The sequence below is a fragment of the Fodinibius sp. GM21 genome, from assembly GCF_058386955.1.
Window position 1 is genome coordinate 1 of the sequence record NZ_JBYEIQ010000003.1, and the last position, 115,343, is coordinate 115,343.

Consider the following 115,343-nt stretch of genomic DNA (forward strand, 5'->3'; position numbering starts at 1 on the left):
GTCTTCCCGTGGTCTACGTGACCTATCGTTCCTATGTTTACATGTGGCTTGTTTCGCTGAAATGTCTCTTTTGCCATGAGTAAATAAGTTTACAGTTAAATGTTCAGAATCACATCAATAATTGTTTCTGCACTTGCAGAGCCGTTAGTCGGAATTGAACCGACGACCCCTTCCTTACCATGGAAGTGCTCTACCCCTGAGCTATAACGGCTTGTGCTTGTTCCCGCGTGGGGCTGAGCGGGCGACCGGAGTCGAACCGGCAACATTCACCTTGGAAGGGTGACACTCTACCAATTGAGTTACGCCCGCTTAGTGTGGGGGGAGTAGGATTCGAACCTACGAAGGCTCACGCCAACAGATTTACAGTCTGCCCCAGTTGGCCACTTTGGTATCCCCCCAGCGAAATCAATATGTCAAATTTAATTTCAGCCAAGTTTGCAAAGCACTCGACAAACCAAGTGAGCCAGCGACCGGATTCGAACCGATGACCGGCTGTTTACAAGACAGCTGCTCTACCCCTGAGCTACGCTGGCTTATCGAGTCTTTTCTTTATCTTTAGGCTGACATTCCAATGCAACAATCAGACCTTGGCCGAAAGACTCCAAAACTAAGTACAGTTTTCATTTTTGTCAACACAAAATTACGAATTAAATCTTTTTTCTCTCGTGCTTATAGAAAACTATCAATTCGGCCTCCGTTTGTTGTAATAATAGACTAACACTCTAATTCCTATAAAGATGGCAATACCTGCTAAAATTATTCTTCCATAAAGCGATAGGTATTTTCCAATAAGTTGCCAATTCTCGTGCACGATCCACCCAAAACCAAGCAAAATACCATTCCATAAAATTGAGCTTAATGTAGAATAAAAAATCGTGCTGCTAATTCGGGTGTGGCTCAACCCTGCTGTTAATGAAATGACGGATCGCGTGCCGGCCAAAAATCGATTTGCTAACACAACGCCCATTCCCCATCGTTGCATCCATGACCGAACCTTATTGATGTATTTCAGTGGTATAAATCGAAGTAGCCAGAACTGCTTCTTTTTTTGTTGAATCAATGTGCCCCATCGGCTGCCAATCCAATACATACTCATAAATCCAATGACTGAAGCTATTGTCGTAAGCAGCAAAACAGGGATTAACTCAATAACTGACTCTGCAGCTAAGTATCCGCCAAAAGCAACCAATACATCACCGGGGATGGGGGGTACAATATTCTCAACATAAGCCACCAAAAAGAAAACCAGGTAAATGCTTGACGGCGGAAGCGTATTAATAAATTGTACGGTTTCCTGTACAAACTGCTCAGCCATTATTAATTCTCCACTAATAAAACTACTGCTCTTGCCGAAATACCTTCGGCACGGCCCTCGAACCCTATCCCCTCGGATGTTGTGGCCTTTACAGATACCTTATCAATATCTACTCTCAAATCTCCAGCAATTACTTGACGCATCTCATTAATATAAGGTGCCAGCTTTGGCTTTTCAGCTACAATTGTAGCATCAACATTTCCAACGGAAAATTCTTTTTGCTCTGTCAGCACCAATGCATCTCGCAGCAGCACTCTACTATCAACATCTTCATAATCTTCAGAGGTATCCGGATAATGCTTTCCCAAATCACCCAATGCACAGGCGCCGAGTAAAGCATCGGTAACGGCATGCAGCAAGACATCTGCGTCGGAATGGCCGGACAAACTTTTTTCAAAGGGAATCTCCACCCCTCCCAAAATAAGTGGACCACCGTCTTCAAACCGGTGTACGTCGTACCCATATCCGATACGCATATTAATTATCTTTTTTGATTAATAATTCTGCCACTTCTAAATCCAACGGATAGGTAATCTTGAAGTTGGATCGATCTCCCTCTACCATTTTAACTGTTTCCTCCAGTCTTTCTACCAAAGAGGCATCGTCTGTTCCAACAAAATCATCTTTGAGTGCCTGCCTATATGCCCTGACGAGCAAATCCCTTTGAAAGACCTGTGGCGTCTGAGTCTGCCACAAGTATTTTCGCGAGGGTGTTTCTTTTATCTCCTGCTGGTCATCAATCCGCTTGATGGTATCCTTCGCTGGTACCCCTAAAACTGCCCCACCGTATTGTTGTGCTGCACTGCAACAATGCTGAACATGATGAAGCTTCACAAAGGGACGAACGGCGTCGTGAACTATGACAAGGTCAGCAACGGACACTTTCTGCAAAGCATTATATATAGACTCCTGCCGTGTCCTTCCACCTACCAGGCAGCTGCCTTTAATTTCTGGTGGAAGCACGTCTTCAAGAATGTTTTCAGTTTCTTCTAAAAAAGATTCCGAGGTGGCTACTAAAACCTGTTGCAACCCTTCGAGTGATAGAAAACGACGGATTGTCTGTTCCAAAATAGTACAACTTCCAAGTTGTAAGAAGGGTTTGGGCGTATGTTTCTGCATACGACTTCCCGACCCTGCAGCCGGAATAATAAGTGCTTTCTTAGTCACAGCTTAGAGTATCAGCATTGAATCACCAAAAGCAAAGAAGCGATAATCATTTTCCTGCGCTTCCTCGTAAGCTTCCATCAGAAATTCATACCCGGCAAAAGCAGCTCCCAACATTAACATTGTTGATTCTGGGCGGTGGAAGTTGGTAATCACGCCTTCGGTTATTTTAAAATCGTACGGCGGAAAGATAAATTTATCTGTCCATCCCGTACCGGGCTTTGAAATTCCGCTAGCAGTAATACTTGTTTCAATTGTTCGCACCGAGGTTGTTCCACAAGCTACTACTTTACGGTCATCGTCGGCCAGCGCTTCATTAATCTTAGATGATGTTTCCTCGGAAATATAATAGTTTTCGGAATCAGTCCGATGCTTCGTCAGATCTTCCACTTCGCAGGGACGAAATGTTCCCCACCCGATATGCATGGTAATAGGCAGCAGCTCAACACCTTTATCCTCTAATTTCTCAACCAGCTCATCAGTAAAATGCATAGCTGCGAAAGGTGCTGCTACTGAACCGCGTTCTTTTGCAAAAATAGTTTGATACTGCTCCTTATCTTCTTCGCGGGCCTCCCGCTCAATATACGGAGGCAACGGCATCTCACCGATATTATCCAAAATATGATACAGCTCTTCATTTGATCCCTCAAAAAGAAAACGGATTGTTCGACCGCGGGATGTCGTATTGTCAATGACCTCAGCCATCAGATTGGGACCGAAGTACAATTTATTTCCAATACGGATTTTCCGAGCAGGCTCAACCAGTACATCCCAGAGCATATTTTCCGGTACCAGCTCGCGAAGCAAAAACACCTCAATGTCCGCATCCGTTTTTTCTTTCTTTCCTTTTAGACGCGCGGGAAAAACTTTGGTGTTATTATATATTAGAACGTCTCCCTCATCCATGTATTTATGAATATCTGCAAATGTTTCATGCTTGATGGATTGATCTTCTCGATTAAGAACCATCAGCTTAGCAGCATCTCGCGGCTGTACAGGTTCGTCGGGGACATTAAAATCTTCTGTCTCAAATTTAAAATCGGTAAGTTTCATTATCGAACTATGGGCTTTTATTTGTTTTGCTTAACCGGTATTTTAGTCAGATTCAAAGCGTTCCAAATATACTCTATTTTATTCCGTAGGACAAACGGCAATATTTAGCGTGGAGATCTGCCAGAGCGGTCTCGAAAACCGTTAAACCTTTTAGGTCCCGGGTAGGGCGAATCCTTCCACCTCCGCATTGGTCTTCTAGTTGTGACAATCAATTGTGCTTTAAGTAATACTTACTTTTAAACCAACCTGAAGGCTACAAAAATAGGGATAGATTTTACGTGAGCTCTTTATCTTAGATAAAGACTTTATTATACTTTCTTTGAGTACTAATCGTTATATTATTTCCTAAGAGATTAAAAATCCTGGTATTTGTCTTATGATGAAAAAAACAGCGTTTATTTCAACGATAAGTGTACTCGTTCTCTTATTGATTGGGCTTAGTTCAGTATCTCATGCACAGCTGAGATCAGAAGTAAAAAACAGTTCTGAACTGATGGGGCCAATCGTTAAACAAAATGATCCCAGTCAGGGTGCAAATCTTGGTAACCTGTTTAACATGCAGATGGATCATTCCTATTCGATGATGTTTTCGAGCTTTGGCGGACAGTTCCAAAATATGAATGCTTATACCAATACCATGCATTTCTTCTTTTCGGAGGATTTAACCGGACGGGTAGACCTTTCGCTGCTACATTCACCCTTTGGCAATAGCATGATGTCGCCAAACTCCAGCAATGGCATGGATACCCAGTTTTTAATCCGTAACGCTGAACTTAATTACCAAATTAGTGATCGCAGTAATATTCGCATCCAATTTCAGCAAGTTCCCGGCTATGGATATGGAATGAACCCATGGTCTTCGGGCATGCGTCATAATCCTTTCGTATCCCCATTCCATGATCGTAACTTTTGAGTTTCGGAAATAATAATTAATGACATCAAAGAATAGCGAAACGAATTCTTTTGCTTTAAACGCAACCATTGGCTTCCTAAGCCTTTTGCTGGCCATTCTTATTTTCGGATTATTTACTCGGATTATTTACCCTCGTATTGAAAATCAACGAGCAACTAACGATGCAGAATTAATCGGGAACATTATTCAGCTGGAAGTCTTGAACGGTTGCGGTGTACCCGGCCTCGCTAATGATTTCACATCCGCATTACGTAAAAACGGTTTTGATGTAGTCGAAACCGGAAACTTTAAAAATTTTGATATGCAAAATACGGTAGTTATTGCCCGCACCTTCAATACTAAAAATGCCAAGCGTGTGGCCGATGCACTTGGCATCGCAGAAGAACATGTTTTTATAGAAGCATCAGAAGACTTTTATCTGGATGCCACCGTGGTAATCGGATCTGATTACAAATCACTCAATTTATAATACATACTATATGACAGATACATCCCCCCAAACTAATCAACAGTTTAGCAGTTCCAATGATCAGAAAACGGTTGATTCTGACAAACTTATTGAGGTCATTGGCGAAGCTCTTCTTGATCGCAAGGCTGAAGATATTACGGTACTTGACGTACATGAATTGACAACACTGGCAGATAAATTTGTTATTTGTCATGCTAATACGGACGTGCAAATTAAAGCAATTGCCGATAACGTCAATAAAGAAACCAAGGAGCAGTTAAATGAAAAAGCCTGGAAAGAAGAAGGTCGTGAAACTCGCAGATGGGTCATTCTTGATTACGTAAATGTTGTCGTACATATCTTTAAAAAGGAGCTGCGAGAATATTATGCACTCGAACGAATGTGGAATGATGCACCCGTCCGAAAAATAGAAGATAATCAATAGCGTGAGATTACTTCTTTATACTTTTACAATTTTTGCTTTGACCATTAGCTGTGCTTCATCATCACAAAAAGGGGGTACTGTGGATTCCTATGAAAATTTAGTGAACATTCAGGAACCCGAAGATGAACCATATCAACAATCAAAAGTATATATCGATTCCGTAAAAAAAATAACGGACCACAATAAGCCTTTACTCGTGATCAGCGGTACGTTTCCAGACGGCTGCACAAAGCTTCAAAAAGTTACTCATCGCACTACCTCAGACTCGTTGTATTTAGATATTAAAGCATGGCGCAACCCCAACATGATGTGCGCGCAAGTACTAACTCCATTCTCTTATATCTACGACGGGATCACCGAAAAAGAATTGAGCACTCACGCAAAAGTAATCGTTAACGGCAGCTCGTATCAATTGTAAGATTTATGTCCAAACGCGTCCTCATTACAGAGCCCATTATTCCCTCCGTAATTGATAAGCTCAAAAAACGGTATCAGGTAGATGTAGGGGAGCGGGGTACCTATAACGACGAGCAGACGCTGATAAACGATATTCCCGCCTATGATGCATTGTTGCCGATGCTCTCTAATCCAATATCAGAAAAAGTTATTGCTGCGGGTGCTAATCTTAAGATTATTGCCAATCACGCAGTCGGCTATAACAATATCGATCTTGAAGCAGCCCAAAAACATGATATAGCGGTAGCCAACACGCCGGACGTACTTACCGATTCCTGTGCAGAATTTACAATCGGACTTATGCTCGCCGTATCGCGCCGCCTGTTTGAGGCTCAACAATATCTTTTGGACGGAAAATACAATAACTGGGAACCACTCGGTTTTCTGGGGAAGGAACTAAATGGGAGCACGCTTGGCATCATCGGCATGGGACGCATCGGTACGGGGGTGGCTCGCAGGGCTAAAGCTCTGGGAATGAAAATTATATACCACAATAGAAGTAAAGTGGATCCTGATCTGGAGCAAGAACTTGAGGCCCAGTATTGTTCCACTGTCCAAGAGCTTGCTTCCCAATCAGATATTATAACCCTTCACTGTCCTCTAACTGATGAGACGCATCATCTCATAAATGAAGAGATTTTTTCCGTCATGTCTGATGATGCCATCTTAATTAACACCTCGCGCGGACCGGTGGTTGATGAAGAATCCCTTGCCAAGGCCTTACATAACCGATCTATCGGTGGTGCCGCTCTTGATGTCTTTGAAAATGAACCGGCATTGCATCCCAAGCTTAGAACAGCTCCCAACTGTATTCGTACGCCCCATATAGCCAGTGCCAGCTTCCAAACGCGCGAAGCCATCGGCATGCTTGCTGCCGATGCCATCATCGGAATATTAGACGGTCAGCCAGTCTCCGAAATTCCTAACTTGATTCAGCCTTAATTTCGGTTCATATTTCGGATCAAGGAACCGATTACTGTGGCTATGATTAACTTCCCTTCAAAAAAACAACTATATCACTGGCTGGGCTGGTCACTACTGGCTTTATTTGTGACTCTTTTACTCCTAGAAGGATGGCGTTATAAGGTAAAACCATCGGTAACCACCAATAAAGAAGTCATCGAAAGTAGCCTTAACAGAGCCGCCGATTACTTTCTGGAGAAGCAGAAACAACTGTTGTCCGACTCAGAAAATCTTGCAAATACCCTTCAAGCACCGCTGCTGCAAAACAGATCCGACCAATACCTTTACAATACCTTAAATCAGATTCCCGGTCTTTGGAGTGCCGCACTATATCACAATAACGAACCCATCATCTGGCGGGGATTTGCGCTACAAAATACCACGCAAGTTCAAGATCGCGATCCTTCTGCTCCTGATCTAATGCTAAAAAGACATAATAACGTCATTTACTGGGAATGCCATATCCCGTTTAGTATACAGGACAGTTCGGGTACAATTAACTACGATCTATTGACCACCTACCGTATCCGACAAAATAATCCTCTCTCCATTGGAGGTGATAGCGAATTTAGCCTGTTCAACTCCGATGATTTTTCAACTTCGTATCCTATTGATTTCAGTATTTTTAGTGACCCGCCCGGGCAAACCGTTCAAAGTCAAACCTTGACAAACTTGCAGGGCGATTCTGTGGGCGTAGTTTACGCTACTGCTGATGAATTTGAGGAAACCCGGGCAGAGTGGGAAGAAAATAATACCCTGTGGCGATCAATTCTTGCTGCTTTTAGTTTTGTTCTTATTATAGGCATTCTCTTTATAGCTGCCGAAAACCTTTCGTTGTGGAAAGCTCTCCTGGTGCAATTATTTTTTGTTATTGCTGGGTGGGCATTAATATCGCATTTCAGTTTACTATCCTACTGGATACTCTCGATCTCGTCATCTAATAGTACGGAATGGATTAAGCTGGTCACCAACTTAAGTACTTCATTTACAAATGCTGGCTTTGCCCTCATTGCCTCTGTGGTAATCACACGAAAGCTGCAGGAATATAAGCATGAACTAAAAGCAGACTGGTATTTAAGTGTCATAAGCTTAGCCGGTATTTTTGGCGTTGTTAATGCGCTGGCTATCCTCAGCTTCTTTAAGATGCTTTTCCAAGCAACCAATGATGCAGGCGTCGCCCTTCTCGACTTACGTATTTTTCCCGAACCCGGCACAATTATTTTATACCTGGTTATTGGAATGGCAACCTTAGCTGCCGGCAATATACTGGTCGTTTTAAATCGTATGTTATTTCGATTTTCCCGGGAGCACCTCAAGCTTACCTCATCCGTTTTATCCACCAGCTTTATCCTAAGCCTATTTATTGCCCAACTGTTTATTCCGGAAAGGCTCATTTTCAATTGGATGTTCTACAGCAGCATAATGGGATTTATCATTGTGCTTTCTATTGCTGTGGCCTATGAGAAAAAACTGTCCCAGCTTACCCGCAAATCCCGCATGAGAAAAGCCATCATTGGATCTTTTCTAATCGCCATTATCTGTTTACCTGCATTATATCAAGCAGCACTTAACGATACTGATAACAAGCTATGGCAGCGTGCATCAAGCTACGCCCAGGAAGAAGATCATTTTGCAGAACGCCTTACCCGTAATTTGCTCATCAGGCTTGAAGAAAGTTTTAGGGGAATTAATACGGAAGATCTGCGAGAGAATAGATCCAACTTGCAAACCCGATTTTCCCAAATAATACAAGAGTATATCTCTCCCCGGGGCAATACCTATTCGTTAAATCTTCAACTTGTCAACTCTTCCGGAGAACCGATCAGTGATTACGCTACTGACCTAAACTCTCCCAGTTGGGTAAAAAGGTATAACATATCGACATTGCAGATTGTGACCGAAATTGAACAGATTACGAAGTCAACCATCCGACCCGTCGTTCAACGACCGCAGCTCGTTAATCAGCAAAAATATCGAACCTTTTACCGGGGATGGATTCCTGTTTTTGGAATTTCGGATCAAGAACCCATTGCCTGGATTCTTTGCTCGGTGTATCAGGAACGTCCGGAGTACAATAAGCCTATCCGAACGGTTATGTCCAGGCTTAGCTTTGAAGATTTAAACACCCCCTATCTCTTGCAAAAGTTCCAAAACGGAAAACTCGTAAATTCTGTACAGCAGGGCTTTACCAACTATTTTCCCAAGTATCGCACCTTAGATCAAAATCAACGTAATGCCTTAGAAAATGATACTCTCATCTATGTAACCAACGAGACAGATACATTTTCATACCGGACGTTGTTTTGGAATGAATCCCAAAATAACGTTATCAAGGCAAGTACTACCCTGCCCGGTTACAGGATTATCCTTTTCTCATTTTTCCGTTTCAGTTTTTTCCTGCTGCTGTTAAGTGGTGTTGCTCTGTTAATACGACAAACACTTCCAAAGTTCACCTTCCGATTTCTGGGATCCAATGTGCGATTTCAGGATCGTCTAATCGATAGCTTTCTGCTTGCTACCCTTATCTTTCTGGGATTCCTTATTGCCTCATCCCATTATGCGATAAAGCAGCAAAATCGAGATATCGTTCGGCAAGAGCTGGTCGATAAGCTCGAACGGCTATCCAATACTATTGAATCGAACCAGATTATTCGCCAAAAAAATCAGCTTGGTTCTTCTTTCTCGCTGGACTCTCTTACCACCCCTCTTGATGTAGATGCCAGTTTTTACACCAGACGAACCGTTTCGGAAACCACGACCCCACAAATTTACCAGCAGCACCTGCTACCTGCTGCCTTGCCCTATGATATTTTTCACCAGTTAAACAACCGGGATCGTCAGGATGCTTATTCCAATGTGCAACTGGCCGGGCAAAACCTGCTCATCGGTTATCGGTCCATCCTTAATGACCAAAATATGCCGATAGCTACCATTGCCATTCCCACATTTTTGGAATCTCCAAAGTATGACCAACAGCTGATTGAAACCATTAGCTATCTCATTCTCGTGTACCTTGTTGTATTTGGATTATTTATCCTGGGATCGACATTTATTTCGAAGCAGTTAACTCGTCCCCTAGTCCATATTCAACGCGGACTTAACAAAATATCGGGCGGCAACCTAGATACTACTATTCCCGTTACCAGCGATGATGAAATCGGGAATTTGGCAGAAGCCTACAATAATATGGTATCAAGACTTAAAAAACTGCAAAAAGAGCTAGCTGCTGCCGAACGCGAAGCTGCCTGGAAAGAGATGGCTCAACAAGTTGCCCATGAGATCAAGAATCCGCTCACGCCAATGAAATTAAACGTTCAGCATTTGGAGCGGCAACTAAAAAGCGATCATCAAAATCCAAAGGAATTAAAGGAAAAGGTACAACAAATTACGGCCAACCTGATTGAACAAATTCAATCACTTAACAATATCGCTTCTGACTTTTCAAAGTTTTCCCAACCACTCACCGAAGATTTTAAAGAAGTTAACCTTAAAACTATTTTAGCGTCAGTTGCCAAGCTCTACGAACACGACGAAAAAGTTACCATCAAAAAGAAAGTCCCTAAACAGCCGGTAAAAATTCAAGGCATTGCCGATGAGCTTAAGCGTGTTATCATCAACCTGGTGAAAAATGCCTACGAAGCAATGCCCGATGAAGGCGGAAAAATTGTGCTTGAACTGTACTGTCATCAACAACATGTATTCATTGAGGTAGAAGATAATGGCAGCGGTATCGCTGAAGAAGATCGTCCCAATATTTTTGTGCCCAATTTTTCGACCAAATCCAGCGGTACCGGACTGGGATTGGCGATCAGTAAAAAGATCATTGAAGCCCACAACGGCAGCATCAGCTTTGCATCGGTAGAGGGCGAAGGCACTACCTTTGTGATTAAGTTGCCTCAAAAGTAACACCTTAGCTTACTTTTCCCTCACTTTTTTTGTACCATAAGCGATTCGCTGAAATCGAAATTTCTCTTTCCTCAAGCGATATATTCTTCAATGCTTGCATATTTAAAATCCGAAAAATATAATTTGCGGAAAGAGGCCGGCATTACGCTTAAAATCGGCCTTCCTGTTATCATCGCACAGCTTTTGCAAATGTCAATGAACTTTGTAGATACGGTGATGGCGGGCAATCTTTCGGCTCAAGATCTTGCAGCGGTAGCAGTAGGCGGAGCTGTCTTTATGCCCTTTATGATGCTCGCGGCCGGCACGCTTATGGCCCTCACTCCTATCGTAGCCCAACACATTGGCGGACGTAATTTTGATGAAATTGGCGTAAATGTCCGGCAGGGATTATGGCTTTGCCTGATGCTAGCTATTCCCATCTTTTTTCTGATTCGTAACCTCGAGTTTGTCATGCACTTTCTGGATGTAACGCCCGAGATTATTCCACTCGCACAGGGGTACCTCGATGCCATCTCCTGGGGCGTTTTTGGGGTCTGTGGATATATGGCACTCCGCTTTTTCAATGAGGGGATGGCAGCCACCCGACCGGCCATGTATTTCGCCCTTATCGGCGTCTTTGTCAACATTGGAGCTAATTATGTATTAATGTATGGTAAGCTGGGGTTCCCAGAACTGGGAGCCGTTGGCTGCGGTTACGCCTCATCTATTGTTGGCTATGTGATGTTCTTGGGGATGCTCTTTTTCACGATGAACCATAAACCCTACGACCGATTTCAAATATTTTCCACCTGGCGACTGCCGGAATGGAAATACCTGAAAGAACTACTACAGGTTGGTATCCCCATCGGTCTAAGTTCAACTATGGAAGTGACTATGTTTGCGCTCGTTAGTTTATTAATGGGTTCACTCAGTGCTGTAGCCGTTGCCGGTCACCAGGTAGCTATTAACTTTTCAGCGATGACTTTTATGGTTCCTTTTGGTCTCTCAACGGCTATCACCACCCGCGTTGGAAATGCCATCGGCAAGGGATCAATGAGTGAAGCTCGTCGCCGGGGTTATCTTGGCATCACCATGGCTACCTTCTTTATGAGTATTACCGCTGTAATCATGTACCTTTTTCCCGAGCTTATTACCAGCATGTACACGCAAGATACAGAAGTACAGCAAGTAGCGGTAAGCCTGCTGTACATGGCTGCCATTTTCCAAATTTCCGATGGACTGCAAGTTAGTGGATATGGCGCTCTTCGGGGACTCAAAGACACCACTGTTCCTATGGTCGTTAATTTTATTGCTTACTGGATGGTCGGTCTTCCACTGGGATATTATCTGGGCATTATTCGCAATGTAGGGCCGCAGGGGTTATGGATGGGACTTATTGCCGGACTAACAATTGCCGCCATTCTACACAATATTCGATTTTACCTGCTCACAAAAAATAAGTCATAATTAGGAATTCGGAATTTTTACCACAAAATTAGAGTATTATAGAGTACATACTCTAAACCTTTTAACATGGCGGTAGATGACAACGTACATCCAAAATATCTCTACGGTAGTTCCTGAACGGTCGTATGATCAAAACTTTTTGCGCGACCGAATGAAAGAATATATCAGCGACAAAGAAATTACACAGCGCATTATTCATCGCATTTATTCCAAATCAGGAATTAACAAGCGTCACACTGTTATTCCCGATTTTAATGCCAATGGTGATCCCCGATTTTTCTTTCAGGAGGATGGCACCCTGAGCGTACCTTCCACCGGAGATCGGAATGAACTTTATACCCGTAAAGCAAAAGAGCTTTTTGTGGAAACGGCTCGGCAAACTATTGCTGACAATCCATCCGTGGGTCGCGATGATATTACCCATGTCATTACCGTTTCATGCACCGGATTTTTTGCTCCTGAACCCGGATTTGAAATCATCCAACAATTGGGACTACCAACGTCCACTCAACGCTTTCATCTTGGCTTTATGGGATGTTTTGCCGCCTTTCCCGCTATGAAAATGGCTAAATCTTTTTGTGAGTCCCAGCCAAATGCAAACGTACTCATCGTTTGTCTTGAACTTTGCACTCTCCACCTTCAACCCTCCGAAGTTGCCGATAATTTGATTTCAGCATCTGTCTTTGCTGACGGCGCGGCCGGAACCATTATTAATAGCAAAAAACCTCAAGCTAACAACAGCTTCGAACTGACCCAGTTTGCTACTTCCATCGCTCAAGATAGTGAAAAAGATATGGCATGGACCATCGGCGATACCGGTTTTGATATGGTGTTATCTACTTATGTACCCGATATCATCAAATCCAACCTGGCGCAATCAATAGAACCCTTGCTTGAAGATTATCAACTTACAGCCGGTGATATTAGCCACTGGGCACTCCATCCCGGCGGGCGTGCAATCCTGGATAAAGTACAGCAAAGTTTCGGGCTTAGTGAGAAACAAATCTCCCCGTCTCGAAATGTTTTAGCTAATTACGGAAATATGAGCAGTGCTACCATCTTATTTGTACTGAAAGATTTACTAAGTCGTCCGGCTTCAAAAAAGCAGGAGTCGGTTCTGGCAATGGCATTTGGCCCGGGATTAACTATTGAGAGCGGACTTCTTGAAAAGATTCAAGCAAATTGATGCCCCTGTTTTTATCTAAGCGAGATATCGAAAGCCAGGAACGCATGGATAGTCCTGTTTGTGATCTGGTAGAGCTCCAAAATACCTATCGTCAATTTGGACGAGTTAATGGCTGGATTTCGCAATGGGGCTATATCTACAAATCTGAAATGCGTCCTCACCTACAGCAAAACTCCCAAAATTCACTTCTGGATATCGGATTTGGAGGCGGCGATATACCAATTGCATTGGCTCGGTGGGCTGCAGAAGATGGATTTAATCTCTCCATCACGGCCATAGATCCTGATCCACGAGCCATCAATTTTGTGTCCCAGCTTAATTATCCTCCAAACATAGCGTTTTTGCAGTGCGACATTTCCCAATTGAATCCCTCAGAAGAAAAGTTTGATTTCGTAATTTCAAATCACCTTATCCATCATCTCGAAAAAAAAGAGCTGCTTGGCATTTTAAAACAAGCTCGTGCACTAAGCACGACTTCTGTTATTTTTAACGATATTCATCGCAGCGACTGGGCTTATCTTCTATTCAATATATTCTCTCGTCCTATTTTTCGCAGTTCTTTCATTACTGAAGATGGTCTCACTTCCATCAAGCGAAGCTACACTAAAAGAGAATTACAGAAAATTGTCCCTCAGGATTGGTCTGCAAAAAAACTGTTCCCTTTTCGACTGTTATTGACCTACAATCATGAATAACATATCACAGACATATCAGGTTGTGATCGTAGGCGGTGGACCCGTGGGACTTTATTTGGGCTTGTGCCTCGAGCAAGCAGATATTTCGTACATCATTCTTGAAAAAAGATCAGCACCGCGTCCCGGCTCTCGATCGCTGGGAATTCATCCTGTTTCGCTGGAGTTATTTGAACAGCTGAAAATTGCCGGCAATTTTATTCGGGATGGTATTAAAATTCAGCGAGGACACGCTTTTGTAAATACTGAAAAACTGGGGGAACTTTCTTTTCAACATTGTCCAAAACCGTTCAACTTTATTTTATCTCTACCACAACAACGAACCGAGGCGTTGCTCGAACAAGCCTTGAAGCAACGAAATCCTGAGGCATTGCTCCGCAACGCAGAGGTTCATACCATAATTGAACATAACCAATACGTGGAGGTTAATTTTGAGCGCAACGGGGAGATGCATACTGTCGAGGCAAAATATGCGGTAGGCTGTGATGGGAAAAATAGCTTGGTTCGCAGGCGGACGGGAATTTCTTTTAAAGGATTCCGGTATCCCGATACCTATATCATGGGCGATTTTGCCGATAACACCCAATTTGGCTCTGATGCAGCCATTTTTCTATGTGATGAAGGACTAATTGAGTCTTTTCCATTACCTAATAATCACCGCCGATGGGTCGTTAAAACAACTGATTATATTGATGACGTTTCAAAAGAACAGCTGACCTCGAGCGTTTTTAATAGAATTGGTCATTCACTGAGCGGAATCCAACATACCATGCTCAGCAGCTTTGGCGTACAAAGACTCATTGCTGATTGTATGGTGAAAAATCGGATTATTTTAGTCGGAGATGCCGCGCATGTCGTAAGTCCCATAGGCGGACAGGGAATGAACCTGGGCTGGCTCGATGCCCGAGACCTGGCAAATACATTACCCCAGGTATTAGCCAAAAACCTCCAGAAAGATGCAATACTGAATCAGTACCGAAAAAGAAGGGAGCATGCCGCTAAAAATGCTATTCGAAGAGCAGAGATCAATATGAAATTGGGTAGAAAAATCAGGAGACCGTATGTTCGAAAAAAATTAGTCTCCCTGATGTTAAAACCTCCAATCGCTCAATGTATGGCGAATATTTTTTCAATGCGTGGGATTGAACGGTGGCCTTTTTAAACTATTCTTATTTTTCGAAACGAATCAAAAAGGTAGTTCCATTTCCTTGTTGTATATCGATATCTGCTTCAAGTCTGCGGATGAGGACATCAATTAACCATCCGCCAACAGAGCCCGATTCTGTAATGGAAAAATCCTCTCCTATGCCGGCTCCATTATCAGAAACCTTGAATTCAATCATTCCATTATCTAATTCATTGAGCTCGATAACAATCTTGGGATCATCGATATCCTCATCAAAAGCATGTTTATAGCAATTAACCAGCAATTCATTGAGAAGTAATCCACAGCTCATGGCCCGGTCTGTATCCAGAGAAACATCATCAGCTTTAACAATTATTCTCACATCTTGGGAGGAATGGGAAAGCGTTTCAGAAATTTTCTTTGACAGGCGTTCAACATATAACTTTAGCTTAATCTCACTCCCGGGCTTATTGTTATACAGAAAATCATGCACTTCTGTCATCGACTTGATGCGTGTCATCGTTTTCTGCAACGCTTCTTTGGCCACCTTATCTTCAATATCAGGCAACTCCAGCTCAATTAGAGCTGTTATTGTGGACAAGTTATTTTTTAACCGATGATGCACCTCCGTCAAAAGCAAATCCCGCTCTTCGAGTTTATTTTGAACTTCCTGCAGCTCTCTGGTTCGTTCAATAGCCAATGCCACATGATCTGCCAGTGCCTCAAACACAGGGATATCCCGATCACTAAAATTACCTTCGCGCTTGTTTATAGCCTGTAATACTCCGATCACTTTTTTATTGCTGTCTCGAAGAGGTACACATATTATATTTTCGCTCGTGAATTCTTCAGATATGTCACCGGCAAATAGATCGCTTTTGGTTACATCATTTGAATAGAATGGTTTTCCATTTCTAACAACCCAACCACTAATACCCTTATCCTTTTTAATTCTTTTACCTTTAACCTCTCTTCTTACCGGACCCGTAGGCATACTCACAATCAACTCACCGGTATCTTCATCCAATAACATTAAGGAGCCAGCTTCTGTATTCATAACGTTTTGCACAACTTCCACACTCTCTCGCAAAACAGTTCGAAGCTTAACAGCCCTATTAACGCTACTGATATTTTTCAGTAGAATTTGAAGACTACTGCTCGTTTTTTCGTCATATGCTATTTTTCCAGCTATTTTGTCTCTTTTAAGTGATGACATTTTAATCCTCGAAAACCCGATTGACTTTTTTTAGCTCTCTTACCTTATCTATTTAATACTTTTTGAGCTTTTTTAAAAACATATACAACAATTACACTCCTGCAACAATAAAAAAGCCCGGATTCTAAACGAATCCGGGCTTCTATATTTTGTATCTGGATTTAACGATACTAATTCTTCTGGGCTTGTTCAGCTCGATAATACTCTCGCAACACGTAATGCAGAATTCCACCATTGCGATAGTAATCTACTTCAACAGGAGTATCAATGCGGCAGATCGTTTCAAAAGAAATCGTCTCACCGTTTTCTTTTTTGGCGTCAACTTTCACCATCTGTTGTGCTTCAAGCTCATCATCCAAATGGATATCGAACTCTTCGGAACCATCAAGCCCAAGTGTATCAGCTGATTCTCCATCTTTAAATTGCAACGGAAGAACACCCATTCCAACAAGGTTAGAACGGTGAATCCGTTCGTAAGAGGTAGCAATTACCGCTTCAACACCCAACAGAATCGTACCTTTTGCAGCCCAGTCTCGGGATGAACCCGTACCGTACTGGTCTCCAGCCAATGCAACCAACGGCGTATCGTTTTCTTTATACCGCATAGCCGCATCGTAGATGGTCGTAATCTCATCTTCGGGAAAGTATTTGGTATAACCACCCTCTTTGCCCGGTGCCAACTGATTTTTAAATCGCACATTGGCAAACGTTCCGCGCGTCATCACACGATCGTTACCACGGCGCGATCCATAGGAGTTGAAATCTTTCGGATCCACACCATGCTCAATAAGATACTTTCCAGCAGGACTGTCTTTTGGAATATTACCGGCCGGCGAAATATGATCGGTAGTAATAGAGTCACCAACTTTTACCAAGGCCCGTGCTCCGTTAATTGAGGTAATGGGATCGGGATCTTCACCCATATCCATGAAGAACGGGGGTTCTTGGATATAAGTAGATTCATCCTTCCACTCATAAAGTTCTCCTCCACCAACGGGAATTTCATCCCATTCTTCGGATTTGAAGATGTCTCCGTATTGCTTTTCAAAAAGCTCAGGGCGAATAGCGTTATCGAGGTGCTCGGCAATTTCTTCGGATGTTGGCCAGATATCTTTGAGATATACATCGTTGCCATCCTTGTCTTTGCCAAGTGGTTCGTTCTCCAAATCAATATCTACCGTACCGGCCAATGCATAAGCTACGACCAGCGGCGGCGAAGCCAGGTAATTAGCTTTCACATAGGGATGGATACGTCCTTCAAAATTTCGGTTACCTGAAAGCACTCCTGCTACAATTAGGTCACCTTCTTTAACTGCATTTTCAACGGCCTGTGGCAACGGTCCTGAATTACCGATACAGGTTGTACATCCATAGCCCACCAAGTTAAAGCCAAGGCGATCCATATAATCCGTAAGTCCGGCTTCTTCAAGATAATCCGTAACTACACGAGATCCCGGCGCCAAGGAAGTTTTAACATAGGGAGGAACTTCCAAGCCTTTTTCAAAGGCTTTCTTCGCAACAATTCCAGCGCCCAACATCACACTTGGATTCGAGGTGTTGGTACAGGAGGTGATAGCAGCAATGACAACATCACCATGCTTCATCTCAATCTCCTGACCATTTTTAAACGTGCCTTTGTTTGCCAGCTTTTCCTGCGCCAGGTTAAACCCCATAGTAGGATCATCACTGGTCAGGCTGCTCTCAAACGTTTTTTTCATATTGGGCAACGCAATGCGGTCGTGCGGTAGCTTGGGACCGGCCAACGATGTTTCAACATCCCCAAGATCAAGTTCAAGGGTATCCGTAAATTCAGGATCAGGGGTATTATCCGTTCGGTATAGTCCCTGCTCCTTCATGTAGCGCTCAACCATTTCTACATGCTCAGGATCACGTCCGGTACGACGCATATATCGCATCGCCTCATCATCCATCGGGAAGAAGCCCATCGTAGCTCCATATTCCGGAGACATATTTGCAATTGTAGCACGATCGGGCAGACTCATATTAGTAAGCCCATCACCGTAAAATTCTACAAATTTTCCAACCACACCGTGCTTGCGCAGCATCTGCGTTACAGTCAGCGTCAAGTCGGTTGCCGTAATCCCTTCACGAAGCTTACCGGTCAGCTTCATTCCCACAACTTCGGGCACAAGCATATAAATAGGTTGTCCCAACATGGCTGCCTCAGCTTCAATACCGCCAACGCCCCAGCCCAAAATACCAAGGCCGTTAATCATTGTCGTATGCGAATCGGTACCTACCAGCGTATCCGGATACACAACCCTTGTTCCGTCATCTTCTTCTCGACTGAATGCTCCCTTTGCAAGGTATTCAAGATTTACCTGGTGGACGATACCACGTCCCGGAGGAACAACCCTAAAGTTGTCAAACGACTTTTGTCCCCATTTCAGGAATTCATATCGCTCCCGATTTCGTTCAAACTCTTTTTCTACGTTATGCATAAACGCATATTCCTGACCAAACTCATCAACCTGTACCGAGTGGTCAATAACCAGATCTACCGGTACCTGAGGATTGATGGACGTAGGATTACCTCCCATGCGCTCCATGGCAGAACGCAGCGCCGCCAAATCAACAATAGCCGGAACGCCCGTAAAATCCTGCAGTACAACCCGCGAAGGCTTAAAGGGGATTTCACCCTCGGGATTTTTTGCCTTGTAATTTGCCAGCACTTCCACGTCATCATCTGTAACAACATAACCATCGTGCTCTCTAAGAACCGACTCCAGTAAAACACGAATTGTAAAGGGGAGCTCACTTATATTACCGTATCCAAGCTCTTCCAGTTTTTTCAAACTATACAGGTGCGCTTGGCCAGCTCCTGTATCGAATGGGATTTTAGTCTGCGAAAATGTATTCTCTTTACTCATGGGATCTTGATTGTCCTTTTTCAACTTTACTTGACCTAATTTTAGGAAGTCTTTCTATAGCTGAAAGGTACAATTAATTTTTAAGAATATCTTATCTTAAACCCCAGAATTTTCTGTCGTAATACATTAGTTTCTATACCGATATGCCCCTTATTTTAAGTCCCAAATGATGCTTAGAAAATATTCATAACTTCACCGTTGCAAATGGATATAAATAAGCCTATTTTTCGAGACTTCACATAAAAGCAATTATAAACAAGTTTTAACCGTGGATACTAACAGTTACAAGACCTACTCCCCTAAACCGAGTGATATCGAAAAAAATTGGGTTCTTGTTGATGCCGAAGATCAGGCGCTCGGAAGAGTTGCTTCCAAAGTAGCAAGTCTACTTAGAGGGAAGCATAAGCCTAACTTCGCTCCTCACATGGATACCGGTGACAATGTTGTAGTAATTAATGCCAGCAAAGTTAGTCTGAGTGGCAAGAAGTTACAACAGAAAGAATATTTCCGTTATTCCGGATACCCCGGCAGTGAGCGTTTTACTTCGGCAGAAGAAATGCTGGACCACAATCCTGAATTGGTTATTGAAAAAGCTGTGAAAGGAATGTTGCCAAAGAATAAGTTAGGCGACAAGCTTATGACCAATATTCGGATTTATGCCGGTCCGGTTCATGAACAAGAAGCACAACAACCAGAAAAAATCGAGCTTTAATCACGAATGGAACAGAAAAACTTCATCGGAAGAAGAAAGACTTCTACTGCGCGACTCTATATTCAACCAGGTTCAGGTGAGTTTGTTGTAAACAAACGACCTCTGGATGAATATTTTTGCACTCAAGCACATCGTAACATTGCCAAGCTTCCGCTTGACGTTACCGAATCTGACGGACAGTTTGATATTTTAGTGAACGTAAGCGGCGGTGGTATTACCGGTCAATCCGGGGCCATCCAACATGCTTTGGCTCGCGCTCTTGATGATCACAACGAAGAGTGGCACGATGTATTGAAAGCACATGATCTGCTAACACGTGATGATCGTATGGTAGAACGTAAGAAGTACGGTCAACCTGGTGCTCGTAAGAAGTTCCAGTTCTCCAAGCGTTAATAGATCGCGCTTATACGTTTTCTTTTTCCAGACACATAAAATTCAATCACACATATGCAGCTACTCAGTGCGCCGAGTGTCCCGACATCAGTTGGGATTAGCGCCGGGGATGATCTGCATAGAGGACTAACTCAAAAATAAATTTAACCTATGCCTACTACACCTGACTTAGAAGAACTATTGAAATCCGGTGCCCACTTTGGTCACCTTACCCGCCGATGGAATCCCAAAATGAAGGAATTTATCTTCATGGAACGCAACGGGATTCACATTATCGACCTCAAAAAGACACAGAAATTTTTCCAGGAAGCACTGGATGAAGTTACCAAGCTTGCCCGTGCCGGAAAATCCATCCTTTTTGTAGGGACTAAGAAGCAAGCTCAAGATATTGTAAGAACAGAGGCTATTCGATGCGGAATGCCTTATGTTACTCACCGTTGGTTAGGAGGAATGATGACCAACTTCAGTACCGTTAAAAAAAGCATCTCTCGCATGGAAGAAATCGACCGTATGAGTAAAGACGGTACGTTTGAGGAGCTCACCAAGAAAGAAGCTTTAATGCTTGAGCGTGAATATGAAAAGCTTGAGGATACCTTGGGCGGTATTGCCAACATGGGACATCTTCCTGGTGCAATCTTTGTGGTTGATACAACCAAAGAGGATATTGCCGTAAACGAAGCGGTTAAACTTAATATCCCCCTTATTGCAATGGTTGATACCAACAGTGATCCCGATACTCCGGATTATATTATTCCTTGCAATGATGATTCTGCTCGCAGTATACAGCTTGTCACTTCTAAAATTGCCGATGCCATAATTGAAGGCAACGCCGAGCGTGAAGCCCAAAGTGAAGAGCAAATTATGGATCAAGCTACGGAAGAGGCACGCAAAGCTGAAGAGCAGCAGGTAAAAGAAAAAACCAAGGCTACGGGTAAGCGCCGTAAACGTCGCAAGAAAAAAGATACCGGTGACGACTCTTCAAACGAAGAAGAGTAAAACGGCCATACTATCCTTTTAAACTTAGAACAACAATTTAAATAGCGTAACTCGAACAATGAGTATTTCTGCAAAAGACGTAAAAGAACTACGCGAACAGACCGGGGCCGGTATGATGGATTGCAAGAAGGCCCTCCAAGAAGCTGACGGCGATTTTGAAAAAGCAACTGAAATCCTTCGCAAAAAGGGACAACAACTTTCTGAAAAGCGCTCTGATCGTGAAGCTAATCAAGGCTTGATTGTGACGCGAGTAAGCGATGACGGAAGCAAAGCCGCAGCACTCGAGATTAACTGCGAAACGGACTTTGTTGCTCGTAATGATGATTTCCAAAATCGTACGCAACAGTTTTTAGACATTGTATTCGAAAACCAAATTGATTCGGTTAGTGAACTTCTTGAAACCGAACATGATGGACTTACGATTGCCGACCACGTAAAAGATATGGTTGGTAAAATCGGTGAAAAGATTAAAATCAATCGTGTACTTTATACTGAAACGGATGGATTCTTCATCTCATATATCCACCCCGGTAACCAACTCGGTGTATTAGTTGAGTTTGAAGGGGATGTTGAAGATCCTGAAATCGGTAAAGATGTGGCCATGCAGATTGCAGCCATGAATCCGCTTGCGGTAACGCGAGAAGGCGTTGACAGCTCAATTGTTGAGAAAGAACTCGAAATCGCCAAAGATCAGCTTCTTGAAGAAGGGAAATCGGAAGAGATTGCTGAAAAAGCATCGCAAGGTAAATTGCGGCGCTTTTACGAAGAACGTGTTCTTCTGGAACAAAAGTTTGTGAAGGACAACAGTCTCTCTGTCGAGGAGTATCTCAAAAATAATGATACTCCGCTGGTTAAGTCGTTTCATCGACTCCAGCTCGGCGATGACTCGTAATCATTTTGATTCGCAAAAAAGGCTACCAATTCGGTAGCCTTTTTTTTATGCTTAAGAGATTATAAGATTGATCAGATCGAATTAAAAAGACAGTCAATTCAATAATTAACTAGGGTAAAAAGTGAACAGCAAATATCATCGGATTTTATTAAAAGTAAGCGGAGAAGCACTTTTAGGTAAACAGGGCCACGGCATTGACGGAGATATTCTTACTCAGTACTCTGAGGAGATAAAGTCAATTCATGACGAAGGATTTGAGGTTTCTGTCGTTGTTGGAGGAGGAAATATCTTTAGAGGGGTCAAAGGCGCTACGGAAGGTATGGATCGCGTTCAGGGAGATTATATGGGCATGCTTGCCACGATGATTAACAGTATGGCCCTCCAGGATTCTTTGGAACAAATGGGAGTACAAACGCGCCTGATGTCGGCTATTCGAATGGAGGAAATCGCTGAGCCCTATATTCGTCGTCGTGCCACCCGACACCTTGAAAAAGGACGGGTTGTGATTTTTGGCGCCGGCACCGGTAATCCCTACTTCACAACCGATACCGCTGCCTCACTTCGCGCAATTGAAATTGAAGCCGATGTTATCCTCAAAGGGACCCGCGTTGACGGTATTTTTGATTCCGATCCGGAAATTAATCCCGATGCAGAAAAGTTTCCAACCATTACCGGCGAAGAAGTTCTCAGTCGCCAGCTGGATATCATGGATTTAACAGCCTTCACCCTTTGTCGAGAAAACAAAACACCCATTATTGTTTTTGATATGAACAAAGTTGGAAACCTGAAAAAAGTCTTGCAGGAAGATGCCTCAGTGGGATCAAAGGTGGTTTGGGAAGATTCGTAGATTTCTTAAATTCATTTTGATCAAATAATAGCATCATCAAAAAGAATTAAATAACACGCGAATATTATGATACCACCAGAGTTAGAGCCTATTATCAAATCTGCCGACAAAAAAATGGATCAGGCTGTTGCACACTATAAAAAGGAATTGTCTCATATTCGCGCCGGCAAGGCTCAGCCTTCGATACTTGATGGCGTAAAGGTTGATTATTATGGGTCACAAACTCCTTTAAATCAATTGGCTAACGTCAGTGCTCCCGAAGCCCGTCTCCTTACCGTAGAACCATTTGATAAATCTGCGATGGAAGACATTGAAAAGGCTATTATGTCTGCCGGACTGGGATTAAATCCTAATAACGATGGAAATATCATTCGTATCCCCTTGCCAATACTTTCGGAAGAACGCCGTAAAGAACTTGTCAAGCGTGTAAATGAACTGGCAGAAGAAGCACGTATTTCTATCCGAAACACTCGTCGTGATGCAAACGATGAGGTTAAAAAGAAGGTACAGGAAGAATCACTTCCTGAAGATTCTCGATACGAGGCCGAAGACGAAATTCAGAAATTAACCGATCAGCACACTGAAAAAGTGGAAGATCTTTCTGAGAAGAAGGAAAAAGAGATAATGACCGTGTAATTGGTTAATGGTTTATTAGTTATTGGTTTTTGCTACTTACCAATAACAAATAACCTTATAACAAATCTAATAGATGTATATATCCGAACTTGAACTTCAGGGATTCAAGAGTTTTGCCTATAAAACCAATGTCTCTTTTGACAAAGGCATAACAGCAATTGTAGGACCCAACGGCTGCGGCAAATCCAATATTGTTGATGCCATGCGATGGGTCCTTGGCGAACAGCGCCCTACCCTGCTCCGCTCTTCAAGCATGTCGAACGTTATCTTTAACGGGACAGCCAAGAAAAATGCATTGGGCATGGCGGAGGTCTATCTTACGTTTGTCAACAACAAGGGGCTGCTTCCTACCGAATATAACGAGGTTACCATTGGGCGACGCCTGTATCGATCGGGAGAAAGTGAGTACCTGATCAACGGAACTACCTGCCGGCTTAAGGATATTACCGATTTATTTATGGATACCGGGATGAGTTCCGATGCCTACTCGGTCATTGAGCTGAAGATGGTCGAAGAAATTCTTAATGATAAAAACAACGATCGGCGTCGACTTTTCGAGGAAGCCGCAGGGGTCACCCGATATAAGGAAAAACGTAAGAAAACATTTCGCAAGCTTGACGAAACCCAAGCTGATCTGCAACGCGTTGAAGATATCTTGGTTGAGGTTCGCAAAAAAACCAATTCTCTCGAAAAGCAGGCCGAAAAAGCTCAAAAGGCAAAGAAATATAAAGAAGAGTTAGAACATCTCGACAAGGCATTAAACAAGCATGAATACCGTAAGATAAAAGAAGAACTTGAGCCGCTTGAGGAACGTATTGACAATGCAGACAAAGAAAAGAAAGAGATTGTTGCCAAAGCCGAAAAACTGGAAGAAGAAGCCGAGGATGCTCGAAAAGCGTTAAATGAAAAAGAACGTCAACAATCTGAAGCACAACGACGAGTAAGCCAACTCAATTCTAAAATTAGGGATACCGAAACATCTCTCGAGATTACGCAGGAGAAGATCTCAAACGAAGAAAACGTAATTGAACAATACACCAGTGATATTGAGCAGAGCGAAAAGGATCTGGAGGATCTCCGGGAAGCCTTTGAAAGCAGTAAAAAGAAACTGGAAACATTCGATGACGATCTCGAAAAGGCCGAAAAAAATCTTGCAGAATCCAAAGAGCGCTACTCCGAAATTCAACAACAATATAATAAAGAGCAAGAAAAACTAGACCAACTCGAAAAAGACTTTTCGCAGGCAAACCAAGATCTTAACGACCTGCAGACCAAGCGTATCAAAATTGAATCGCGTCTTGAAAACACCGAAGGTGATTTGGTTCGCATCCGTGAAGAAATTGAAGATCTCGAAGATGAGATCATGAATTTTCGAGGCGAGAAAAAGCTGGCTGAAGAAAAGCTGCAGAAGGCAAAATCAGAGCGAGACACACAACAGGAAATATTGCAGTCTGCCAAGGAACAGCGCGAACAGCTTAGCGAAAAACGAAATACTCTCAAGGATCAGATTCGCAGACACCAAAGTAAACTCGACTCCGTTCAGTCTGAGATCGAACTCCTGCAGGATATTGCAAACTCCAATGAAGCTTTTCCGAGTAGCGTACAGTTTCTGTTAGAAAATCATACCGACCAGTTTTCCCAGATAGACGTCGTATCGAATGTACTTTCGACGGATGAAAAACACGCAGTAGCTCTTGAAGCGGTCTTGTCGGATGCACTTAATTATGTGGTAGTTGATACCCTTGCTGATGCCCGTAAAGCCGCCGCAATACTTAAAGAAAATGACAAAGGCCGGGCAACATTTATACCTCTGAACCAACTTTCCGACTCGTATCATACGACTTCCGGCTCTCTTGCCAATGAGGTTGATACGAAATCGAAGTTCAGTGCTTTGAAGGAGCTGCTTCTTGGCAATGTTCGTGTTTTCGACACTGTTGATGAAGCTTATTCTTCGCTTCAAAACAACAGTCACACAGGGGTAACATTTGACGGCGAAGTAATCACTAATACACAATTTTTAAAGAGCGGAAGCAAAAGCAAAAATGCCGGCATCCGTGTTGGTTTAAAAGATAAAATTGCCAAGCTGGAAGATAAGGCCGGTTCTATCAGCAGTAAGATTCAATCATCAGAAGATCAGCTCGAGGAAGTTCAACAGCGATATGAGGCTATTGATCTGAATGAGATTGAGCAGGAACTTAAAGAGAAAGAGAAGCACGTCCGTAAAATTGAAAATAACATCAATAGCTTTGAGCACAAAATTGAGATCTATCAGAAAAATATCGGTGAGCTCGAAAATCGACGCAAGTCGTTAATTGATAACGAAGATTCCTCGCAACAACAGCTCGATGAACTGCAACCCAAACAAAAGGCGTTGCAACAAAAACTCAAGAATCTGCACGAACAGCAGGAGGAGAAAAAGAAAACACTACAAAAACTTGATGAAGAACGCTCGATAGCTCAAAGTCGATACAACGATGCACAGCTGAAGCATCAGGATCTGAAAAACAAAGTTGAGAATCACGAGCGAGACATTAAACGAGCACAAGAAGGGATTAAAAACCTAAAGAAACGGCTCAAAATTCGCTCGGAGAAGACCGAAGAATCCAAAGAACGCATCGATAAGTACCAGTCGACCATTGAGCAGCTTAAAGACGAGCTCAACACGCTTAAAGAGAAAAAACAGGAGGCAGACAAACAGCTTGAACAAGCCGAGGAAGCTTCTGGCAAGCAACGTGGACGCATCAATGAAATTGAGAAAGATCTAAAGGAAGTTCGACGACGCAAGGAAGTGAATATGGAGCTCGTCCACCACCTTGCAATGTCGAAGGAAAAGTACGAAATGCAGATCGAAAATCTCTCTGATCATATCTGGGAAACCTACGGCGTACTGATGGATCAGATCGACAAAAGACTGCCCGAAGATACCGAGCCCGACGAAGCCAAAGAACGTATTGCCTGGCTGCGACAGAAGCTCAATAAAATCGGTGAAGTCAATCCGTTAGCCATCGAAGAGTACGAAGAGGAAAAAGAACGGCTCGATTTTTATGAAGAGCAGGTCGGCGACTTACACCAGGCTGCTGAGGAGCTTCAGGAAACAATCAACGAGATTAACAAAACGGCCATTGAGCGGTTTAATAAAACGTTTGAAAAAATCCGGGTTAATTTTCAAAAGGTATTCCATACGCTGTTTAATGAGGATGATTACTGCGATCTTGTAATTGACGAGGAGGCAGAAGATCCTCTTGATGCCAGCATAGAAATCAAGGCCAATCCCAAGGGCAAACGCCCCTCTACCATCAACCAGCTTTCGGGGGGAGAAAAAACGCTTACGGCCATTGCCCTTCTTTTTGCAATATATCTTGTTAAACCCTCTCCGTTCTGTGTTCTTGATGAGGTTGACGCCCCATTGGATGATGCCAACATCGAGCGTTTTGCAGACATGATTCGCAATTTCAGCGAAGAAACCCAGTTTATCATCATCACCCATAATAAAAAGACCATGAGCAAAGCAGAGATGATGTACGGCGTAACCATGCCGGAAACAGGCATCAGTCGTCTCGTAGGTGTTAAGCTGGATGAAGTTGCTGAAGTTTAAAATATTTCACTCACCGATATAGACAGTCCACTACTCCCTTCATTACTCCTTCCTTACTGTGATCGAAAACAGTAATTTTACTGTTATTCTTTGTGATGTTTCGCACTCAGCTCCGTATATTTAGAGGCTAAATTAAATCCAGCAAGTAGATATGGCTCGCAAGAAATTCAACATCCCCGATATTTATCAATCTCCCATCATCAGTAAGGTTAAAGACGCCAATAAAGTGGTGGATCCCACCAAGAAAGACCTTGAGCCCAGCGTGCTCGATTTTGGACCGGTTCGATTTTTCGTACCGCGCCATTTTGGGTTTTGTTATGGCGTAGAAAATGCGATTGATATTGCCTATGATACCGTGAAGAACTATCCGGAAAAGGATATCTACCTGCTTAGCGAGATGATTCATAACCCGACGGTGAATGAAGATCTGCAGGCTCGGGGCGTTAAATTCCTATTTGAAACCGACGGCACGGAGATCATTCCCATTGAATCGCTGGATGAAGATGACATTGTAATCGTACCTGCTTTTGGAACAACGATTGAAATCCAGCAAAAACTAAAAAAGCAGGGCATTGATCCCTATGAGTATAATACCACATGTCCTTTTGTAGAGAAGGTTTGGCGCAGGGGCAAACAACTTGGCAAAAAGGGATATTCCCTGGTTATCCACGGCAAGCACCGCCACGAAGAAACAAGGGCCACCTTTTCGCACAGTGCAGATCACTCGGAGTGTGTCGTTGTTTTAAATCCCGAAGAAGCACAAATTTTAGCGGACATCATGACGGGTGATCGTCTGCAGTCAGATTTTGAAGAGTATTTTGGCCATAAAAGTACAGATGGTTTTGATCCTCAGAAAGATCTGGAACACTTCGGCGTAATCAACCAGACAACCATGCTGGCTACCGAAACGGAGGAAGTGATGGAAATCCTTAAAGAAGCAGCTATCGAAAAATATGGTAAGGCCGATATTCTTGATCACTTTGCCGATACCTCGGATACACTTTGCTACGCCACAAACGAAAATCAATCGGCGACGCTTGCCCTGGCCGAAACCGATTCCGACCTCTCCATTGTGGTTGGCGGCTATAATTCGTCGAATACCATGCACTTGGTTGAAATTTTAGAGCATTCCTTTCCTACCTATCACGTTCGGGATGCTGAGGAAATCGAATCTCCGGAAAAAATCCAGCACTTTAACCAGTGGGATAAAGAGATTAAACAAACAGAAAACTGGCTCTCCTCCAAAGATCAACCCATAGATATTGCCATCACTTCGGGGGCTTCATGTCCCGATGTGCTGGTAGACGAGGTTATGCTTAAAATCCTCGATTATTTTGAAGATACCCGATCGGTAGAGGAAGTGATCAAGCCATTTGAAGAACAGCTGGAAGAAGTAGCTTAAACAGGCTATTAATTATCCAGTACAATAAAGTACGCTACGCGCCGTGGTTGAAAAGATCGCAACTTGATGTGGTAGCGCTCATTTTTTTCTTCGATTTGAGGAGTCACGAAACCGGTTGAATCTTCTAAAATCTGCTGGTAACTCACATAGGCATCAAAGGGATTTTCATCCTGCACATCTGTGTATTCTTCGATAGGTACATCGTATTTTATTTTAATAGCAAGCGGGCTGTAGCTCACCATACGTCCCGGAGGCAGGTTACGCGTAGTTATATTAGCCTGCATCTCTCCTTCGGTATATTCAACCACATCAGCCTCAAAAATGACCTCATTCTGCGATAAATTGATAAGCTCGCTCGGCTGCTTCAAAGGTACTACTTGAGAAATATCCTTCGTGACATTATTAATCCGAACCGAATCGGTAGGCCACGCTTCAATGCCTTCAATAAGTGAGGCGGCGCCGTCAATAGTAACACTATCGGGATTTATTATCGGCGAATCTAAAAACCCATGCTGCTCACTGAAATTGACGTTTATTGCAGAACGAACTGGTACTTTTTTCGAAACCCGATCTTCCAACTGCACCGTTAAAGTCTGTGGCTGTACCCGCTGAATGTTAATATTCAGCATCGCATTCATCTGTTGCTGCACCTGGTCAAATAAATTTACTTTCGTATCACTCACGTCAATATTTATGGCAGGAGGATTGTTATATAAATTTATTAGCTTCCATCCCTCCCCCGTCACACTTACCGTTGCAGTGCTTGGGAGATCGCGGACCAGCGCTTTTTCGGCAGGCACACCTCCAAGCTGAATTGGCAACTCAATATTTAAGGTATAGTCTCGACTTAAATTCACCATCAGCCATAAGGCCAGTGCCAAAATTAGGGCAACGACAAAAACAATAATTCGTTCACGACCAAAGTCGGCAATCTCATCCTCACTCGACTTTTGCAGAAGCGACTGCCAAGCCGACAGTAGCTTCTCTTTATATTCCTCAATTTTTGGTGTATCCATAAATAATTATCAGGTCAACCGATCATATTCGAACAAATATCATGGGTCAAATATACATTATGAGCGCACAACAATCTCTTTGATTATATTCTCATCCACCTGATCATTCAGCTTTTTAGCAATGCTGTAGCGCTTCATGTGAATTTCTTGCCGCCATGCCGGATTTTTTACGTGAACCACTAAGTTTCCGTGTTCAAAATGCAGATTTTCTGTCTGTTCAGCAATACGTTCGCCTACCGTCTGTTCCCACAGCGATAAAATCATTCCCCGCTTTAAACGTTTGCGATGGGGATATGTGTCTAAGAAATCCTTTAACGCTTCTTTAAGGGATTTCGGTGAATTTGATTTATATCGACCCATAATTGCCAAAATTGATTACGGTTTTACAACAGAAACCTGTCCCTGCTCCACCTTATATTTTCTATTCCGTTCACCGTCAAAGGTTATATATTCATCAAAAGGAATCGGATTGGCCGCCGTAACGAAGGTCTGGCCGGCATGTTCAATAAGTGCATTTAACAGTACATCGGTGCGCTGCGCATCCAGATCTCCAAACACGTCATCCAGCAGGAATATAGGCAGATCATCCAACTCGTCCGAAAAATACAAAAGCTGGGCCAGTTTCAAAGCAAGTGCAAACAGGCGGTGCTGCCCCTGGGAGCCAAACTTACGCAACTCAAAGTCATCCAAGTAGAAAACAATCTCATCGCGGTGCGGACCGATAAGCGTCAGCTCCCTTTCGAGTTCATGATCCTGCTCTTTTTCGAGCTCCGCCTCATAACGCTTTCTCACCGTTTCCTCATCCTCGGAAGGCTCACAAAACGTCTGATATTCCAGGTGGGGCTCGTGTCGCATGCCGGATATCACCTCGTACTCCTTCGCCAAATAATTCCGAAATTTATTCAACACTTCGGTACGCTTTGCCACAATGCGCGAGCCGTATTCCATCAGCTGTACATTCCACGGCTCGAGGTAAGCGATCAACACCTCACGGCTCCCCCGGAACTCCTGCAGTAACTTATTACGCTGCTTACGGGCTTTTCGAAAAGCTAGCAAATCTTGCAGATAGGCCGGAGAAATCTGGCTAATAAATGAATCGATAAATGACCGGCGCTGCTTGGGTCCCTCGCTGGTTAACTTTTTATCGGATGGTGAAAGCACTACTACAGGTACCATCCCAATCAGGTCAGACAACCGGTCAAGGGGACTTTCATTGACAAAAATCTTCTTTCCTTCTCCGCGCGAATAGGAACATCCCACATCAAAACTCGCACGTATATTGCCCTCGAAATGTCCCTTAATCATGAAAAAAGTGGAATCCTGATTCACCACATACACATCACTGCTGGATACAAAACTCCGGCTCATGCACAAATAGTGGATAGCATCGATAAGATTAGTCTTACCTGCGCCATTTTGACCAATAATGACATTCATGTGCGGTGCCCACTCGACCATGGTTTCCTCATGGTTTCGAAAATTCTGCAGTTTTAAATTCGTAATTTTCATCGGCACCTGCTCTCAACTAAAAAAATAGCGCGGGCTAATGCCCGCGCTATCTCATATTTATTTCGTGCTTTCTGACTCCTTAAAATCCAAAAGCATCGCTTCCCATAAAGATCGCATTTTCGCCCAGTTGCTCTTCGATTCGTAGCAGCTGATTATATTTAGCGATTCGATCCGTACGACTCATAGAACCGGTCTTGATTTGTCCGGCATTGGTTGCCACCGCCAGATCAGCTATAGTTGTATCTTCCGTTTCCCCGGAGCGATGGGAGATTACAGCCGTGTAATCATTCTTATGTGCCATCTCTATAGCATCCAGTGTCTCCGTAAGCGTGCCAATTTGATTTACCTTGATAAGGATAGAATTAGCCACTCCCTGCTTTATTCCACGCGCAAGTCGCTCGGTGTTGGTTACAAAAAGGTCATCACCTACCAGCTGAACATTATCGCCAATAGCATCCGTTAGCTTCTTCCAGCCGTCCCAGTCATTTTCATCAAGGGCGTCTTCGATAGAAACAATGGGATATTTTTCAACCCAGTTGCTCCAGAATTCAACCATGTCTTCACTGCTTCGTTCACTGCCATCGCTCCATCGAAATTCATAAACACCTTTGTCAGCATTGTAGAATTCCGCAGTAGCAGGATCTAGTGCAATAACCACTTCATCATCGGGAATATAACCGGCCTTTTCAATCGCATTCAAAATTACTTCCACCGCCTCTTCATTAGAATCCAAATCCGGGGCAAAACCTCCCTCATCACCAACAGCTGTATTATAATTTTTGTTCTTTAGCACTTTTTTTAGATGATGGAAAATTTCAGAACCCATACGGACTGCTTCCGAAAAAGACTTTGCGCCGCTGGGCATGATCATAAATTCCTGTAGGTCCACATTGTTATCGGCATGCGAACCACCATTAATAATATTCATCATTGGCAGGGGAAGCACTTTTGCATTCACTCCTCCGATATAGCGCCATAATGGTAAGTTAAGGGCATTTGAGGCCGCATCCGCAGCAGCAAGGGAAACACCTAAAATAGCATTGGCTCCTAAATTTCCTTTATTTTCGGTACCATCAATTTCGAGAAGGGTATTATCAATTTCTACCTGATTAAATACCTCGTATCCCCGCAGTTCATTGGCAATGATCGTATTTACATTTTCGACCGCCTTGCTGACCCCTTTTCCCAGATAAAGATCCGATTCCGTATCGCGAAGCTCAACGGCTTCATGCTCTCCGGTGGATGCTCCCGATGGAACGGCGGCACGGCCTACTATATCATTTGTTAAAACGACATCTACTTCAACCGTGGGATTCCCTCTTGAGTCAATAATTTGTCGGCCAATAATTTCTTCAATAAAACTCATGATAATATCTTATTTATTGTCGTGGAAATTGAAGATAAAGGTACAAGGTTTTTATCTACTGATAAAGAGAAAAGAAGTACAAAATGCAGAACTCAGATTACAAAAAAGAAGTGTATAAACTTTATTTAGGAAGCTAATGATTAAGCTTATACTCGGGCCGGCAATGTACACCCTTGCGCAGCCACCTTACCACATGCCGCCAAAAGTAAATTTAATCTGTGGCGAGCCAAAGTATTTTTGGGCATCAAAAAATTCAACTCTTGATTCAAAAATTGGTTCTCCATCAGCATTGTATTCCGTAGGTTTGTACGGTTCCATAATTTGCAGCCCGTCACTGAAATAGTAGAAGAAATATCCAAACTCGATGGTAGTACGCGACTTAAATTTGCTACCCAAATCCACTCCTATCTTTATTGCACCGCTGTACCCCCATTTGGTTTCTCCTTCGCTCCATCCCGAAAAAAAATCATTGACACGCTCAACGGGATATAGAAAACCGTTTGGACCTACCTGAAAATCACGAAATCCATTGGGTTCTCCATATTGAGGAACAGTTGTATCACTAACATAGGGATACGTAAATGCCAAAGCCGGACCTCCGGCAGCACTTACAAAAAAGCGCATATTATCCTCAATATGACGAGCAAAAAGGCGCTGCTTGACCCCCAACAAAAACGGGAATCCAAATGCTCGTTTATATTTATTAGGCACAATTTGCTGTCCCGTTAAAAAACTCTGGAAGTTTTGTTCACTCGCGTCTCTGATACCTGTAATTCCGGTACGAAATGTAATTTCTGTATATGGAGCTACCGCACGACCATACGTTCCCCCAATTCCAAACCCAAAATTGTTGAGAACCAGATCAAATCCAAGGGCATTGTGATATCCCTCAGACAACGGAGTTTTAGGATCTGACTTCCCGATAACTTCCGGCTCCTTTATCTGGGCAATAGCGGTATCAGCTATAACACTTATTAACAGTGTCAGAACAAATAAAGAGAGAACTTTTCTTATCATCGATTTCTTCATATGTGGCTGCCGCTATATTAGCTTTTTACTAAATTATAATCGTATTATGGTAACAATCGTTCAGACATAAAATTATGCTGAGATTCAGGTGATATAAATAAATATATACGAACCTACAAACAAATTTGACTCTGAGTATATAAAAACTTTTATTCAGGCTCTTTACAACCTATCAAATCTACCAATAGAAGTTAACACATTATGGCTACTGTAAGCAAGTATCTTGTTTTTGGGCCGGCAGATACACTGCGTAGAATGCCCGAACAGCTCTTTAACGATATAGAGCCTAAGTATTTGTATAAATATCAATCATCCGATACGGGTGATCAAGTTCACGTTGCTGTTTATGAAGAATATGAGAAGCAAATAAACGCAAGTGTCACTCTTACCTGCATCATTGAATTTACCGGTAAACAAAATCGGTTTGAACTTAAAAAAACTGGTGGGCGCATGGGATTTCGCGGAAGCTCGCTGGATGAAGAAAAACGCACTATTGATGATGAGGTCATCGACTTTATTTTAGATTTCAGCAAGCGTTTTGGTCTTACTGTTCAACAAGAGAAAGAACAACAAGTCGAAGAAGACGAGTCCTAACTACTACATTACTGTATTATGAGCAGAAAGGTCGAGGAATGGACTGTCCTTTCCATGTTGGAATGGGGTACTGATTTTTTCGAAAAGAAAAACATTCCCGACCCCAGGCACAGTATTGAATGGTTATTGGCGGAAACGCTTAACATCAAGCGGCTGGATCTATATCTCAAATTTGATCGGCCACTTTCCCCAAAAGAGCTCGATGAATTACGACCGATGGTCAAGCGCAGAGCTAAACATGAGCCATTACAATATATTATCGGGTATACCAACTTTATGAATGCCCGCATTTCGGTCAATGAACAAGTTCTGATTCCTCGCCTTGAAACCGAACAGCTCGTTGAGATTATCCTGGATGATCAACAGTCAGAAGAAGAGCTCTCTGTGCTCGATATTGGTACCGGATCAGGCTGCATTCCTGTTACTTTAAAAATGGAGCGACCCCATTGGGACATTTTGGGAATTGATATTTCAGAAGGAGCCTTAAATATAGCCCGGGATAATGCCGAACAAAATGATGCTGAGGTTTCGTTTTCCAAGGGTGATATTTTGAATCCCACAAGTATTTCGGTTCAAGAACCCCTAGATCTTATTGTTTCGAACCCTCCCTATGTTAAGCCGGAAGAAAAAGACATCCTGGAATCACAGGTTAAAGATTACGAACCGGCCGAAGCATTATTCTTTGATGATCTCGAAAAAATGTATAACAGCATCATTGAATTTGCCTCCCAGAAGCTGACAAAAAACGGCTCTTTATATTTGGAATTGCACGAAAATTACAGTCAACAAATATTGGACCTTTTCAATGACCAGAAATGGTCAGCGCGTATCGAAAATGACTACGATAAAAAACCTCGTTTTATAATTGCTCAGCACCGTTAATTAGCTTTCTCCCTCCTTTTTAGCCAGTAAATATCGGTTAAATATTTTGGACTATTTACTCCATAATTTAGTTGTGGAAAACTTGTGGAAAACTTTTTTATAATAGGATTATCTATATTGTTTTTAGGTAAAATCATTGTTAGCGCAATATTATGTACTGTCAAGTGAAATTTGATAGAAATGTGCATAAAATTCTAATTCCTTGGCATTCATGCAATTACAATGTTTAGAGCGATGTGGATAACTTTTCCAAACACAGGTAATATTTTTTTGACATCTGTCTTTGAAATTATCATCTTCGTTTCACATAAAATTGGGACAGCACAAAAATGTGTGGATAACTGTAGGGTATCTTGCGCAATAATTTTAATTTTAGAAGAGGTTAAGGGACGTTGAGTAATATTTCTTCCGAGGCTGCGTGGGAGCAGTGCTTAGAAATTATCAAGGACAATATCAGCTACCAGAAATTCAAGTCATGGTTCGAACCTATCGAGCCGGTAAAGCTGGAACAAAACACGCTTACCATCCAAGTTCCCAGTCAATTCTGGTACGAATGGCTGGAGGAGCATTATTATGGGATGTTACGATCTACCCTGGCAAAAGTATTGGGGGAAGATGGTAAACTTGAATACTCGGTAGTACTTGAAAAATCTGATGACAATACTGACAATCGGTCGGTACGTCTTCCGCAACGCCCGATGCCGCCAGAAAATAATCAAGGACAAGAAATTAAGGGATATTCTGAATATAGTCCCGGAAAAATTGAGAATCCTTTCGTTATTCCGGGCATCCAAAAAACTAAGATCGACTCCAATCTGAACTCCAGCTATGTTTTTGATCGCTATATAGAAGGAGATTGTAACCGACTGGCGCGGTCGGCAGCAATGGCCATTGCTGAAAATCCTGGAAGCAGCTCGTTCAATCCATTCTTTATTTATGGGGGAACCGGACTTGGAAAAACGCACCTTATCCAAAGTATTGGCAATAAGGTAAAACAAGAACACGGTGATGAGCTTGCGGTCCTCTATATTTCCTCCGAAAGCTTTACCAACGAATTCGTACAGGCTATACGAAATAATCGAGCCAGCGAATTCACGATGTTTTATCGACAAATTGATGTACTGATCGTTGATGACATCCAGTTTTTCAGCGGCAAGGAAAAAACCCAGGAGGAGTTTTTCCATATTTTCAATGCGCTTCATCAGGATGGCAAACAAATTATTCTGAGCAGTGACCGCGCTCCTCGTGAAATTCCAGACATTGAAGAACGTCTCATTTCGCGCTTCAGCTGGGGACTCAGCGCCGACTTGCAGATTCCCGAATACGAAACCCGATATGCCATCCTTGAGCGCAAGGCCTCGGATAACGGCATCGAACTATCGCATCAAGTGCTTGAATTTATTGCTCATAATTTCAAGTCAAATGTTCGCGACTTGGAAGGTGCTATTATCAAATTACTGGCTTTTGCATCGCTACAGCATGTGGATGAAATTGAACCACAAATGGCTAAGCGTGTGCTCAAGGATATGATTCAGGAATCACAAACAACGATTTCTATAGAGCAGATTCAGGATTATGTTTGTGATTATTTTGGTATTGATACCAATAAAGTGCGCGAAAAAACACGAAAGCAGGAGATCGTTGAGGCGCGTCAAATAGCGATGTATTTGTCAAAGCAGTTTACCGACTCAAGCTTAAAAACCATTGGACTACATTTTGGCGGTCGCGATCACTCAACGGTGATTCATGCCATATCTACTGTTGAAGAACGCATGCAAACAACCGCCAAACACAAACGGGTTGTGGAAGAGTTGCACCAGAAAATTGAAGTATCCACACTGTAATTTATGGAAACCCTGACGCTTAAAAGTCTCTCCTTTAAAGGGTATCATGGGTATTACCAAGAAGAGCGTGAGCAGGGTAATGATTTTGAAGTTGATATCATTTTTTCGGCCGACCTGCGTAATGCAGGAGAAACAGATCAGCTTGAAGATACGATTGATTACCAAGAGGTACTCACCATCATTACAAAAGTAATGCATGGCCCCTCCGTTAAACTCATTGAAACACTGGCAAAAAGAATTGGCGATCAACTTTTTGATACATTTTCAAATGTCGCATCGCTGGAAGTATCTGTGCGCAAGCTTGCCCCACCCCTCGACGTAGAAACCGCATATTCTGAGATCACGATGCAATGGCAACGGTAGTTATAGCGCTGGGATCAAACGTAGGAGATCGGCATCAACACCTGATGGATGCCGCTGGGTTTTTGAAAGAACAATCAGAGCTTCCCCTGCACAAATCCTCAATTTATATCACCGCCCCGGTTGGTCCCTCAACCCGAGACTTTTACAATGCTGTAGTTGTAATTGAGAGTGACGAAAACCCTAAGCCGTTGATCAAAAAGTTTAAAGAGTTTGAGCATCAGCACGGCCGCAGTGCCAATCAGCCAAAATGGAGCGCACGTACCATAGATCTCGATATTATTTCGTACGGCGACTTGGTGATTCAAACGGATAATCTTATCATCCCCCATCCGGAATATCAGAAACGGCTTTTTGTGTTGGCGCCCCTGGCAGAAGTTATGCCTGACTGGAGCGACCCCCAAACCGGAACGTCCATAACACAACTAATATCTGAGGCACCCGAGCTGAGACTTGAAAAAACAGACCTACGTTGGTAACTATGGAAAACGAGTTCGATTTTATTGCCATTGAAGGCGTAATTGGAGTGGGTAAAACATCCCTGGCAAAACTACTGACCGAACGTCACAATGCGCGTCTTGTCCTTGAGCAGTTTGAGGAGAATCCCTTTTTACCAAAGTTTTACAAGGATCGAGAGCGCTATGCTTTTCCCACTCAGATGTCATTTTTAGCCAGCCGTTTCCAACAGCAGCAAGAAATGCTCAACAAGGATCTGTTTCAACAGATGACGATTTCTGATTATATCTTTGAAAAGGATCGTATTTTTGCGCGACTCAACCTCGAGGATGACGAATTGGCGTTATATGACACCATTTTTAAAATTATGGCCGGCATTTCTGCCCAGCCCGATCTCGTTATTTATCTGCAATCCAACGTAGATCGGCTGATGCAAAATATACAGGAACGCGACCGGGACTACGAGCGCGATATTTCCCGTTCTTATCTGCAGGAACTTAGTGATGCCTACAATCATTTCTTCCATCACTACAATAAATCCCCCCTGATGATCATTAATACATCAGAGATTGATTTCGTTAGTAACGAAAAACACTTAGATTATATAGAAGAGCAAATTTTTAATCAGCCTATTCGCGGTAACACGCATATTCATATCACCAATTAGCAGAAATGATTTTTCGCACCCTATTATTCTTTTTAGTGATGTATCTTCTTATCAAGATCATCAGTCGATTTTTTCTTCCTTCCGATGCAAAAAAGAAAGGCAAAAAAGGATCGAGCTTTTTTTATCAGATGTATCAACAGCAAAACCAGCAGAATCGCAATTCGCAATCTTCAAATACCTCCAAAAAAAACTTCGACCAGATTGAAGAGGCCGACTTTGAAGATATTACCGACGAGGAAAAAACAACCTCAAAATCATCTGATTAACGCATCAACATTCCTTATCTTTCGAGGCATTACTGAATTTACCGTTAACCACGAAAGAAGTTATTTCTCATGAATTACGAAGATCAGCTTGAAGAAGGACTATCATTACTGCACGAAGGCGACTTTGATCATGCGCTGGATATTGCTCATCAGCTACAGAAAAAAGAACCTGAATACTCCGATGGATTTCATTTAGAAGGACTGGTATTCCAAAAGCTCAATCAGTGGGAGAAAAGCATCGAAGCCCTCGAAAAAGCCATTGAACTGGAAAAAGAAAACAGCGGTTATTATAACTTGCGTGGCTTTGCCAACATGCAGCTTGAAAATCTGGACCAAGCTATCGAAGATTTCGATAAGGCCATTGACCTTGATGATTCGCCTGCCGCCCATCGCAATAAGGTGCTGTACATGATTATGAATGGTGATGCCAGTAAAGCAAATGAATATCTGCTTAATCGTATCAAGCAGGATCCCAAAGACGTTGAAAACTGGATCCTGATGGGCGACCTCCTACAGCGAGCCGGACAGGATGAAAAAGCGCAAGGTTTTTATCAGCAGGCCAGTAAAATGGATCCGGATAATGAGTATGTGAAGGAACAGCTCGGAGAAATGTAAAATCGATTTTTACACAAATTTTTTGTTTCAGATTATCGGGATTAACTCCTATATTTGAGGCCTTGAAATTTTGACCTTTGCCCTGGTGGCGGAATTGGTAGACGCGCTGGCTTGAGGGGTCAGTTCCCATTTAGGGAGTGCTGGTTCGACTCCAGTCCAGGGCACCACAACCCTTGTAAGTTACTTACTTGCAAGGGTTTTTGTTTTTCATAATCCCAACATACTTATAGTAACCAGAAAGCTTAATTTTATAAATATTTGTTTCTGTGTTACATACTATCTATATATAAATAAACTTATCAACTAATTACGTTGGATACATCTATTATGGAACGCACATATTCTTTTACGGAAACAGTTATTTGCGGCCTTATTGCTACGTTTATGATGTCGATGCTTTCATTTCTATCAAGTGGCATTGGTCTTCCTGTTATTGATGTGGGATATATGCTGAAAGTGATTTTCAATCATATTCATGAACAAGATCCGTATAGCATACTTTGGGGAAATACTGCTTATTACATTGGCGGAATACTATTAGCCTTAATCTGGGTAGCTTTCTTAGACAATAAACTTCCCGGCAACTGGCTGGTGCAGGGCATTATTTATGGTATTGTAATTTCAATTGTGGCTGCAGTTATTGTTTCACCCGCAATTTCTATGGCCGGAGGAGAGTCATTTGGCATATTTTATATGGATACCTGGTTCCCTGTACTCAATATACTTGCCGGTTTGATCATGCATCTAGGATATGGAATTACCTTGTTGCTTTGCCTGGAGTATTCTGATCATTTTAGATCAGAATAAATCTAAGCGGGAATCTTTTTAGAGGAGATTTCTTAGATGACCACTATACTAGCATGTTTTCTTGGCAAATTGAAAATAATATTCACCTTAAACTATTAGAAGCTCGTCACACTGAGGAGCTCTATCAGTTGACGGATCAAAATCGGGAATACCTTGCGCAATGGCTTCCGTGGATAGATTCGGTGCAAAAGATTGAAGATACGGCTCAATTCATTGAACAATCACAACAACAATGGGTCGAAAATCAAAGCTTTCAGGCTGCCATTATTGTTGATAGAAATATTGCAGGAACTATCGGTCACCACAAAATTGACTGGCAAAACCAAAAGACCTCGTTGGGATATTGGCTGGGCAAATCTTATCAGGGTCATGGTATTATGACCAAATGCTGTGGCGCTGTAGTTCATCACGCCTTTGATGAACTTAATCTGCATCGCGTTGAAATACACTGCGCAGCTGACAATATAAAAAGCAGAGGAGTTCCAGAGCGATTGGGGTTTACCAAAGAAACTATCCAAAAAGAAGCCATTCAATTGAATGACCAGTTTAGAGACCGCGTGGTTTATCGTGCACTTTCATCAGAATGGAACAGGAACAACTAAAGAAATCAGCAATTCCTGACACACTCGGGCTTTCTACTTTGTCTATTAATGTTCCCGGTAAGTAAAAACGTAGCATTCTGGATACCGTAAAGACAGTACCCGATTTAGTACAAAAAGACGAACCTCGGCTCGAGCCTATTGACCATCTGGAAAATATAAAAATCAAGCTGGCCTACTGGTCATCAAAAAGAAGCTGGGCAAAGTTATTACGCCAATGAAGGTCGTTCAAGCTCACATGCCTGAAACACTTTCTCTATCCAACAAACTAATGAGTGTAGAGAATAACCTTTCGCTTCCTGATGCACTGATATTTTATATCAAAAACTATGTAGCCAGACTCAATGGTTGTTTATTTTATATCGATATTGCCAAAGCCCGGACCGAAAAGGATGTTGATATCAATAAATATGAGTACCTGTTGAACTATGAGTCTGCCGATATTTTCGTTGATGCTGAAAAGGAAGCGCTCCAATATGTGGAGCAGGCAACAATCGAAAAACTGGTTAAAAATGCGGTGTTTGAAGACCTAGAAACCCCATTTTAGCGTGAGGCAAGTTGTAGAAATAACCTGGCTCAATGCCACAGAAAATTATTATCATCTATTAAAACCGCACGACCAAAAAAACATAGAAACCTTATTTAGGATTGGTCAGTAGCCTGAAGCAACTGATCAATATGATAACTCATTACACCTACATAATCTTCTCCCAGGGCGTAACCTTGCTTTCGCACTTTTATCGCTTCTTCCCTGGTATCGATCACCACTGTATAGGGTACCCCGCTAACACCCATTTTATCCGTAAAGCGGGAGTCGTTGTCATATAACACATCGATATCCATATTTTTTTCTGAGACAAAATTTTTCACGTCATCAAATGAATCTCCCTGGCTCGTATTCACCGCTTTAACAGTTACTTCGGGATTGTCATTATATCTTTCGTCCAATCGCTCCAGTTCTGGCATCATCTGTATACATTTCCCACACCAGGTAGCCCAGAAGTCAACGACAACAATATTACTTTCGAACTCTGATACGGTAATTGTATCACGAGTAATAGAGGTCAATTCAGCCTCAGGAAGTCGCTCCTCTACCCGTTCTGAAGTGTCCAATACATGTATATTTGGAATAACCGTTGTCATGAGTAATATACAGCCTGCTACAAAAACACCGCCTGCCCGCAGGGAATTTGGGCTAAACAAATTATCAGTATGATAGGCGATATAGTTACCCAATATTGCAGATAACAATCCGGCAGGAGGAAAAACAAATCCCGCAATGGATCCCGTGTTATAAGTTAACATTCCCAAAACAACCATTGAAGGGGCTGAAACCAATATTGGATAAATCAGCAATCCATATTTGTCGGACGTTTTAAATGCCATCCCAAACAGAAAAGACAGCACTACTACGGCTGCAAACCCCGCCGTTGCACTCATCATCAATAACAGATAACCCGTAATAAATAATGTGATGACACCACTTAAAATAGCTAATAGATATTTTAAAAATGTTCGCATGGCAAAGTAATTTCTGTTACAATAATAATGAATATATCAAGTAGTAAATACGAACATCCGATTTTAGTGTTAGATTGATGGATAAGAGCTACACCAGCAAACCTCCTATTTTTGCATTACAGCCAACGATCTTCCTATGAGAAAAACAGATTTCAGCAAAACGTACGAAGTAATTTGGGCCGATATGGATCCCAATCGACACATGCGACATTCGGTATACAACGACTATGCCGCCCAAACACGAATCGCTATGTTTCAGGATTTTGGGCTGCCCATCAAAGAGATTGCCATGATGAATCTTGGTCCAATTTTATTTAGGGAAGAAACAAAATTCTTTAAGGAAATCGGGCTATCAGAACAGATTATGGTAAACTGTAAGCTAACGAGGATGCGGATCGATGGTTCTCGATGGACTTTTCTCCATGAGATATTTAAACAGAACGGTGACAAGGCAGCCCAAATTACCGTTGATGGAGCTTGGCTGGATCTGGAAAAACGAAAGTTGGAAATCCCGCCCAAAAAACTATTGGATGTGGTTAAGCAATTTCCCCGGACCGAATCATTCGAATGGCAAAACCAATAAATTTATGTCAACAATCAGTTGGGAGCAATTTGAGCAGGTCGACCTTAGAGTTGGAACGATCATCAAAGCTGAAGCTTTTCCAGAAGCTAATAAACCTGCTTATAAACTGTGGATAGATTTTGGGAAACCTATAGGCATTAAGAAGAGCAGCGCTCAAATTACTGATCTGTATTCAACAACCGAACTCATCGATAAACAGGTTATTGGCGTCGTAAATTTACCGCCTAAACAAATTGGACCATTTATATCCGAATGTCTGATAACCGGCTTTCACAGAGATGATGGAAGCGTAGTGCTGGCAGTACCCGACAAAAATATTCCAAATGGCAGCAAACTTAGCTGAGGCATAAACTTCGTAATACATAATACTGTTATATAGTCTACATTGAGTAGGCAGATTATCCATTATTTATTAAACGAGCCCTTATGCGGATATTTATCACACTTTTAGCTTTTCTTACAGTGATGGGGGTGATGCAGACATCCAGTGCCCAAGCTGTTTTTATTTGGGATGATATATCAGACAAAGAATTCACGCTGTGGGCTCAAAACAACCTACCCTGCCCCGTTTATCTAAAGGCCGAACCTGATTCTATTGATACAAAGTTTGAACGTTTTGTACCCAAGGGAGGTAAAGATAAGCTCATTCAACTACCTGTCGATTCATTAAATTCTCCCACTGAATTCAAGGGACAGGTTCGATATCATCTCACCCTTGGAAATCCCAATGCCATTCACGATTCCAGTTATAAGTATCTATTACCCTATCCCACAGGGAAATCACATTTGCTGATCCAGGGAAACAACTCGGCTTTTACACATAATTTACCAAATTCAAAATATGCCTTTGATTTTGATATGCCCGAAAACAGCTTAATTAGTGCTGCACGAGGCGGCACCGTTGGATTTGTAAGCGTAAACAATAAAGAGGGCGGCGACAATGAAGATTATCTACAGCTGGCCAACAAAATTATGATATGTCATGATGATGGCACCGTAGGCGTTTATGCCCATTTGCAGCATAAAGGAGCGCTCGTTGATATAGGACAACAAATTTATGCTGGAGAAGTTATCGGGTTTAGCGGAAATACCGGATTTTCTACCACTCCACACTTGCATTTTGTAGTTCTGGCGGGATCAAAATCGGTACCTATAAAATTCAGAGAACTTCCCGATACCTTGGAAAGCGGATTCTATTACCGACAAAAGATGGATTTCAAACTTGATTGATTCCCACCTCCAAAAACTTAAAAAAAATAATATCCCCATTCGCTGATCTTTTTACATTATTATATATTTATTCTCAATAACAAGCATCTAAACAAAGGCGTATGAAAGGTCCACCCTTGACCGAATTCGACATAGCAAGGACCTTGCTGCTAATATTTTTCTTATCAATACCTTTCTCAGGCGTTGCCCAGCAAGAACATCAAGAAATCGATAACAACACTTCCGAAGGAACTAAACTCGGACTTGCTTTAAGTGGTGGAGGAGCTAAAGGATTTGCTCATATTGGGGTACTCAAAGTACTTGAGGAGGAAGGAATACCCGTAAATATGGTCAGCGGTACCAGCATGGGATCTATTATCGGCTCATTATATGCCATCGGCTATTCACCCAAGGAGATTGAAGAAATTGCCATAAATACCAACTGGAATATTTTATTAAATGACAGCTATGAGATCAATCCGCAACAAATATCAAACAGTAGCCTGAAAAAGGATACGTATCTTGTTACGTTCCCATTTGAGGGCAAACAACTTTCTCTTCCTGCCGGTCTTATTGATGGTCAAAATATATCTATGCTACTCTACCGGCTGATGCTCCCTTTTCATGATGTGAGAGATTTTACCAAGCTGCCTATCCCCTTCTCGGCAGTGGCTACCAATCTGGCTACGGGAGAACCCAAAACCTTTTCAAGCGGCTATCTGCCCGATGCCGTTAGGGCCAGCATTGCCATTCCCAGCATTTTCAAACCGGTTAATATTGATGGAGAAACATCTATTGACGGAGGTGTTGCACGAAACCTACCTGCCGAAGATGTGCAAAACCTCGGGGCCGACTTTGTAATTGCTTCCGATGTAGGCGAACCCATTAGAAAACTTGATAGCCTCAAAACATTTGTAGACGTGCTATTCCAGTCGATAGGATTTCATCAACAGGAGTCGGATATCGTTCAAAAAGAAAAAACGGATATCTATATTCGGCCAAACATCAGTGAGTTCTCCTCCTTCAGCTATGAACGGGTAGACGAAATCATTAGTCGCGGGGAGCAGGCTGCACGACAAGCACTTCCGAGAATAAAAGAAATGCTGGCAAAACATAACCCGGTGGCGTCTTCGTTTAGACCAATTCAATCAACCCGACAAGATACCATCCTTGTCTCAGACATTTCACTCAACAATTTAACGGGATTAACACAACAGCAACAGGTATTCATTGCTCTTGATATACAACTTCCCGAAAAGCTAACTCTATCCCAGCTCGAACAAAAGATAAATCAACTTTATGGTTCAGGACTTTTTAGTCAAATTTCATATCGTCTGCAGAAAAATCAGAATTCGGAGGGCACGCACCTTGTTTTGGAATTTCAGCACAAAGAACAGGAGTATGCCGGCTTTAGCATGCGATACGACAGTAAATACAAAGCGGCACTGCTATTCGGGGCTTCATTTACCGATAATATCTTTTTAAATGATAGGATAACCATGCAGCTGAGAGCCGGTGAAATACTGGAGGTTACTTCAGATTACAGCATACCCATTAGTCTTGCTCCGCTGACCCATATAAAAACCGGGGTTAAATTACAGCGTTCCCCCATCAATTATTACAATCAAGATCAAGCTTTATCGAGCATAGATGTGGAGAAACTGACGTTACAACCATCAATAGCAATACAGCTATGGCAACAGGCTGACGTTGAAATCGGGCTTGAAACAGAATTGTACAACTTAAATGAGGCTATCGGGAATACGCTTGTTTTAGGCAATACCACTTTTCTGCTCAATCCCTTCGTGACTATTGATTTTAACACCCTCAATCGGTCTTATTTCCCCACTCGAGGACAATCCCTGAGTTTAAAGACTGAATTTTCTGAGCCCGGATGGGGAAGTTCCGAAAGCTTTTATCAGACTTCCGGAAGATGGTTCTCAACCATAAAGCTCATAAGCGGAGTAAATATTTCGAACGAACTTTTTGCCGGGTACTCTTCAACCTCAGAACTGCCACTTCATTACTACTATTATGCAGGAGGGCTATCCCAGAACCCCGTTTTTGAGCTAAAACAAATACCCTTTATGGGGTACCCCACCCAACAACTGCGAGGCGCAAATATCAAAGCACTCCGTTCACAATTGCAGATTAGATTAAACAAAAATATCTATATTAGCGGGGGCCTAAACCTTGCCCACCTTACCGATGAATGGACCTTCAATATTGACCAGGAACGACTTAAAACAGGGTATTCCCTTTCTTTTGGGGCTACATCAATTGTGGGACCTATCGAAGTTGCACTTTCAACCCCGAACTTTACCGGCGGCTATGCCGTAAAACTAAATATGGGGTATCATTTTTAAAAAGAATGCCCAGAGCATAACCTCCGGGCATTTAATCAAAAATTAGATAGCAACAAATATTAGTTGTTTCTAAAATCTGTTGCCGGTTCAGGCTTATTATCAAGGATCTCTTCAATTCGTTCCATAATATCCGGCGTCATTTGATCAATCACTTCAATGGCCTTCATATTTTGTTCAACCTGCTCTGGTTTTGAGGCTCCGGTAATCACCGTGCTTACATTTTCATTTTTTAGACACCACGCGAGTGCAAACTGTGGCGTAGGAATTCCTGCACCATCCGCCACTTCGGCCAGTTCTTTTACTTTGTTAAGCTTCTGACGGCCGCTCTCAGTTTCGAGTAATTTTTCGCGCAGCCAGTCGTATTTTTCAAGCGATAGCCGACTCCCTTCCGGCACACCGTCATTATACTTGCCGGTCAACAAGCCACTGGCCAGTGGACTCCAAATTGTAGTGCCTAAGCCAATTTCATCATACAACGGAGCAAACTCTTTTTCCACCTTTTCGCGCTGAAACATATTATACTGGGGTTGATCCATCAGCGGTGGGCGCAGATGCTCTTGACGAGCAAAGTCATACGCCTGCCGAATTTCTCGCGCCGACCATTCACTGGTTCCCCAGTATAAGGCCTTTCCCTCTTTTATCATCTGATTCATTCCCCAAACCGTTTCCTCGATCGGAGTATGCTTATCAGGGCGATGGCAGAAAACCAGATCCACATAATCGGTTTGCAGGCGTTTTAATGCTGCTTCGGTACCTTCCTTGATATGTTTGAATGAAAGCCCCTTATCGTTGGGACCTTCACCGCCCCAGAATATTTTGGTGGACAATACCAAATCAGAACGTTTCCATCCCGCTTTTTGAATGATATTCCCCATCATAATTTCTGACTTCCCCTCGGCATATATCTCGGCATTGTCAAAAAAGTTTACGCCCGCATCATAGGCTTCCTTCATCGAATCGTAAGCTACATCCTCATCAATCTGATCGCCAAATGTAACCCATGATCCAAATGACAGAGCAGAAACCTTAAGTCCTGATCTTCCTAAAAATCGATATTCCATAATAATGTTATCGGTTCTTAAATGTTTAAATTAATAGTGTTTTGAGAGTACACTATTACAAGGGTTTTTACATTCAAAATCGTTTATATATTTCCCCTAACGAATCAGAACTGTTTAGGGCGGAAATTGGTATTAATAGCACTTATATTACGTGCGGACTAAATGGGTTTCTGTGAAAAGGAAATCCGGTTTTGATATTATCGTAAGAACAGTATCATCAGCAAAAGCAATTTGCTGAACTCAATTATTGTTCGGTACTATTTAATTTTCAAAAATTAATTAACGAATTTCTATCATGGCAAAGAGTATGGCTCAAACTGTAGAAGAATATATAGAAGAACTTCCCGAATATCGCAGAGAACCGATTGAAGAGATACGGGAATTAATTCTAGACAATATTCCCGAAGGCTATGAAGAAACTATCAACTGGGGAATGATCAGCTATGAAATTCCTCTTGAAAAATATCCCGATACCTATAACAATCAGCCTCTCAATTACATAGGTTTAGCCGCGCAGAAAAATCACAATTCTCTTTACCTGATGTCAGTATATCAGGACGAAGAACTTCAGGAGTGGTTAGAAGAAGAGTTTGAAAAAGCCGGTAAAAAGATGGACATGGGACGTTCTTGTCTCCGCTTTAATATGGTTACTGATTTGCCGCTTGAGGCGATTGCTACTATCATTGGCAAACATACTCCGGATGAGTTTATAGAAGCATACGAAGAGATACGCAAGTAGACTTGCTTTAGAGTTTACTATTCGAGTGTAAACGGTTGTTCCTTCTTTTGTGTTATTATGTGTAATTAAATCAGATTAGCTATGATTACACAATCTATGCGGGTTAAGAAAATAACGGGTTTACTGTTTACAGCAATATCTTTTGTACTATTCTTATCGGCTGTATCACAGGCTCAACCCAATAATACTATTGATACCATGAAATCAACAACTATGGAAGAAGCAACCTTTGGAGCCGGATGCTTCTGGTGCGTCGAAGCTGTTTTTGAAGAAGTAAAGGGAATAAAATCAGCGGTTGCCGGTTATGCGGGCGGGGAATTGCCTAATCCCACCTATCGACAGGTTTCGTCGGGGCAAACCGGCCACGCAGAGGTGGCTCGCATCACTTTCGACCCTTCAGTCATTTCATACGAACAGCTGCTTGAAGTTTTTTGGCACACGCACAATCCTACTACTAAAAACCGACAAGGTGCTGATGTAGGCCCCCAATACCGATCGGTTATTTTCTATCACAATGAAAAACAGAAAGAAATTGCCGAGAAGTCACTGGAAAGAACTGATCAGTCTGATCTTTGGGAAGATCCTATTGTTACCGAAATAGAACCACTTTCAAATTATTCCGTAGCTGAGAACTATCATCAAAATTATTACGAGAATAATCCCAATGCAGGTTATTGCCAGGTAGTGATAGCTCCCAAACTCAAAAAATTCCGAAAAGAATTTTCCCACCTGCTTAAAGATAAGGTAAAAGAAAAGCTCTAAGAGAGATATCGTACGCCTAGCATAAGTGTTTACTCAAAATCTTTATTCTTTCCCATCAATACGAAACTGTAAACTTACATAAGTTCCGTTATCACTACCCATCTTCCACTCTGCTTCTAGCTGTTGGGCAAAGTTATCAATGAGACTCATTCCCAGGGTCTCACTCATTTCCGGGTCCAGAACATCGGGCAGTCCTTTACCGTTATCGCTTAGATATGCTTGAACCTTTCCATCTTTCCCGGTTATTCGAATCGTAATGGTTTTATCATTTTCACCGTCAAAAGCATGCTTAAACGAGTTTGTAACTACCTCGTTAATTAAAAGGGCAAATGGTACTGCTTGTTTAATGTCCAGCTCTATGCTTTCAATATTTGCATTCACATTAACATCTTGGTGAGATCCAATGGTGTTTCGAATCGTCTCCACAAGATCACCAATATAGGTATCACACGAAATGCTCCCCAGGCTATCAGAATTGTAGAGCTGCTCATGAATAAGCGCCATTGTTTGAATGCGCCGCTCACTTTCCTCCAACGTATCACGTATCAGTGGGTCGTCCGACTCATACATCTGCAACTGTAACAACCCCGAAACAATAGCCAAATTATTCTTAACCCGGTGATGTATTTCTTTCAGCATCACTTTCTTTTCTTTAAGTGAGCTGGTAATCTCCTTTTCGTACTGCTTTTCTTCCGTAATATCGATATACATCCCAAAACCAGCGATAGGTTCACCATCAATATAAACAGGAATAGCAGCAAGAAATACATCGATAAGATTTCCATCTTTGGTAAGGCGCTTGGCTTCTCTGTTAAAACTTTCAGAAGCATATTCTTTCAATGGCATTCGGGGTACCTCCCCCCGTTCCTCTTTAGGTACAATAAACTGATCAATATTTTTACCAGAAAGTTCATTCTTACTGAATCCAAACATATTTTCGAAGCTCTCATTGATATCCAGCACCTTATTTTCAGGATCAACCATTACAATACCGGCCGGTGCATTCAGAAACATATTCCGGAAAAGTTTTTCACTTCTCCGTAATTTTTCCCGCGCCTTTACCTGCTCCGACATATCATGACCTACGCCAAGCAAATAGTTATTCCCATCTTGCTTAAATAATTTACCTGTCAAATAATAGGGTATCTTTTGACCATCTTTTGTTTTCAGTTTGGATTCTAACTCCGATTGTCCAACTTTAAATACTTTGCCAATTTCTTTTTGTACTACATCCCGCTCTTCCTCACCAAAGAAATCGTCCGGTGTAATCTGCTGCATATCTTCCTCGGTATACCCTGTTTGATCAAGCAAGTTTTGATTCCATCGATGATAATTTCCTTCTTCATCAAACATGTAGAAGATACCGGGCAAACTTTCTAACAGGGCTTCATTAAATCGTTTCTCGTGCCGCAACTCCTGCTCTGTCCTTTTTTGCTCGGTAATATCAATCCCTACACATAAGAAAAACCTTTCATTACCAAACTCAATAAAATAACCACGCCAGAAAAAAGGAATCGTTTTTCCCGACTTCGTCAATAGATCCAATTCAGTACCCTTTCCCTTTTGTTCTTTAACCTGATCTATTGCCTTTTCCAATAATTCGTGGTGTCCAGGTTTGATAAGATCAAAAGCCGTTTTCGTTTTTATCTCATCACTTGAATAGCCGGTATACCGTTCGGCATAACTATTCCACTCTACAAACCGAAAGTTTTCATCCATAAGCAGATAAATGCTCGGCAAGCTGTCTAAAATCGTCTTGGTATAATTTCGCTGTTCAACGAGCGATTCTTCAATAACTTTCCGTTTCTCAAAAGCCGCAATAAGTCGAGAGACTGTTCTCAGTAACGAAATTTCCTCCTCATCCCATTTCCGTTTCTTTTGAGTATCGGCAAATCCGATATACCCCTTCCACTCATTCTCAATGCTAAAAGGAATAACCAAAATGGATTCTACCTGCTGATCTTCCAATATAGATTGTTCTGGGTCTGGCAGCTCATCAACCTTAGCATGGACTTTTTGAAGGGATGACAACTTCTCGTGTAACCAAGGGACTTCGGAATATTTAAACGTTCGATCCAGATTTTCAATAATGGGATCAACTCCTGCTTTGGTCACCTCTAATACCGGATCTAAATACAGCTCACCATCCTTCTCTCTATTCTTATAGAGAAAAACCCGATCAGCTTCAGTAACATCCTGTAGTAACTCCAAGCTCTTTTTTACAGCTTTCGAAGAGTTGCTTTTTAACAGTAATTTTGAACATTGAGAGATCACTTTTTCATAATCGAGACGCTTCTGTAACTTCTTTTCCGCCTCTTCTCGTCGAGCAACTTCCTGTTTTAGCTCTTCAGTTTTGTTTTCCTTGAGGGTTATTTCTGCTTTCTTTCGTTCGGAGATATCAATAGAGGAACCGTAAATAAGCTCTTCGCCCTCTTGATTTTCAATGATTTTTATTTCATCACGAAGCCAAATATAACCTCCCTCCTTAGTCTTAAAGCGATATTCGTTTATCGCTGTTTTACCCTCATTGAGCACCTCACGAAACTGAGCAAAAACTTCTTCTTTATCATCAGGGTGAATTCGATCTGACCATCCCTTCTCATGGTCACTGAAATAGGAAGGAGGAAATCCTAAAATGTCTTCGACATTTTGACTAACTGAGAGGATAGGAAAATCCGAAGTAGTTGCGCAGGTAAATAAGATTACAGTGCCACTGCTAAAGAGCTCTTCTATATCATCAGAAAAACGAGAGCCTATCTTATTCTCCATTAATTTTTTAGCCCTAATTCTCTATGTTTAAATCTGCTGAAACCAACCGTTTGTATGTTTATATAAGTAATTAAACACTTTTTAGAAAGTATTAGGATGTATAAATAAACTTACTTAATTAAATCTAACAACTTGTATAAGCAAAACACTTTAAGTAACCATAAATAAACGATCTTTGTCCATTTTGAGTTACAAAGTTGTGCATTGTCACCATAAACTAATCAAATTTGCTATGAAAATTATTCAATCGGCTCTTATCAAGATATCTCTTATTGCCTTAGCCTCACTTTTCATCTCATCAGCAGCCTTCGCTCAAGAGCGCGGCAATGAAGAACCAAGAGTGAGTCCCAATGCAACAGTAAGCCAAACTGTTGGTACTACTGATATAACCATTACATACGGACGTCCCGCTGTTAATGATCGGACGATCTTTGGAGATCTCGTACCCTACGGTAAGGTTTGGAGAACAGGAGCTAATGAATCTACAGCATTAGTCGTTTCTAATGATCTGACAATTGAGGGAAATGAATTGGAAGCTGGCACTTATTCGCTCTATACTATTCCCGGAAAAGATGAATGGACGATCATCATCAACTCAAAACTTTCATGGGGTACCCAGTACGATAAATCTAAAGACGTATTGCGATTTACTGTTGAACCTCAACAAGCGGACTTTACGGAACGTCTGCTGTTCTATTTTGAGGATGTCACTCAAGAATCTGCAACTGTTGTATTACACTGGGATACGACTAAAGTACCCTTCACAATTAATATTTAAAACGCATTATTTCGACACCAAAACCTATTAAATCATCGGTAAAGGGAGAAGCCTTACCACATCACAGCCTGCTGGTATTATTCGTATTCTTTTGGGGCGCTAATTTTATTCTGGCCGAAATTGCTCTTGCCGAGATGTCTCCCATCTCATTTAGCGTATCACGCTTTGCGATGGGGGGCATTGCTATGTTTTTGGTGATGTACCTGCAATACCGAACCGAATGCAGCAAGACTTCATCTAAAGTTCCTTTTTTGCCCAACATAAAAAAGGATGATTGGCCCCGCCTCCTGTTTGTTTCTGTAATTGGTGCCACGCTTGCACCTTGGCTGGGTATTGAAGGATTAGGGCTAACCCACGGGGCAAGAGCTTCGCTCTGGCTGGCTCTCGGTCCGGCCATAAGTACTGGCATCGGATATCTGTTCAGCACTGAACAAATGGGAAAGTTTGGGTACGCCGGGGTTCTGCTTGCTGTTATAGGCACCGTTATTTTAGCTTGGGATGGATTGCGTCCGGAACAGGGATACTGGCTGGGCGACCTCATTCTTATCGTTGCCCTGGCACTCACTGTCATCGAATTACATGCAATAAAACCTTTGGCACGAGAATACGGATCTGTTTCTATCGTAGCCTTGCGCACTGCTATTGGCGGATCTCTGTATATTCTTATAGCCGCCCCGGATTTAATTGAAGTAACCTGGCTTTCCTTAGGTACCTGGACCTGGATTGCCATTTTAGCAGGTGGAGCAATCGGGGTAGGTGTTGGCCAATGGGTCAAGGTACGAGCATTAAAAATACTTGGACCAACCCAGGTAGTGCTCTATGGAAATATGGTCCCCATAGCAGCCTTGCTAATAGCCTGGCTTAGTATTGGCGAAAATCCCAATATGATGGAAATAATTTCAGCGGTATTTATTATTACCGGTGCGATATTTATTCAGGTGATCGATAATGAGGCGGGAGCTACATCGACAATGCGTTCACAAAAAGAAGAAGATTTAACATTTTTTACCGAAACCAGGCAAGAAAACTAAACCTGCGCTTAAAATATAAAAGGCGGGTCGATTGACCCGCCTTTTTAACTAATCATCTAAAACATAACTATCTAAAAATTAAACGAGAGCTTCAGCATAATATTGCGTCCTGCCTGTGGGTAATAATAATTAAAGAACTGCCGCTCACCTCCAGAGATATATCCATAGGTATAACCGTTAGATTCATACATCTCATCAAAAATATTATTTACCTTCAAGGTTGCCTCAAGGCTACTCAGCAAAGGTGTGGTGCTCCAATCATAACTAAACTGCAGGTCATTAACCAAATAGGGATCTAAGGTTCTGCTTTCGGTCTGGGTATTATCAAGATATTGTTTAGATACATATTTCGTATTTAATGCTGCGGAAAATCCATTATGATTGAAGCGCAATTTTGAATTGGCTATAAAACTCGGAGAAAAGGCAATGTCAGTATCCGTATATGTGGTTGCCTGTTGTCCGCCGGTATCATAATTATCAAGATAGGATGTATACTCCTCAATTTTATTACGACTAATTGTAGCATTTCCAGACCATTCGAGGTTTTCAAAAAGTCGGACGCCTGCCTGTAGCTCTATTCCTGCCCGATAACTGTCGGGTACATTTTGACGGATGTAAGCCCCAACATCATTAATCTCACCAGTCAGAATTAACTGGTTCTTGTAATCCATATAGTACAAATTGGCTTCTACAAAAAAGCGGTCAAAATTCCCTTTGTAACCCGCTTCCCAATCGTAAAGCGTTTCGTGCATGGGACGGTTTTCAGGTGTAGAATTTACATACTCATCGCGTGTAGGTTCTTTATTGCCCACACTCATTGAAGCGTATACTCGCTGGTTATTCTGAAAGTTATAGGTCAGCCCACCTTTGGGATTAAAAAACGTTAGCCGATCGGTTTGCTGTACGTTCACTACTTGTTGTCCGCCACCCGGAGTCGGTTGGCGATCCTTACCCAAGAATTCATAAGCAATATGACGAATCTGTGCATCGGCAAAAGCGCTTAGCTCATCGGTGATATTATACTTCGCCTTTACGTAGGTATTAAAATCTGTCTTAAAGGCATTGTTATCATAATACTGATTTTCAACATCTGTATCGCCGGCAAATTCAGCCCATACAACTTCTCCAAAATGATCGCCCTCGTACTCATTATATCCACCGCCGACTGTTAGCGACCATCGATCGTCTTTGTTATTGTACTGCGTTGAAAATACACCGCCGTAAAAATGATTATCAAGCCAAAGCTGACGGACTAAATCGCTCCGCGAAATAGTCGTATCCGGCAATTGAATAGAATCAAAATTATATTCAGTAAGCACCTGATCAGCTTTGTATTCCTCATAATAACCGCGGCCGTAAGTATAATGCAGCGAGGCATTAGCATTCCAGTTATCATTCAGCTGGTGGGAATAATGTACCTGGTAATGATCCTGCTGATAGTTGTCGGTCTGATTACCATACGGGCTGTTTGGCTTTTCCATACCGGCAGGATTATACGTGCGATCGCCGTTTTCCAGCCGACTTTCGGACACACCATACCAAGCCTGATAGGTCTGTTCCGCTCCCGAAAATACATCTACACGCAGTAAACTATTTTCCCCGTGTTTGGCCCCGGACAGATAAAACGATTTCAGATCGGAAAAAGCACGATCAATATAACCGTCGGATTCAATTTTTGAGAGCCGTCCTTCGAATTGCCAACCATTATCCATCAGTCCTGAGCCGAGCATAACATTTGCTTTTCGGGTGTTGAAAGAGCCTACCGCCGTATTGACTTCCCCGTAAGCATCCGCTCTCATTTGCGAAGTCTGAATATTCATCGTAGCTCCAAAAGCAGCTGCTCCTTGCGTAGAAGTACCCACACCACGCTGAATCTGAATATTCTCTACCGATGAGGCCAGGTCGGGCATATTAACCCAAAATACGCTGTGCGATTCCGCATCATTTATCGGGATGCCGTTTACCGTCACATTAATACGTCCCTGATCTACCCCCCGGATGCGAAGACCTGTATATCCGATCCCTGTCCCGGCATCTGATGTTGTGGTAACCGATGGTGTGCTACTAATCATATAGGGCATATCCTGTCCCAGATTCTGCCGCTCGATTTCTTCTCTGCTGATATTTTCATAGGCCATAGGTGATGCCTCATCAACGCGCAATGCTCTAACAAAAACCTCATTACTCATAATAGTCTGAGAAACCAACGAAATATCGTACGATTCCTCTCTATGTGAGACATCAAGAGTTTTGGTTTTATATCCTACAAACGAAACGGAAATCTTTTGAGCTTCTACTTCAAGCAGCTCAAGGGTAAATGATCCGTCCGCATCTGCCGAAACGCCGTTAGATGTGCCTATCTGTACAATATTAGCACCGCTCAGCGGCTCTCCGCTCTGGGCGTCGGTCACAGTTCCAGATATCGTTTGAGCAAAAAGAGAGGCACTGCTAAATAATATTAAGCATAAGAATATTATGCTTTTAAGTAGTTTGGAAAACATAAGTTCCTCCGTCTTATTAGATTCATAAGAGCGGGAGATGAACTTGCAAGAAATGCTGATCAATCCAGCAGCGATAAATATACGCTGCCTTGGTTTCCCTACGCCGGTGTTATCCGGTTCAGGTTCTCAGGGTATGATCTCAGCCTGCTGTTGCAAGCACCCCCAACCTTGGGTGATTTTATTCAGTCCAAAGATAAGGGCCTTGCCTCGTATCTTCAAAATTAGTTTATAAAGAACTTATCCTTATTGCCCAACCAAAAACACGGCATTGCCAAAAAGCAGCTTCCCATTGTACCAGAAAGCACGAAACAGTGGATTATCTACCATATAAACCACTGACCCGGAACCCACATTCTGTACACCAAAGGTAAGCGTATTTTCGAGCTCTTCTTTAGCTTTATATCCAATAAATCCGCTCATATGTGCATCTTCTTTGGCAACCCCTACATTCCATCCGTTATCTAAATAGCTATAAGTATCGGTATCAAGTTTTAGCGAGAAGTAGCTACCCTCATATCCGAAAGCCAGCGGATGGCTGGTATCCATCGATATCTCATACACAGATCCCGTATTACTGCCGGTAATATTTTCCCGCTGCTGTTCTTTATAACGGTCCAGTTCGCCATGTTGGGATGCGTGAGCAGTAGAATCTTCGTTTTCCTCCTTCCATTGAAGACCAAAGCCATCCTTGCCGGCCAACATACTATTTGCCTGTTTTAAGGCAATAAGCTTACCGCCCGCCTCTACCCATTCCCGAACTTCTTGGAATCGCTCGTCATCAAGCTTATCACCATCGATCCCAGAGGGCAAAATAAGCACATCATAATTGTCGAGATCAACCTCGTCAAAATAACCGGTACCAAGCATAGTGACAGGGTAATCAATCTGCTGATCAAAATAGTGCCAAACTTCACCCACTCTATTTGAATTTGTCCCTTCCCCCGAAAGCAGTGCTACACGCGGTTTTTTGAGATAACGAACCGACGAGGATCCCAAGTCGGAACCTGATTGCACAAATCCTGTTTCTACTCCACGAATCTGCTGACCATGTTTTGATGCAATATTTTGTACCAAGTGATCAAACTCTTTACCCATATTTTTATTATCGGCCCGAGTAATAATTAAAGTACCGCGACCGTACATGCGATCATCAATCTTAAATTGCCCTTTCGCAAAACGTACTTTTACATCTTTCTTTAATAAATCAGACAAAAGTCGAACATCCGCCAAATCTTGCCAGCGAGCCAAATATGCATATGGGGATTCCCCAAAACTGGTATCAATCTCTGGTTTCGAATAATCAACCTTTTCAACCTCCAGCTGCTGCTTAAGGGCATATCCTTCAAGCCCAAAAGCATAATGCTGCTCCCACGCCGTAATGTCGTAAGTTACCGAATCGGCCAGTTCGGGACGAGGTTCAAATAAAATACGTGCCATCACTCCTTTCGGTTGGTAAACGCTCACCAAATAGTCATCCTCAGTAATACGCACTCGTTTGGTATTCCCGGTTCGGTAATCATATCCATCCACGGTTTGCTGTCGGATAGCCTTGCCATAATCAACTCGATGCTTATCCAGCAGACCAAACAGTGCCTGCAGTTTATCCGGATTATTTCCAGCCTTAATCACAAACGTCTTGTATTCTCCGCGTGGATTGTTCTGAGCCGTCTGGTAATAATCCGAAAACTCACTCACCAATTTATCCGCGTTCTGGGAACTGACCTCTATTGTTGAAAGTCCGGTTGTGAAATGATGGATCAGTCGGTCATCAAGGGTAAGTGTATCTCCTTCAGCCTTAATGATTCCAAGCCCCGCCATACTGTGTCCCGCCTGCTCATACGTCATGCCAATAGCCCCGTTAAAGGTTGGATAAGTATCACCGTAGCTGGGATAAAAGAGATCAAATACTTCGCGGGTAAAATAGAGCCAGCTATTCTTATCGAAATACTTGGCATTATTTTCACCAATGGTGTACTGAAATTCAGTCTGCCAATCGGTAATAGCATTGTGAAACGGTTTTGCTGCGGGAGCAAAATAGTAAGGAGAATTGTAACCCTGCTCGTGAAAATCGACGTGAATATGCGGCATCCACTTTTGGTATTTGGTCACACGCTGACGAGTCTCCTTTTGTGTTAGCCAAGCCCAATCGCGATTCAAATCAAAATAGTAATGATTCGTTCGTCCTCCTGGCCATGGCTCATGATGTTCGCGTGCTTCCACTTGCGCATTAAATTCTTCACCCACTGTCTGCCTGAACCAGTTCACATAACGCTCTCGTCCATCAGGATTCAGCATTGGATCCATAATAACAACGGTATTCTGCAGCCACGACTTGGTCTTTGAATTATCCGGACGAACCAGCTCATAAATAGTCTTCATTGCCGCCTCACTGCTGGATGTTTCATTGCCATGCACATTATAGCTGAGCCAAACAATTGCTGTGGTATCTGACGTGGATTCACCTTCTAATAGACCTGTACGCTTTACGTTATTCGTCCTTATTTCTTCCAGTCGCCTAACATTTTTTTCGTCTGATACATATGCCAGCATCAATTCCCGGCCCTCGTAGGATTCTCCGTATGTTTCAGCCTTCACCATGGCTGAATTTTCAGCAATATGCCAAAAGTAATCCATCACTTTATAATGTGGGGTCCATTGACCACCCAATTCATATCCTAAGAATTCGGACGGCGACTGGATGTCATTTTGTGCTTGTGCACTAACACTTAGCGCTACAAAAAGTAATAGAGATGCTGTAATACGAGAGAGTAACTTCATGAAACTATATTTTGAATAATATGTGGGACGAAATAAAATTTAAATCCCCAAAAACATATCGATGTTATAAGAACTTTAATTAGCTGAGGTATCTGTTAAAGCATTATCAATTTGCTTAACCACCGTATCTACAATGGCGTTTGGTATGGGGATCGACAGATTATAATGAGCAATCTTCCAGGTCTCTGTTTGTTTTATAAGTATTCCCGAACCACGGGCCGGACCCAAATTGGGGGTGTCCAATGATTCATCAAACCATGCTGTTTGCCCATTATCCGAAAGGTAAACGTGACGCTCAACCGGAGTAAAATCCCAAGCCTCACCGTTATCAAAATGCGGTTTAGCCCATGGCTTAAACTCAGCAACAGTCCACCGTTCGGTGGCATCGGTACCCATAAAAATGGCGCTGTCGCTGGCAAAGTGCATAAAATAGCGCTCAAAATTGCCTTCAGATGCAGCCAAATGCCAGTCATCCAAAATAGTGTTAATAGCTTTCTTTTGTACTTGCCGAGATTGTTCATCACCTGATGAACAACCGGTTATCAGCATAAAAGCAAGAGGAATGATAAGAATGTAAACAAGCGTTTTATTTGTCATAGTAAAAGTGAATTTGTTTTGTTGAATGTATTAAAAAAATCAATACCAAAAGGAAGTAATAATTCCGCTAAAACACTGCTAAAGAAGACTGCTATTTATTACCTTTATCCTGCAAGAAATTGAGAACAAAACTACCTGCTTTTTATGTCTGTAACAAATGATGAAATTGCCGAGCGACTGCGCGAAATTTACCAACTAATGCAACTTGCCGGCGAAAATAGATTTCGTGCCATTGCTTTTGACCGTGCCGCCCAAACTATCGAATCACTGAACGATGATATCAGTAATTATATCGATAACGATTCGCTGACCGATATTAAAGGTATTGGCAACTCCATTGCAGAAGACATCAAATCCTATGCCCAAACAGGGACTATTGAAGTGCTTGAAAGCCTGCGCGAACGTATTCCCGAGGGCATTATCAAATGGTTGGATATTTCGGGATTGGGACCCAAGAATATAGCAAAAATACACGATCAGCTCGGCATTTCTGAGCTTGATGAGCTTAAAAAAGCCTGCCAAGATGGCCGTGTGGCCTCCCTCGATGGATTGGGAGAGAAATCAGCGCAGAAAATTTTAACATCCATTGAGTGGATGGAACAATTTGACGAGCGCTGTCGCCTGGATGAAGCCACAGAAATTGCTGAACCGATGTATAATTTTCTCAAAGACCAGCAGGGCGTTGAAGCTATTGAAATTGCAGGCTCGCTTCGTCGAGCAAAAGAAACCATTGGTGATGTAGACATTTTAATCGGTGCCGATGAAAAATATATTACGGATTTATTTGATGCTTTTGTGAATCACGACTTAGTGGTTGAGGTACTGGGCCGCGGCGAAACCAAGAGCTCTATCCGAACTAAGAACGGCCGTCAGGTCGACCTTCGCATTGTTACCCCAGACCAGTTTCCTGCCGCACTGATGTACTTTACCGGTAGCAAAGAACACAACGTCGTACTCCGTCAACGGGCCCGGGAACGAGGGCTTTCCCTTAACGAATACGGGCTGTTCCAGCTTGATGGCGAAGGCAATACCAACTTTGACAAACCTATTGAATACAGCTCCGAAACCGACATTTACGAACACCTGGGGCTGCATTTTATCCCACCGGAGCTGCGCGAAGATCGTGGAGAGATTGCATTTTTTGAATCTCATGAATCTATGGACTTAGTAACGGATGAGGATATTTGCGGTGTCATTCATGCCCACAGCACCTACAGTGACGGTAAGTTTTCAATAAAAGAAATGGCCGAAGCCTGTATCGAACGTGGCTACAGGTATCTTGGAATGAGTGATCACTCTCAAACTGCTGCTTATGCCGGCGGCCTTTCAGTTGATGAGATCAAACAACAGTGGGAAGAAATTGATAAGCTCAATGAAGAGTTCACTGAAAACGACATCGACTTTAAAATATTTAAGGGAATAGAATCGGACATACTGAGCGACGGTAGCCTTGATTATAACGACAACATTCTTGACGGATTCGACTTTGTGATCGCCAGTGTACACAACGGATTAGATATGTCGCGCGATAAGATGATGACGCGTTTTCGTAATGCCATAAAAAATCCTTACACCGACATTGTAGGACATCCTACCGGGCGACTGTTACTTCAACGTGACGCCAGCGACTTGGATATGAATGAACTTATTGAGCTGGCAGCAAAACACAACACCGCTATTGAAATTAATGCAAATCCCCGGCGGCTGGATTTAGATTGGCGACATGGTAACAAAGCCAAAGAAGTAGGGTTGATGTCTGCTATCAACCCGGACGCTCATAGTAAAAAGGGTATCGACCATATTGGTTATGGCGTGCGAACTGCCCGCAAAGCCAAATTTGAAAAGGAGCGTATCCTGAACACCAAAAGTGCTGATGAACTCATGGAGTGGTTTCAAAACCATCGGTAATTTTACGGCTGGTTCTCTGTTGAGCCGCGCTTGACTAAAATGGGATCAGTAACTTTTTGAACAACGGGGCTATCAGCCGCACCAATTAATTTGGTCATCTGTTTTATGGCGTTAACCCCGATGGTATACATTTTTTGATCGACCGTTGTAAGATCAAGATATTTGCTCAACTTAATATTATCATATCCCATCACAGCAACGTCCTTAGGCACATCAATACCCAGCCGTGACAGCGCGTACATCGCACCAATGGCCAGCGTATCATTCAGACAAAAGATAGCCTCCGGGAATGATCCCTGTTTATCAAATTTATGGATCGCTTCAAAGCCCGATTCTTCCGAAAAACCGGCATGTTTACTTATTGATCCCCGGACAAAGTGCTCCTCTTTCACCTCGATGTCATGCTCACTCAGATAATCCTGAAATCCTCCCGTACGCTCATCCGTAGTAGCTGATTTTTCTGCTGCAGAAATTATTCCGATCGACTCATATCCCTGGCTCACCAGATGTTCGGCCGCCATATACCCACCTTGATAATCATCAACCTGGAAGTAACTGTACTCAGGGTGCGTAGTATTTATTAACACCGTTTGTACTTCGGTAGCCTGCAATTGCTTGTGAATGCGTTCAGGAATATCGATTGAAATAATGATCAGCGCATCCGCTACCCCTCGTCCAAAAAACTCTTTAAGTCCCTTTTGAGGAGTATCAGAGCCGGTATTATAAATCATCATATCCAAATCCGTACGACCAATCTCATCCTTAATCCCCTTAAGCACCTCGTTAAAATAGGGTGTTGTGAAGGATGGCACCACTACCCCCAGAAGCTCCGTTTTGCTGCTGGCCAACTTTCGGGCCGTTAGCCGTGGAGCATAGTTCATCTCCCGCATTGCTTTTAAAATTCGCTTCTTGGTTTTATCCGAAACCCGGGGCGAATCATTAAGCACCCGAGAAACAGTAGCCGTACTTACGCCAACCTTTTTGGCAATTTCGTAAATGGTAGGTTTCTTAGCCATGGTATAAACAGTGACCTAACTTATTAATAATAATCTCTTCCCTTTATTATCTTATAGCATATGACAGAGAATATATAATTGACGAACCACTTAAACTACAAAATAAAACAGGCATATTTCGAGTTAAATATATAACGAAATATCATAGAGCCTTGAAATTATGAAACGATTATTCATACACATATTGACGGTACTGCTGGGGATGTTCTGGATATTAAATGATACACCCGATGCTAAAGCGCAACAATCCAAAAAGATTATTTTGGCGGGCTATAAGCATAAACCGCCCGTTTCAACCACCGGCTCAGGCATGGCCACTGTTACGCTTCATGGCGATACGTTAACAGTAAAAGGAAAATTTGAAGATTTAAGCGCCAACTATTCCGGTGCTTACCTGATGGTAACTATTCGGGGCCAGGGTGGAAATCAACTTTATCGTTTAAAAGTAGAGCTAAATGAAGAAAAAACGGGTGGAAAACTGATTGGAAAAGAAAATAGATTTATACTTTCACCCGCGCAAAAAGCATTGTTGAAAAAGGGAGAACTCTACATCAATATCAGTTCATTTGAAAATCAAAAAGGAGAACTGCGCGGCAATATCGGACCGTTGGGAGATTGATCAAATTTGACCATCCCATTTTTTTATGATATGGAATGATCCAATTTAGAAAACGGGTTATACTCTCCAAAATCAGAAAAATAATATTAAACGCAACCACATTATTTTATGAAAATTGTTATTTCACCGGCAAAATCACTGGATTACGAAAGCAAACTGCCAACAGATCAAGCCACGCAACCTCGTTTTTTAGATGAAGCGGAAACCCTTAATAATGAGCTGGCTGAAAAATCTAAAGACGAGTTAAAAGATCTCATGGATATCAGCCAAAACCTGGCCGATTTGAATTACGAGCGTTACCAAAAATTCTCGATCCCCTTCAATAAAGATAACGCTCGTCCCTGCATTTATGCCTTTGACGGATCAGCCTATAAAGAGTTGGACGCCTACACTATTGATGAAGATCATATTGATACGCTACAGGATAGCCTGCGTATTTTGTCTGGAATGTATGGTATTCTTCGTCCGTTGGACCTGATGCAGCCCTACCGCTTAGAGATGGGCACGAAGTTGCAAATTAATGGTCATGATCGTTTATATGACTTTTGGGGTGATAGCCTTACCGAAGCCTTAAACGACGAGCTTGAGGATAATGAGCTATTCGTCAACCTTGCCAGCAAGGAGTATTTCAAAGCACTGCAACCTGACAAGCTGAAAGTGGATGTCATCAAGCCAAAGTTCAAAGATTTCAGAAATGGCAATCTAAAAACCATTGGCTTTTATGCTAAGAAAAACCGCGGAACCATGGCCCGTTATCTCATAGAAAATGAGGTGGACAGCTATGAAGGCTTGCTTGGCTTTAACGGTAATGATTACAGCTACAGCGAAGAACATACCGAACATAAAACTGAGCCGGTATTTATTCGGTAAGTACTACCGACCCCACAACACTTTAAACCTTCCGGGGTTCATCGCCTTGGAAGGTTTTTTGTTTTTAGATCATAATATAAAACCTATGAAGCCTTGGGTAGACTCACATAAAAAGCAGATCCTTTGCCTACAGTACTCTCCAGCTCAATAGAACCATTCTGTTTTTCTACAAACTCCTTACACAACTTTAAGCCCAGTCCGCTGCCGTTTTCATTATTGGTGCCCGAACGCGAATTCCCCTGCAACGAAAAAAGTCCCTCACGTTCTTCTTCGGGAATTCCAATGCCCGTATCTTCCACCTTGAAGATCACCTCATCATTTTGCTCTTTTGCCGTAATCATGACGGAATCTCCCTCATTTGAAAACTTAATCGCATTACTGACCAGATTACGAATAATTAGCTGCAAAAGATTGATATCCGCTTCAACCTCAATGGTTTTATCCACCTCATTCAAAAGTGTTATCGATTTGTGACTGGCCGAAAAGGACAAGTTTTCAATCACCTTATCTACAGCTTCAAAAGCTGAAACTTTCTCAATATCTATTTTCAATCCTGTCATCTGACTATTTGCCCAGTTCAGCAAGTTATCCATCATGTTTATATTCTCGCGGATCGAAACCTCCAACTCTGAGGCGATTTCTCTGATTTCTTCAAGCTCAAGGTCTTCATTCTTTAACAGATAAAATACTCCCTGCATCGATGACATCGGCGAACGGAGATCATGAGCAATAATCCCCATCATTTTATTCTTAACTTGATTCAGCTCTTCAAGCTCTCTATTGGCTCGTTGCCGTTCCCTGTTGGATCGATACAGCATACCGATTGAAATCAATATCACAATTATTACAAGTACCGACATCCCTATGAGCCAATTCTGAGCAGTAATACGTGCCTCTTGCTGCTGCTGTTGCTCTTGTAACAGCTGATTCATTTTCTGCTGCTGCCGCAATCCCAGCTCCGTTTCGGCCAAGGCTAATTGCTCATCCTGCTGAGCTTCGTTTAAACTATCTGAAACCTGTTTAGCTAATTCATAGTACTTGAGAGCTTGTTCAAAATCACCCTCTTTCTTATAAGCTTCGTGAAGCTTTTCCGAAACAGTTATACGAAATGGAGGGGAATTAACTTTTTGGGCAATCTCAAAACTATCATTATAAAAACCAATTGAAGTCGAAAAATCTCCCCGTGCAAGAGCGAGATCCCCAAGACCGATATGATTATAAAAAATACCGGCCGGTATCCCTCCTTTTTGCGAGTACTCCAGTGACTCCCGGAAGTGTTCTTCTGCTGCATCAAGTTCCGATACCTCCAAATGTAGCCGTCCCATATTATATAGAAGCTGAATGGGAGGACTATCAGGCCGAATCTTCTCGTGCAACTCCCATGCTTCTCTATATAAAATTCGTGCCTCTTCATAGTTGCCCAGATCGCGCTCCGTACTTGCTAAATTATGCTTAGCTCGTAATAAAGTGTTATAAAAGGCCTGCTCTTCGCTTACAGTAATAGACTCACTGAGATACGTCTGTGCGTCTTTATAATTTGACTGCTCATAGTAGAGATTACCCAGATTGTTTAATGCCGTGGCCAAAAAGCTGCTATCGCCAACTGCTTCAGCAAATGCAATACCTTCCTGATAAAGTGAAATAGCCTCACTAAGATTGCCTAGATCTTCATAAATAGACGCTTTATTCGTATTTATTGCCGTAAAAACATCCGGGCTCTCTAAGGAATCAATGAGCGATAATCCCTGATTATACGTATTCATCGCTTCGGGATATTTCGATTGATAACGATAAGCCGTAGCCAACAGGTTTAAAATCTGGGTTTGCTTTATCTTACCTGAAGAACGTTCAGCGGCCCGTTCAAGCACTACTTCTGCCGAATCGTAGCTGCCTGTTTGCAGATAGTATTCACCGAGATACGCTTCAACCTCCTGTAATAGCAGGGGACTATCCAGTGAATCAGCGACACGCTGAGCTTCACCTAAAATATCACGGAGTCTACGAATTTCTCCCAGCCTTCTGGCTTCATCGGCTGTCTCTAGATATGAATAAACAAATGCACTATCAGATTCAGCATTTTCTATGCTAATATCTTTTTGCTGATGATCCTGTGCTAATCCCCGGGATCCCGTCCATAATATTACCACCATTAACAAAATTATAGAAAAGCAGGTATACGTTAGTCGCTTGTCCATCCAATTTCGTAATTTCGAACTATTTATCTAATCGGATAACTTGTTCTTTAAAATAGACCCTTCTTGTCCTATTTGCCTGCAAGACTAAAATCAAGCTCTTGCACAAGTAGCATTAACTACCTGCCTTGGCTGTCTTGCCGAGTGGAATTTTATCTACTGCATCAAGCGCTGGACTAGGATCTCCCATAATATAAAAATGTATTCCCGGAGCACCGCCCTCTAACAGTTCGGTGCACTGTTGAGCCGCCCACTCAACGCCAATTTCTCTGGCATTATCAGGATCGGCTTGGACCTCATCTGATAAGACTTCCGGTATATTCAAATGGAAAAATTTAGGCAGGAAATTTAGATGTCGCTTGCGAGTAAGAACCTTCAGGCCCGGTACAATCGGACATTCAATACCAGCTGATCGACACTTTTCAACAAAATGGAAATAGGCATCATTGTTGAAAAACATCTGCGTAACAATGTAATCTCCGCCGGCATCAACTTTTTCTTTCAATCTTGCGATATCAAAATCAAGATTAGGCGCTTCAAAATGCTTCTCAGGATATCCCGCAACCCCAACGCAAAAGTTCGTCTCATGGGCATTAACGATATCCTCGAGGTATTCTCCCCTATTCATATCCTTAACCTGCTTTACCAGATCAATGGCATATTTATTATAAGTCCCATTTTTAATGCGTGGAGTAGAATCGTCGGTTGAATCCCCCCTAATAGCCAACACATTATCAATTCCCAAAAAGTTGAGCTCTATAAGTGCATCTTCGGTCTCTTCCTTTGTAAATCCTTCACAAATTAAATGTGGGACGGGATCCACCCCATACTTATGCTTTATTGCCGCACAAAGACCGATGGTACCGGGACGCTTTCGCTTGATATGACGTTTAATAGTTCCATCCGGCAGCTCCTCATAGTATGATTCCGCGGCATGATAAGTCACATCAATAAAGGGCGGATTATACTTCATCACCTTGTCCAGCGACTCAAAAACCTTATCCACCGATCCTCCTCGCTTTGGAGGTATAATCTCAAATGAGATTAATGGTTCTGTTGCTCTACTGTAATGTTCAATAACTTTCATTTACTATACTTTTCTTTGTACCTTTGGGATCCAAAAACTTTTCTTCAAGTTACGCGATTTTCGAAGAGAAAATCTAACAGTGTCTAAGGTAATCACTTCGTAGCTTAGTTGAAAAGTTTTTGTGCAACCACAAGCACCTTATAACCTATTACCTGGAAATAATTTACATGAAATTCGATCAAATTACCGATCTGCTAAAAGATCGCATCTTGATTCTGGACGGCGCCATGGGCACCATGATTCAGAATCACAACCTCACCGAAGAAGACTATCGCGGCGAACGCTTTAAAGATTACGACAAGGGGGATCTCAAGGGCAACAATGACCTGCTGAGCATTACCCAGCCCGACATCATCAAAGATATTCACCGGCAATTCCTTTCTGCGGGATCGGATATCATCGAAACCAATACCTTTAACGCCACCTCTATTTCGCAGGCGGATTACCATATGCAAGATCTGGCCTACGAGCTCAACGTGTCAGCCGCAAAAAATGCCCGCGAAGTGGCCGATGAGTTTACGGATAAAAACCCTGATAAGCCCCGATTTGTAGCTGGCGCCATTGGCCCTACGAATAAAACCCTTTCCCTTTCGCCGGATGTAGAAGATCCCGGCTATCGCGCAATCACCTTTGACCAGCTCAAGGAAGCTTATAGCGAGCAGATTCGCGGATTGGTGGATGGCGGAGCTGATATTCTGCTGGTAGAAACCATTTTCGATACACTCAATGCCAAAGCCGCCATTTACGCGATCCATAAGTTCCAGGAAGAAACTGGCAAAGAAATTCCCGTAATGATCTCGGGCACCATCGTCGATCAAAGCGGGCGTACCTTGTCCGGACAGACAACTGAGGCATTTTGGATTTCGGTATCCCATACCAAGAATTTACTGAGTGTGGGCCTCAACTGTTCGCTCGGATCCAAGGAAATGCGTCCCTATATTGAGGAGCTGGCCAATATTGCAGATTGCCACACGAGCCTCTACCCAAATGCGGGACTGCCCGATGAAATGGGCGACTATAACGAGACGCCGGAGTTTATGGCCGATCAGCTGCGCGATTATGCCGTATCAAATTTTGTGAATCTTGTGGGTGGCTGCTGTGGGACGACTCCTGAACATATTGAAGCAATTGCTGAAGCGGCAAAAGAGTGCGAACCGCGACAGATTCCCAAGCAGAAACCCTATTTACGGCTTAGTGGACTTGAACCATTAGTTGTTCGTCCCGAGACCAATTTTGTGAATATCGGTGAACGCACTAATGTGATGGGATCGCGAAAATTTAAGCGGCTCATCAAAAATGAAGAGTACGAAGAAGCACTTTCAGTTGCACGTCAGCAGGTAGAAAACGGCGCCCAGATCATCGACATCAACATGGATGAGGGCATGCTCGAATCCGAAGAAGTGATGGTCGATTTTCTACAGCTTATTGCGGCAGAACCCGATATTTCGCGCGTGCCTATCATGATCGATTCTTCCAAATGGTCGGTACTCAAGGCCGGACTCAAAGCTGCTCAAGGAAAATGTGTAGTCAACTCTATTTCACTCAAAGAAGGAGAAGAAGAGTTCAAAGAACACGCACGAGAAATCCTCAACTTTGGAGGGGCAGTGGTTGTGATGGGCTTTGACGAAAAGGGTCAGGCCGACAACTACGAGCGGCGCATCGAAATTGCTGAACGCGCTTATAATATTCTCACCAAAGAAGTCGGCTTTAAACCGCAGGATATCATTCTTGATCCCAACATTTTGACCGTGGCCACCGGCATCGAGGAACATAACAACTACGCCGTTGACTTTATTAAAGCTACCGAATGGATCAAGGAAAACCTTCCGCTAGCAAAGGTAAGTGGGGGGCTCAGCAATATCTCGTTTTCTTTCCGTGGCAATAATAAAGTCCGCGAGGCCATGCATTCCGTGTTTTTGTACCACGCTATTAAAGCAGGTCTTGATATGGCCATTGTTAATGCCGGTCAGCTTGAAATATATGAAGAGATCCCTGAGAAACTGCGCGAACTTGTCGAGGACGTCATCCTAAACCGTCGGGATGACGCCACCGAACGACTGGTCGATTATGCTGAAGAGATTAAGGACGACAAGACTGAAACCAAACAAAAAACACAGGAATGGCGTACCAAATCGGTCGAAAAACGAATAGAACACGCGCTGGTAAAAGGCATTGTTGATTATATTGTGGATGATGTAGAGGAAGCCCGACAAAAATACGATCAGCCTATTGAAGTCATTGAAGGTCCGATGATGTCCGGAATGGATGTAGTTGGGGATCTATTTGGATCCGGCAAAATGTTTCTGCCGCAGGTGGTAAAAAGTGCCCGCGTAATGAAGAAGGGCGTGGCTCATCTGATTCCCTATATCGAGAAAGAAAAAGAGAAGAATCAAAACAGCGAACCCAAGGCGAAAGTACTGCTGGCAACCGTTAAAGGAGATGTACACGATATCGGTAAAAATATCGTTTCGGTCGTACTGCGCTGCAATAACTTTGACGTGATCGACTTGGGTGTGATGGTTCCGGCCGATAAAATCCTCGAAGAAGCCCGAAAACATAACGTAGATATTATCGGGCTCAGCGGACTCATTACCCCTTCGCTGGATGAAATGGTACATGTAGCCAAGGAACTCAAACGCGAAAACTTTGAGCAGCCACTACTCATTGGCGGAGCTACTACCTCCCGAACCCATACAGCCGTTAAAATTGAGCCTAATTACGATCAGCCCGTGGTGCATGTGCTCGATGCTTCCCGCTCGGTTTCGGTAACCGGAAATCTGGTCTCAAAAACACTGCACGATGAGTTCGTGAAGAAGATCAAAAACGAGTACGTAAAAGTACGCGAACGTCACGAGGGTCGATCCAGTCGGAAAACGTATCTGCCCATTGAAGAAGCACGCGATAATGCTTCCGATATTGATTGGGATTCCTCAGAAATTGTTAAGCCTAATGAACTGGGAACCAAGGTTTTTGATAACTATCCGCTGGAGGAAATTCGTAACTACATCGACTGGGGACCGTTTTTCATTGCCTGGCAGATGAAAGGCAAGTTCCCTGATGTGCTAGAGGATGAAAAGTACGGCGAAGAGGCTCAGAAACTGTTTGATGATGCCAATGAACTACTCGATCAGATTATTGATCAAAAACTATTAAAAGCCCGGGCAGTCTTAGGTCTGTATCCCGCAAATTCGGTCGGTGATGACGTGGAGCTCTATACCGATGACGATCGGAATGAAGTACTCACGACCTTCCACATGCTGCGTCAGCAGGCCCAGAAGCGAAAAGGACAGCCCAATAAAGCACTGTCTGATTTTGTAGCACCAAAATCGTCTGGGATTAACGATTACATGGGTGGATTTGCGGTAACTTGTGGCATTGGTGCTCCCGAGCTGGTTAAACAGTTTGAAGACAACCACGATGATTATAACGCTATTCTCACGAAGGCATTGGCCGATCGACTGGCCGAAGCCTTTACCGAGCTGCTGCATGAAAAAGTCCGCAAGCAGATCTGGGGCTACGCTCCCAACGAAAGCTATAGTAATGATTCGCTGATTCGAGAGGAGTACGACGGTATTCGTCCGGCTCCCGGCTATCCTGCTCAACCTGATCATACGGAAAAGCGCATTCTTTTTGACCTGCTGGATGTGCCCGAAAAAGCGGGAATTACCCTAACGGAATCCTGCGCCATGCATCCAGCGGCCTCGGTAAGCGGCTTGTACTTTGCACATCCTGAATCTGACTATTTTAATGTCGGTAACTTTGAAAAGGATCAGATCGAAGATTATGCTCAGCGTAAAGAGATGAGCGTTAGCGAAGTTGAGCGGTGGTTGGGTCCCAATCTGAATTACGACCCCGAATAACATCACATCAAGCCTGAAAGATTTCTACGATCTTTCAGGCTTTAGTACGCTAGTTTCACGTTATATTACAATCATTCACTATGGATGTTATTTATTGCGTTTCTTATTAGTGCATATCCTAACAGACCACTTATCAGTGAGCCCGATATAATGCCAACCTTTGCATACTCTAAAAATACCGCCGATTCAAAAGAAAGCCCTCCTATAAATAGCGACATCGTGAATCCTACACCACTTAAACAAGCAAGGCCGTAAACAATTTGCCATGTCCCTTTTTGCTCAGGAAAGGTACTGAGCCCAACAATCTTCATTAAGAAAGCTGCCGAAAATATTCCTATCTGTTTCCCAAAGAAAAGTCCAAGTAAAATACCCCAAGTCAATGTTGACGAAAAAGCTTCTGCAATTAATTGGCTATCAAAAGCTACCCCTGCATTAGCAAAAGCAAAAATAGGAATAATTCCATAGGCTACCCATGGATGCAAATTATGTTCAAGTCTGTGCAAGGGAGATTCTGACTCTGAAACTACATCATCCATATAATTCAGTGCCGTCTCACGAGCTTCTCCCTGATCATTTTTCAATGCATGCTTGAACAGGCTTACAGCGCCTTCAGCTTTTTCAAGCAAACTATTAAGACTTGTATTGCGAGTTGCAGGAATCATAAGTCCAAGAACAACTCCGGCAATCGTGGCATGTACTCCTGATTTTAGTACCGCCACCCACATTATAATACCCACTATCATATACAATCCAATTCTCCTTACATTCAGCAGATTAAAAATAAGAAGTACTACAAAGCACCCTGCCGCAATTGCCAACGCTGTCATTTGGATACTTGCAGTATAAAAAAGTGCAATAGCCATTACCGCAATTAAATCATCAACTACTGCGACAGCTGTTAGAAATACCTTTGCCCAGATGGGTACTTTAGACCCCAGTAGCGTAAGGATTCCAATGGCAAATGCAATATCGGTTGCAATGGCTATAGCCCAGCCCTGCGAAAATTCGGTTCCTGCATTTAACGCAAAAAAGATGGCTCCGGGAACTAAGGCGCCGCCCAATGCTGCCACGACAGGAGTAAGTGCAAGTTTGAAACTAGACAGCTCCCCATATTTTAATTCTCTTTTTATTTCTAACCCAATCAACAAAAAGAAAACAGCCATTAGCCCGTCATTAATCCAAAGAAGCAATGGCTTTTCAATATTGAGTGATGGCGTACCTACCGTGAGTGTGGATTGAAAGAAATTAAAATAGCTTTCACTCAAGGGGCTGTTAGCAATGAGCAAAGCCAAAACTGTAGTAATGAGTAACAAAATCCCCGATGAAGATTCTGTTTTAAAAAACTCTTGAATGGGCGTCAGTGGATTAAAGGTTATTCTATTCTTCATTTCTATTTGGATTTATAGGTATTTTATTGAGTACCACTTCTTTTTTATTGCCATTCCCAAGATATGCTACACATATAAATAAAGTTACATGGAAAATGCTGCAAAAATTATGGTCGTATACAACTTAAAGAAGTATTTATGCTTTTAATTCCCTTATAGCATTGGGATTTCCAATAATCGTAAGCTCATCTTCTGCTTCCAACACAGTATCACCGTGAGGAATAATTAAATTATCATCTCTGTAGATGATAGCTACCAGGCAATCACCCGGTAAATCAATTTCTCCGATTTTCTTTCCTTTTCGACGATTTAAGAATTCATTTTCAGAAACAAATAGATGGATAAAGTGTTCATCGCTTATAAGCACTTCTCTAAGCTGCTTTTCTGATTTAGCCTCGTGCCACCGCTGCAGGAAATTGGGTTGATTTACAATTTCTGCCAAGTGCCCGACCAGACGCATATCAAGACCATAAGCCTCTACAGGGGTAATAAGAAATATTAATGCATGCTTATCTTCATCAATTTCGCTCGATAATTTACCACCCGACTTATTTATTCTAAACCCAACCATCTCAGCGGTGGTAATAGCTTCATATCCTATCTGACATATAACAACTCCCTTTCCAATATTATGAATGTTGGTTTTGTATTGTTTCTGCAACTCATGTTTAATCTCATCCTTTTCTTTCTTTGTACGGTCCGCAAATATCTCTGCAGTGATATCTGTGCACTTATCAAGCAGCTTGTCGCTTTCACTGATATCCCTGATTACACTCCGAGCGACAACTTGTTCATAAGCTAATTTATCCTCACCGTTTTTTTCATTCAGAATCGACATGAGCTCATATTCGAGTGCTTCGTATCTTTTACGACCAAGCCGTTCGTGCACATGAAATATAGCTCCTTGCCGCTCTATCTTTTCTCCGGCATAATAGAAGTACCAAACGATGCAGAGCACAATCATTATCCCGGTTAGAGAAACAGGCATCAGCCCCATTTCTGCGATGAGCCACACTGGGATTAACATGCCAGCTATCTGTACCCATGGATACAGCGGGGATCGAAAGCCCGGTGAATATGCATCAATCTTGCTCTCGCGCATTACCACAACTGCAAGGCTCATTAAGCCAAAAAGAATCAACTGAAATGCACTTGCCAGCTTGGCTACCGCTTCTACATCAAAAACCAATAAAACAACCGCCATCAAAATTATCGTAACTGTAATTGCAAACGAGGGCGTCCCGGTTTTCCCTAATTTTGAAAACTTGGGACTAATTAACTCATCCCTCGACATAGCAAATGGATATCTGGAAGCCGACATAATTCCGGCATTTCCGGTTGATGCAAAAGCAGCAACAGCAGCAACTACCACTGCTGTGACGCCCCATGATCCAGGCAGCCACGACAAAAACTGTTTCCCCGCATCAGCAACGGGAGTAAGACTTGCATAAAACTCTTCAGGATTAAGCACGTTTAACATGATATAAACACCTAATACATAAATAATAGCAGCGGTAAAAAGCGACAATATCATGCTCAACGGAATATTTCTATCTGGATTTTTAATCTCCTCAGCAACACTTGTTACCTTTGTAAGGCCGGCATACGAAACAATTACAAGTCCAATGGTATAGGTAAAACCATGGAGCCCATTCCGGAAAAAATCCGAATATTCGCTATAGGTGCTCGTGGCTTCTGATCCCCAAACAGCCGATAAACCCTGAATAATAAATATGGTCATGATTCCCAGAAGCGTGGCTACGAGGATGCGCTGCAATAACGTTGTCTCTTTGGCTCCATATATATTGAGCACCCCAAAAATTACTGTGAGAATTAGAGCCAGCTGAGTAATTGGCACATTCACATAAAGCGACAGATAAGCCCCCATGCCAATCAATGCGAAAGCGCTTTTAAATATCAGAGCAAACCAAGAACCAAGTCCGCCCACGGTCCCTATCATGGGACCTAAGCTGCGATCTAAAAAATAATAGGTCCCTCCAGCTTTAGGCATAGCGGTTGACAATTCGGCCACGCTCAACATCGAAGGTATCATCAACAAACCAGATGCAAGATAGGCTAAATAAACAGATGCTCCGGTTTCAGCAGCTGCAATTCCCGGCAGCAGAAAGAACCCCGAACTAAACATGGCCCCCGTGCTAATTGCATAGACATCAAATAGGCCTAACTCCTTATTAAGTTTTCTTTTTTTCATGTTATTCTGAGCTTATTTCATTTATTGTGACTTTTGACTCACCTATTTTTTCGAATTGTTTCTGTAATGCTACCCTTACATTTTTATTTCTTTAGGGGTTTCATTTTTCTATCTCTAAAACATCATACAGGCACAAAACCATGCATTAAAAGATACACTAAACCAGGGAATACAAATCGGTATGCCAGTTACCAATTTGATTTTATCCGCTTCTACCACAATTGCTTAAGAATTCCTTGGGTTACAATTACTTCTCATGTAGAAAATGATATGGCAAATTACCGCGAAGCCGGTACGGATTAACTCATTGGTGATATGCGTTCAAGAAAATAGTTTGGATGATAACTTCTTGTAGTGTTGGCAACTATAAGAGTTATACACAGATGGCATTTCGCAATCCGAACCGAAAAAAGAGAGGATATAAAACAAACTGTATTAAGCAAGGTTTTAGTATACATAGCCAGAGGCTGTTAATTTTTCAATTGCAGTTTAGCTAAACAGGGGCAAACCTTACTTATGAAATCAACCAATCAGGTTGGTTGGCGCCCATAAACAGACACCCCTTATTTTTATCAGATCTAAATAACGTATAATTTTTTAGTCTTGCAACTTTTTTTGAGCACATGATAGTTTGTACAAGATCAAAAGATCATTCATCCGTTTTTACATTCGTCTTACGAAGTGGGAAAGATTTCCAACGAGCATCACAATGACGCTCCCAACCACGGTATAAAGCGGCCAGGCAATCACTAGCGGCTCACCGGGCAGTATGTTGTGGATTGGACCCTCCACCATAAAGAGCAGTGAAATTAATCCCACAAAAAAGCCCATTATCGCATCGGTCTTGTCCGGTTTTGTAAACAGACGTCCCAATAAAAACGCGCCCAACAATCCGCCATAGGTGTAGGATGCAATACCAAGGCCGAGTTCTACAACAGCCGGTCGTTCTCCCTCCTGAAGCTGCAGAAAAGCAAAAAAGAAGGCTGATCCAGTTAAAATTATTGCCCAAATCATCGTAATAAAACGCGATATTTTCAGATCCTCAGCTGGAGTATTATGCTTCCCAAAATATGGTTTGTACAAATCAAGCGTGGTTGACGAAGCCAGCGAGTTGAGCGATGAACTTAAGCTACTCATAGCCGCAGCAAAGAGCGAGGCAATAATCAATCCCGACAACCCAACTGGCAACTGCTCAACAATAAATTTCGCAAAAATTTCATCGGTGGTTGCCAACCCAAGAGCCTGAGCCGATTGTGCGTCATAAAAAGCATACAGCAACAGACCAATAAATAAAAATAATCCAAACTGAAAGGCTACAACCACCCCACTCCAAACCAAGGCACGCTGACTTTCATCTATGTTACGCGTAGTAAGCAAGCGCTGAACAATGAGTTGATCGGTGCCGTGAGACGCAATAGAAAAAATGGCACCACCAATAATGGCTGTAAAAAAGGTGTACGGCTGTGCAATGAAATCCCCAAATGACTGGTCAAATCCAAAATCGATGATTTGTAATTTCCCGGCATCACCTGCAATAGAAAGGGCACCACTCAATCCGTTTGGCAAATCAAAAAGAATAATCCCAATTGCCAACATTGCCCCACCAATATAGACCGCCATCTGCATGACATCCATCCAAACCACGGCCTTGATGCCTCCAATGAGGGTATAAATAAGAGTAATAATCGAAATAGCGGCAATGGCAAGCAGGTATACCTCAAAATCACTCCATCCTGTGAAGGCTCCGCCGAGTCGTAAAATAATCGCCAGTGGAATCGCAGTAGCAAAAAGACGAACCCCATCAGCCAGCAGGCGGGTAATCATAAAGGTAGTACTGGTAGCATTACGCATGGCAGCACCAAATCGCTGTTCTAAAAACTGATAAGCCGTGGTTTGCTTTCCCTTAAAATAGGCAGGAAGTAAAAGTTTACTCACTAAAATGCGTCCAATGATATAACCAATTGTGATCTGCAGAAAGGTTAAATTTCCTCCATAAGCAACGGCTGGTATACTAATAAAGGTTAGCGTGCTGGTTTCGGTAGCTACCACCGAAAACATGACCGCCCACCACGGCAATTCCTTTCCCCCCATAAAATAATCGGACGTTGAAGATTGTCGTCCGGCAGCATAAATTCCCAATCCGGCCACCCCGACCAGATACACAACAATAACGATGTAATCTACTACAGAAAATTCCAAAGCTGTATATTTGTTCAACTTTTAAAAGGCTTCATTATAGCAATTTATTTTTATGATTACAGCTGAGGATTTGTGTTGATACTCTGGCTGCGAATGTTAAGTTACCTACGCATGGCACCAACCAAATACTGGTTATTAAAAAAGTGAGTAACTTCAAAGAACTTCTGATTTATGAATCCATCCATTCAAAAACTCCATCATATAGCTCAAAAACCGAGCAGAACCATCATCGGATTGATGTCAGGAACATCACTGGATGGATTGGATATCGCCCTTTGTCAAATATCAGGCTCGGGCCTTAACACAAAGGTTGAGCTCCAACAGTTTGACACCGTCACCTACGAACACACATTTAAACAACGATTATCAGCTATTACTTCGGTTTCCACAGCATCTATGGAAGAAGTCACCATGTTGCACGCGAGGCTAGGTAATTATTACGGCGAACTGATCCTTGACGCGCTTGATCTTTGGGGTATTCCCGCTTCCGATATCGATTGCATTGCCAGTCACGGACAAACCATTTACCACGCCCCAAAATTGCAGCACCAGCAGGCTGATATGCCGAACGCAACCTTTCAGATTGGAGATGGAGACCATATTGCGCAAAAGACTGGAATTATTACGGTAAGTGATTTTCGACAAAAGCATACTGCGGCCGGTGGTAAAGGCGCACCCTTGGCGGCTCCCGTCGATCATCTCTTATTTTCTGATCACTCTGAGGAACGGATCCTGCTTAATATTGGTGGCATAGCTAATTTTACCTATCTCCCGCCTCGTAACTCGGATCAAAAAACCATTACCACCGATACCGGTCCCGGCAATACGCTCATTGATAAGGCAGTGCAGAAATTTTTTGATAAAGCTTTTGATACGGATGGCCTCATTGCCCGTAAAGGATCTGTAAATGAGAAATTGTTGCAAAGCTTAAAAAGCCACCCATATTTCAAAAAACCATTCCCGAAAACCACCGGTCCTGAAGTATTTAGCCTGCAGTGGGTTGACCAAAAGATATCAGAAGAAGGATTTACTGATCTTTCGCCGGATGATCTGATAGCTACCTTAACGCGTTTAACAGCAGAAACCATAGCTGAATCAATTAACAGCATTCTATCCTCAAAAACACACGCTCATATTTATATTAGTGGCGGCGGGCTTCACAATTCCCAACTGATGGAATGGCTTGATGAGCTATTGCCAACTTTTACCATCAAATCATTTGCCACAATCGGTTTTGATCCCGATGCGAAGGAAGCCGTTATTTTTGCGGTACTGGCTAACGAAATGCTAGCAGGAAAAGGGTTTCCGTTTGAATCAGGAAAAAAACTGAATTTCGGGAAAATTTCTCTTCCCCATTAACATCTACTGCTGCTCCTCAAGCCACTCATAAAACTTTTGAATCGCTTTTCCCCGGTGACTGATTTCATTTTTTATCTTGGGATCTAATTCAGCAAATGTCTCTTTATAAGCTGCGGGAAGAAATATTGGATCGTATCCAAACCCACCGGACCCACGTTCTTCTGAAATTATCATCCCGCGGCACACCCCCTCAAAAGTATGACTGTCCTCATCGGTTACAAAGGCAGCAACGGTGCGAAATTGCGCTCCCCGTCGCTCCATAGGCACATCCGAAAGTTCATCCAGCAGCTTGTCAACATTATCTTGATAGCTGGCGTCTTCTCCAGCATATCGCGCCGAGTACACGCCAGGCCGGCCATTAAGGGCATCAACTTCCAAACCCGTATCATCAGAGAGGGCGGGCAGGCCGGTTTGTTGATGCACATATCGAGCTTTTTTAAGGGCATTGCCCTCCAGCGTATCCTGGTCTTCTTCGACCTCTTCGAGATCCGGAAAATCAAAAGTGGATTTTAGTTCAATCCCCAAAGGTTGTAGAGTGGCGCGAAGCTCTTCAATCTTATGTTTATTGCGAGAAGCTAAAACAACGGTTTCCATCAATTCTACCTGCTTATTCAATTATTCTGTTCCTTCTGCTTCACGAAGTATTTCCTGCATCTGGTGCCATTTCAATCTCGGCCCAAACTGAGATACGACTTTCGATCCGGCAAGACTCGCCAGTTTTCCGGCTCCGGCAAATCCCATTCCGTTCGTAATGCCATACAAAAATGCCCCGGCATACATATCACCGGCTCCATTGGTATCAACAGCATTTACCTCATAGGGCTCAATGTCGATAAAGGTGTCGCCGTCATAAATAATAGCTCCATTCGCTCCCTGTGTGATTACAAATCGCTTGGCCTCTTTTTTCAACGCTTCGCGGGCTTCTTTCAAATTATCCTTGCCCGTATAAATTTTCGCCTCTTTTTCGTTACAAAAAAGAAGATCAACCGAAGCCCCTATAATGCCTTCAAAACGGTCTTGAAATCCTTCTACAATGGCCGGATCAGAAAGAGTGAGTGCTGTTTTTACATCATTTTGCTGGGCTATTTTTTTCGTCTGACTCATAGCCTCAAAACCATTTTCGGAAGTCACCAAATAACCCTCAATATACACATACTCTGAATCGCGAATAGCCAGCTCGTCAATTTCCTTTGTTGAAAGATTTTGGGTGATGCCGAGGTAGGTATTCATCGTTCGTTCGGCATCATCAGTAACCATTACCAGGCATTTACCGGTGATTCCGTCTTCTCTTTCTTGACGGTCAAAGTTAGTGTCAATGCCCGCTTCTTTCATATCCTCGAGATACAAATCCCCAAAAGGATCATTAGCTACTTTGCATGAATAAAATGCCTTTCCGCCGAACTGGCTTACTGCAAAAACCGTATTAGCTGCCGAACCGCCCGGCTTTTCAACCGTTTCTTCTCGGCTAATGTCACTGATAAGTTGCGACTGAGTTTCTTCATCCACCAAAGTCATGACGCCTTTTGTGACATCATGTTTGTCAAGGAATTCCTCATCAATTTCGAATTCCATATCTACCAGCGCATTGCCAATACCGTAAACGTTATACTTCTTTTTCATAAAGATTATCGTTGTTCAAACTGAAATTATGCCTTTCAAATATTGTGCGGAAAATACGAACTCTAAGGGGGCTAATAAAGTTCGTATCCACAAATAAAAAAGGCACCTGCCTCATAAAAGACAGGTGCCGTAAATGTGAATTAATTACTTCTCTTTATTGAGAAATAATCGGATCAGGATCACCATCCGGATCGTTTGAGGCAGATCCGTTACTTGTAGGATTACCACCGGTTACCAGCAATACTCCGGCAGCATGCGGACTTGCCATTGAGGTACCACTGATTGTATTTGTGCCTCCATCATTCCAGGTAGAAAGAATATCTACCCCGGGTGCAGCGTATTCTACGGGAGGATCGGTTGGTCCCGAATAGTTCGAAAAGGAAGCAAAGACATCACTTTCATCCGTAGCAGAAATTGTCCAAACGTTGTTATATTCCACACGGGCTGGCGAATAATTATTGGCATCATCTCCATCATTTCCAGCGGCCACGGCGAAATATACACCTTGATCAGCGGCATTTCGAACGGCTGCATCAACGGCATCAGAGGTTCCACCGCCGAGACTCATATTGGCGACATCACCGGCAGATGCATTTTGAGCAACATAATCAATACCATCTATTACAGCAGAGTAAGAACCGCTACCACGACTATCCAGTACTTTTACGCCTACGACCGAAGCACCGGCAGCAACACCTACAACGCCAGTATCATTATCCAGTGCGGCAATAGTACCGGCTACATGGGTACCGTGACCGTTTCCATCATCAGCACTTTTTGAATCCTTACCACTGGTAATAAACGTAGCACTTCGCGTTTCATCTACATTCAAGTCAGGATGATCCAAGTCTACCCCGGAATCAATTACCCATGCTGTGCCACTGCTCGCTGTAGCGCCCCCAACACGGTCAATGCCCCACGGAGTCACTTGGCTGCTTCCACCACCGTTACCGCCGTCATCTCCATCTTTACAGCCCGGCCATGGTGAACATGCCCCCGGAGGTGCAAGCGTAAACATCTTATCTTTTTCAATATAGTCGATACGATTATCTTTCCTGAGTTCTGCCAACTGGCTTTCAGACAATGAAGCAGCAAATCCTTGCAGTGCTACATCGTACACGTTATGAAGAGACTGCTGTTCTATATTGTAATCCGAAAGAACTTCATTGCGCACCTGTTTTGTTCTTTCAACATTACCGGTAAGAGCTTTTCCTTGTGTATCTTCATCTTTGAAGACCACAATGTATTGCCCATCGATAGGTTGTGTGGTTTCTGGGTTCAGTTCTTCTTGTTGATCTTCCTGATTGACATTAGTAGTTGGTTGGTCACATGCAGTGATCCCAAAGACAACTAATGCTACAACCAAGGTTGCTCTAAAAAATGCATTATGCATAATTTATCCCTGATTTTATTAAAATTAATTCGCCATTTTGGCGAATATGAGAGAGCAGGTTTTATGTTTTGATCTATTGCCCTAAAGAAATTAAGCAATCAAAACTCACTGCTATAGTTTTTAAAGAATGCCAAACACCCCATTCGTTACGGATTAATCAAATAATAAATATTAAAATTTTCTAATATTTAAGTAAGCGGGGTTTCTGCAGTTTCAGCAGAAGCTTTCGAAGGAATATCCAACACTTTTTTTCATCAAAAAGTAAATCAAAATTGTACCTTATTTTATCTTCCTTGCACTTGTTTCTTTTGCACCTTTAGGTTTCCTTAACAGAAAGTCCATAGATCAATTTTGTTTAACCAAAAGGCGCCATTAATTTTCAATCTCTACGTGCTACGATGCACCAGCTTATCCAGTTTTTAGAAGATCGTCTATCCCGAAAATTACCCGGCAGAAAGGCCCAAATTGAGATGGCCCCGGAGCCAGTTGATGGAGGTAAAATCAGGGAGATGGAACCACCAGACAGCGTTAATAAAAGCAGTGTATTAATTTTGCTTTTCCCAAATGAAGATGAGGAGTTAGAACTGGTTCTAACGTTGCGAACCCATAATATTGATCATGGTGGGCAAATTAGTTTTCCGGGGGGGCGTGCCGAAAAAAACGAAACCCTGCATCAGACAGCTCTCCGTGAAGCAGAAGAGGAAATCGGGGTACCCTCTGATACAATAACAATTATTGGAGAACTCAGCGAACTATATGTAAGTCACTCTAATAATCTTGTTACACCGGTTATTGGCGTCACAGACAAAAGACCTGACTTCAATATAAATCCCGCTGAGGTAGAAGAGGTTTTTGCAATAGAGTTACATTCCCTTTTGCATAAGAAAAATATTACTGTCGAAGACTGGGATCTTCACTCTTATACCTACCGGGTTCCCTATTGGGATATCCACCAAGTCCCTCTGTGGGGTGCTACAGCCATGATGCTTAATGAATTTCTCGATCTGTATAGAGAATTTGTGAATAATATAAATTAATTTCTTGCTCTTTTAATGAAGGCAGAACACTGTACCCTTTGCGAACTTGAAACCCCGGATCCACCTATTACAGACCCAGTAGTGGATGGCGTTTTTTGCTGCTCGGGATGCCTGCATGTATATAAACTCCTCCAAAATATGGAGGGGGAACAAGCTGAGCAGCTTCGCAAGCAAACTATCCAAAAACGGCGCAATGAGCAGGAACAAGATACCTTGCCTGAAGATTACGAAGAAGCTTTTTTTAAAGTAAATGGCATGCACTGCTCAACCTGTGAATCCTTTGTAGAAACATTGGCAGATCGGCAGGATGGTATCTATAAAAGTGAAGCCAGCTATGCTTCGGAAATGATAAAGGTTTACTATAACCCGGACATAATAACAGCCGAACGGCTGCCCGAAAAATTGAGCAAGCTGGGCTACAACGTAAAACCGGTAGAGTCATCAGAAAAAGATGACCAACTCAATGAACTGGCTCGCATTATTATTGGCGGATTTTTTGGAATCATAGGACTACTGCTATACGTACTCTTTCTGTACCCCACCTATCTAGGCGGCGGAGGCATCGTTCCGCTGACAGACTCCGAAAAGTTGTTTTTCATTTCCAATATTTTTGTGATGACGACTTTTGTCTTGGGATACACGGGCTTTCCTATTTTACGCGGTGCATGGGTGTCACTCTCCGTACGTAAACCCAACATGGATCTCCTTATTACTATAGCAGCAGTCAGTGCCTATTTGTATAGTATTGGAGCATTACTTACCGGATCATCAGAAGTCTATTTTGATGTTACCATGGCTATTGTTCTGGTTGTCTCAATCGGTAATTATTATGAGAAAAAGATCAAGGCAGGCAAGCAAGATCTGCTGGAAAAACTTACCGAAAAACGCATCCAGCAAGCGCGGGTAATCCAAAATGGAGAATCCAAGCAAAAAGCCATTGAAGACCTCAATCCGGGAGATCGCATTTTAGTTAAAGCCGGTGAACGTATTCCAATTGATGGTACAATTGTAAGTGGATCCGGCGTTGTCAATGAAGCCCTGATGACGGGAGAGTCAGTACCTGTATCAAAAGGTGTGGGAGATACTGTTCTCAGCGGTACTATTCTCACACAAAATGCTTTGACTATTAAAATTGGTGATACCGTTGAAAGTACTATCGACAATCTGATGCAAATGATGTGGAATATTCAAACCGCCCGACCCGGTCAACAGCGGTTGGCTGATCGTATTGCTACCTGGTTCGTGCCTGCCGTTATTGTTCTTGGAATTACCACCTTTGGTTATCACATGGTAAGCGGTGCTACCGCTACAGAATCAATGCTTTCATCACTAGCTGTCCTCATTGTCTCTTGTCCCTGTGCATTAGGACTGGCAACACCCCTTGCCATTGCTTCGGGTATTCGTAGCGGATTGGACCATGAGATTATTTTCAAAACTGCTGCCGTTTTTGAAGAACAAATGGATGCGTCTACAGTTGCTTTTGATAAAACCGGGACTTTAACAACAGGTACTATGCAACTTCTTGATAAGGGAAACAACGAGCAAGCACTTGGCTATGCAGCCCGGTTAGAGCAATATGCTTCTCATCCCATTGCTGAGCCCATTAAAGCGTATGCGACCAACCAAAATAACGTAGATGGCTTTTCCTCACAGTCAAGAGGAATATCGGGACAAATAGATGGTAAATACATTTGGGTGGGGCAACCCGAATGGATTAGCAAACAGCTACAAGTTTCTGAAGATCAATGGACAAAAATTAACTCAAGCAGAGATGAGGGAAATATACCTGTTGTTGTAGGATGGAATGGACACGTAGAAAGTGTACTGGTTGTTGGCGATCAAATACGAAAAGAAGCCCCCAACATCATAAAAGAATTGCAGTCTGAAGGTAAAAAAGTGGCGATTATTACCGGGGATAGTAAGCAAGCCGGAGATGCAATACGCAATAAGCTGAATCCTGATTTTCTATTTACAGAAACACGGCCAGACTCCAAATCAAATATCATTGATGAGCTGCGTAAATTTGGCCGAATTGCAATGATCGGCGATGGAAGCAATGACGCCCCGGCTCTTGCCCAGGCTGATCTCGGAATTGCTTTTGGCAACTTAACGGCCATCGCCGCTGATTCGGCACACGTTGTTATTCCGCGAGAAAAATTGACATTAATTCCTGCTGCTTTTCACGCAATTAAATTAACCAAGAATAGAATCCGTCAGAACCTGGGATGGGCATTTTTGTACAATATTATTACCATTCCACTGGCCATTGCGGGAATAATAAATCCCTTATTTGCCGCCGTCGCAATGGCAACCAGTAGCCTGCTGGTAGTAGGAAATTCTTCAAGAGATATGAACCTTGAAAGTAACGAATCTCACTCCTTATTATAGCGAATCGGTATCTTATCCAATGCTACTTCTTGACTGATACGGCTTGTAGAGTCCTCACTAATCTGTTGATCTATACTTATAAAAAGTTTTTGGGGAATATCACCGTTGGGTAGGTGCCATTCGCCGTATACCTTAGCAGGTGCTAATTGCTTTATTTCCCAACTGCTACTTTCATTCCCTGACAGTATTCTATTGCTTTTTAATTTCAGGCTATCAACACCGAGTTGTAACTTATCCTGACTAATGCTGTCAAGTGAAGTCATACCCAATGCAAACCGCCACTCCTGGGCGCTTACCTTCACACGGAGCTGATCGATAAGAACAGCTGTTTCCCGGTCGGCAAAAAGGGTGTCTCCCTCACCAAAGCCCCGTGCATCTTCAACGTTAAATTCTTTACCATTGGTACCCTTACCCTCAAAAATCTGGACATTTATAAGGTTAAAAAGGGTCATCAATTCGACTAACACAGGAATGCCAATGCCCACGATCACCAAAATTTTTACCAACCGTTTCGTAGAGTTTTTAGATACTTCTTCAGACATAACTTATCCATCAAATATTCTTGATCAGCAATAATATATTATCAAAAACAAAAAGCCCTTGTCCGTTTAAAGTAATAACAGACAAGGACTTTTATATCATCTAACAAGTTTTAAGATTATCACGAAGGTCTTGGCAATGCACCGGGATCAAAAATTCCGTCGGCCACCATCTCCCAAAGTGGGAAGGCATAAGCCAGAATTACAAGCACTAGTGCCAACGTAAACCAGAGCTTCATGTTATCCAGTATAGCCGGTGTATGTTCAACACCTGATAAAGGTTCAGGGATATGATCATCGACCGGCTTCTCAGATTTTTCGCCGGCAAGCCATGACGCAACTACAACCCAAAGAAACAATACCAGGGAAATAGTAAGGATGGTTCCGCCGATGGCAATCTGCCAATTCATTTCGGCCATAGTCCCAAATATTGGTTCAAAATCGAACCCAGAATATTGGGGCTCTGCCGTACGACGAGGTACACCAGCAAGTCCTGCACGGTGCATCGCATTTGACATCAACGTCATGCCTAAAAACCATGCATAGGGCTGTATCAAGGCAAGTGTTTTATGCTTGAGTTTTCTACCTGTAAGCTGGGGAAGCAGCCAGTATGTTATGGCCATAAAGGTTAGGGCTACCGCTGTTCCCACTGTCAAGTGGAAGTGCCCGGGCACCCACAACGTATTGTGTATTAACAGGTTAATATTCATCGAAGCATTAATCATACCACTAAAACCACCGGCGGCAAACATAACTCCTGCCAGCGCACAACCCACAAAAGCGGGACTATCCCAAGGCAACTTTCCAATCCATTTGAGATATCCTTTTCCTCCACGTTGACGGGCTCCATGCTCCATGCTGGCTACCACGGTAAATAACGTAATTAAACTTGGTAAAAGAAGCAGAAGCGTAGTTGCCATGGCATAGAATTTAAATCCAACAGAAATACCTGCATCAGCATATTGGTGGTGGTATCCTACCGGAGTAGAAAGCAGCAAGAAGATCACAAAAACAATTCGAGTCATTGAATCACTGAACAAGCGTCCGCCGGATAGCTTTGGCAAAATAGCGTACCATACGTAATAAGCCGGTAGCAGCCAAAAATACACAACAGCGTGACCAAAGAACCAAAAAAGCGTTCTTGGCAATAGGGGTTCTATTTCAGTAACCCAACCAAGTGACCACGGAATCAATAGTCCTACAACCTCAAGTGCCAGCCCTATGGTACAAACATACCACATAAGCATTGTAAAGAGGGTCATAAAGGCTAGGATGGGAATCCGTTCGTTCGGATTTTCTGCACGCCATTTGCGGTATGACCAGAACCAGTCTGCACCGGCCATCCATGATCCTACCACCACGAGTGCCAATCCTATGTAAAACATCGGATGAGCTTGTAAGGGCGGATAAAAAGTATAGAGCACAGCAGCACGGATCGAACTATCAGGTACTAATCCCCCTAAAATAGCTACTGTCGCCATTAATAACCCAATAGTCATCAACCAAAACCATGACCAAGTAAAAGTCATATTTTCGGGTTCCCGGTTGAGGCTGCGGGTTACGCCCCACACAAACAGGCCGGCAATAAAAAATGTAGTAAAAATAAGTGCCAGCAATACACCGTGACCTGTTAACAGAGTGTAATATTCCCCGGAGTTAAAAAATCCACGAAATACATCGGTTCGGTGCAGAGCTTGTACAAACCCAAAGAAACCTCCGATAGCAAGAGCTATAAAGGCAACAATGAAATTAGCTTTGGCAACTTTAGCAGCTTTCGGATACTTGTGTAAGAATGTCATTCTACCAGATTACTTTTATCAAACTCAGATTTAGGTACTACATTAATTTTACCCTCCATCACGTGGTGGGCCGGTCCGCAATATTCGTTACAGACAATGCCATACTCTCGTACTTCGGGAAAGATAGTCGTAAACTTTGCCACCTGGCCCGGAATAGCCATGGTGTTTAGGTTAGTTCCCGCAACATCAAAACCGTGCAGCACATCAGGACTTGTGATATAAAAGGTAACCCTGGTATCTACCGGTACTTCTATGGGTTGTGCGGTACCCGGATTAAACGCAAACTGAATGGTTTGTACATAAACCTCATATTCAGTCTGTCCATTACGGGTTACTTCCCGAACGCCGGGATTTCCAAATGGCGTTTCCGCCAAGTTTTGCGGATCGATGGTAGCATTATCTCCAACAACCTTTAAATCCATCGCCACAAAGCCGTACACTACTGTGGCAATAAAAAAGGCTATCAGTACAAAGGATAACTTTATCCAGAACTGTTCAAACTTATGTATATGCATAATCTTGGTTTAACTAATCTATGATGGAAGGTGCGTTACCGGCGAACTCAACGAAATACATGAAAATCCACATCAGCACAACTATTGCAAAATATAGGAGGGTAAGCGTGAGCGTGCCATATGGCTGGTATTCATCAATCGTAATTTCGCGCTCAATATCCGGATTCCGCTCTTCCCAATTTTTTGCGGAATCAGATTTTTCGTTTGATTGGTTCAAATCTTCGGTCATAACAGTAGGCTTTATTATGAGTTTACCTGCCTCAATGTTTGAAGACAATTAAGTACTAAATAGTCATAAGATCAACCCCTTTTATTATTTAGATTGATTTCATTTCTGCGTCATCATTTCCGATGCACCGCGCCCCACTTCCATCCCAATAGCAATACCCATGCCGCTAAGACCCGCGGCTACAAATCGATTCTGATCAAGCTGTTTTACTATAGGAGTTTTCGTTGGTGAAAATCCCATGATGCCCGACCATTCGTAATCGATATTCCAATTGTTTCCCAGCTTTAATGTTTGAGAGACAAATTCTCTGAGATGATCCTTAATCGCATCATTGGTACCAAACTGATCGGTCTGCTCCCCATCTTTATCCAAATTACGAGCCCCGCCGATTAATAAACGGTTACCAACATTTCGGAAATATATGTAACCCCTATCGTAATGAAAGATCCCCTTCCACGGCAGATTCTCTTGCTCATCAGTTACCATTACAAATCCCCGCGCAGGTTTTATCTCAAGTTCAGGCAACAACCTTTGGACAAAACCATTAGCGGCAATCATTGTTTTTTGAGCTCGTACCTTTAACCCATTGCTAATACTGACAACTCCTTCACTGCTCACATCTTTAACATTACTACCCCACTTGATATCCACACCGGAAGCGCTCACCTTACCGGCCAGCGCTTCCATCATTTTACCGGGATGGAGCGCACCTTCCAACCGATTTTTAATTACAGGATATCCCTCCAGCTCATCGACTGAATAGACCTCCTTTTCACCGATCAACTCCTCCATCCAACCGTTAAACTGATCGAGCTCGGAAGCTACTTTTTCAAACTCCTTTTCCGATCTAAAAAACTCAAATCCACCGCAATGCTCATACCCTATTGCCTCTTCACCCAACGTATTTTTTAAAAGCTGAAGCCCTTCATAGCGACGATGAATTCGCATTTTAACATTCTTCTCAGATTCCTTTTCCATATCTGCCAGGTGTTCGCCAATTGATCCCACGCAGGCAAAACCTGCGTTGCGTGTACTGGCACCCTGCGGCAGAAATCCTCTTTCAAGCACTGCTACTCTGTCTGATGGGTTTTGCCGCTTATAGAACAGGGCCGACGATAGGCCCACAATACCGCCCCCTATAATGACAAGATCATAAGGTTTCAAAAATGAATCTTTTTCCCAGTACGATGATGAATAACTCATTTCAACAACAGCTTTATTTAATGACTAATGTTAACTTTTCGAAATTGGTTCAAAAACCACTGATGCCATCAAAGCAGCACCCGTTAAAAAACAATCCTCGTCAATATTATACTTTGGATGATGCCAGCTATAAGTAGAATTCGTCTTTTCACTGCCACTTCCCAAGAAGAAAAACGCCCCCGGAAACTCTTGCTGATAAAAAGCGAAATCTTCGCCGGCCATAATGGGATCATCCAACAAATGCACTTGGTCATCCCCTAATATGTTTTGAGCAGAATGCACCAAATTATCGGTCGCCCAATCGGTATTCGTAACTGCAGGATATCCATAATCAAAATCAAACGTGTATTGTCCCCCGGAAGCCTCCGTTACACCTTTTACTACAGCCTCAATTCGACTTTTGATCATATCAGCCGTTTCCTGTGCAAATGTCCGCACTGTACCCAACAACTCCACTTTTTCAGGGATAATATTATGGGCCGATCCTCCCCGGATCCTTCCTACAGTCACGACAGCCGGCTCGGTGGGATTTACGTTTCGACTCACAATTGTTTGGAGCTGATTTACGATCTGTGATGCCATTACAATGGGATCTACCGCCTGGTGAGGAGATGCCGCATGTCCACCCTTTCCAATAACTTCAATCTTAAATTCATCGGGACGTGCCATCAGCGGTCCCTTTTTTACAGCAATTTGCCCGGGTTCCAATTCCGGATACGAATGCAATCCGTAAATAACATCTACTCCTTTTTCTTGGAGGTATCCCGTTTCGCAGAGAAGCCGACCGCCGCCCGGCAGCTTTTCTTCGCCCGGCTGAAATACCAGCAATACCGTCCCCTCTATTTCATCTCTTAAATCTGCAAGAATATATGCCGCACCCAATAAATTTGCGGTATGGGCATCATGTCCGCAGCAGTGCGCGATACCTTCATTTTCTGAGAAAAACTCACTTTTATGAGCTCCTTCTTCTGCAATAGGCAAAGCATCAATATCGGCGCGCAGAGCAACCACTTTTTTTGATGGCTTACATCCTTCAATAATACCAACACATCCCGTTTCAAGCGGACGATCTACCGATATATCGAGCTTTTCAAGCTTATTTATTATAAATTCAGTCGTTTCATGCTCTTGATAACTCAGCTCGGGGTGGCGATGCAGGTGACGACGTATGTCCACCATTTTGCTGTGATATGCTTTTGCCTTCTCTTTAAATTTAGTTACTTCCATACGTGCTATTTTAATTGGAATGGATTGTTTCTGAAAATAGAAATTTTCTTGAAGCCTGTGAGGATAATTCTGCAACATTATCGTGGGAGTTTTCGTAAGCTTTTAAAGTTAAACAAAGCATCATCCAATTACTTAACCAGAAAGCTATGATTAAGCGTAATATTTCCTGGGAAATTGTATTAGCCGGTGTCACTTTTATCGGCATTGCCATCTATTTACTTTCTTCAATTTCTCCTTCTGATTCTTCTTCTGCATATTCCGTATCGAATTCAGAAGAAAACAATCGATCAGCTCCAACGCCCCCTACGATGCCGAGCGCCATTGTAATTGACCTTCAAAATCTTGAGTCACTTAAAAATCTTGACAAGCTTCGCAATATCAAAGATTTGGAGAACCTCAAAGAACTCGAATTCGAAATCAAGAATCTGGATAAGTTTATACAACAACATGCACAAAAGGAGATCAATCAGGAAAGTTTAGAAGTTGAACTGCGACAGCTCGAGCAGGAACTTCAGAAAATCAACCAAAATGATTTTAACGTAAAGCTGCAAGACCAAAAGCTATATATTAATCAAAAGTACAATGTGGATGATTCGCAATGGACAGAAGTGAGTTCGGGCGTTTTTGTATACCAGGATTCATTTCCTTCCGGCCATTTAAACTCACTGGACTTTTCGGTCGATTTTGGCAATTTGAACATCATCGGAAATGGCTCATCAAACAGTAAAATAACCCTTCGCGCAACCGGTGATATTGACGACCCTGCTGTCCTCGCGCAAGAATTGAACATCCAAAAAAATGTTGATAACGCTGACGCCAAATTCAAGGTTAATGCTGCTGAAGGAAGTTCTATTTCCGAAAAAATGAATCTGGAAGCAACATTGTCAGTTCCTCAGGATATTGCACTCTTAGCTAAAACAGCGGGAGGACATGTTACAGCAAGTCAATTAAAAAACTCGCAACAATTAAGTACTTCGGGAGGCCATATTACCCTGTCAGATATTGAAGGGACCACCAATGCTAAAACAGGCGGTGGCCATATTACAGCCAACCGAATTTTTGGCGATATAACGATGAGCACAGGCGGTGGGCATATCAAAATACAAGACACCGGTGGCAACCTGCAGGTTAAAACCGGGGGTGGACACATTAACATAGAAAATGGCGAAGGCAGCATTTCAGCAAAAACTTCCGGTGGCAACATCTCCTCTTCGATTACATCAGCCCAAGATCAGTTACGCTTCTCTACTTCTGCCGGTAATGTTTCGCTTTCCTTGCCGATAGACATTGCTGCTGACCTTGACATTTCCGGCACGTCGGCAAGTTTGGATGATGTATTCAATTTTAATGGTACAAAAAATCAAGGACGCATCACCGGAACACTAAATGGTGGAGGGCTGCCCATCGTTATTAATTGCGGATACGGCAATGTTAATGTCACCCCTAATGACTAATGACTGATTCCCGGAAACAGCAATCAAAAGTTGTAGCCACCCGCGACGGCTCTCATACCGTTTATTCCTCACAATTTGATCAACATTATCACAATCCCAACGGAGCTGTAGCTGAAAGCAAGCACGTTTTTTTCAAGCAGTCTCAATTATTGGATGATATTAGAGATTCTAATCCTATCACTATTTTGGAGGTTGGTTTTGGTACCGGGCTCAACTTTCTTCTGCTGATGGATTATGTGCTAGATATAAAATCAAATTCCACTATCGATTTTTACTCTATCGAGGGATTTCCAATCAGTACCGAAACCGTCGCAAAGCTGAACTACGGTCAACATCTCAATAACCCAAGTCTCGTCGATCACTTGCCAGTTATTTTTAATGATTTATCTGAGGAGATGAATGAGTTTTCGGTCACCTCCGATATTACACTGCATTTATTCAATGGACTTTTTGAGAAATTTCATCCGGATAATATACAAGCTGATTACATTTTCCATGATGCTTTTTCACCGGATGTAAATCCCGAACTATGGACCGGAAATACATTTCAAAAATTAGCTGATTTTAGTGCCAAGGATGCAATACTGACGACCTATTGCGCGGCCTCCAAAGCCCAGGGAGCCATGGCGTGGGCCGGATGGAAGGTCGCAAAAACACAAGGCGCCCTGGGAAAACGAGAGATGATTATCGCTTCACAATGTGAAGAACCGTTGGCAGCCTTTAACCGCATCAACGAAGAACACTATGCCCGCCGCTACGAAGAAGGGGATTTTTGAATAGCCGCATTTAAAGACGAAGAAAACGACCGCAAACCCAACTTTTGTAGCAGCACTACTGGCCTTTTTCTTGATTCTGGAAACGTCGCAGCAATCGCCCTAAAAACTTCTCAGCATAAACCTTGTTTATGTGATCCATATCAGCAAGCAACACCAACCGCTCTTTGCTTCGCGAGAAAGCGACATTTAATAGCCGTGGCACTGCCAATCCATTTTTATCCTCATCAAAGGGACGTACCGAATAATGACGACGCCGGCCGTACTGCTGCTCTGCGCTCATCACCGTATCAAAAATAATTACATCCTTTTCCCGTCCCTGAAAGGTGTGAATAGTGCCGACTTCGATCATTCCAAAATCATTTTCATACAACTCATTTCTAATATCATATACCGTACTTCGGAATGGAACGATAATGCCAATCTCATCCACCGGCACCTGATTTTTCAGTACTAACCTTTTTACCATTTTAATCAAGATATGACTGTGAACCTCGTTGACCGGACTAAATCCTCGGCCCTCGTCCTTTTGGGTAAGCACCGGCCCATATTTTTGACTGTCAATTACATTAACCGTAGGTGCACTACTTTCTTGCGGAGTGATGGCCGGATCCAAATTCTTATCTGCTTCTGCTGTTTTCAAGCGTCCCTCATAAAATACCGTACTCAGTACCTCGGCCAGATCTTCATTCAGCCGGTACTGCGTGTCATAAAATGTGGTAAGCGGCCGATTTTTATCGTGCCACGCAAATAGATCTTCGGTAGTATCGGCATCCGACGCAAAAGTAAAAATATCTTCCTCCAAGAATTTACGAGCGTGAGCATCATCCGTCAACGCGATAGGGGGCAACTGCATGGGATCACCCACTACCACAATATGCGACTTTGCCTTGGCAGCCAGCACCATCAAATAGGGCAAATTGGCCATTGAAGCCTCATCAATCACGACGGCATCAAACGTTTGTCCATCGAATAAATCAGAGGTACATACCTTTGCCAACGTTGTAGATACCAGCTGCTTTTTTTCCAACTCGACCCGCTCGTTCACCGTTACCAATCGATCAATTTTTTCTTCCAGGGCGGCTTCCCCTCCATGCTCATCCACCCGTTCTCCCAACATATTGATACGTTCATCTAACTCTTCGGGAACACTTTCACCATGCTCCATCAGGTTATCAATCTCCTTCTGCAGCTTCTGATATTCGCCCAGCAGATTATCCAAGTTTCCGGCTTTTTCTTTGCCCTCCTGCTTTTTTTGCTCTACATGTTGATCAAAAAGCACATTGGACAAACGATCACTGTCCAAAGCCATCTCTCCAAATCGTGTCACGTTTTCCTCAAGGTGTTCTTTTTCAACTGACGTTAAAGCCTGTAATGCACTCAACAATCCTACATCCACCGCCCGGTTAGTATTAGCCGCAAATAATACTCGTTTACCCTTAATCAGATAGTTGGCAATCATAAAACCAAGTGTCGATGTTTTGCCCGTGCCCGGCGGACCCCAAACATAAAGAACTTTGTTTTGGAGCGATTTTATGAGTGATTCATGCTGCGTGTTGTTTCTCCGACTGTCATCCAACACTCGTATATTTTCATCTTCAGTATGATCTTCTTTGGGATCGGGATAAAACAAACGACCCATACGTTTTCGAGCTTCCTTATTATTTGAATCGAGCAGTTTCTCCAGCTCCATCCTCAGCCGACGCAATACGAAATCATTTTCCCATTCCAACTGCACTTTGGGCAACGTGGACCCAAAATTATGCGGAAAATGCAGCACAACTTTTTCATCCTCCACCGTCACAGGATACAGCTCCACCTCATCCTCGTAATCTTCCATCTCACCCTTTATGACTTCAGCAAAACGAAGGGAGGTATTGCGAGATTCAAACTCATAATAAAACGTATTCGGAGGGTGATCTTCACGCCGTTTGCCATCAAACAGCACATCGCGAGCCGGCTTTTCGCGCACGGTATCAATTTCTGAAGACACCGCTTCAATCGCACGCTTAATTAGTTTTTTAACCTTTTTGTTAATATTCATTCAACTATAAAACTTCTTTCATTAAACTATCCTTACAGGCGTCAAATGGCAGACGTGAAACGAAAGTTCGAATTCACGTTTCATCTTTGCCTCTTCCCATCTTTCCTACTGATCCCAAAGCTCGGCCCGAATGGTATCGGCACTTTGCTCCGAAATACTATATCTCAACATAATGCGGCGTTTCTCCGGAATCTTTTTCTCTACCAGTTTAGCACTTTCCGAAGTGTATAAAATCAAATCCGTTTCGCGGACAAAAAGGGGTAATGATTCGCCATAGGTAGCTCCCGCCACAAAAGATCCTCCAAAATTGATGCTTACTTTCAATTCATCAATAATTTTAGGAATCGACTGATCATCAGCTGTTACCAGTCCGATTGTATCAATGGCAGCCCGATCTACAATAGAAAGTAACGTGTCGGGATTAATGCTGTAAACAATGGGCAACAAACGACCTTTTTCGGCAAACTCACGGAACTTGTTTACCAGCTGCACGGGCACAAATAGAGCATCAAACTTGACCGTTTTGTTGTATTGATTAACATTTAAAATTTTACTGCGGACGCCCACTTCCTTTTTAATCGCATCGGCCAGCATACGTCCCAGTTCGTTGGTTTCACCAATGCTGGCACAGGTTTCAATACGATCAGGCCAGTCCATAAAACTTAGCTGTTCCTGGAACAGCTCATCAATTTCTGATTCATCCAGCCCATAGCCAATCAACTCTTCCAGAAGCTTGCGCATTTTCTCAGCCCCAATTTCCAGCCGGTCTGCTTTGTCGAGATTCGTATTTTGCCGCTCAACAATAAACCCCTTGCCACGCTCTCCGCGAATAAGACCTTCATCCGCTAAAATATGATACGCCTTACGTACGGTATGGAAACTGGATTCAAGCTGTTGGCCCAGCTCACGGGTAGAGGGCAAGGTTTCCCCCACCTGGAACTGCTTGGTAGCAATCATCAGACGTATACGATCGGCTATATATTTTGCAGATGTTTTCAACGGATGCGAATAGTGTTAACAATTAACGCACAAAAGATAGGTGTTTCACTGCTCTTTCTCACAGTTGAATTAAAAATAAAAAAGCCCACCCCGTTTATCGGAGCAGGCTTTTCATCAAGGCTTAAGAAGCTCCTATAAACGCAGCCCCTCAAAGTTATACTTAAGTGATACCCAGATTGTACGTCCCATCGGCGGGGTTCCCAACTGGTCTACCTTCTCGGTATCAAATACATTATTTACGCTGGCCTGTAATGAAAGACCTGTGTCCATGACATCGAATCCGAGCGAAAGATCGAGCTCAAATTTCGAAGGCAGCTCCTCTTTATCCGTAAGATCTCCATTATCATCCAACAAGACATTCGTGTTCCAATATCCGGATAAGAACTGGTAGCTATCTTGCCAGCGACCATTAACCTTAACAAATGGATCTCGAATTACATCATTATCAAAGAGCTTCTTAGCTGTAAATCCACCCTTGATCTTTAACGGCGGCGTATTCAATGGCAGCTGTGCATCGGTGGTTTCATTGGTGAAATCAACCAACTTAATAGTGGATAGATTAGCATTCATGCTGTATCGATCGTTGAAATAGTAATTTAACCCAAGATCGAACCCCTGCACTTCCGCCTCACCAAAGTTGATATAAGTTTGCAAGGCGGTAAAAGTACTACCATCTACCAATACTTGTTCTCCATTGCGGTATGCAATCGTATTTATACCATCGGCTACAACATCAGTACCGATAAAATTCTTATACCAAGAATAATAACCTACTACATCGATAAAAAGCTTCTCTCCAAAAGCTCCTTTATAGCCTAATTCCATAGAGTTTACTTCTTCCGGAGAAGTTGGATCAATGGTATTAACTACATTGCCCGAAGCATCTTCAATGGTATATCCCTCGGTATTACCTCCAATAAGAAACGAATATCCCGGTGCAAATAAATCAGGTACCGGTATATAGGCATGACTCTGCAGGATGGTGGGTGTTGTAAATGCCCGGTTATAGGTCGCACGAATGTTGTGTCCCGGCACCGCGGTATAAACCACCGATCCCTTGGGACTAAACTGCGTATCATAATCAGTGTTAGCATCTACACGCGCCGCTGCTACCAACTGCAGTTTGTCTGGCACAACATCGTAATCAAGCTGAGCATATCCGCCGAACAACTCACGGCTTATATCCTGCCCTTGCCCATCTGCGAGATACGTTCCCTGCGATTCCGGCAAGTAGTTACGGTAATTCATTCCTGCTACTACGTTCAAATCACCGAACTGGTTGTTATACTGTAATTCGGAATCATAAATTTCGGTATCATCGATAAAAGCAACACTTTCGCGAATACTCTCGATATCGATCTGATCCAAAGACATACCGCTGTTTACCATTGCCTGCACGGCTGGTACAACTTGATTAAGCTGATAACTACCGGCTTTATTTCCGGTTCGTGTAACCTGTGCAAACCAATTAGCATGACTTACCTGGAATGTCTGGTAATCAACCTGCCAATCCTCAATACGATTACGTCCGTTTCCGGTTAATGAAAATTGATCAGTGGACGACCAACCGTAGGTACCGCTGACTTTCCAATCACCTAATTTATAATACAGCGATCCATTAATCTTAGTCGCCCCTACATCATAATCCTCAACCACGTCGGTTTCAAATACCGTATTTGCAGCAGTAGGTTTTGTCCCGGCTGCCTGATAGAAATGCAGGCTATCTTCGCGCTGAGGTTTAAAGTCAACCGCCTTCATATACTGACCGGTCACCTTGTATCCAAAATTATCGTTTACCGTCCCCGCTATGCGATAGTTGATATCACGGAGCGATTGATTACCCGCTCGTGCCTCGACTGCCACGCCGGACTGGTCCCAGGGATCTTTGGTCGTCACATTAACAACGCCCGCACCTGAGTTGGGTCCATAGAGGGCAGCAGCAGGTCCTAACACCACCTCGATACTTTTCAGATCAATTTTACTGGAAGGCAAAAAGTTGCCCTGCGGTAATCCTGTGCCGCCGAGTGTTGCCAATCGACCGTCAATTAGAAACAGCATGCGTGTATTAAAACTGCTGTTAAATCCACGGGCCGAAATGAGCTGCGTATTCATACCGGCATTGGTATAATTAACGCCTTTTAAATTCGACAGCGTAGACATAAACGTCGATCCGCCTGAGGTTTCAATATCCTCCAGCGAAACCCGCTCAATGGTTGTGGGTGACTCAAGCAGCTTCTCCGGTCTGCGTGATCCGGAAACCACTACCTCGTTACCTCGCCATACCGTTTGCTCCAAACCAATATTAAGCGTAATGGTTTCGCCGGCCTCCACCGTCACTTCATCGCTCTCGAATGTGGCGTACCCTAAGTATGTCGCTTTTACAGTATAAATACCCGGCTCAATATCTGTTATTTCATATTCGCCGGCCTCATTCGTTGCTGCTCCTTTTGTTGTCCCGATTAGAGCAACATTAACACCCGGCATCACCTCACCGGACTCCTGATCTGTTACCGTACCCTCTATAGTCCCTGTATTTTGCGCTGTCGCTCCCATCGCCGAGAACAACAGAAAGCAAAACACTGCTATTATTGATTGTATTTTCATAGGTATTCCCCTTTTTGTTGGGATTTATTATTAAGGTTAAAAATCCACATACTTTACTTCTATGGTTATCAAAGTTTTTAAAACTTTCAAATACTATTGATAAAAAAATTATTGCTTTATGATTTTTTGGACATGATTCAATAATGCCTGTCTGGTTATCTCAGGTTTTTCAATAAAAGGCGTATGACCGCAATCACTTATGTTCTTACGATAAACCTTACCTCCCTTCGACTGATATTCAGCAAGGCTGTATTTAATTTGTGATTCCATTGGCTGCGGGGGATAACTTTCTTCTCCCGGCCAGCCTTTACGCAAACTCATTTTACCTTGATATCCCGGATCTGAAAAAGACGCATCCGAAATGATATTGTCATCCTTGCCATGTATCCATAACAGTGGCGGCCTTGGATCAGCATTTAAAAAATCGTGCAACAACGATTGATTATACTTCGGCGAAAGGGCATTTACCGGCCCATACCTACCCGGGGCAACACCCGGCCAATATTTCGATTCTTTGTAATCACCGGGATAATGCTTATCACCAGTATGGATTTGCAACATGGCCGTGAGAATATCTTCTTCGCGGTCCGCTTCAAATCCTTCTTTCCAAAAAAGACGATTCATCATATTTCTGGGCGAATACAGCGGATGATCTTTTGATCGGTCGCCGGCAATCAATCGATCTGCAAATTCATCAACCACAATACCTCCTCCGGAACCTGAATAATCAGGATTATTCGCTTTACCCTGCTCACCGTGATTGCCGCCAAACCCCATCGGTGGTCCAGGAGAAATTAGCGTTACCGTTAAAATATCGATCGCATGACGCGCAATGAGTCCCCAACAGACAAACCCGCCCAACGAATGGCCTACAAGATGAAAAGGAGACAGATCTAATGTTTTAATAAGCGCAGTTATATCATCCAACCAATCATTAATACCTCGTGTTGCATCGATAATTTTTTTCTCAGTGTCCCCAAAACCACGCAGGTCGGGAGCAACACAATAAAACTCATCTGCACATTGCACCATAAACTCCTCCCATATCGTAGAAGTACATGTATTACCGTGCAAAAAAACCATTGGTGTATTCTTTTTACTGCCTGCTGTAAGCAGATGCATGCTTAAGCGGCTGGTTTCTACAAACTGCGACGATATTCCCGGAAGATGGTTGATTCTACTCATGCATTATCTCCTTAAATTCTTCTTCCAGATCACGCTTTTGGATTTTATTGGAATCTCCAAGCGGCAGCGAATCCCTGAAAAATATGTGCTTCGGCGTCTGATATCCGGCCAGATACTCCCGACAATAGCTTTGCAACTCATCCTTTATCAAAGAAGCGCCATCCTCAAGGACTACAAAAGCACATCCGGTTTCGCCCCACTGCTCATCGGGCACGCCAATAACGGCCACTTGCGCAACGGCGTCATGCTCGTATATAACTTTTTCCACCTGTACGGGATATACATTTTCTCCGCCGCTGATATACATCTCTTTCTTGCGGCCTACCATATAGTAATAGCCGTCATCATCGCAGCGAAACAGGTCGCCCGTGTGCACCCAGCCGTCGTCGATCGCTTCATCGGTGGCTTCCGGATTTTTCCAATAGCCGGCAAACACATGCGGTCCTTTCATCAGCAGCTCACCCACTTCCCCCTGCGGAACTTCTTCGTTATTGTCATCCACTATTTTAACACCAATATGAAAGTTGGGAAAACCTACGGACCCTTTTTTTCGAATGGCATCTTCAGCCGGTAATGAATAACAGTTGGGACCCGCTTCCGTCAATCCATATCCCTGGCGGATAGGAATTCCTTTCTCTTTATAGCGATTGATAATGGGAATGGGACAGGATTCGCCCCCACATATGGCAAACCGAACGCTGCTTACATCTACCTCATCAAAATTGGACTCTTCCATCATCATTCGCAGCATTGTTGGAATCCCAAACAGAATGGTAATCCCCTCTTTCTCAATAAGCTCATTACATTCGTTCGCATCGAATTCTGGCTGCAGCACCAGCTTTCCGCCGTGATGAATAAGGGGCGTCAAAAGCACGTGCCAGCCGCCGGTGTGATAAAAAGGCGTGTTGACAAAAGCACAATCCTGGCCGGTAAGCTCAAGGCTGATCTCGGTATTTATCGAATTCCAGTGAATCTGCCGCCACGAGATCATCGCTCCTTTTGATTTCCCCGTGGTGCCGGAGGTATAGAGAATCATGGCAATGTCTTCGGCATCAGCCTCATATAATTCAGGATCGGGTTGAGAACGATCCAAAACCTTTGTAATCAAATCAAACGAAATAGCTTCGACAGCATCCTCTTTCACAAAAGAAAACTCATCAGAACAAATAACCAAGTGAGGGGCTGCATCCTCCAATAGTTCATTCAGTCCGGCTTGCGGCAATCGATAATTCAACGGCACCATCACGATTCCAACTTTGGCACAGGCATAAAACAGGATCACATATTCGACATTATTTTTTGAGACAACCGCCAGACGGTCTCCTGCTTTCAACCCGCACTCCTGCTGCAGGTAACCAGCAAGGCGATTCGCTTTTTGATTGAGCTCTTGATATGTATACCGCTTGCCACCAACTGCATCAATCACCGCCTCTTTCTGCGGTGCATATCGCTCTCTTTTTGTAAGCCAGTTGTTGTAATTCATAATCTATACCGAAGCTGTTGCTTTCTCGTTATCCCTTCGAAGTTGAATACCTTTGTTACTGGCCGCATAAATAGCGAATCCAACCACCACGGCGCTCGTAATAGCCAAAGCTGCTGCAACAGCCGGATTTTCACCATTGGCCTCAGAAAATGGCACGCGAATCTGTCCATAGTATACCGTAAAATGAACGGTTACCGCTACAAGGGAAGCCCAAATGGGCGCTTCTTTGGGAACATTCTTAAAAAACATGCCCATCAAAATAGGGACAAAGGCTGCTGAGAAGTAGGCATACACGCCGTTTTGGGCAAAAATTCCCACGCTTAACTTGGGATTTACCAGCTGCTGCCACGACAGGAACACTGTGATGATAGCCATAGCTACAATTACAAAACGGTTGTATACCAGCTTGGCGGGCAAACCAAATATATCTTTTGCAAAAATTTCTTTCCCGAACAAGGGCTCGATAATATCATTGGTGATAGAGGTGGAAAGTGATTGTATCAAACTCTCGAGCGTAGATACTCCGGCTGAAATTAATCCCAACACTATGATAAGGGCTATAGCAACCGTAAATTCTTTGACGACATACGCCGAAACAATGCCATCCATGGCAAGGGCTTCGCCATCTACTGTTAAATTAGGAAAACTAATTCGTGCATAGAGTCCTGCAATTACTACTAGAAAGAATAGGAATTGTGTGGTGATACCGACCACCAAATAGCGATTCACGTCTTCTTCGCGATCCAAGAGAAGGGATTTTGTCAAAATGTGCGGTTGACAAACGATGGCGATACCCACAATAAAAGGTGCAACAAAAATCTCGAAGTAATCACGAAACAGAAAGCTGCTGTCGTTGGTTAGCTGGGTAAGCTTCGGATCAATTGTATTTAGCTTATCAATGAAACCGGTTACACCATTGCTGAAATGATCATATCCTGAGCCCAATAGCATAACAGCCACAATGACCATAAGAATGGCCTGAATGGTATTGGTATACACCATGGAATTTGCGCCACCGTACATCATGTATCCAAAAATAAAAATGACGATCCCCAGCAGTACGTAAAATTCTCTGATGTTTAAAGTGCTTGCCAATACCTTGGTGAGCCCCACGCAGATAAGTACGATAAACGTAATAAGCAGCAGGGAAAGAAATCCGAAGAGAATACCAAAGCGAGGACTATCATACATTTTTCGAATCCAATCAGCCATACTCAGGGCTTTGACGTTGGTTCCAAAATTCCGGAATCCCTTGGTAAACAAGATAAGCGAACCCAATGTCGCCAGTGGCAGAGCTAAACCCATAGCAATCACGCCGCTAAACCCATAGAGCGAAACGAAACCGGGATTGATAATAAACGTCGCTGCACTGGTGATGGAGGCGGCCAATGAAAGTCCTACTGCAGTAGGAGAAAACAACATACTCCCAAGAGCATAATCGTCCATCTCTTTGGTTTGCCCCGCACCCCGGATTACAAAATAGAGGATTACTCCTGCATAGCACAGGATTAGAATCCAACCGGCCGTTACCATTGAGGATGACGCTAATTCCATCTTATTTTGTTTTTCTTGTCATATTCGACTTCCTATTACGGAATAACCTCTTCAAGATTAAATCCATATTTTTTCAATTCATTACCACCTATAGGCACAAGCTCCAAAATGGAGTCCCCCACCGGATCCTACAAACACTAAAATATCACCTTTTGAAACCGAATCGCTGCGAAGCGCCTTGTCGAACACCATTGGGATAGCCGCCGAACCGGTATAACCGAACTCATCCATAATAGTTGGAGCTGTCTCACGCTTCAATGACAGATTATCCATAGTCTCCCAAATCTGATTGATATTTATCTGTGTCATATAAGCACCGGAAATATTATCTGTACTAAATTCCCCTTTTTCGGCTATAGTACGAATCATGTCAGTCCATACCTGGGGGTTAATTTCCTTGGGAAACTTTTCAACAAACTGAAGACATTGAATACCTCCTGGGTTTTCACTTCGTGCTGCAGGAGCAGCTGCTCCACCTCCGTAAATACCCATGTGTTTATAGTATTCCGGTTTGGTTCGTAAATCGGAGGCTAAAAATCCCTCAGCTTTATTTTCAGCCGGTTCTAAAATTACTGCTCCGGCGCCGTCGGCAAAAAGCGTAACCGTTTTTTTGTCATTCAGATCTAAAAAACGACTCATTCCATAAGCCCCAATCACCATCACTTTTTTATATACTGAATCCGCAACCATCATGCTGTTAGCCAGTGTCAATGCCGTGGGAAAGCCGGCACAGGCCGTATTGGTATCCAGAGAGGTAGCATTTGTCAACCCCATCTTTTGCTGTACCACGGATGCCGTCGATGGGGAAATGAAGTCGGGCGTATCGGTTGCAATAATTAACAAATCGATATCTTTCTTCCTAAGATCTGCCATCTCTAGTGCAGCTTGACCTGCTTCTACACACAGATCGCTGGTCGTTTGATCTTCCTCCATCCATCGTCGCTCTCGGATCGTTAGATTTTCTCGGAGCCAGGTATCGACATCCTCACCCAACTGCTCGTTAAACCATTCGTTTTTAATAACCCGCTCGGGGGCATATGAACCACTTGCTATAATTTTAGAATGTCTCATTAAAATACGAGTCCTCCGTCCACTTGAAGTACCGTTCCGGAAATAAAGGCTGCCTGCTCGGAAGCCAAAAAGACATAGGCCGAGGCGATGTCTTTCGGCTTACCAAGACGTCCCAAGGGCGTCTGCCCTTTTAATTTCTCTAATACCTTATCGGGGACAGTATCGACCATCGGCGTTTCAATAAATCCGGGTGCTACGGCATTGACGCGGACGCCTTTACGGCCAAGCTCCCTGGCCCATGTTTTGGTAAGACCGATTACACCGGACTTTGTTGCCACGTAATTACTTTGACCAAAATTGCCATACACACCAACAACGGAACTGGCATTGAGTATCACGCCCGACTCCTGTTCCCGCATCAGTTCTGCTGCTGCCTTTCCACAGTAAAATACTCCATTCATATTTACATCAACGACCTGCTGCCAATCTTCGGGACTCATTTTCTTAAGCGTAGCATCGCGGGTTATACCGGCATTATTGACCAACACATCCAGCTGGCCCCATCGCTCCCGAAGATCGGTCATTGCATCTTTTACTGCACTGAAATCTGTCACATTTACTTTTTCAAAGTGAACCTTGTGTCCTTTATCACTCCATTTCTTTACTAGCTCTTCCCCGGCTGCCTCATCCATATCCCACAACTCAACACTGGCACCTTTTTCCAAAAATTGTTGAGCCGTCTCGCGACCAATACCACCGGCACCGCCTGTAATTAGTACAACCTTACCTGTAAAATCTTCCATGATTTACTTTGCGTTTAGAAAATTGAGAATATCCTTGTTTACAACTTTTGACTGCTCAAAGTGTACAAAATGCCCGGCCTTATCGATCATCTTTAGCTGGCTATTTGGCAATTGTTTATGACCCGACTCTGCTACTTTTTTTGTAGTTAAATTGGTATGAAGTTGTCGGTTTGGGATCAACATATCCTGCTTGCCGAATATAATGAGTGCCTGGTGGAAAATATCTGATAACTCCTCAAATACAGGTCCGTTTAACATGGCCTGCACTGATCCGGCATAGGCGCGGGCATAACTGTCAAAGTTTTCTGCTGACCGAATAGACACTCGGTCTTCTATCATAAATTGTGCATCTTCGGGAAAATCAAAAAAGGTAGCTTTAAACGTCTGTCGAATGAGCGAATCGGGAGTTTGCTTAATAGATTGAGGCGTTACGAAAGTGCTCATCATCGCCCCTTCCTGATCCGTAAAGGTTTCAAATCCAGCAGGGGCCAGCAGTATCAGCCGGCTGATTTTATCAGGGTAGTCTACCGCTGCACGTAACGCAATTTGACTGCCCATGGAATGTCCAACCCAAGCAGCTTTTTTAATTCCCAATGAATCCTGCAGGTCAGCCACTGTTTTTGCAAAAAACGGAATAGAATAAGAATCCACATCTTTTGATGATTTGCCAAATCCGGGCAAGTCTAATGCAATCACGCGATATTTCTCCGTTAGGGCCGGTATCGTCTTTTTCCAAGCAGGAATATAACTGCCAAGCCCATGAATAAGAATAATCGCTTGTCCCTCTCCCTCATCGACATAGGCAATCTCTTGCTCATTTTCCAACTGTTGATACTGGACCGGATAAGGATAGTCCAGATCTGAAAACTGGGTTATTTGGGCCTGGACCTTAGTTGAGGAAAACCCCAAAAACAGGATGAATCCCAATAAAAATACCGCTATTTGTCTGTTAGAGTTCATAGAAATTTAAATTATTAAATATTTGAAAAGTTCCAAACGCTAATTAAGAAAAAATTACTCCGTTAATTCCTCGTGCTTTTCTTCCCAGGCTTCAACAAATTTTTTATTGTACTCATCCATCAGCTCATAGAAGGATTTCATAAGATTCATTTGCTGTTTAATAAATTCGGCATCCTCTGATTCCATCGATTGGGCCATAGAAAGGTATTTCTCCGCAATCTCAATATTATCCTGCATCTTATTGATCTGATTGGCATACGCCTTGCCAAAAATATCATCGGCCGCCTGATAATAATCTTTTCGATCGCCCGGAATCCAAACTTTCTCAATCAGCCCGCGCTCTTTAAGACGCCGACAAATTTGTGAAATTGGCCCTTTGCTCATTTCCAGCTTTTTAACAATATCGTCCAACGATTGTGGTTCTTTGGATATAATGAGAAGCCCCACAATGCGGCCCATCAGCGGATTCAAACCAAAATTGCTATACCCCTCGGCAAAATCTGCTACAATTTGTTGGGTTAAGTCTATTTTCTTTTCCATAAATTTTTCGAATGATTACTGCTGCGTAATAATTGCCGTACTATAATTTGAAACTTTTGAAATTTTTCCAAACATAATCAGTCTTATTTTATCATAATTTGTTTCCATTTCAGGGTTTTTATCAACTTACCGGTAGTTGCGATTCATTTTTTTCTTTCTAACATTATGAAAAAATAATTGCTGGGGATACCAAAGAAAGGCATGCAAATTCAAAATACAGTAACGGGGAATCCGCATTAAATCACATAAAAATATCACCTTATCACTGATAGCACTTATCGTATTTTTGATAGGGGTTTTTAGCATTTATACAGGGGTATTTAATGGTATAGATCGAATGATCCTCGATTATAAGTTTCGATATCTGCAGCAAGAAGATCCCAATAACAAAATTGTGCTTGTTTCGATCGATGAAAAAAGCCTTTCTTATTTTAATAGCAATGGAATGTACTGGCCCTGGCCCAGAGAGTTTTATCAGATTGTAACGGATTATTTTGATGAATCGGGAGCTGAATTAGTTATTTATGATATTCTTTTCGACACCCCTGATTTTGATCGCCGAAACCTGTCAGGGGCAATGAGCGATCAGCGATTCCTACAATCACTTGAAAAAAGCAAAAATGGGATCCTGGCTTTTAAATCCACTGCAAAAGAAGATTCTGCTGTTGATCTCTCCAAAAATAATAAACCGCTAATTACGTACTATGACATTGAGAACGATCCCCCCTATAACGAACCTCATTTTTTGACATCGAAGCCCCTGGATAAATTTACCAAAGCCGCGACCAGACTCGGCAACACTGTTATGAGCCCCGATGAAGACGGACTCATTCGCTCTGTTCACCTTTTTGACAGTTTAGCCCATAAGGGTTTTGTCCCCACGCTTTCCATGGCAGCATATTTAGAGCTCCAACCGGATTCTGTTTCTCTGGAATGGACCAACAAGGGACTCCGCGTCGGAAAACAGAATATCCCCCTGCAGAACAACGGTGATTACCTGATCAACTGGTATAAAAAAGGAGGTGTTCGGAATGGTACCTTTGCCTATTATTCCTTTCAGGCTGTTGTAAAAAGTGCGATCCAAAAAATGCGCGACTCTGACACTAAAGTATCAATATCACCCTCTGTATTTGAAGATAAAATTATTATTATTGGAGCTTCTGCAGCCGGGCTGGGAGACATTAAAAGTACGCCCATGAGTTCGCTGGAACCATTTCCCGGGATGGAAATTCAGGCTACGCTCTTAAACAATTTAATCGGCAACAATTTTATCACCCAGCCTCCCAACCTGATTGCAATAATAATTCTTCTTTTAATTTCTTTCGGCATCCCCTTTGCTGTTGCTTACTCCCGTCCTGCAAAAGGAGCTGCTGCCATTTTAGGGGTTTTATTGCTAATCATCGGTATGGGATTAACACTTTTTATCTATGATCGGATCTGGTTTTCCACCGGATTCTACCTAATCATGGCTACTTTTGCCTACAGCGGTTCGGCGGCTTTTAAATACTTTTCCGAAGAAAAGCAGAAAAAAGAAATTCGCTCAGCCTTTGGTCAGTATGTGCAGCCTGAATTTGTGGAACAACTTATTGCTCAACCGGACCTGCTAAAGCTGGGTGGGCGGAAGAAAAGGCTAACTGTTCTCTTTTCTGATATAGCAGGTTTTACATCAATTTCAGAAAAAAAAGAACCCGAAGAACTGGTCTCCTTTCTTAACGAATATCTTGGGGCTATGACGGATATTATATTTAGGCATTCCGGCACAGTCGACAAATACATTGGTGATGCCGTTATGGCGTTTTGGGGTGCTCCCATCAGTCAGGAAAACCATGCGGAGCTGGCGTGCCGAAGCACCTTAGAAATGATGCACAAAGTTAAAGAATTAGCACCGCAGGAAACCAATATTCATTCGCGTTTTGGTATTGCTACCGGAGATATGATTGTTGGAAATATCGGCTCCTATAATCGATTCAATTATACTGTGCTCGGGGACACCGTAAACCTGGCAGCTCGACTCGAGGCAGCAAATAAACAATTCGGAAGCAGTACTATGATTGCCGAACAGACGTATCAAGAAGTCAAAAACATCTTCTATGCCCGACAACTTGATTTCCTGATCGTTAAGGGAAAAACCAAACCGGTGCGGGTATACGAACTGATGGGTGAAAAATCAGATCCCAACGCTGAGGTATTCGAAAAAGTCATTTCAATTTATCGAAAAGGATTAGACCTGTACCTACATAGAAAATGGGATAAAGCCATCGAGCAATTTCAGGAGGTTTTGTCACTGAAACCGGAAGACGGACCCTCAAAAACATATATCGAGAGGTGTAAAAAATTTAAAGAAGAACCCCCGTCAGAAGATTGGGATGGGGTTTTTCACTTAAAAACAAAATAGGGTAATTATGGCACGTAAATCCATCTTATTTACACTGCTAATATTATTTGTTACAGGAATTGTCGCATTCGTAAAACAGGCCGAAAGCCTCACGATAAAGAATACTGTAGATATGCGTGACGGTCCGGGATCGTATTATGAACTTATCCTGCGTCTGAACCCGGGAGCCGAAGTTGCTCAAATTAACAATCAACAACAGTGGGTAAAGGTAAAAGCAAAAGGAAAAGAGGGCTGGATTCCCCATCGGGCAACCTATTTAGAACAAGAAAACAAACGAACGTCTCCCGACCAGGATGAAATCACATCTGATGCACAAACCGCGTTTGATCAACTTGAAGGCAAGGATGATAGTACTAAACATGATCCATACGCCTCACCGGCTCAGGTTGCTGCGGCCGTTAAAGGCTTTGCCACCGACTTCACTTCAAGTAAAACTGGCAACCAAGAAAGCCTGCTTCTTGAGGATTTTAATGAATTTTTGGATCCAGACGAATACCATGAATTTAGAAGCCTTAGGCTCCGGCACTGGAACTGGGAAAAAGCACAAGAGCGATTTGATATAGATCCCGATAAAGTGCCTGAATTAAATCCCCAGCTTGAAAAAGCGGGATGGGGAATCGCCAACGTTATTGCCCAACGAGGATTGGTTAAAAACAAAGTACTTCAGCAGTACCTCACGCATATTGCCTTGGTTTTGGCAGAAAATTCTCATCGCTATGAAACACCGGTCCGAGTTTATATTCTTGATACCAAAGAGATAACCGGATATGCTTCTCCCAATGGAATTATATTTGTTTCAAAAGGAGCCTTGCAAATTATGCAGAGCGAAACAGAATTTGCTTTCTTTGCCGCCCACGAATTAGCCCATATTGTACAAAATCACGGAATTAAAGAAACCGATAAGAGGAGAACCAAAATAAAAGGCGATGAACGCTTCGAAGAACTTGAGCGAGAGGTTGGAGGTGGCGAGACAAAATATGAGCAAACGGAAGAGAACCTAACGCAACTGGCCAACGATATGTACGAATACACTATCAAAGACCGGCTTGAAGAATACGAATTTTCAGCAGACTACTGGGGGATCATTTATATGTATCGCGCAGGATATCATCCGGCCGGTGCCCTTGATCTCCTAAAACGAATACGCAATAACCAAGGCGATTTTAAAACCAGCATTGGTCACGCCAAATGGAAAGGCACTTCGATGGGTGATCGCATAATTAGAATTAATAGTCAAGTTGATAACTTTAATCTCCCCCGGAACTTTGGCCATGATCACCAATCTGCTTTTCAACAAAAAACAGGAATGTTGAATAATTAACTTCTCTTTTCAACCAACTTCTTGAGCTCAGAAACCAGCATCAGCGATTCGATGGGAGTCATCCTATTAGGGTCACAGGCTTCAAGTTTATCGATGAGTTGTTCTGTATTGGGATCAAGTTGCGCCTGAAACAGCGAGGGCTGCGTAATCTGACCCTGTTTTTCCATCTCTTCGGCAGCTTTTTTGACAGCAGCCTTCTTTTTCTTGGCGCCCTCCTCGAGCGTGCCATTACTGTCAGTCAGATCTAAGCTATGACTTTCGAGATTCGACAGAATTTCTTTGGCCCGCTCAATCACGATAGAGGGCAAACCTGCCATATCAGCCACCTGAATGCCGTAACTGTGATCGGCCCCGCCGCGCACCAGCTTACGCAGAAAAATCACCTTATCGTCATGCTCCTTGACAGACACATTATAATTGACAATATGATCGTACATATTTTCTAGCTCGTTTAGCTCGTGGTAGTGCGTGGCAAAAAGCGTTTTGGCAGCAACCGACGGTTGATTATGCAGATACTCAGCCAGCGCCCAAGCAATGCTGAGTCCGTCAAAGGTACTGGTGCCGCGACCTACCTCATCCAGCAAAATCAGCGAATTGCGAGTAGCATTATTTAAAATATTGGCGGCCTCATTCATCTCAACCAGAAAGGTACTTTCGCCCGCCGCCAGGTTATCCGACGCCCCCACGCGGGTAAATATTTTATCCACCAAGCCAATATGTGCCTCCTCGGCGGGGACAAAGCAGCCGATTTGAGCTAGTAGTACAATAAGTCCCGTCTGACGTAAAATAATACTCTTCCCCGCCATATTGGGACCGGTAATAATCAAAATCTGCTCATCCTCATTTTCTACGTGAATATCGTTTGGGATAAAGGGATCTCCCGGCGGAAGCGTTTTTTCCACGACCGGATGACGCCCTTTTGTAATATCAATTTTTTGATCATCAGCGATAGCCGGCTTGCAATAATTATTATGATAGGCGACCTCGGCAAAACTTTGGAGGCAGTCCAGTTCAGCAATAGCCCGGGCCACCTGCTGAACATCCTCGGCATATTCTGCTATCTCTATCCGCAACTCCTCAAAAAGATCATATTCTAAACTTTTGCTCTGCTCTTCGGAGGATAAAATACGCTCTTCTACCTCCTTGAGCTCCGGCGTGATATAGCGCTCTGAATTCACCAGCGTCTGCTTTCGGATAAAATGCTCGGGCACTTTATCCGCATGGGTGTTTGTTACCTCAATATAATATCCATAGACTTTATTATAACCGATTTTCAGCGAGTCTATGCCTGTTTCCTCGGCCAGTTCGTTTTTAATATCGGCGATATAATCCTTGCCGTTTCGGGCGATATTTCGGAGTTCATCCAACTCCTCATTATAGCCATCCTTGAAAATATCGCCGTCGCGCAAGCTGGTCGGCGGATCTTCAACAATGGCTTCTTCAATCTTTTCCTGTACCTCAATAAGCAACTTCATGCGCTCCAGAATATCGTTAAGCAGATACTCATCGAGGTGATTAAACTGAGATTTTAGAATCGGGGTCTGCGCCAGCGAGTCCTTCAATTTCACCAAATCACGAGGATTGGCACGCCCTACACATATACGCGAAATCAAGCGCTCCAAGTCACCGATCTTTTCAAGCTCTTCGCGCACCTTTTCACGCACATCATGATTCACATTCAGTGATTCAACGGCATTTAAGCGAGCACGAATGGGTTTCATTCGCTTCAATGGACGCATGATCCACTTGCGCAGCATACGTCCGCCCATGGCCGTGGCGGTATCATCCAGGATAGAGATCAGCGTACCCTCGCTACCACCCCCTTCCTGAATGGTCGTGGTAAGCTCAAGGTTGCGCTTAGTCGATCCGTCAAGCGACATAAAATCATTACTCTCAAACTTTTGGATCTGCTTGATATGTCCCAGTGAAGCCTTCTGTGTTTCCTGGATGTAATGCATTAATGCACCGGCCGCCACATGGGCAACATTCAAACTCTCTACTCCAAAACCCTTAAGGGAATGCGTTTCAAAATGATCCGTCAGTAAATTATATCCGTAATCACCCTCGTATACCCACTCCTCGATAAACGTCATATTATAGTCGAGCAGAAATTCAGGCACATTGTTCTTTAAATTCTGTGGCAACAACAACTCAGCCGGAGCTATAGACTGCATCAGATCATCAAGACGATCTTTGGGAACCTCACTTACCGAAAATTCTCCCGTTGATACATCAGCAAAAGCAGCCCCTGCGGTTTTTCCATCCCAGTATACCGCCGCGGCGTAGTTATTCCGCTTGTGCTCCAGCAGCTTTTCCGACATTGTAACACCCGGCGTCGTAATCTCGGTCACCTCCCGGTTCACAATCTTGCGTCCCGCCTCTTTTGCCTCGGATGGATTTTCAACTTGTTCACAAACCGCCACCCGATATCCTTTCTTAACCAATTTGGGCAGATAAGTATCCAGCGCATGATGAGGAAATCCCGCCATAGGAGTCTGGTCGCCTCCGTTATTTCGTTTGGTCAGTGTAATCCCTAATTCTTTACTGACCAGTTCCGCATCATCAGCAAAACACTCATAAAAATCCCCCACTCTAAAAAGCAGTATAGCTCCTTCATGTTCTTCCTTAATGTGATGATACTGCCGCATCAGCGGAGTCAGCGATTTGGATTTAGTACTCATTTACAAGCAGTTATTTTTGTGCTTAAAATTTAATTTTGTAAAGTATGATAACTTTTGATCAAATTAGGTTAGCATAACAAAAGCGAACAGTGTAACTTTCGCATTCTTATTAATTAGTACTCACTGATCAGTGCAGAAGTATAAGGATTTCTGGCGGCTCATCGTAAAATTGGCGAAAAAGAAAGATGTGTTTTTTAACGCCTCTGCCATCACCTTTAATATCTTTATTTGTTCTATTCCATTTATACTGCTGATGATTTCGATCATTGGGTATATCCTCTCCTACGAAAAAGCTTTTGCCGAAATTTTACGCTATGGTCGCGAACTATTTCCAAGCTTTACCTACGAATCGCGCAGCAGTGATGTATTCCGGGGGGCCGTAACACTTGAAACACTCCTTGAACCGCTTATCGGGGCGCGGCGTATCTTTGGTATAGTCGGTACCATTATCTTAGTCTTTTTCTCCCAAGGCTTTTTTCATACGCTTAAGCATGTAGTCTTCGATATTTTTGAGATTGATGATCGGCGCCATCCTATCCTCGAAATGGTCTATAACTTTTTTACTTTTGGTTTGGTGGGGGGAGCCTTTTTGTTTTTCAGCCTTGTAATTTCGCTGGTTTCCCTGGTATCAATCGACAAGCTTGCTCTGCCCTTTACGGATATCGTCTTTGAGGTCGGCTGGGTCTATGACTTTCTCAACCTCCTGATTCCCGTTTTATTTACCCTCATCCTGTTTTACATCATCTTTCGATATATCAGCGAAAAACGAATGAAACCGCAAGTAGCTTTACTAGCAGCAGTTGTTTATACGGCCCTCTTCGAACTTGCCAAGATGGGAGTAGGTTACTACCTCGAGTATGCTTTAAGCTCCTATCGTTATTTCTATCAGGGATACACAATTCTGGTTATTATTGGCGTATGGGCCTTCTACTCGGCTGTACTTTTTGTTATTACCACCATTGTTGCAAAATCGTATCAAGAAATATTTCTTGAAGATACAACTATCCAAGAGAATCCATACACGACGATATCCTGAGGATGAGTAATGCAAAACTTTCTCCATCATTTTATCAGCGGCAGGATGTAGTGACTATAGCCCAAAAACTTGTCGGCAAGGTATTATGCACACAAATTGGCAATGCCCCTCTGACCAGTGGCATTATTACCGAAACTGAAGCATACTGTGGCAGAGGGGATAGAGCATGTCACGCCAGCAATGGCACCCGAACCGATCGAACCGAAACAATGTATCAGTCCGGTGGCATTTCCTATATTTACCTTTGCTATGGCATACATCACTTGTTCAATGTTGTTACAAATGTAGAAGGCAAGGCCGATGCTATTCTTATTCGTGCTATTCAACCAATCGACGGTAAAAAAATAATGCTACAGCGTCGCGACATGCAAGATATTACCCCTTCCCTGACAGCGGGACCCGGAAGATTATCACAAGCTCTGGGTATTACTATGGATTTAGATGGCACATCGCTTTCAGAGAATAAAATATGGATTGAAGATCGGGGGGTAGATTTTTCTTCAGCTTCTCTTATTTCAACCGAACGCATAGGAGTTGACTATGCGGGCGAAGATGCAAAGCTACCTTGGCGTTTTTATCCCAAAAGCAGCAAATGGGTTAGCAAAAAATAAAAAGCCTGTTTCGCTAAGCGAAACAGGCTTTAACATGTGATATCAAAAAAGAACGTTAGTTCTGCTCACTTTGCTTCTGCTCTTCTTGTGTAATTTTTCGATAACGTTTAACCACCTCAGGATTTGATTGCAATGCCTTTACAATAGCTTGAAATCGCTGGGGCTGGAGTCCATTTTTCTCCATCGCATTCATGATTTCTTTTTGCTGCACCTTCATCAATTTCGGCTGGACTTCATCAATTGTTTTCTGCTCTTGTTCGGTCACATCGGCAGAGTCAGATCGGGGATTTCTTTGTTTCATCATGATCTCTTGAAATCTCTGGGGATCCATTTCCTTGTCAGCTAACAACGAAACAATCTCTGCGTCAATCTTTTCATTTACATCGCTGGTTACAGCAGCAAATTTTTTCAATTCTTCATTCGTGATACTGTCTGCCTGTGATTGCTGCATTTTTTGTTGCATGGGATTACCTTGTGCAAAAACCGAACCGGCCATTAGCAATAAACCGAGTACAAAAGCCGCGGATTGTTTAAAAAACTTCATAAATATATTGAATGATTTAAAGTTAAATAGATCATGCTTTGAATTAAGCCCTGTTAAGATAGAGATTATTTATTCCGAAATAAAACAACCACTCAACTCATTTAGTGAGTAGGTATATTTCCTTTGGTTAGGGGCTTAGAAAAGGGCAACGCATACTTTCGAACGATATTCTGTTTAAACCGATTTTTTTACACTCAAAACTATTCGCTGATAAACAACCCAGCATTTATTGCCACAATAACGGACTTAGCGACACTCACGTGACGGATGAACGCAATATATTACTATTCTAAATACCTTTGTTTACACTCATGATCATATTCCATAATCCTATTTGCTTACTTTTGATTTAACTATTCTGCAACATCGTTTGTTTTGTGCTCCCACAATTGGGCATCTGCGGGCCCATGTAAGGATTTGATATTGCTTTTTCATCATCCAACCAGTACGCGCCTTCTTCGTCCTGGGCCATGGGGCAATATTGCCAATATAAATCCCTGTCATCAAAACCCTGATTTTCGAGTGCCTTCACAAGCTGATTGGATATCTCAGCAAAAGAACTCCTGAATTGACCAATGTTTCCTACTTTGGAAGCACTATTAACCGCTTTAACCATCGCGGCATGATGCTTTTGATGCATGGCCGAATGCTCGGGATGTTCATTCATCTCCTCACTTTTAGTCACTTCTTGTTTAAATATTTCTAAATGATTTTTTGCCTTATCAAAATGCTCATTCGTTAAGGCTTCTTTTATAGCAAGATAACTATCAACGAGATCGGAAAGATGCTCAGAGTGCTGATGTTCGGTGGTATCTGTGGTTGTGTCTTGGTAATTCTTGTGGCCTGCCTCTGAGGATTCGCCATCGCTATTCATATCTCCCATCGATCCATGATTATGTCCTGCTGGCTTTGTCCCATCAGGATTTCTATTCATCATGCTGGCTTTTCCTGCCAATTGTGCCGCACTGTCAATTTTGAAGTTGCCGTGGGTAACGACCTCTTCTCCAACTTCTACTCCGGATTTAATCACATAGCGTTCTCCAACCCGGGCGCCGAGCTCAACTTCGCGAAATTCAAAAACCGGCTGTCCATCCACCGTCTTTTGTACGTACACCACCGATCGTTCGCCGGTCCACAGTACCGCCGATTTTGGAATGAGCATTTGCTCCTTGCCACCCGAAATTTCTGATGATATGACGCCTTCTGCAAGCATCTGCGGTTTCAATCGTCTATCGGGATTCGCAGCTTCTGCCCGAACGGTGGCTGTCCGCGACTGCGGGTCCAACG

Annotated in this window: 96 protein-coding genes, 5 tRNA genes and 1 riboswitch (1 of these 102 running past the window's edge); of the genes, 51 read left to right on the forward strand and 50 right to left on the reverse strand. The window is 42.9% G+C overall.

The window, feature by feature from the left end:
• From ACT3IB_RS07165 to queA, 9 genes are all read right to left on the reverse strand, one after another.
• On the reverse strand, nucleotides 1–77 hold a 77-nt coding region (locus ACT3IB_RS07165; protein ID WP_441000376.1), incomplete at its 3' end, for a hypothetical protein.
• Nucleotides 78–139: 62 nt separating this feature from the next.
• Nucleotides 140–211: transfer RNA gene (locus tag ACT3IB_RS07170), tRNA-Thr, on the reverse strand.
• A 25-nt stretch (nucleotides 212–236) separates the two neighbouring features.
• Nucleotides 237–309, reverse strand: a tRNA-Gly gene (locus ACT3IB_RS07175).
• Between the two features lie 6 nt (nucleotides 310–315).
• Nucleotides 316–398: transfer RNA gene (locus ACT3IB_RS07180), tRNA-Tyr, on the reverse strand.
• A gap of 63 nt (nucleotides 399–461) precedes the next feature.
• A tRNA-Thr gene (locus ACT3IB_RS07185) sits at nucleotides 462–533 on the reverse strand.
• 149 nt (nucleotides 534–682) lie between these two features.
• The gene (locus ACT3IB_RS07190) at nucleotides 683–1,315 is read right to left on the reverse strand and encodes a DedA family protein (RefSeq protein WP_491538324.1); all 633 of its coding nucleotides are present in this window, start codon (nucleotides 1,313–1,315) and stop codon (nucleotides 683–685) included.
• Nucleotides 1,316–1,317: 2 nt separating this feature from the next.
• Nucleotides 1,318–1,791 (reverse strand): 2-C-methyl-D-erythritol 2,4-cyclodiphosphate synthase, encoded by a 474-nt coding sequence (ispF, locus tag ACT3IB_RS07195; protein WP_491538325.1) that lies wholly within the window; start codon nucleotides 1,789–1,791, stop codon nucleotides 1,318–1,320.
• Between the two features lies 1 nt (nucleotide 1,792).
• Entirely contained in the window at nucleotides 1,793–2,482 is a 690-nt protein-coding gene (gene ispD / locus ACT3IB_RS07200) for a 2-C-methyl-D-erythritol 4-phosphate cytidylyltransferase (RefSeq protein ID WP_491538326.1), read from the reverse strand.
• Between the two features lie 3 nt (nucleotides 2,483–2,485).
• Nucleotides 2,486–3,532 carry a tRNA preQ1(34) S-adenosylmethionine ribosyltransferase-isomerase QueA gene (gene queA / locus ACT3IB_RS07205; protein WP_491538327.1) on the reverse strand — a complete coding sequence of 349 codons (1,047 nt, stop codon included), beginning with the start codon at nucleotides 3,530–3,532 and terminating at the stop codon, nucleotides 2,486–2,488.
• Between the two features lie 376 nt (nucleotides 3,533–3,908).
• Between queA and ACT3IB_RS07210 the strand changes: the two genes are divergently transcribed.
• From ACT3IB_RS07210 to ACT3IB_RS07255, 10 genes are all read left to right on the forward strand, one after another.
• On the forward strand, nucleotides 3,909–4,445 hold the full coding sequence (locus ACT3IB_RS07210; protein WP_491538328.1) for a hypothetical protein: 537 nt from the start codon (nucleotides 3,909–3,911) through the stop codon (nucleotides 4,443–4,445).
• A 19-nt stretch (nucleotides 4,446–4,464) separates the two neighbouring features.
• Nucleotides 4,465–4,914 (forward strand): LytR C-terminal domain-containing protein, encoded by a 450-nt coding sequence (locus ACT3IB_RS07215; RefSeq protein ID WP_491538329.1) that lies wholly within the window; start codon nucleotides 4,465–4,467, stop codon nucleotides 4,912–4,914.
• Between the two features lie 10 nt (nucleotides 4,915–4,924).
• Nucleotides 4,925–5,338, forward strand: coding sequence for a ribosome silencing factor (gene rsfS, locus ACT3IB_RS07220; protein ID WP_491538330.1), 414 nt, complete (start codon nucleotides 4,925–4,927; stop codon nucleotides 5,336–5,338).
• Between the two features lies 1 nt (nucleotide 5,339).
• Nucleotides 5,340–5,756 (forward strand): hypothetical protein, encoded by a 417-nt coding sequence (locus tag ACT3IB_RS07225; RefSeq protein WP_491538331.1) that lies wholly within the window; start codon nucleotides 5,340–5,342, stop codon nucleotides 5,754–5,756.
• Between the two features lie 5 nt (nucleotides 5,757–5,761).
• Complete coding sequence (locus ACT3IB_RS07230; RefSeq protein ID WP_491538332.1) at nucleotides 5,762–6,736, forward strand: 2-hydroxyacid dehydrogenase; 975 nt, start codon at nucleotides 5,762–5,764, stop codon at nucleotides 6,734–6,736.
• 42 nt (nucleotides 6,737–6,778) lie between these two features.
• Complete coding sequence (locus ACT3IB_RS07235) at nucleotides 6,779–10,663, forward strand: ATP-binding protein (protein WP_491538333.1); 3,885 nt, start codon at nucleotides 6,779–6,781, stop codon at nucleotides 10,661–10,663.
• Nucleotides 10,664–10,753: 90 nt separating this feature from the next.
• On the forward strand, nucleotides 10,754–12,109 hold the full coding sequence (locus ACT3IB_RS07240) for an MATE family efflux transporter (RefSeq protein ID WP_491538334.1): 1,356 nt from the start codon (nucleotides 10,754–10,756) through the stop codon (nucleotides 12,107–12,109).
• Nucleotides 12,110–12,185: 76 nt separating this feature from the next.
• A complete protein-coding gene (locus ACT3IB_RS07245) occupies nucleotides 12,186–13,295 on the forward strand; it encodes a type III polyketide synthase (protein WP_491538335.1) in 1,110 nt (369 codons plus the stop codon).
• Nucleotides 13,295–13,990, forward strand: coding sequence for a class I SAM-dependent methyltransferase (locus ACT3IB_RS07250; protein WP_491538336.1), 696 nt, complete (start codon nucleotides 13,295–13,297; stop codon nucleotides 13,988–13,990). The genes ACT3IB_RS07245 and ACT3IB_RS07250 overlap by 1 nt, the downstream gene beginning before the upstream one ends.
• Nucleotides 13,983–15,149: an FAD-dependent oxidoreductase gene (locus tag ACT3IB_RS07255; RefSeq protein ID WP_491538337.1), complete on the forward strand. Its 1,167-nt coding sequence runs from the start codon at nucleotides 13,983–13,985 to the stop codon at nucleotides 15,147–15,149. The genes ACT3IB_RS07250 and ACT3IB_RS07255 overlap by 8 nt, the downstream gene beginning before the upstream one ends.
• Before the next feature lie 7 nt (nucleotides 15,150–15,156).
• On the opposite strand, the gene ACT3IB_RS07260 is transcribed toward ACT3IB_RS07255, so the two are convergent.
• Nucleotides 15,157–16,329 (reverse strand): GAF domain-containing protein, encoded by a 1,173-nt coding sequence (locus ACT3IB_RS07260; protein WP_491538338.1) that lies wholly within the window; start codon nucleotides 16,327–16,329, stop codon nucleotides 15,157–15,159.
• A 170-nt stretch (nucleotides 16,330–16,499) separates the two neighbouring features.
• The gene (gene acnA, locus ACT3IB_RS07265) at nucleotides 16,500–19,220 is read right to left on the reverse strand and encodes an aconitate hydratase AcnA (protein WP_491538339.1); all 2,721 of its coding nucleotides are present in this window, start codon (nucleotides 19,218–19,220) and stop codon (nucleotides 16,500–16,502) included.
• A 268-nt stretch (nucleotides 19,221–19,488) separates the two neighbouring features.
• On the opposite strand from acnA, the gene rplM reads away from it, so the two are divergent.
• The 8 genes from rplM to ACT3IB_RS07305 all read left to right on the forward strand — a co-directional run bounded on the left by rplM (nucleotide 19,489) and on the right by ACT3IB_RS07305 (nucleotide 28,693).
• Nucleotides 19,489–19,932: a 50S ribosomal protein L13 gene (gene rplM / locus ACT3IB_RS07270; protein WP_491538340.1), complete on the forward strand. Its 444-nt coding sequence runs from the start codon at nucleotides 19,489–19,491 to the stop codon at nucleotides 19,930–19,932.
• Between the two features lie 6 nt (nucleotides 19,933–19,938).
• Nucleotides 19,939–20,325, forward strand: coding sequence for a 30S ribosomal protein S9 (gene rpsI, locus ACT3IB_RS07275; protein WP_095606209.1), 387 nt, complete (start codon nucleotides 19,939–19,941; stop codon nucleotides 20,323–20,325).
• Nucleotides 20,326–20,475: 150 nt separating this feature from the next.
• Entirely contained in the window at nucleotides 20,476–21,321 is an 846-nt protein-coding gene (gene rpsB / locus ACT3IB_RS07280) for a 30S ribosomal protein S2 (protein ID WP_491538341.1), read from the forward strand.
• 58 nt (nucleotides 21,322–21,379) lie between these two features.
• Nucleotides 21,380–22,213, forward strand: coding sequence for a translation elongation factor Ts (gene tsf / locus ACT3IB_RS07285; protein WP_491538342.1), 834 nt, complete (start codon nucleotides 21,380–21,382; stop codon nucleotides 22,211–22,213).
• Nucleotides 22,214–22,334: 121 nt separating this feature from the next.
• Nucleotides 22,335–23,060, forward strand: a complete 726-nt coding sequence (pyrH, locus tag ACT3IB_RS07290) for a UMP kinase (protein WP_491538343.1) — start codon at nucleotides 22,335–22,337, stop codon at nucleotides 23,058–23,060.
• Nucleotides 23,061–23,126: 66 nt separating this feature from the next.
• Complete coding sequence (gene frr, locus ACT3IB_RS07295) at nucleotides 23,127–23,696, forward strand: ribosome recycling factor (RefSeq protein ID WP_491538344.1); 570 nt, start codon at nucleotides 23,127–23,129, stop codon at nucleotides 23,694–23,696.
• Nucleotides 23,697–23,769: 73 nt separating this feature from the next.
• The gene (smc, locus tag ACT3IB_RS07300; protein WP_491538345.1) at nucleotides 23,770–27,291 is read left to right on the forward strand and encodes a chromosome segregation protein SMC; all 3,522 of its coding nucleotides are present in this window, start codon (nucleotides 23,770–23,772) and stop codon (nucleotides 27,289–27,291) included.
• 151 nt (nucleotides 27,292–27,442) lie between these two features.
• Nucleotides 27,443–28,693: a 4-hydroxy-3-methylbut-2-enyl diphosphate reductase gene (locus ACT3IB_RS07305; RefSeq protein WP_491538346.1), complete on the forward strand. Its 1,251-nt coding sequence runs from the start codon at nucleotides 27,443–27,445 to the stop codon at nucleotides 28,691–28,693.
• An 8-nt stretch (nucleotides 28,694–28,701) separates the two neighbouring features.
• On the opposite strand, the gene ACT3IB_RS07310 is transcribed toward ACT3IB_RS07305, so the two are convergent.
• The 5 genes from ACT3IB_RS07310 to ACT3IB_RS07330 form a co-directional block, all read right to left on the reverse strand.
• A complete protein-coding gene (locus ACT3IB_RS07310) occupies nucleotides 28,702–29,709 on the reverse strand; it encodes a CdaR family protein (protein ID WP_491538347.1) in 1,008 nt (335 codons plus the stop codon).
• A 57-nt stretch (nucleotides 29,710–29,766) separates the two neighbouring features.
• Entirely contained in the window at nucleotides 29,767–30,069 is a 303-nt protein-coding gene (locus ACT3IB_RS07315) for a DciA family protein (RefSeq protein WP_491538348.1), read from the reverse strand.
• Between the two features lie 15 nt (nucleotides 30,070–30,084).
• Complete coding sequence (gene recF / locus ACT3IB_RS07320; RefSeq protein ID WP_491538349.1) at nucleotides 30,085–31,218, reverse strand: DNA replication/repair protein RecF; 1,134 nt, start codon at nucleotides 31,216–31,218, stop codon at nucleotides 30,085–30,087.
• Between the two features lie 79 nt (nucleotides 31,219–31,297).
• A complete protein-coding gene (eno, locus tag ACT3IB_RS07325) occupies nucleotides 31,298–32,584 on the reverse strand; it encodes a phosphopyruvate hydratase (protein ID WP_491538350.1) in 1,287 nt (428 codons plus the stop codon).
• Between the two features lie 186 nt (nucleotides 32,585–32,770).
• Entirely contained in the window at nucleotides 32,771–33,613 is an 843-nt protein-coding gene (locus ACT3IB_RS07330) for a hypothetical protein (RefSeq protein WP_491538351.1), read from the reverse strand.
• A gap of 201 nt (nucleotides 33,614–33,814) precedes the next feature.
• Here ACT3IB_RS07330 and ACT3IB_RS07335 point away from each other — a divergent pair, with 201 nt between their 5' ends.
• The 12 genes from ACT3IB_RS07335 (at nucleotide 33,815) to ACT3IB_RS07390 (ending at nucleotide 41,250) form a co-directional block, all read left to right on the forward strand.
• Nucleotides 33,815–34,207, forward strand: coding sequence for a hypothetical protein (locus ACT3IB_RS07335; RefSeq protein ID WP_491538352.1), 393 nt, complete (start codon nucleotides 33,815–33,817; stop codon nucleotides 34,205–34,207).
• Between the two features lie 18 nt (nucleotides 34,208–34,225).
• Nucleotides 34,226–35,089, forward strand: coding sequence for a peptide chain release factor N(5)-glutamine methyltransferase (gene prmC, locus ACT3IB_RS07340; RefSeq protein ID WP_491538353.1), 864 nt, complete (start codon nucleotides 34,226–34,228; stop codon nucleotides 35,087–35,089).
• Nucleotides 35,090–35,481: 392 nt separating this feature from the next.
• Nucleotides 35,482–36,933: a chromosomal replication initiator protein DnaA gene (dnaA, locus tag ACT3IB_RS07345; RefSeq protein WP_491538354.1), complete on the forward strand. Its 1,452-nt coding sequence runs from the start codon at nucleotides 35,482–35,484 to the stop codon at nucleotides 36,931–36,933.
• Between the two features lie 3 nt (nucleotides 36,934–36,936).
• Nucleotides 36,937–37,296, forward strand: coding sequence for a dihydroneopterin aldolase (folB, locus tag ACT3IB_RS07350; RefSeq protein WP_491538355.1), 360 nt, complete (start codon nucleotides 36,937–36,939; stop codon nucleotides 37,294–37,296).
• Nucleotides 37,284–37,772, forward strand: a complete 489-nt coding sequence (folK, locus tag ACT3IB_RS07355; protein WP_491538356.1) for a 2-amino-4-hydroxy-6-hydroxymethyldihydropteridine diphosphokinase — start codon at nucleotides 37,284–37,286, stop codon at nucleotides 37,770–37,772. Before folB ends, folK begins: the two co-directional genes overlap by 13 nt.
• A 2-nt stretch (nucleotides 37,773–37,774) precedes the next feature.
• Nucleotides 37,775–38,416, forward strand: coding sequence for a deoxynucleoside kinase (locus ACT3IB_RS07360; RefSeq protein WP_491538357.1), 642 nt, complete (start codon nucleotides 37,775–37,777; stop codon nucleotides 38,414–38,416).
• A 5-nt stretch (nucleotides 38,417–38,421) separates the two neighbouring features.
• Nucleotides 38,422–38,682, forward strand: a complete 261-nt coding sequence (locus tag ACT3IB_RS07365; RefSeq protein ID WP_491538358.1) for a hypothetical protein — start codon at nucleotides 38,422–38,424, stop codon at nucleotides 38,680–38,682.
• A gap of 69 nt (nucleotides 38,683–38,751) precedes the next feature.
• A complete protein-coding gene (locus tag ACT3IB_RS07370; protein ID WP_491538359.1) occupies nucleotides 38,752–39,297 on the forward strand; it encodes a tetratricopeptide repeat protein in 546 nt (181 codons plus the stop codon).
• Nucleotides 39,298–39,376: 79 nt separating this feature from the next.
• Nucleotides 39,377–39,464 (forward strand) — tRNA-Leu (locus ACT3IB_RS07375).
• 145 nt (nucleotides 39,465–39,609) lie between these two features.
• The gene (locus ACT3IB_RS07380) at nucleotides 39,610–40,104 is read left to right on the forward strand and encodes a hypothetical protein (RefSeq protein ID WP_491538360.1); all 495 of its coding nucleotides are present in this window, start codon (nucleotides 39,610–39,612) and stop codon (nucleotides 40,102–40,104) included.
• A 53-nt stretch (nucleotides 40,105–40,157) separates the two neighbouring features.
• The gene (locus ACT3IB_RS07385) at nucleotides 40,158–40,706 is read left to right on the forward strand and encodes a GNAT family N-acetyltransferase (RefSeq protein WP_491538361.1); all 549 of its coding nucleotides are present in this window, start codon (nucleotides 40,158–40,160) and stop codon (nucleotides 40,704–40,706) included.
• Between the two features lie 214 nt (nucleotides 40,707–40,920).
• Entirely contained in the window at nucleotides 40,921–41,250 is a 330-nt protein-coding gene (locus ACT3IB_RS07390) for a carboxymuconolactone decarboxylase family protein (RefSeq protein WP_491538362.1), read from the forward strand.
• A gap of 95 nt (nucleotides 41,251–41,345) precedes the next feature.
• Here the strand turns inward: ACT3IB_RS07390 and ACT3IB_RS07395 are convergent, their stop codons facing one another.
• A complete protein-coding gene (locus ACT3IB_RS07395; protein ID WP_491538363.1) occupies nucleotides 41,346–42,224 on the reverse strand; it encodes a TlpA family protein disulfide reductase in 879 nt (292 codons plus the stop codon).
• A gap of 136 nt (nucleotides 42,225–42,360) precedes the next feature.
• On the opposite strand from ACT3IB_RS07395, the gene ACT3IB_RS07400 reads away from it, so the two are divergent.
• The 4 genes from ACT3IB_RS07400 to ACT3IB_RS07415 all read left to right on the forward strand — a co-directional run bounded on the left by ACT3IB_RS07400 (nucleotide 42,361) and on the right by ACT3IB_RS07415 (nucleotide 46,382).
• Nucleotides 42,361–42,807 carry an acyl-CoA thioesterase gene (locus ACT3IB_RS07400; RefSeq protein WP_491538364.1) on the forward strand — a complete coding sequence of 149 codons (447 nt, stop codon included), beginning with the start codon at nucleotides 42,361–42,363 and terminating at the stop codon, nucleotides 42,805–42,807.
• Between the two features lie 4 nt (nucleotides 42,808–42,811).
• Nucleotides 42,812–43,150, forward strand: a complete 339-nt coding sequence (locus tag ACT3IB_RS07405) for a tRNA-binding protein (RefSeq protein ID WP_491538365.1) — start codon at nucleotides 42,812–42,814, stop codon at nucleotides 43,148–43,150.
• 83 nt (nucleotides 43,151–43,233) lie between these two features.
• On the forward strand, nucleotides 43,234–44,037 hold the full coding sequence (locus ACT3IB_RS07410; RefSeq protein WP_491538366.1) for a M23 family metallopeptidase: 804 nt from the start codon (nucleotides 43,234–43,236) through the stop codon (nucleotides 44,035–44,037).
• Nucleotides 44,038–44,138: 101 nt separating this feature from the next.
• Nucleotides 44,139–46,382, forward strand: a complete 2,244-nt coding sequence (locus tag ACT3IB_RS07415) for a patatin-like phospholipase family protein (RefSeq protein WP_491538367.1) — start codon at nucleotides 44,139–44,141, stop codon at nucleotides 46,380–46,382.
• Nucleotides 46,383–46,441: 59 nt separating this feature from the next.
• On the opposite strand, the gene ACT3IB_RS07420 is transcribed toward ACT3IB_RS07415, so the two are convergent.
• Nucleotides 46,442–47,443: a potassium channel beta subunit family protein gene (locus ACT3IB_RS07420; protein ID WP_491538368.1), complete on the reverse strand. Its 1,002-nt coding sequence runs from the start codon at nucleotides 47,441–47,443 to the stop codon at nucleotides 46,442–46,444.
• A 295-nt stretch (nucleotides 47,444–47,738) separates the two neighbouring features.
• On the opposite strand from ACT3IB_RS07420, the gene ACT3IB_RS07425 reads away from it, so the two are divergent.
• Nucleotides 47,739–48,182: a DUF1801 domain-containing protein gene (locus tag ACT3IB_RS07425; protein WP_491538369.1), complete on the forward strand. Its 444-nt coding sequence runs from the start codon at nucleotides 47,739–47,741 to the stop codon at nucleotides 48,180–48,182.
• An 81-nt stretch (nucleotides 48,183–48,263) separates the two neighbouring features.
• On the forward strand, nucleotides 48,264–48,944 hold the full coding sequence (gene msrA / locus ACT3IB_RS07430) for a peptide-methionine (S)-S-oxide reductase MsrA (protein ID WP_491538370.1): 681 nt from the start codon (nucleotides 48,264–48,266) through the stop codon (nucleotides 48,942–48,944).
• A gap of 42 nt (nucleotides 48,945–48,986) precedes the next feature.
• Here the strand turns inward: msrA and ACT3IB_RS07435 are convergent, their stop codons facing one another.
• Nucleotides 48,987–51,713 (reverse strand): PAS domain S-box protein, encoded by a 2,727-nt coding sequence (locus ACT3IB_RS07435; protein WP_491538371.1) that lies wholly within the window; start codon nucleotides 51,711–51,713, stop codon nucleotides 48,987–48,989.
• Between the two features lie 232 nt (nucleotides 51,714–51,945).
• Between ACT3IB_RS07435 and ACT3IB_RS07440 the strand changes: the two genes are divergently transcribed.
• Both ACT3IB_RS07440 and ACT3IB_RS07445 read left to right on the forward strand, forming a co-directional pair.
• Nucleotides 51,946–52,491, forward strand: a complete 546-nt coding sequence (locus ACT3IB_RS07440; RefSeq protein WP_491538372.1) for a DUF2911 domain-containing protein — start codon at nucleotides 51,946–51,948, stop codon at nucleotides 52,489–52,491.
• A gap of 71 nt (nucleotides 52,492–52,562) precedes the next feature.
• Nucleotides 52,563–53,522: a DMT family transporter gene (locus tag ACT3IB_RS07445; protein WP_491538927.1), complete on the forward strand. Its 960-nt coding sequence runs from the start codon at nucleotides 52,563–52,565 to the stop codon at nucleotides 53,520–53,522.
• A 71-nt stretch (nucleotides 53,523–53,593) separates the two neighbouring features.
• On the opposite strand, the gene ACT3IB_RS07450 is transcribed toward ACT3IB_RS07445, so the two are convergent.
• The 3 genes from ACT3IB_RS07450 to ACT3IB_RS07460 all read right to left on the reverse strand — a co-directional run bounded on the left by ACT3IB_RS07450 (nucleotide 53,594) and on the right by ACT3IB_RS07460 (nucleotide 59,398).
• Nucleotides 53,594–56,023: a TonB-dependent receptor gene (locus ACT3IB_RS07450; RefSeq protein WP_491538373.1), complete on the reverse strand. Its 2,430-nt coding sequence runs from the start codon at nucleotides 56,021–56,023 to the stop codon at nucleotides 53,594–53,596.
• 78 nt (nucleotides 56,024–56,101) lie between these two features.
• A riboswitch (TPP riboswitch) is annotated at nucleotides 56,102–56,197 on the reverse strand.
• A 69-nt stretch (nucleotides 56,198–56,266) separates the two neighbouring features.
• Complete coding sequence (locus ACT3IB_RS07455; RefSeq protein ID WP_491538374.1) at nucleotides 56,267–58,801, reverse strand: M14 family metallopeptidase; 2,535 nt, start codon at nucleotides 58,799–58,801, stop codon at nucleotides 56,267–56,269.
• A 75-nt stretch (nucleotides 58,802–58,876) separates the two neighbouring features.
• The gene (locus ACT3IB_RS07460; protein WP_491538375.1) at nucleotides 58,877–59,398 is read right to left on the reverse strand and encodes a nuclear transport factor 2 family protein; all 522 of its coding nucleotides are present in this window, start codon (nucleotides 59,396–59,398) and stop codon (nucleotides 58,877–58,879) included.
• 144 nt (nucleotides 59,399–59,542) lie between these two features.
• Here ACT3IB_RS07460 and polX point away from each other — a divergent pair, with 144 nt between their 5' ends.
• Nucleotides 59,543–61,306 carry a DNA polymerase/3'-5' exonuclease PolX gene (gene polX / locus ACT3IB_RS07465; protein WP_491538376.1) on the forward strand — a complete coding sequence of 588 codons (1,764 nt, stop codon included), beginning with the start codon at nucleotides 59,543–59,545 and terminating at the stop codon, nucleotides 61,304–61,306.
• Nucleotides 61,307–61,308: 2 nt separating this feature from the next.
• Here polX and ACT3IB_RS07470 read toward each other — a convergent pair whose 3' ends face one another.
• The gene (locus ACT3IB_RS07470) at nucleotides 61,309–62,322 is read right to left on the reverse strand and encodes a LacI family DNA-binding transcriptional regulator (RefSeq protein ID WP_491538377.1); all 1,014 of its coding nucleotides are present in this window, start codon (nucleotides 62,320–62,322) and stop codon (nucleotides 61,309–61,311) included.
• Between the two features lie 160 nt (nucleotides 62,323–62,482).
• Between ACT3IB_RS07470 and ACT3IB_RS07475 the strand changes: the two genes are divergently transcribed.
• Complete coding sequence (locus ACT3IB_RS07475) at nucleotides 62,483–62,941, forward strand: CHRD domain-containing protein (RefSeq protein WP_491538378.1); 459 nt, start codon at nucleotides 62,483–62,485, stop codon at nucleotides 62,939–62,941.
• Between the two features lie 108 nt (nucleotides 62,942–63,049).
• Entirely contained in the window at nucleotides 63,050–63,811 is a 762-nt protein-coding gene (gene yaaA, locus ACT3IB_RS07480) for a peroxide stress protein YaaA (protein WP_491538379.1), read from the forward strand.
• Nucleotides 63,812–63,894: 83 nt separating this feature from the next.
• Here yaaA and ACT3IB_RS07485 read toward each other — a convergent pair whose 3' ends face one another.
• Entirely contained in the window at nucleotides 63,895–66,006 is a 2,112-nt protein-coding gene (locus ACT3IB_RS07485; protein ID WP_491538380.1) for a tetratricopeptide repeat-containing sensor histidine kinase, read from the reverse strand.
• Nucleotides 66,007–66,118: 112 nt separating this feature from the next.
• Nucleotides 66,119–67,090, reverse strand: coding sequence for a methylenetetrahydrofolate reductase (locus tag ACT3IB_RS07490; RefSeq protein WP_491538381.1), 972 nt, complete (start codon nucleotides 67,088–67,090; stop codon nucleotides 66,119–66,121).
• Nucleotides 67,091–67,257: 167 nt separating this feature from the next.
• On the opposite strand from ACT3IB_RS07490, the gene metH reads away from it, so the two are divergent.
• On the forward strand, nucleotides 67,258–70,950 hold the full coding sequence (gene metH / locus ACT3IB_RS07495; RefSeq protein WP_491538382.1) for a methionine synthase: 3,693 nt from the start codon (nucleotides 67,258–67,260) through the stop codon (nucleotides 70,948–70,950).
• A 71-nt stretch (nucleotides 70,951–71,021) separates the two neighbouring features.
• Here the strand turns inward: metH and nhaA are convergent, their stop codons facing one another.
• The 3 genes from nhaA to ACT3IB_RS07510 form a co-directional block, all read right to left on the reverse strand.
• Nucleotides 71,022–72,338: a Na+/H+ antiporter NhaA gene (gene nhaA / locus ACT3IB_RS07500; protein ID WP_491538383.1), complete on the reverse strand. Its 1,317-nt coding sequence runs from the start codon at nucleotides 72,336–72,338 to the stop codon at nucleotides 71,022–71,024.
• 136 nt (nucleotides 72,339–72,474) lie between these two features.
• On the reverse strand, nucleotides 72,475–74,550 hold the full coding sequence (locus ACT3IB_RS07505) for an amino acid permease (protein WP_491538384.1): 2,076 nt from the start codon (nucleotides 74,548–74,550) through the stop codon (nucleotides 72,475–72,477).
• A 663-nt stretch (nucleotides 74,551–75,213) separates the two neighbouring features.
• Entirely contained in the window at nucleotides 75,214–76,749 is a 1,536-nt protein-coding gene (locus tag ACT3IB_RS07510; protein ID WP_491538385.1) for a sodium:solute symporter, read from the reverse strand.
• 171 nt (nucleotides 76,750–76,920) lie between these two features.
• Between ACT3IB_RS07510 and ACT3IB_RS07515 the strand changes: the two genes are divergently transcribed.
• A complete protein-coding gene (locus ACT3IB_RS07515) occupies nucleotides 76,921–78,108 on the forward strand; it encodes an anhydro-N-acetylmuramic acid kinase (protein ID WP_491538386.1) in 1,188 nt (395 codons plus the stop codon).
• 3 nt (nucleotides 78,109–78,111) lie between these two features.
• Here ACT3IB_RS07515 and rdgB read toward each other — a convergent pair whose 3' ends face one another.
• From rdgB to ACT3IB_RS07530, 3 genes are all read right to left on the reverse strand, one after another.
• The gene (gene rdgB, locus ACT3IB_RS07520; RefSeq protein ID WP_491538387.1) at nucleotides 78,112–78,702 is read right to left on the reverse strand and encodes an RdgB/HAM1 family non-canonical purine NTP pyrophosphatase; all 591 of its coding nucleotides are present in this window, start codon (nucleotides 78,700–78,702) and stop codon (nucleotides 78,112–78,114) included.
• Between the two features lie 21 nt (nucleotides 78,703–78,723).
• Nucleotides 78,724–79,728: an adenosine kinase gene (locus ACT3IB_RS07525; RefSeq protein ID WP_491538388.1), complete on the reverse strand. Its 1,005-nt coding sequence runs from the start codon at nucleotides 79,726–79,728 to the stop codon at nucleotides 78,724–78,726.
• 154 nt (nucleotides 79,729–79,882) lie between these two features.
• Entirely contained in the window at nucleotides 79,883–81,121 is a 1,239-nt protein-coding gene (locus ACT3IB_RS07530) for a S8 family peptidase (RefSeq protein WP_491538389.1), read from the reverse strand.
• A 398-nt stretch (nucleotides 81,122–81,519) separates the two neighbouring features.
• Between ACT3IB_RS07530 and ACT3IB_RS07535 the strand changes: the two genes are divergently transcribed.
• Complete coding sequence (locus ACT3IB_RS07535; protein WP_491538390.1) at nucleotides 81,520–82,158, forward strand: NUDIX hydrolase; 639 nt, start codon at nucleotides 81,520–81,522, stop codon at nucleotides 82,156–82,158.
• 15 nt (nucleotides 82,159–82,173) lie between these two features.
• A complete protein-coding gene (locus ACT3IB_RS07540; RefSeq protein ID WP_491538391.1) occupies nucleotides 82,174–84,546 on the forward strand; it encodes a heavy metal translocating P-type ATPase in 2,373 nt (790 codons plus the stop codon).
• Here the strand turns inward: ACT3IB_RS07540 and ACT3IB_RS07545 are convergent.
• The 6 genes from ACT3IB_RS07545 to ACT3IB_RS07570 all read right to left on the reverse strand — a co-directional run bounded on the left by ACT3IB_RS07545 (nucleotide 84,531) and on the right by ACT3IB_RS07570 (nucleotide 90,058).
• Nucleotides 84,531–85,088: a hypothetical protein gene (locus ACT3IB_RS07545; RefSeq protein WP_491538392.1), complete on the reverse strand. Its 558-nt coding sequence runs from the start codon at nucleotides 85,086–85,088 to the stop codon at nucleotides 84,531–84,533. The two genes, ACT3IB_RS07540 and ACT3IB_RS07545, sit on opposite strands and share 16 nt — an antisense overlap.
• Nucleotides 85,089–85,207: 119 nt before the next feature.
• Entirely contained in the window at nucleotides 85,208–86,884 is a 1,677-nt protein-coding gene (locus ACT3IB_RS07550) for a b(o/a)3-type cytochrome-c oxidase subunit 1 (RefSeq protein ID WP_491538393.1), read from the reverse strand.
• A complete protein-coding gene (locus ACT3IB_RS07555) occupies nucleotides 86,881–87,399 on the reverse strand; it encodes a cupredoxin domain-containing protein (RefSeq protein ID WP_491538394.1) in 519 nt (172 codons plus the stop codon). The genes ACT3IB_RS07550 and ACT3IB_RS07555 overlap by 4 nt, the downstream gene beginning before the upstream one ends.
• 13 nt (nucleotides 87,400–87,412) lie before the next feature.
• On the reverse strand, nucleotides 87,413–87,628 hold the full coding sequence (locus tag ACT3IB_RS07560) for a hypothetical protein (protein WP_491538395.1): 216 nt from the start codon (nucleotides 87,626–87,628) through the stop codon (nucleotides 87,413–87,415).
• 99 nt (nucleotides 87,629–87,727) lie between these two features.
• Nucleotides 87,728–88,831: an NAD(P)/FAD-dependent oxidoreductase gene (locus ACT3IB_RS07565; RefSeq protein ID WP_491538396.1), complete on the reverse strand. Its 1,104-nt coding sequence runs from the start codon at nucleotides 88,829–88,831 to the stop codon at nucleotides 87,728–87,730.
• A gap of 30 nt (nucleotides 88,832–88,861) precedes the next feature.
• Entirely contained in the window at nucleotides 88,862–90,058 is a 1,197-nt protein-coding gene (locus ACT3IB_RS07570) for a M20 metallopeptidase family protein (protein WP_491538397.1), read from the reverse strand.
• 146 nt (nucleotides 90,059–90,204) lie between these two features.
• On the opposite strand from ACT3IB_RS07570, the gene ACT3IB_RS07575 reads away from it, so the two are divergent.
• On the forward strand, nucleotides 90,205–91,512 hold the full coding sequence (locus ACT3IB_RS07575) for a DUF4097 family beta strand repeat-containing protein (RefSeq protein WP_491538398.1): 1,308 nt from the start codon (nucleotides 90,205–90,207) through the stop codon (nucleotides 91,510–91,512).
• Nucleotides 91,512–92,288 carry a tRNA (5-methylaminomethyl-2-thiouridine)(34)-methyltransferase MnmC2 gene (mnmC2, locus tag ACT3IB_RS07580; RefSeq protein ID WP_491538399.1) on the forward strand — a complete coding sequence of 259 codons (777 nt, stop codon included), beginning with the start codon at nucleotides 91,512–91,514 and terminating at the stop codon, nucleotides 92,286–92,288. Before ACT3IB_RS07575 ends, mnmC2 begins: the two co-directional genes overlap by 1 nt.
• Before the next feature lie 55 nt (nucleotides 92,289–92,343).
• On the opposite strand, the gene ACT3IB_RS07585 is transcribed toward mnmC2, so the two are convergent.
• The 10 genes from ACT3IB_RS07585 to ACT3IB_RS07630 form a co-directional block, all read right to left on the reverse strand.
• Nucleotides 92,344–94,329, reverse strand: coding sequence for a DEAD/DEAH box helicase (locus ACT3IB_RS07585; protein WP_491538400.1), 1,986 nt, complete (start codon nucleotides 94,327–94,329; stop codon nucleotides 92,344–92,346).
• A 105-nt stretch (nucleotides 94,330–94,434) separates the two neighbouring features.
• Nucleotides 94,435–95,328, reverse strand: a complete 894-nt coding sequence (locus tag ACT3IB_RS07590) for a GntR family transcriptional regulator (RefSeq protein ID WP_491538401.1) — start codon at nucleotides 95,326–95,328, stop codon at nucleotides 94,435–94,437.
• 132 nt (nucleotides 95,329–95,460) lie between these two features.
• Complete coding sequence (locus ACT3IB_RS07595; protein WP_491538402.1) at nucleotides 95,461–97,932, reverse strand: TonB-dependent receptor; 2,472 nt, start codon at nucleotides 97,930–97,932, stop codon at nucleotides 95,461–95,463.
• 108 nt (nucleotides 97,933–98,040) lie between these two features.
• The gene (locus ACT3IB_RS07600) at nucleotides 98,041–99,117 is read right to left on the reverse strand and encodes an alpha/beta hydrolase (RefSeq protein WP_491538403.1); all 1,077 of its coding nucleotides are present in this window, start codon (nucleotides 99,115–99,117) and stop codon (nucleotides 98,041–98,043) included.
• A complete protein-coding gene (locus tag ACT3IB_RS07605) occupies nucleotides 99,110–100,600 on the reverse strand; it encodes a class I adenylate-forming enzyme family protein (RefSeq protein WP_491538404.1) in 1,491 nt (496 codons plus the stop codon). Before ACT3IB_RS07605 ends, ACT3IB_RS07600 begins: the two co-directional genes overlap by 8 nt.
• A gap of 3 nt (nucleotides 100,601–100,603) precedes the next feature.
• Entirely contained in the window at nucleotides 100,604–102,154 is a 1,551-nt protein-coding gene (locus ACT3IB_RS07610) for a sodium:solute symporter family transporter (protein WP_491538405.1), read from the reverse strand.
• An 81-nt stretch (nucleotides 102,155–102,235) separates the two neighbouring features.
• Nucleotides 102,236–103,225 carry a 3-oxoacyl-ACP synthase III family protein gene (locus ACT3IB_RS07615; protein ID WP_491538406.1) on the reverse strand — a complete coding sequence of 330 codons (990 nt, stop codon included), beginning with the start codon at nucleotides 103,223–103,225 and terminating at the stop codon, nucleotides 102,236–102,238.
• Nucleotides 103,225–103,968 carry a 3-oxoacyl-ACP reductase FabG gene (gene fabG / locus ACT3IB_RS07620; protein WP_491538407.1) on the reverse strand — a complete coding sequence of 248 codons (744 nt, stop codon included), beginning with the start codon at nucleotides 103,966–103,968 and terminating at the stop codon, nucleotides 103,225–103,227. The genes ACT3IB_RS07615 and fabG overlap by 1 nt, the downstream gene beginning before the upstream one ends.
• A gap of 3 nt (nucleotides 103,969–103,971) precedes the next feature.
• Nucleotides 103,972–104,928, reverse strand: a complete 957-nt coding sequence (locus ACT3IB_RS07625; protein ID WP_491538408.1) for an alpha/beta fold hydrolase — start codon at nucleotides 104,926–104,928, stop codon at nucleotides 103,972–103,974.
• A gap of 54 nt (nucleotides 104,929–104,982) precedes the next feature.
• Nucleotides 104,983–105,468 (reverse strand): GbsR/MarR family transcriptional regulator, encoded by a 486-nt coding sequence (locus ACT3IB_RS07630; RefSeq protein WP_491538409.1) that lies wholly within the window; start codon nucleotides 105,466–105,468, stop codon nucleotides 104,983–104,985.
• A gap of 286 nt (nucleotides 105,469–105,754) precedes the next feature.
• Between ACT3IB_RS07630 and ACT3IB_RS07635 the strand changes: the two genes are divergently transcribed.
• Both ACT3IB_RS07635 and ACT3IB_RS07640 read left to right on the forward strand, forming a co-directional pair.
• The gene (locus tag ACT3IB_RS07635) at nucleotides 105,755–107,863 is read left to right on the forward strand and encodes a CHASE2 domain-containing protein (RefSeq protein ID WP_491538410.1); all 2,109 of its coding nucleotides are present in this window, start codon (nucleotides 105,755–105,757) and stop codon (nucleotides 107,861–107,863) included.
• Between the two features lie 7 nt (nucleotides 107,864–107,870).
• Nucleotides 107,871–109,184: a M48 family metalloprotease gene (locus tag ACT3IB_RS07640; RefSeq protein WP_491538411.1), complete on the forward strand. Its 1,314-nt coding sequence runs from the start codon at nucleotides 107,871–107,873 to the stop codon at nucleotides 109,182–109,184.
• Here the strand turns inward: ACT3IB_RS07640 and mutS are convergent.
• On the reverse strand, nucleotides 109,181–111,865 hold the full coding sequence (gene mutS / locus ACT3IB_RS07645) for a DNA mismatch repair protein MutS (RefSeq protein WP_491538412.1): 2,685 nt from the start codon (nucleotides 111,863–111,865) through the stop codon (nucleotides 109,181–109,183). The two genes, ACT3IB_RS07640 and mutS, sit on opposite strands and share 4 nt — an antisense overlap.
• A 130-nt stretch (nucleotides 111,866–111,995) precedes the next feature.
• On the opposite strand from mutS, the gene ACT3IB_RS07650 reads away from it, so the two are divergent.
• Complete coding sequence (locus ACT3IB_RS07650) at nucleotides 111,996–112,901, forward strand: YihY/virulence factor BrkB family protein (protein WP_491538413.1); 906 nt, start codon at nucleotides 111,996–111,998, stop codon at nucleotides 112,899–112,901.
• 2 nt (nucleotides 112,902–112,903) lie between these two features.
• Nucleotides 112,904–113,512, forward strand: a complete 609-nt coding sequence (locus ACT3IB_RS07655) for a DNA-3-methyladenine glycosylase (protein ID WP_491538414.1) — start codon at nucleotides 112,904–112,906, stop codon at nucleotides 113,510–113,512.
• Between the two features lie 55 nt (nucleotides 113,513–113,567).
• Here the strand turns inward: ACT3IB_RS07655 and ACT3IB_RS07660 are convergent, their stop codons facing one another.
• The gene (locus ACT3IB_RS07660) at nucleotides 113,568–114,056 is read right to left on the reverse strand and encodes a DUF4168 domain-containing protein (RefSeq protein ID WP_491538415.1); all 489 of its coding nucleotides are present in this window, start codon (nucleotides 114,054–114,056) and stop codon (nucleotides 113,568–113,570) included.
• Nucleotides 114,057–114,405: 349 nt separating this feature from the next.
• Nucleotides 114,406–115,343, reverse strand: partial view of an efflux RND transporter periplasmic adaptor subunit gene (locus tag ACT3IB_RS07665; protein WP_491538416.1) — the 3' portion only. Its footprint extends 895 nt past the window's final position; 938 of the gene's 1,833 nt are visible here — the last part of the coding sequence; the start codon falls outside the window, past its right edge — the gene reads right to left on this strand; the stop codon is at nucleotides 114,406–114,408.

Bases quoted from the DNA above. Each gene is read 5' to 3' on its own strand.
- ACT3IB_RS07190 (WP_491538324.1), bottom strand. From the start codon at position 1,315: ATGGCTGAGCAGTTTGTACAGGAAACCGTACAATTTATTAATACGCTT.
- ispF (WP_491538325.1), bottom strand. From the start codon at position 1,791: ATGCGTATCGGATATGGGTACGACGTACACCGGTTTGAAGACGGTGGT.
- queA (WP_491538327.1), bottom strand. From the start codon at position 3,532: ATGAAACTTACCGATTTTAAATTTGAGACAGAAGATTTTAATGTCCCC.
- ACT3IB_RS07210 (WP_491538328.1), top strand. From the start codon at position 3,909: ATGATGAAAAAAACAGCGTTTATTTCAACGATAAGTGTACTCGTTCTC.
- ACT3IB_RS07215 (WP_491538329.1), top strand. From the start codon at position 4,465: ATGACATCAAAGAATAGCGAAACGAATTCTTTTGCTTTAAACGCAACC.
- rsfS (WP_491538330.1), top strand. From the start codon at position 4,925: ATGACAGATACATCCCCCCAAACTAATCAACAGTTTAGCAGTTCCAAT.
- ACT3IB_RS07230 (WP_491538332.1), top strand. From the start codon at position 5,762: ATGTCCAAACGCGTCCTCATTACAGAGCCCATTATTCCCTCCGTAATT.
- ACT3IB_RS07235 (WP_491538333.1), top strand. From the start codon at position 6,779: ATGATTAACTTCCCTTCAAAAAAACAACTATATCACTGGCTGGGCTGG.
- ACT3IB_RS07240 (WP_491538334.1), top strand. From the start codon at position 10,754: ATGCTTGCATATTTAAAATCCGAAAAATATAATTTGCGGAAAGAGGCC.
- ACT3IB_RS07245 (WP_491538335.1), top strand. From the start codon at position 12,186: ATGACAACGTACATCCAAAATATCTCTACGGTAGTTCCTGAACGGTCG.
- ACT3IB_RS07250 (WP_491538336.1), top strand. From the start codon at position 13,295: ATGCCCCTGTTTTTATCTAAGCGAGATATCGAAAGCCAGGAACGCATG.
- ACT3IB_RS07255 (WP_491538337.1), top strand. From the start codon at position 13,983: ATGAATAACATATCACAGACATATCAGGTTGTGATCGTAGGCGGTGGA.
- ACT3IB_RS07260 (WP_491538338.1), bottom strand. From the start codon at position 16,329: ATGTCATCACTTAAAAGAGACAAAATAGCTGGAAAAATAGCATATGAC.
- acnA (WP_491538339.1), bottom strand. From the start codon at position 19,220: ATGAGTAAAGAGAATACATTTTCGCAGACTAAAATCCCATTCGATACA.
- rpsI (WP_095606209.1), top strand. From the start codon at position 19,939: ATGGAACAGAAAAACTTCATCGGAAGAAGAAAGACTTCTACTGCGCGA.
- rpsB (WP_491538341.1), top strand. From the start codon at position 20,476: ATGCCTACTACACCTGACTTAGAAGAACTATTGAAATCCGGTGCCCAC.
- tsf (WP_491538342.1), top strand. From the start codon at position 21,380: ATGAGTATTTCTGCAAAAGACGTAAAAGAACTACGCGAACAGACCGGG.
- frr (WP_491538344.1), top strand. From the start codon at position 23,127: ATGATACCACCAGAGTTAGAGCCTATTATCAAATCTGCCGACAAAAAA.
- smc (WP_491538345.1), top strand. From the start codon at position 23,770: ATGTATATATCCGAACTTGAACTTCAGGGATTCAAGAGTTTTGCCTAT.
- ACT3IB_RS07305 (WP_491538346.1), top strand. From the start codon at position 27,443: ATGGCTCGCAAGAAATTCAACATCCCCGATATTTATCAATCTCCCATC.
- ACT3IB_RS07310 (WP_491538347.1), bottom strand. From the start codon at position 29,709: ATGGATACACCAAAAATTGAGGAATATAAAGAGAAGCTACTGTCGGCT.
- ACT3IB_RS07315 (WP_491538348.1), bottom strand. From the start codon at position 30,069: ATGGGTCGATATAAATCAAATTCACCGAAATCCCTTAAAGAAGCGTTA.
- recF (WP_491538349.1), bottom strand. From the start codon at position 31,218: ATGAAAATTACGAATTTAAAACTGCAGAATTTTCGAAACCATGAGGAA.
- eno (WP_491538350.1), bottom strand. From the start codon at position 32,584: ATGAGTTTTATTGAAGAAATTATTGGCCGACAAATTATTGACTCAAGA.
- ACT3IB_RS07330 (WP_491538351.1), bottom strand. From the start codon at position 33,613: ATGAAGAAATCGATGATAAGAAAAGTTCTCTCTTTATTTGTTCTGACA.
- ACT3IB_RS07335 (WP_491538352.1), top strand. From the start codon at position 33,815: ATGGCTACTGTAAGCAAGTATCTTGTTTTTGGGCCGGCAGATACACTG.
- prmC (WP_491538353.1), top strand. From the start codon at position 34,226: ATGAGCAGAAAGGTCGAGGAATGGACTGTCCTTTCCATGTTGGAATGG.
- folB (WP_491538355.1), top strand. From the start codon at position 36,937: ATGGAAACCCTGACGCTTAAAAGTCTCTCCTTTAAAGGGTATCATGGG.
- folK (WP_491538356.1), top strand. From the start codon at position 37,284: ATGGCAACGGTAGTTATAGCGCTGGGATCAAACGTAGGAGATCGGCAT.
- ACT3IB_RS07360 (WP_491538357.1), top strand. From the start codon at position 37,775: ATGGAAAACGAGTTCGATTTTATTGCCATTGAAGGCGTAATTGGAGTG.
- ACT3IB_RS07365 (WP_491538358.1), top strand. From the start codon at position 38,422: ATGATTTTTCGCACCCTATTATTCTTTTTAGTGATGTATCTTCTTATC.
- ACT3IB_RS07370 (WP_491538359.1), top strand. From the start codon at position 38,752: ATGAATTACGAAGATCAGCTTGAAGAAGGACTATCATTACTGCACGAA.
- ACT3IB_RS07385 (WP_491538361.1), top strand. From the start codon at position 40,158: ATGTTTTCTTGGCAAATTGAAAATAATATTCACCTTAAACTATTAGAA.
- ACT3IB_RS07390 (WP_491538362.1), top strand. From the start codon at position 40,921: ATGAAGGTCGTTCAAGCTCACATGCCTGAAACACTTTCTCTATCCAAC.
- ACT3IB_RS07395 (WP_491538363.1), bottom strand. From the start codon at position 42,224: ATGCGAACATTTTTAAAATATCTATTAGCTATTTTAAGTGGTGTCATC.
- ACT3IB_RS07400 (WP_491538364.1), top strand. From the start codon at position 42,361: ATGAGAAAAACAGATTTCAGCAAAACGTACGAAGTAATTTGGGCCGAT.
- ACT3IB_RS07405 (WP_491538365.1), top strand. From the start codon at position 42,812: ATGTCAACAATCAGTTGGGAGCAATTTGAGCAGGTCGACCTTAGAGTT.
- ACT3IB_RS07410 (WP_491538366.1), top strand. From the start codon at position 43,234: ATGCGGATATTTATCACACTTTTAGCTTTTCTTACAGTGATGGGGGTG.
- ACT3IB_RS07415 (WP_491538367.1), top strand. From the start codon at position 44,139: ATGAAAGGTCCACCCTTGACCGAATTCGACATAGCAAGGACCTTGCTG.
- ACT3IB_RS07420 (WP_491538368.1), bottom strand. From the start codon at position 47,443: ATGGAATATCGATTTTTAGGAAGATCAGGACTTAAGGTTTCTGCTCTG.
- ACT3IB_RS07425 (WP_491538369.1), top strand. From the start codon at position 47,739: ATGGCAAAGAGTATGGCTCAAACTGTAGAAGAATATATAGAAGAACTT.
- msrA (WP_491538370.1), top strand. From the start codon at position 48,264: ATGATTACACAATCTATGCGGGTTAAGAAAATAACGGGTTTACTGTTT.
- ACT3IB_RS07435 (WP_491538371.1), bottom strand. From the start codon at position 51,713: ATGGAGAATAAGATAGGCTCTCGTTTTTCTGATGATATAGAAGAGCTC.
- ACT3IB_RS07440 (WP_491538372.1), top strand. From the start codon at position 51,946: ATGAAAATTATTCAATCGGCTCTTATCAAGATATCTCTTATTGCCTTA.
- ACT3IB_RS07450 (WP_491538373.1), bottom strand. From the start codon at position 56,023: ATGTTTTCCAAACTACTTAAAAGCATAATATTCTTATGCTTAATATTA.
- ACT3IB_RS07455 (WP_491538374.1), bottom strand. From the start codon at position 58,801: ATGAAGTTACTCTCTCGTATTACAGCATCTCTATTACTTTTTGTAGCG.
- ACT3IB_RS07460 (WP_491538375.1), bottom strand. From the start codon at position 59,398: ATGACAAATAAAACGCTTGTTTACATTCTTATCATTCCTCTTGCTTTT.
- polX (WP_491538376.1), top strand. From the start codon at position 59,543: ATGTCTGTAACAAATGATGAAATTGCCGAGCGACTGCGCGAAATTTAC.
- ACT3IB_RS07470 (WP_491538377.1), bottom strand. From the start codon at position 62,322: ATGGCTAAGAAACCTACCATTTACGAAATTGCCAAAAAGGTTGGCGTA.
- ACT3IB_RS07475 (WP_491538378.1), top strand. From the start codon at position 62,483: ATGAAACGATTATTCATACACATATTGACGGTACTGCTGGGGATGTTC.
- yaaA (WP_491538379.1), top strand. From the start codon at position 63,050: ATGAAAATTGTTATTTCACCGGCAAAATCACTGGATTACGAAAGCAAA.
- ACT3IB_RS07485 (WP_491538380.1), bottom strand. From the start codon at position 66,006: ATGGACAAGCGACTAACGTATACCTGCTTTTCTATAATTTTGTTAATG.
- ACT3IB_RS07490 (WP_491538381.1), bottom strand. From the start codon at position 67,090: ATGAAAGTTATTGAACATTACAGTAGAGCAACAGAACCATTAATCTCA.
- metH (WP_491538382.1), top strand. From the start codon at position 67,258: ATGAAATTCGATCAAATTACCGATCTGCTAAAAGATCGCATCTTGATT.
- nhaA (WP_491538383.1), bottom strand. From the start codon at position 72,338: ATGAAGAATAGAATAACCTTTAATCCACTGACGCCCATTCAAGAGTTT.
- ACT3IB_RS07505 (WP_491538384.1), bottom strand. From the start codon at position 74,550: ATGAAAAAAAGAAAACTTAATAAGGAGTTAGGCCTATTTGATGTCTAT.
- ACT3IB_RS07515 (WP_491538386.1), top strand. From the start codon at position 76,921: ATGAATCCATCCATTCAAAAACTCCATCATATAGCTCAAAAACCGAGC.
- rdgB (WP_491538387.1), bottom strand. From the start codon at position 78,702: ATGGAAACCGTTGTTTTAGCTTCTCGCAATAAACATAAGATTGAAGAG.
- ACT3IB_RS07525 (WP_491538388.1), bottom strand. From the start codon at position 79,728: ATGAAAAAGAAGTATAACGTTTACGGTATTGGCAATGCGCTGGTAGAT.
- ACT3IB_RS07530 (WP_491538389.1), bottom strand. From the start codon at position 81,121: ATGCATAATGCATTTTTTAGAGCAACCTTGGTTGTAGCATTAGTTGTC.
- ACT3IB_RS07535 (WP_491538390.1), top strand. From the start codon at position 81,520: ATGCACCAGCTTATCCAGTTTTTAGAAGATCGTCTATCCCGAAAATTA.
- ACT3IB_RS07540 (WP_491538391.1), top strand. From the start codon at position 82,174: ATGAAGGCAGAACACTGTACCCTTTGCGAACTTGAAACCCCGGATCCA.
- ACT3IB_RS07545 (WP_491538392.1), bottom strand. From the start codon at position 85,088: ATGTCTGAAGAAGTATCTAAAAACTCTACGAAACGGTTGGTAAAAATT.
- ACT3IB_RS07550 (WP_491538393.1), bottom strand. From the start codon at position 86,884: ATGACATTCTTACACAAGTATCCGAAAGCTGCTAAAGTTGCCAAAGCT.
- ACT3IB_RS07555 (WP_491538394.1), bottom strand. From the start codon at position 87,399: ATGCATATACATAAGTTTGAACAGTTCTGGATAAAGTTATCCTTTGTA.
- ACT3IB_RS07560 (WP_491538395.1), bottom strand. From the start codon at position 87,628: ATGACCGAAGATTTGAACCAATCAAACGAAAAATCTGATTCCGCAAAA.
- ACT3IB_RS07565 (WP_491538396.1), bottom strand. From the start codon at position 88,831: ATGAGTTATTCATCATCGTACTGGGAAAAAGATTCATTTTTGAAACCT.
- ACT3IB_RS07570 (WP_491538397.1), bottom strand. From the start codon at position 90,058: ATGGAAGTAACTAAATTTAAAGAGAAGGCAAAAGCATATCACAGCAAA.
- ACT3IB_RS07575 (WP_491538398.1), top strand. From the start codon at position 90,205: ATGATTAAGCGTAATATTTCCTGGGAAATTGTATTAGCCGGTGTCACT.
- mnmC2 (WP_491538399.1), top strand. From the start codon at position 91,512: ATGACTGATTCCCGGAAACAGCAATCAAAAGTTGTAGCCACCCGCGAC.
- ACT3IB_RS07585 (WP_491538400.1), bottom strand. From the start codon at position 94,329: ATGAATATTAACAAAAAGGTTAAAAAACTAATTAAGCGTGCGATTGAA.
- ACT3IB_RS07595 (WP_491538402.1), bottom strand. From the start codon at position 97,932: ATGAAAATACAATCAATAATAGCAGTGTTTTGCTTTCTGTTGTTCTCG.
- ACT3IB_RS07600 (WP_491538403.1), bottom strand. From the start codon at position 99,117: ATGAGTAGAATCAACCATCTTCCGGGAATATCGTCGCAGTTTGTAGAA.
- ACT3IB_RS07605 (WP_491538404.1), bottom strand. From the start codon at position 100,600: ATGAATTACAACAACTGGCTTACAAAAAGAGAGCGATATGCACCGCAG.
- ACT3IB_RS07610 (WP_491538405.1), bottom strand. From the start codon at position 102,154: ATGGAATTAGCGTCATCCTCAATGGTAACGGCCGGTTGGATTCTAATC.
- ACT3IB_RS07615 (WP_491538406.1), bottom strand. From the start codon at position 103,225: ATGAGACATTCTAAAATTATAGCAAGTGGTTCATATGCCCCCGAGCGG.
- fabG (WP_491538407.1), bottom strand. From the start codon at position 103,968: ATGGAAGATTTTACAGGTAAGGTTGTACTAATTACAGGCGGTGCCGGT.
- ACT3IB_RS07625 (WP_491538408.1), bottom strand. From the start codon at position 104,928: ATGAACTCTAACAGACAAATAGCGGTATTTTTATTGGGATTCATCCTG.
- ACT3IB_RS07630 (WP_491538409.1), bottom strand. From the start codon at position 105,468: ATGGAAAAGAAAATAGACTTAACCCAACAAATTGTAGCAGATTTTGCC.
- ACT3IB_RS07640 (WP_491538411.1), top strand. From the start codon at position 107,871: ATGGCACGTAAATCCATCTTATTTACACTGCTAATATTATTTGTTACA.
- mutS (WP_491538412.1), bottom strand. From the start codon at position 111,865: ATGAGTACTAAATCCAAATCGCTGACTCCGCTGATGCGGCAGTATCAT.
- ACT3IB_RS07655 (WP_491538414.1), top strand. From the start codon at position 112,904: ATGAGTAATGCAAAACTTTCTCCATCATTTTATCAGCGGCAGGATGTA.
- ACT3IB_RS07660 (WP_491538415.1), bottom strand. From the start codon at position 114,056: ATGAAGTTTTTTAAACAATCCGCGGCTTTTGTACTCGGTTTATTGCTA.